85 protein-coding genes and 1 tRNA gene (1 of these 86 running past the window's edge) are annotated in these 106,711 nt (G+C 53.9%); 35 read left to right on the top strand and 51 right to left on the bottom strand.

The genetic code is table 11. The features are described 5' to 3' along the window. Nucleotides 1-171 precede the first annotated feature (171 nt). The 4 genes from Q8902_04730 to Q8902_04715 are packed head-to-tail and all read right to left on the bottom strand — an operon-like array spanning nt 172 to nt 2,701. A complete protein-coding gene (locus tag Q8902_04730; GenBank protein MDP4198859.1) occupies nt 172-321 on the bottom strand; it encodes a prolyl oligopeptidase family serine peptidase in 150 nt (49 codons plus the stop codon). Next, a complete protein-coding gene (locus tag Q8902_04725) occupies nt 318-548 on the bottom strand; it encodes a YgiT-type zinc finger protein (GenBank protein ID MDP4198858.1) in 231 nt (76 codons plus the stop codon). Before Q8902_04725 ends, Q8902_04730 begins: the two co-directional genes overlap by 4 nt. A gap of 2 nt (nt 549-550) precedes the next feature. Then, nucleotides 551-862 carry a DUF4258 domain-containing protein gene (locus Q8902_04720; protein ID MDP4198857.1) on the bottom strand — a complete coding sequence of 104 codons (312 nt, stop codon included), beginning with the start codon at nt 860-862 and terminating at the stop codon, nt 551-553. Then, a complete protein-coding gene (locus tag Q8902_04715) occupies nt 863-2,701 on the bottom strand; it encodes a S9 family peptidase (GenBank protein MDP4198856.1) in 1,839 nt (612 codons plus the stop codon). 182 nt (nt 2,702-2,883) lie between these two features. On the opposite strand from Q8902_04715, the gene Q8902_04710 reads away from it, so the two are divergent. From Q8902_04710 to Q8902_04700, 3 genes are all read left to right on the top strand, one after another. Continuing rightward, entirely contained in the window at nt 2,884-3,696 is an 813-nt protein-coding gene (locus tag Q8902_04710; protein MDP4198855.1) for a segregation/condensation protein A, read from the top strand. A 124-nt stretch (nt 3,697-3,820) separates the two neighbouring features. Continuing rightward, a complete protein-coding gene (scpB, locus tag Q8902_04705; GenBank protein MDP4198854.1) occupies nt 3,821-4,897 on the top strand; it encodes an SMC-Scp complex subunit ScpB in 1,077 nt (358 codons plus the stop codon). Further along, nucleotides 4,878-6,548: a pseudouridine synthase gene (locus Q8902_04700; GenBank protein MDP4198853.1), complete on the top strand. Its 1,671-nt coding sequence runs from the start codon at nt 4,878-4,880 to the stop codon at nt 6,546-6,548. The genes scpB and Q8902_04700 overlap by 20 nt, the downstream gene beginning before the upstream one ends. Before the next feature lie 37 nt (nt 6,549-6,585). On the opposite strand, the gene Q8902_04695 is transcribed toward Q8902_04700, so the two are convergent. From Q8902_04695 to Q8902_04675, 5 genes are all read right to left on the bottom strand, one after another. Continuing rightward, nucleotides 6,586-7,953 carry a T9SS type A sorting domain-containing protein gene (locus tag Q8902_04695; GenBank protein ID MDP4198852.1) on the bottom strand — a complete coding sequence of 456 codons (1,368 nt, stop codon included), beginning with the start codon at nt 7,951-7,953 and terminating at the stop codon, nt 6,586-6,588. A gap of 3 nt (nt 7,954-7,956) precedes the next feature. Then, nucleotides 7,957-9,273, bottom strand: coding sequence for a T9SS type A sorting domain-containing protein (locus Q8902_04690; protein ID MDP4198851.1), 1,317 nt, complete (start codon nt 9,271-9,273; stop codon nt 7,957-7,959). Between the two features lie 119 nt (nt 9,274-9,392). Next, complete coding sequence (locus Q8902_04685) at nt 9,393-10,820, bottom strand: T9SS type A sorting domain-containing protein (protein MDP4198850.1); 1,428 nt, start codon at nt 10,818-10,820, stop codon at nt 9,393-9,395. A 4-nt stretch (nt 10,821-10,824) separates the two neighbouring features. Continuing rightward, entirely contained in the window at nt 10,825-11,445 is a 621-nt protein-coding gene (locus Q8902_04680) for a hypothetical protein (protein ID MDP4198849.1), read from the bottom strand. A 616-nt stretch (nt 11,446-12,061) separates the two neighbouring features. After that, nucleotides 12,062-15,328: a T9SS type A sorting domain-containing protein gene (locus tag Q8902_04675; GenBank protein ID MDP4198848.1), complete on the bottom strand. Its 3,267-nt coding sequence runs from the start codon at nt 15,326-15,328 to the stop codon at nt 12,062-12,064. Between the two features lie 179 nt (nt 15,329-15,507). On the opposite strand from Q8902_04675, the gene mltG reads away from it, so the two are divergent. Continuing rightward, on the top strand, nt 15,508-16,581 hold the full coding sequence (gene mltG / locus Q8902_04670; GenBank protein MDP4198847.1) for an endolytic transglycosylase MltG: 1,074 nt from the start codon (nt 15,508-15,510) through the stop codon (nt 16,579-16,581). Continuing rightward, nucleotides 16,578-16,832 carry a hypothetical protein gene (locus Q8902_04665; protein ID MDP4198846.1) on the top strand — a complete coding sequence of 85 codons (255 nt, stop codon included), beginning with the start codon at nt 16,578-16,580 and terminating at the stop codon, nt 16,830-16,832. Before mltG ends, Q8902_04665 begins: the two co-directional genes overlap by 4 nt. A 7-nt stretch (nt 16,833-16,839) precedes the next feature. On the opposite strand, the gene Q8902_04660 is transcribed toward Q8902_04665, so the two are convergent. Continuing rightward, nucleotides 16,840-17,982, bottom strand: coding sequence for an acyltransferase (locus tag Q8902_04660; GenBank protein ID MDP4198845.1), 1,143 nt, complete (start codon nt 17,980-17,982; stop codon nt 16,840-16,842). Nucleotides 17,983-18,113: 131 nt separating this feature from the next. Between Q8902_04660 and Q8902_04655 the strand changes: the two genes are divergently transcribed. After that, nucleotides 18,114-19,766: a hypothetical protein gene (locus Q8902_04655; protein ID MDP4198844.1), complete on the top strand. Its 1,653-nt coding sequence runs from the start codon at nt 18,114-18,116 to the stop codon at nt 19,764-19,766. A 51-nt stretch (nt 19,767-19,817) separates the two neighbouring features. Here Q8902_04655 and Q8902_04650 read toward each other — a convergent pair whose 3' ends face one another. The 6 genes from Q8902_04650 to Q8902_04625 all read right to left on the bottom strand — a co-directional run bounded on the left by Q8902_04650 (nt 19,818) and on the right by Q8902_04625 (nt 29,113). After that, on the bottom strand, nt 19,818-20,522 hold the full coding sequence (locus tag Q8902_04650) for a hypothetical protein (GenBank protein MDP4198843.1): 705 nt from the start codon (nt 20,520-20,522) through the stop codon (nt 19,818-19,820). Between the two features lie 44 nt (nt 20,523-20,566). After that, nucleotides 20,567-21,499: a hypothetical protein gene (locus Q8902_04645; GenBank protein ID MDP4198842.1), complete on the bottom strand. Its 933-nt coding sequence runs from the start codon at nt 21,497-21,499 to the stop codon at nt 20,567-20,569. A gap of 88 nt (nt 21,500-21,587) precedes the next feature. Continuing rightward, a complete protein-coding gene (locus tag Q8902_04640; protein MDP4198841.1) occupies nt 21,588-21,983 on the bottom strand; it encodes a VOC family protein in 396 nt (131 codons plus the stop codon). Nucleotides 21,984-22,092: 109 nt separating this feature from the next. Further along, nucleotides 22,093-22,461, bottom strand: a complete 369-nt coding sequence (locus tag Q8902_04635; protein ID MDP4198840.1) for an RNA-binding protein — start codon at nt 22,459-22,461, stop codon at nt 22,093-22,095. Between the two features lie 293 nt (nt 22,462-22,754). Beyond that, on the bottom strand, nt 22,755-25,976 hold the full coding sequence (locus Q8902_04630; protein MDP4198839.1) for a hypothetical protein: 3,222 nt from the start codon (nt 25,974-25,976) through the stop codon (nt 22,755-22,757). A 17-nt stretch (nt 25,977-25,993) separates the two neighbouring features. Then, nucleotides 25,994-29,113 (bottom strand): YCF48-related protein, encoded by a 3,120-nt coding sequence (locus tag Q8902_04625; protein MDP4198838.1) that lies wholly within the window; start codon nt 29,111-29,113, stop codon nt 25,994-25,996. Nucleotides 29,114-29,318: 205 nt separating this feature from the next. Between Q8902_04625 and Q8902_04620 the strand changes: the two genes are divergently transcribed. Beyond that, nucleotides 29,319-30,062: an alpha/beta hydrolase gene (locus Q8902_04620; protein MDP4198837.1), complete on the top strand. Its 744-nt coding sequence runs from the start codon at nt 29,319-29,321 to the stop codon at nt 30,060-30,062. A gap of 413 nt (nt 30,063-30,475) precedes the next feature. On the opposite strand, the gene Q8902_04615 is transcribed toward Q8902_04620, so the two are convergent. Further along, nucleotides 30,476-31,708, bottom strand: a complete 1,233-nt coding sequence (locus Q8902_04615; GenBank protein ID MDP4198836.1) for a T9SS type A sorting domain-containing protein — start codon at nt 31,706-31,708, stop codon at nt 30,476-30,478. A 94-nt stretch (nt 31,709-31,802) separates the two neighbouring features. Next, nucleotides 31,803-32,345 carry a hypothetical protein gene (locus Q8902_04610; protein ID MDP4198835.1) on the bottom strand — a complete coding sequence of 181 codons (543 nt, stop codon included), beginning with the start codon at nt 32,343-32,345 and terminating at the stop codon, nt 31,803-31,805. A 243-nt stretch (nt 32,346-32,588) separates the two neighbouring features. Here Q8902_04610 and Q8902_04605 point away from each other — a divergent pair, with 243 nt between their 5' ends. The 6 genes from Q8902_04605 to prfB all read left to right on the top strand — a co-directional run bounded on the left by Q8902_04605 (nt 32,589) and on the right by prfB (nt 38,147). Continuing rightward, complete coding sequence (locus Q8902_04605) at nt 32,589-33,452, top strand: hypothetical protein (GenBank protein ID MDP4198834.1); 864 nt, start codon at nt 32,589-32,591, stop codon at nt 33,450-33,452. Between the two features lie 63 nt (nt 33,453-33,515). Continuing rightward, nucleotides 33,516-33,932 carry a nuclear transport factor 2 family protein gene (locus Q8902_04600; protein MDP4198833.1) on the top strand — a complete coding sequence of 139 codons (417 nt, stop codon included), beginning with the start codon at nt 33,516-33,518 and terminating at the stop codon, nt 33,930-33,932. A 182-nt stretch (nt 33,933-34,114) separates the two neighbouring features. Continuing rightward, complete coding sequence (gene rplO, locus Q8902_04595) at nt 34,115-34,600, top strand: 50S ribosomal protein L15 (GenBank protein ID MDP4198832.1); 486 nt, start codon at nt 34,115-34,117, stop codon at nt 34,598-34,600. A gap of 73 nt (nt 34,601-34,673) precedes the next feature. Then, a complete protein-coding gene (gene secY / locus Q8902_04590) occupies nt 34,674-36,005 on the top strand; it encodes a preprotein translocase subunit SecY (GenBank protein ID MDP4198831.1) in 1,332 nt (443 codons plus the stop codon). 167 nt (nt 36,006-36,172) lie between these two features. Further along, complete coding sequence (map, locus tag Q8902_04585) at nt 36,173-36,955, top strand: type I methionyl aminopeptidase (GenBank protein ID MDP4198830.1); 783 nt, start codon at nt 36,173-36,175, stop codon at nt 36,953-36,955. Between the two features lie 36 nt (nt 36,956-36,991). After that, nucleotides 36,992-38,147 (top strand): peptide chain release factor 2 gene (gene prfB / locus Q8902_04580; protein MDP4198829.1). Its coding sequence is split into 2 segments (ribosomal slippage): nt 36,992-37,063 and nt 37,065-38,147, totalling 1,155 coding nucleotides; the frame shifts between segments, so codons are not numbered across the junction. Between the two features lie 2 nt (nt 38,148-38,149). On the opposite strand, the gene Q8902_04575 is transcribed toward prfB, so the two are convergent. From Q8902_04575 to Q8902_04565, 3 genes are read right to left on the bottom strand one after another with little or no spacing between them, the layout of a single operon-like run. Then, entirely contained in the window at nt 38,150-39,211 is a 1,062-nt protein-coding gene (locus tag Q8902_04575) for a hypothetical protein (GenBank protein ID MDP4198828.1), read from the bottom strand. Nucleotides 39,212-39,223: 12 nt separating this feature from the next. Further along, complete coding sequence (locus Q8902_04570) at nt 39,224-41,101, bottom strand: hypothetical protein (GenBank protein ID MDP4198827.1); 1,878 nt, start codon at nt 41,099-41,101, stop codon at nt 39,224-39,226. A gap of 20 nt (nt 41,102-41,121) precedes the next feature. After that, nucleotides 41,122-41,550 (bottom strand): hypothetical protein, encoded by a 429-nt coding sequence (locus tag Q8902_04565; protein MDP4198826.1) that lies wholly within the window; start codon nt 41,548-41,550, stop codon nt 41,122-41,124. Nucleotides 41,551-41,838: 288 nt separating this feature from the next. Here Q8902_04565 and Q8902_04560 point away from each other — a divergent pair, with 288 nt between their 5' ends. After that, nucleotides 41,839-42,444: a TlpA disulfide reductase family protein gene (locus Q8902_04560; GenBank protein ID MDP4198825.1), complete on the top strand. Its 606-nt coding sequence runs from the start codon at nt 41,839-41,841 to the stop codon at nt 42,442-42,444. Nucleotides 42,445-42,454: 10 nt separating this feature from the next. On the opposite strand, the gene Q8902_04555 is transcribed toward Q8902_04560, so the two are convergent. Then, nucleotides 42,455-44,461, bottom strand: coding sequence for a hypothetical protein (locus Q8902_04555; GenBank protein MDP4198824.1), 2,007 nt, complete (start codon nt 44,459-44,461; stop codon nt 42,455-42,457). Continuing rightward, the gene (locus tag Q8902_04550) at nt 44,458-45,339 is read right to left on the bottom strand and encodes a hypothetical protein (GenBank protein MDP4198823.1); all 882 of its coding nucleotides are present in this window, start codon (nt 45,337-45,339) and stop codon (nt 44,458-44,460) included. The genes Q8902_04555 and Q8902_04550 overlap by 4 nt, the downstream gene beginning before the upstream one ends. 121 nt (nt 45,340-45,460) lie before the next feature. Here Q8902_04550 and Q8902_04545 point away from each other — a divergent pair. Continuing rightward, nucleotides 45,461-45,543, top strand: a tRNA-Leu gene (locus Q8902_04545). Between the two features lie 102 nt (nt 45,544-45,645). On the opposite strand, the gene Q8902_04540 is transcribed toward Q8902_04545, so the two are convergent. Together Q8902_04540 and Q8902_04535 are read right to left on the bottom strand one after the other, a co-directional pair. Continuing rightward, nucleotides 45,646-46,023, bottom strand: coding sequence for a molybdenum cofactor biosynthesis protein MoaE (locus tag Q8902_04540; protein MDP4198822.1), 378 nt, complete (start codon nt 46,021-46,023; stop codon nt 45,646-45,648). Nucleotides 46,024-46,076: 53 nt separating this feature from the next. Then, a complete protein-coding gene (locus Q8902_04535; GenBank protein MDP4198821.1) occupies nt 46,077-46,322 on the bottom strand; it encodes a MoaD/ThiS family protein in 246 nt (81 codons plus the stop codon). A 105-nt stretch (nt 46,323-46,427) separates the two neighbouring features. Between Q8902_04535 and moaA the strand changes: the two genes are divergently transcribed. The 5 genes from moaA (at nt 46,428) to Q8902_04510 (ending at nt 51,776) form a co-directional block, all read left to right on the top strand. Then, nucleotides 46,428-47,450 (top strand): GTP 3',8-cyclase MoaA, encoded by a 1,023-nt coding sequence (moaA, locus tag Q8902_04530; protein ID MDP4198820.1) that lies wholly within the window; start codon nt 46,428-46,430, stop codon nt 47,448-47,450. Between the two features lie 10 nt (nt 47,451-47,460). Next, complete coding sequence (gene moaCB, locus Q8902_04525) at nt 47,461-48,405, top strand: bifunctional molybdenum cofactor biosynthesis protein MoaC/MoaB (GenBank protein MDP4198819.1); 945 nt, start codon at nt 47,461-47,463, stop codon at nt 48,403-48,405. Then, nucleotides 48,402-49,622, top strand: coding sequence for a molybdopterin molybdotransferase MoeA (locus Q8902_04520; protein ID MDP4198818.1), 1,221 nt, complete (start codon nt 48,402-48,404; stop codon nt 49,620-49,622). The genes moaCB and Q8902_04520 overlap by 4 nt, the downstream gene beginning before the upstream one ends. Nucleotides 49,623-49,628: 6 nt before the next feature. Beyond that, on the top strand, nt 49,629-50,384 hold the full coding sequence (locus Q8902_04515; protein ID MDP4198817.1) for a sulfite exporter TauE/SafE family protein: 756 nt from the start codon (nt 49,629-49,631) through the stop codon (nt 50,382-50,384). Between the two features lie 204 nt (nt 50,385-50,588). Then, entirely contained in the window at nt 50,589-51,776 is a 1,188-nt protein-coding gene (locus Q8902_04510) for a glycosyltransferase family 4 protein (protein ID MDP4198816.1), read from the top strand. Here the strand turns inward: Q8902_04510 and Q8902_04505 are convergent. The 10 genes from Q8902_04505 to Q8902_04460 form a co-directional block, all read right to left on the bottom strand. Next, nucleotides 51,773-52,948 carry a glycosyltransferase family 9 protein gene (locus Q8902_04505; GenBank protein MDP4198815.1) on the bottom strand — a complete coding sequence of 392 codons (1,176 nt, stop codon included), beginning with the start codon at nt 52,946-52,948 and terminating at the stop codon, nt 51,773-51,775. The genes Q8902_04510 and Q8902_04505 overlap by 4 nt on opposite strands. Further along, on the bottom strand, nt 52,935-54,452 hold the full coding sequence (locus Q8902_04500; GenBank protein MDP4198814.1) for a hypothetical protein: 1,518 nt from the start codon (nt 54,450-54,452) through the stop codon (nt 52,935-52,937). The genes Q8902_04505 and Q8902_04500 overlap by 14 nt, the downstream gene beginning before the upstream one ends. 93 nt (nt 54,453-54,545) lie before the next feature. Next, complete coding sequence (locus tag Q8902_04495; protein MDP4198813.1) at nt 54,546-55,421, bottom strand: hypothetical protein; 876 nt, start codon at nt 55,419-55,421, stop codon at nt 54,546-54,548. A 22-nt stretch (nt 55,422-55,443) separates the two neighbouring features. Continuing rightward, nucleotides 55,444-57,312 carry an ABC transporter ATP-binding protein gene (locus tag Q8902_04490; GenBank protein ID MDP4198812.1) on the bottom strand — a complete coding sequence of 623 codons (1,869 nt, stop codon included), beginning with the start codon at nt 57,310-57,312 and terminating at the stop codon, nt 55,444-55,446. Beyond that, on the bottom strand, nt 57,309-58,409 hold the full coding sequence (locus Q8902_04485) for a glycosyltransferase family 9 protein (protein ID MDP4198811.1): 1,101 nt from the start codon (nt 58,407-58,409) through the stop codon (nt 57,309-57,311). The genes Q8902_04490 and Q8902_04485 overlap by 4 nt, the downstream gene beginning before the upstream one ends. 54 nt (nt 58,410-58,463) lie before the next feature. Continuing rightward, a complete protein-coding gene (gene rpmB / locus Q8902_04480) occupies nt 58,464-58,679 on the bottom strand; it encodes a 50S ribosomal protein L28 (GenBank protein ID MDP4198810.1) in 216 nt (71 codons plus the stop codon). 24 nt (nt 58,680-58,703) lie between these two features. Then, a complete protein-coding gene (rpsR, locus tag Q8902_04475; protein MDP4198809.1) occupies nt 58,704-58,883 on the bottom strand; it encodes a 30S ribosomal protein S18 in 180 nt (59 codons plus the stop codon). 169 nt (nt 58,884-59,052) lie between these two features. Then, nucleotides 59,053-59,970 carry a cobalamin-binding protein gene (locus Q8902_04470; protein ID MDP4198808.1) on the bottom strand — a complete coding sequence of 306 codons (918 nt, stop codon included), beginning with the start codon at nt 59,968-59,970 and terminating at the stop codon, nt 59,053-59,055. A 60-nt stretch (nt 59,971-60,030) separates the two neighbouring features. Next, entirely contained in the window at nt 60,031-60,234 is a 204-nt protein-coding gene (locus tag Q8902_04465; GenBank protein ID MDP4198807.1) for a hypothetical protein, read from the bottom strand. Nucleotides 60,235-60,332: 98 nt separating this feature from the next. After that, nucleotides 60,333-60,557 (bottom strand): helix-turn-helix transcriptional regulator, encoded by a 225-nt coding sequence (locus Q8902_04460; protein ID MDP4198806.1) that lies wholly within the window; start codon nt 60,555-60,557, stop codon nt 60,333-60,335. A 132-nt stretch (nt 60,558-60,689) separates the two neighbouring features. On the opposite strand from Q8902_04460, the gene Q8902_04455 reads away from it, so the two are divergent. From Q8902_04455 to Q8902_04440, 4 genes are all read left to right on the top strand, one after another. Further along, a complete protein-coding gene (locus Q8902_04455; GenBank protein ID MDP4198805.1) occupies nt 60,690-61,601 on the top strand; it encodes a hypothetical protein in 912 nt (303 codons plus the stop codon). 72 nt (nt 61,602-61,673) lie between these two features. Further along, nucleotides 61,674-62,108: a hypothetical protein gene (locus Q8902_04450; protein ID MDP4198804.1), complete on the top strand. Its 435-nt coding sequence runs from the start codon at nt 61,674-61,676 to the stop codon at nt 62,106-62,108. Nucleotides 62,109-62,111: 3 nt separating this feature from the next. Next, nucleotides 62,112-64,187, top strand: a complete 2,076-nt coding sequence (locus tag Q8902_04445) for a hypothetical protein (protein MDP4198803.1) — start codon at nt 62,112-62,114, stop codon at nt 64,185-64,187. 13 nt (nt 64,188-64,200) lie between these two features. Next, nucleotides 64,201-65,367 (top strand): T9SS type A sorting domain-containing protein, encoded by a 1,167-nt coding sequence (locus tag Q8902_04440; GenBank protein MDP4198802.1) that lies wholly within the window; start codon nt 64,201-64,203, stop codon nt 65,365-65,367. A 239-nt stretch (nt 65,368-65,606) separates the two neighbouring features. On the opposite strand, the gene Q8902_04435 is transcribed toward Q8902_04440, so the two are convergent. Continuing rightward, on the bottom strand, nt 65,607-67,301 hold the full coding sequence (locus tag Q8902_04435; GenBank protein ID MDP4198801.1) for a hypothetical protein: 1,695 nt from the start codon (nt 67,299-67,301) through the stop codon (nt 65,607-65,609). A 253-nt stretch (nt 67,302-67,554) separates the two neighbouring features. Between Q8902_04435 and Q8902_04430 the strand changes: the two genes are divergently transcribed. After that, nucleotides 67,555-70,152, top strand: a complete 2,598-nt coding sequence (locus tag Q8902_04430; protein MDP4198800.1) for a T9SS type A sorting domain-containing protein — start codon at nt 67,555-67,557, stop codon at nt 70,150-70,152. 209 nt (nt 70,153-70,361) lie between these two features. Then, nucleotides 70,362-72,953: a T9SS type A sorting domain-containing protein gene (locus Q8902_04425; protein MDP4198799.1), complete on the top strand. Its 2,592-nt coding sequence runs from the start codon at nt 70,362-70,364 to the stop codon at nt 72,951-72,953. Between the two features lie 55 nt (nt 72,954-73,008). Here the strand turns inward: Q8902_04425 and Q8902_04420 are convergent, their stop codons facing one another. The 3 genes from Q8902_04420 to Q8902_04410 form a co-directional block, all read right to left on the bottom strand. Continuing rightward, complete coding sequence (locus tag Q8902_04420) at nt 73,009-73,869, bottom strand: alpha/beta fold hydrolase (protein ID MDP4198798.1); 861 nt, start codon at nt 73,867-73,869, stop codon at nt 73,009-73,011. Continuing rightward, entirely contained in the window at nt 73,866-75,206 is a 1,341-nt protein-coding gene (locus Q8902_04415; protein ID MDP4198797.1) for an AAA family ATPase, read from the bottom strand. The genes Q8902_04420 and Q8902_04415 overlap by 4 nt, the downstream gene beginning before the upstream one ends. A gap of 139 nt (nt 75,207-75,345) precedes the next feature. Continuing rightward, entirely contained in the window at nt 75,346-79,791 is a 4,446-nt protein-coding gene (locus Q8902_04410; GenBank protein ID MDP4198796.1) for a choice-of-anchor D domain-containing protein, read from the bottom strand. A 193-nt stretch (nt 79,792-79,984) separates the two neighbouring features. Between Q8902_04410 and Q8902_04405 the strand changes: the two genes are divergently transcribed. The 3 genes from Q8902_04405 to Q8902_04395 all read left to right on the top strand — a co-directional run bounded on the left by Q8902_04405 (nt 79,985) and on the right by Q8902_04395 (nt 84,801). Continuing rightward, on the top strand, nt 79,985-82,123 hold the full coding sequence (locus tag Q8902_04405; GenBank protein ID MDP4198795.1) for a YCF48-related protein: 2,139 nt from the start codon (nt 79,985-79,987) through the stop codon (nt 82,121-82,123). 67 nt (nt 82,124-82,190) lie between these two features. Further along, complete coding sequence (locus Q8902_04400) at nt 82,191-82,724, top strand: DUF421 domain-containing protein (protein ID MDP4198794.1); 534 nt, start codon at nt 82,191-82,193, stop codon at nt 82,722-82,724. A 7-nt stretch (nt 82,725-82,731) separates the two neighbouring features. Next, nucleotides 82,732-84,801: an ABC-F family ATP-binding cassette domain-containing protein gene (locus Q8902_04395; protein MDP4198793.1), complete on the top strand. Its 2,070-nt coding sequence runs from the start codon at nt 82,732-82,734 to the stop codon at nt 84,799-84,801. Here the strand turns inward: Q8902_04395 and Q8902_04390 are convergent. Further along, the gene (locus tag Q8902_04390; protein ID MDP4198792.1) at nt 84,781-85,602 is read right to left on the bottom strand and encodes an RNA methyltransferase; all 822 of its coding nucleotides are present in this window, start codon (nt 85,600-85,602) and stop codon (nt 84,781-84,783) included. The genes Q8902_04395 and Q8902_04390 overlap by 21 nt on opposite strands. Further along, entirely contained in the window at nt 85,602-87,047 is a 1,446-nt protein-coding gene (locus Q8902_04385) for an OmpA family protein (protein MDP4198791.1), read from the bottom strand. Before Q8902_04385 ends, Q8902_04390 begins: the two co-directional genes overlap by 1 nt. A 48-nt stretch (nt 87,048-87,095) precedes the next feature. On the opposite strand from Q8902_04385, the gene Q8902_04380 reads away from it, so the two are divergent. Continuing rightward, the gene (locus Q8902_04380) at nt 87,096-88,034 is read left to right on the top strand and encodes a restriction endonuclease (protein MDP4198790.1); all 939 of its coding nucleotides are present in this window, start codon (nt 87,096-87,098) and stop codon (nt 88,032-88,034) included. Here the strand turns inward: Q8902_04380 and Q8902_04375 are convergent. From Q8902_04375 to Q8902_04360, 4 genes are all read right to left on the bottom strand, one after another. Then, the gene (locus Q8902_04375; protein MDP4198789.1) at nt 87,994-88,638 is read right to left on the bottom strand and encodes a GyrI-like domain-containing protein; all 645 of its coding nucleotides are present in this window, start codon (nt 88,636-88,638) and stop codon (nt 87,994-87,996) included. The two genes, Q8902_04380 and Q8902_04375, sit on opposite strands and share 41 nt — an antisense overlap. 147 nt (nt 88,639-88,785) lie before the next feature. Further along, nucleotides 88,786-90,474, bottom strand: coding sequence for a hypothetical protein (locus tag Q8902_04370; protein ID MDP4198788.1), 1,689 nt, complete (start codon nt 90,472-90,474; stop codon nt 88,786-88,788). Nucleotides 90,475-90,885: 411 nt separating this feature from the next. Then, a complete protein-coding gene (locus Q8902_04365; protein ID MDP4198787.1) occupies nt 90,886-91,440 on the bottom strand; it encodes an NAD(P)H-dependent oxidoreductase in 555 nt (184 codons plus the stop codon). Beyond that, a complete protein-coding gene (locus tag Q8902_04360) occupies nt 91,440-92,144 on the bottom strand; it encodes a pirin family protein (protein MDP4198786.1) in 705 nt (234 codons plus the stop codon). Before Q8902_04360 ends, Q8902_04365 begins: the two co-directional genes overlap by 1 nt. 289 nt (nt 92,145-92,433) lie before the next feature. Here Q8902_04360 and Q8902_04355 point away from each other — a divergent pair, with 289 nt between their 5' ends. Further along, nucleotides 92,434-93,654, top strand: coding sequence for a T9SS type A sorting domain-containing protein (locus Q8902_04355; GenBank protein ID MDP4198785.1), 1,221 nt, complete (start codon nt 92,434-92,436; stop codon nt 93,652-93,654). A gap of 113 nt (nt 93,655-93,767) precedes the next feature. On the opposite strand, the gene Q8902_04350 is transcribed toward Q8902_04355, so the two are convergent. From Q8902_04350 to Q8902_04335, 4 genes are all read right to left on the bottom strand, one after another. Next, nucleotides 93,768-94,844: a SpaA isopeptide-forming pilin-related protein gene (locus Q8902_04350; GenBank protein ID MDP4198784.1), complete on the bottom strand. Its 1,077-nt coding sequence runs from the start codon at nt 94,842-94,844 to the stop codon at nt 93,768-93,770. Nucleotides 94,845-95,037: 193 nt separating this feature from the next. Next, entirely contained in the window at nt 95,038-97,158 is a 2,121-nt protein-coding gene (locus Q8902_04345; GenBank protein MDP4198783.1) for a T9SS type A sorting domain-containing protein, read from the bottom strand. A gap of 13 nt (nt 97,159-97,171) precedes the next feature. Further along, nucleotides 97,172-97,381 carry a DUF2283 domain-containing protein gene (locus tag Q8902_04340; GenBank protein ID MDP4198782.1) on the bottom strand — a complete coding sequence of 70 codons (210 nt, stop codon included), beginning with the start codon at nt 97,379-97,381 and terminating at the stop codon, nt 97,172-97,174. Further along, nucleotides 97,369-97,695 carry a DUF4258 domain-containing protein gene (locus tag Q8902_04335; GenBank protein MDP4198781.1) on the bottom strand — a complete coding sequence of 109 codons (327 nt, stop codon included), beginning with the start codon at nt 97,693-97,695 and terminating at the stop codon, nt 97,369-97,371. Before Q8902_04335 ends, Q8902_04340 begins: the two co-directional genes overlap by 13 nt. A 318-nt stretch (nt 97,696-98,013) precedes the next feature. Here Q8902_04335 and Q8902_04330 point away from each other — a divergent pair, with 318 nt between their 5' ends. The 4 genes from Q8902_04330 to Q8902_04315 all read left to right on the top strand — a co-directional run bounded on the left by Q8902_04330 (nt 98,014) and on the right by Q8902_04315 (nt 102,247). Continuing rightward, complete coding sequence (locus Q8902_04330) at nt 98,014-99,819, top strand: ABC transporter substrate-binding protein (GenBank protein ID MDP4198780.1); 1,806 nt, start codon at nt 98,014-98,016, stop codon at nt 99,817-99,819. Next, nucleotides 99,816-100,475 (top strand): hypothetical protein, encoded by a 660-nt coding sequence (locus Q8902_04325; GenBank protein ID MDP4198779.1) that lies wholly within the window; start codon nt 99,816-99,818, stop codon nt 100,473-100,475. The genes Q8902_04330 and Q8902_04325 overlap by 4 nt, the downstream gene beginning before the upstream one ends. A gap of 60 nt (nt 100,476-100,535) precedes the next feature. Next, nucleotides 100,536-101,210 (top strand): hypothetical protein, encoded by a 675-nt coding sequence (locus Q8902_04320; protein MDP4198778.1) that lies wholly within the window; start codon nt 100,536-100,538, stop codon nt 101,208-101,210. Nucleotides 101,211-101,281: 71 nt separating this feature from the next. Continuing rightward, nucleotides 101,282-102,247: a hypothetical protein gene (locus tag Q8902_04315; protein ID MDP4198777.1), complete on the top strand. Its 966-nt coding sequence runs from the start codon at nt 101,282-101,284 to the stop codon at nt 102,245-102,247. Nucleotides 102,248-102,304: 57 nt separating this feature from the next. On the opposite strand, the gene dacB is transcribed toward Q8902_04315, so the two are convergent. After that, nucleotides 102,305-104,041 (bottom strand): D-alanyl-D-alanine carboxypeptidase/D-alanyl-D-alanine-endopeptidase, encoded by a 1,737-nt coding sequence (gene dacB, locus Q8902_04310; GenBank protein ID MDP4198776.1) that lies wholly within the window; start codon nt 104,039-104,041, stop codon nt 102,305-102,307. 184 nt (nt 104,042-104,225) lie between these two features. Further along, nucleotides 104,226-106,711, bottom strand: the 3' portion of a protein-coding gene (alaS, locus tag Q8902_04305) for an alanine--tRNA ligase (GenBank protein ID MDP4198775.1). 82 nt of this gene lie beyond the right edge of the window; the window shows 2,486 of its 2,568 coding nt (coding positions 83-2,568); its start codon lies beyond the right edge, outside the window; it ends in the stop codon at nt 104,226-104,228.

Genomic DNA, 106,711 nt, shown 5'->3' with positions numbered 1-106,711 from the left:
GACAGGACGTGCGCGGCACGTCCCTACGGTTGATCCGCCGTTTGTAGGGACGTGGTTCGCACGTACTGACCGTTGGCATTACCTGAAGGTTTGTCGTAGTCCGAGACAGGACGTGCGCGGCACGTCCCTACGGTTGTGTACAGTGAGCGATCTTGCACCGAGCGAGAATTCCTACTTCCCCAAATGCTTCGCGAAGAATGCTTCCATCGCTTCGTAGACTTCGAAGCGGTTCTCCTCATTGCGGAAGCCGTGGCCCTCGTTCTCTTTGACGATATACGGCACATCGATGCCGCGCGATCGAACTACACTCTGTTCACTCACGCATACTCGTACACCGGAATTGAGATTCGGCGGGAAGGGACAGCATGATCGTTTAGCATCTCGCGGACATGCTCGGCGGTATCAAGGTCGAAAATTATTTCGCCGCACTGACGACAGACGGTAGCCGGAATTTGTTCGACGAGTACGGTCTCGCCGCGGATCCCGAAGGATTCACTTACAAATTTTTTGTCGGCTTCATGCGAGCCACAGACATGACAGATAAACATAGCTACTTCCGATTACTGAAGTTATCAACCCATTCCTCCGGGTTTGGTTCATAAATCGTGATGAGCCTGGTGTCTGGTCCGGGCACACGGGACACATGTAAATGCAGCGGCCGACCGCTTCGCGCAAAACCGAGGATCAGACAACTCGGATAATACTTGTCTTCGGGATAGTCCTCGATAATTTTTGACTTGGATGCGGCTTCAACGATTTCACGTCGGGAGATATTTCTTTGAACAATTCGCTTGAGAGAGTGAACGGTTAGCTCAATTCGTCCCTCAGCGAGATCCGACCGAATTTCGTCGAATGTCTTCACCTACTTCCCCAAATGCTTCGCGAAGAATGCTTCCATCGCTTCGTAGACTTCGAAGCGGTTCTCCTCATTGCGGAAGCCGTGGCCCTCGTTCTCTTTGACGATATACGGCACATCGATACCGCGCGATCGGAGCGCCTCGACGACCTGCTCCGCCTCTTTAATGTTTACGCGCGGGTCCTTGGCACCCTGAATGACCATGAGTGGCGCGCGAATCTTATCGACATGGAACACCGGACTCGCGGCTTCGAGCATTGCTTTGTCGTTCTCGGGATGCCCGACCATCTCGTACATCGTTTCGAGATACGGCTTCCAATACGGCGGGATCGTCAGCATGAACGTGAAGAGATTCGAGACGCCAACGTAATCGACTGCGCACGCGTAAAGCTCCGGTGAGAACGTCACGCCGGCAAGCGTGGCGTAGCCGCCATAGCTGCCGCCATAGATCGCGATGCGTTTGGGGTCAGCAATGCCCTCCTTGATCAGCCATAGCACGCCATCGCTGATATCGTCCTGCATCTTGCGGCCCCACTGCTTGAACGATGCCTCCCAAAACTTGCGGCCATACCCGGTCGAGCCGCGAAAGTTCGTTTGGAACACCGCGTAGCCTCGGTTGGCCAGAAACTGGACTTCGGGATTATACATCCATCGATCGCGCGCCCACGGTCCGCCATGTGGATTGACGATGACCGGCAAGTCCTTACCATCCGAACCCACCGGCAGCGTGAGATACCCGTGAATGGTCAGGCCATCGCGCGATTGATACGTGATCGGCTTCATCGGCGCGAGGTCCGCTTCTTTCAGCCATGGACTAATCTCGGCGAGCAACCGGAGATCGTCATGCTCGAAATCATAGAGGTAATACGCGCCGAGCGAGCGGTCGCTATAGCTGCGGACAATAAATGTCTTCTCGTCTTTGGTCTGATCGGTGATGACGATCTCGTAGTTCGGCAACCGCTTCAAGAGTTGGTCGTAGAGGCGGCGCGTCTCTTCATCGAGATGGTGCAACTCCTGCTTCCAGGTCGTGAACGTGATCGCAGTCGGGACCTTGCGCTTTTTGGAATAGCCGATGCCATCGGTGTCGACTTCGGGATGCTCGTAGAGCACTTCGATTTCGCGGCCCGCCGCGAGATCGAACGTGACAACAGCCAGCCGGTCGCGGCCGATGTTGCTGAGCGCATAGAGGTTCTTGTTGTCGAATGTAAAGAACATCGGCTCGAGCGATTCCTTAAAATGCGTCGTAAGCACTTCGTGGAATGGCTGGTCCTCACGGTCGCGGTACAGCAGCGTATTGTTCACGCCATCGGTCGCCATCGCAATGCGGACTTTGCCTTCGTGATCGGTCAGCCAGCGGGTGATCGGGCCCGGATTCTGCGCGATAAGTTGCGTCTCGCCGGTCTCGATGTTCAAACGGAACACATCGAACGCGGCGGGATCGCGGCGGTTCATGCCGATCAGGATTTCATTCTCGATCTCCTCCAACTCATCGAGCACTTCCACTTTCACGCCTTCATACGGCGTAAGATCGCGCTGGTTCGAGCCATCGCGATCGACCGCAAACAAATGGAAATTCTCATCGCCGCCGAAATCGCGCATATAGACGATGCGGTGGTTATTCTTCCACCAGTGTCCACCGATGTCGCGTCCGGTCTCGTTCGTGACGCGGAGCGCCGTGCTGCCAGTTCCTGCAGCCTCGCGTGGCTCCACGAACACATTCAGCCGTCGCTCATACGGCTCCATGTGCGAGACATAGCGGCCGTCGGGCGAAATCTTATAGGCGGTTTTCTCCGGATTCCGGAAGAAATCTCGAAGGGGAATCTGTGGCGGGCGAAGAGCAGTCATACGATTTGTCAAAAGAAAGAGTGTTGCGCGAGCCCAGGGGGCGTCAACGAACTTGCAAAAATACAACAATTGTGTCAGAGACACCATAAATGCAGGCTCCAGAGCATCCTTCGGACAAAAACTTTCATGTTCGCAATATTCCTGAATCTAATTCGCCCTCTTCGCGCTTAGAGGGGGTGACCATGGAATCCGAAGCCTTAGCCCCGACCCGAATCGCTCCCCCAGCGCCCTATGGCATAACTGGGCCATATAAGGTACGGCTGCACGAGTTCGAGGGGCCGCTCGACCTGCTCCTGTTTTTCATCAAGCGGGACGAACTGGACATCCATAATATCCCGATTACCCGGATTACCGAGGAGTTTCTGAGTTATCTGAAACTCATGACCGCCCTTGATCTGGAGGTCGCCGGCGAGTTTATCGTGATGGCCGCCGAGCTTTGCCAGATCAAAGCCCGGATGCTGCTGCCGCGCGAGGAGCGCGTCGATGGCGCGGAGGAAGACGATCCACGGACCGACCTAGTCCGCCGCCTCATCGAATACCGCCGCTTCAAGGAGATGGCCGAGGAGCTATCGACCATGAGCGAGGAGCAGCGCAAAGTCCATTTCCGGCAGTATTTCGAGCGTGACGATCGGACGGCACCGGCCGAGGAAGAGAATCTGCTCAAGAATGTGACGATCTTCCATCTGATGACGGCATTGCGCCGCGCCATGGAACGCGCGCCGCGCATCAAGCGGACGCATGATGTCGAGATGGTGCCGCTGACCGTCGAGGAGCAATCGGAATTGATCCTTGCCAGCCTTGCCGCGCGTGGCGAACTCAGTTTCAGCGAATTGTTTTTGACCGTGCTGCCCGAAAGCAACACAGAGGAATTCACGCCGGCTGCGCGGCTTTGGATCGCAGTGACGTTCGTTTCGATACTCGATCTTGTCCGCACGCGTGAAATTGCGATCCGGCAGCACGATGTGTTTGACGACATTATTCTATTTAAACCCTAACTCTTGAGTACGTCATTGCGAGCCAAACGAAGTGGAGCGAGGCAATCTCGGGCCACACTGGCCCAACCCAAATGGATTGCTTCGTCGGGCTTCGCCTTTCTCGCACTGACACTCGAATTATAGTATGCGACTCGATTATCAATCGGCCGAATCGCTGGCCCCGGTTGTCGAAGCCTTGCTGTTTGCGAGCGATGAGCCGCTTTCAGCCGACGATCTGCGCGCCATCATCCTGGGCGAAGAAATACTACGCGCTGAGCCTGAACTTCCGTTGACTCCAGAGGCAATCCCCTCTGATGTCGCTGAGGATTTCTCCACTGTGCCGGAGCCAGCATTGGCGGCGTCTTCTGTCAATGAAGACACGCCCGTTGCCGCGGGACCTTCGGAACTCGCCCCCGAGCGAGCCCCTGAACGTGCGCCCGAGCGCAAGCGCCGAAAGAAGCAGCTCATCGAGTTGCCGGTTCTGCACGAGGCAGTCGGGCTGCTCAACGAGCAGTACGACGCCAGCGGCCGCGCTTTCCGCATCGTAGAGATCGCGCTTGGGTATCAATTCGCAACGCGTCCGGATTATAGCGAATACGTTGCTCGCCTCTTCAAGGAAAAGTCACGCCGCCGCCTTTCCTCCGCCGCGCTCGAAACACTCGCTATCGTCGCCTATAAGCAACCGGTTTCGAAGGGCGACATCGAGAACATTCGCGGTGTGAACTGCGACGAAGTCCTGAAGTCGCTACTCGAAAAGAACCTGGTGACGATCACCGGTCGCGCGGAAGCTGTTGGCCGACCATTGCTCTATGGCACGACGGTCGATTTTTTGCGGCACTTTGGATTGCATACTTTGAGCGATTTGCCGCGTCCGCGAGAGATCGAAGAGATGATGCGGGAAGAATCGGTCAAGGCAACGACACTCGAAGAAGCCGCGACCGAGTTCGTCACCGCCGAAGGCGATATTACTGTGGACGAAGCAATCGCGGTTGCGCGAGAGCTCTCCGAACGCGAGGTCGCGTTTATGCCGGATGAAGACATGAGCGCGATAACGGAAGAGATCGGCATCGCGCTGGATCTCGCCGCCATCGAGCACGATGAAATCGAGGACGAAGCCATTGGCGATGATGCCATCGGCGAAGAGACCATCGACGATGATACCATCGACTTCGATGGACTCGAAGAGATCACAAACGAAACTGATGCCGAAATTACCGAGTAAGAAGCCACGCAGCACTTCTGCGAAGCCGAGTATCCGTAAGTCCGCCGCGACTGGCGCACCCCGCAAGAGCGCGTCCCGCAAGAGCGCGTCCCGCAAGAGCGCATCCAGCGCAGCTCCCCCGCATGCATCCGCTCCTCGCAAGAAAACTGCAAGCGCCTCAGCGACGCGCACCACCGCAGTCCGCAAGAGCGCACCACGCGCTACGGCTACGCCACGAGCTGCTGCAACACCACGGGCCGCATCGCCACGATCGGCAACCGCGCGCCCGCGTACAGCCTCGCCGCGTTCTGCCACGCCACGCACGGGTGCGGCGCGATCCTCTGCGCCAAAATCGGCAGCCCCCCGCATCCGATCCACTACGCCTCGCAGCAGTGCACCGCGCAAGAGTGTACCACTCGTCGAGACTCCGGCGGCCGTTATCAAAGCCACGCCACGACTTCACGAGGCTGCTCCTTTCGAAGCGCCGGTGATCCGTGCGAAGAAGGTCATCGACCTTCCAACTCCGGTAGTCGCTACAAGGCCAGCGTTGATCGCACAATCTGACCAACCTGCCATATCTTTACGACCAGCCGGCGAGAGACGCGTTATCAAGCTCCCCTCATCTTCCGGCTCGCGCCCGCCGATGCGTTCGAGCTCACCCGCTCGCTCAGGTTCACCGATGCGTCCCGGATCACCGGCTCGCCCACAGATTCGATTGAACTCACCTACGCGATCGAGCGCTATGCGCGCCGGCGAGCCAGTCGAGCGCAGACGAGCAACTGGTAGTTTTGGCCGGCCAGAACGCGCAAGACCGACCCGTTCCGCAGGTGGTGCTTCCAAGCTTCCGGGTCGTCCTATAAAGCGTTTGACATTGCCCACAACCAAGTCGGCACCCAAGCAGAAACAGACTCCGCCACGGGCCACGCTCGAAGGCACTGGCAGCGGTGATGTGCGCCTCAATAAGTTTATTGCTGCCGCCGGTATTGCGTCGCGGCGCAAGGCCGATGAAATGATCACCAGCGGAGTCGTCACGATCAATGGCAAGGTTGTCACCGAGCTTGGCACCAAGGTCAAGGCATACAGCGATCTCATCACCGTCAACGGTGAGCCGATCTCCATTCGGCCCCGCTTCGTCTATCTTCTACTGAATAAGCCGAAAGATACCATCGCAACCACGAGCGATGAGAAGGACCGCACGACCGTCCTCGATTATGTAAACACGACCGAGCGCGTCTATCCCGTCGGACGCTTAGACCGCAACACCACCGGTGTGTTATTGCTGACAAACGATGGCGAGTTGACGAACAAGCTCACGCATCCATCGCATGAAATTGAGCGCGAGTATCACGTCACACTCGATAAGCCACTTCAACTTGCGGACGCCAAGAAGATTTCTGAAGGTGGCATCGCGATCGGCGATGGCGACGTGACCGGTGCGGCTGACGTCAATCTCGATTCCCGTGAGCCGAAAGATGTTATGCTAATCCTGCGCGAAGGCAAGAACCGCGAGATTCGACGACTCTTCGAGGTGCTGGGCTACGAAGTCGAGAAACTCGACCGCATCCGGTTCGCCGGACTCACCCACCGTGGCATGGGCCGGGGCGAGACCCGCGCGCTCACCAACAGTGAAATCCACGCCCTCAAACGTCTGGCGGGAATCCACGAAGAGTAATATACCCCCGCCTTTTCAAGGCGTCGGCAGGGTGTGGTTATTTCCCCACCAGCGCGACTTTCCCCACCGGGATCATCTGTCCGTCACGCTCGATCATCACCTCGTACATTCCACGTGGAAGCTGCGCGACATCCAGCGTGATCGTGCCGTCCATCGGAATCGAGCGGCTCATAACCTCGCGGCCAAGAATATCCAGCAGATGCAGTCTCCCGCCGAGAATTGAGCCCGTTAGCGTTATCATTGTCGCAGCAGGATTTGGATAGAGTGCCACCTCGGCGTCCCCGACCAGACCCGTATTCACGCTTGCATTCGCTCGCTGGCCAACGATTAACCATGATGAATACTGATCTAGATAGGCGCTGAGAAGTTTCCCCTCTGCATTGAGTCCAATCCCGACATTCCGATACCCGGAAAAACCAGAATTATCAACAATCAAAGTATCAGGTTTCCATGTTGCGCCACGGTTTGTGCTCCACATCACCTTGCCCGGGTTATAGCTCCATCCGGCAAGAATTGTGTCCCGATCTATGTCAGAGAAGTAATAGACCAATCCGGAATACCAAATGGAACTTGTGTCATCGTGCACCATAGTCCATTGCTTGCCACCGTCCGTTGTCCGAGCAATACACGGGTACCGTCCGAGTGAACAATAGCGGCTGCCATACGCAAGCATCGTATCTCCAGCGCCAAAGCTGCAATTCCCAAATACATATTCACGCGTCCGGCTGCTATCGGTGACAATGGGTCCGCTCGAATCAACGGTGTTCCAGTTGTCTTTCGTCGTATACAGGACGCCAGATCCGTACGCAAAAATCGCGTACCTCCCGTTTCCATAATCATGGCCTCGCCACCCATAGATCCGCGTGAAGGCGACCGGACTCCAACTGACGCCGCCATCGGAAGTGACGTACGTGCCCTGTACAGTATCCGCCGCGAGGAGCATCCCATGCGATGCATCGGAAAAGCTCATGCCCTCCAAAATATGCTTTGTCGGACTTACAAGTACTTGCCAGGTCGCACCGGCATCCGTCGTTCGTACCAGGAGATCCGAATCGCCAAATGCGAGCATATTCAGCGAGTCGATCCGCTCGATGGTGGATACGTTCGGGGCATGGTCCCATGTCGGGACTGGTAGGCCCTGACGCTCAACTCGCCATGACTTGCCACCATCCGTCGAAAATAGAAACGCAAGGTAGTATCCGGTGTCCAAACCGATATTCCCAATTACATCCGCAGCCACCACAACGTTATTCCCCTTGCAGGAGAGAGCGGTATACCAGTAAGAACTTTGGCTATCCTGACCGATGAACCCATCCGCGACATGGCAGATAAATTGTGCCCGCGTGGGCGATGCGAAACCAGCCAGCATGGCGCACAGGGCCAACAGTACGATACGTTGTTGCATGATCTATTCCTTAACGAATTTCATTTGAGAGAGGCCATCGCTCACATAATACACCCCGCTTGGCAGCGAGCGAAGGTCCAACGTGAGCCGACCGCTCGCCGGGACTGAGCCGACTGATACTTCGCGGCCTAGAAAATCGAGAACATGCACGGTGCGGCCGAACGGGGCGCCTTGTATTGTTATCGACGATGTTGTCGGGTTAGGAACGATGCCCAGATTTGGACTCCCGCCATCGCCCGCTTGAACGCCTGACGTAACAGGCCTTCCAATAATGAGGGAGTTCACAGCGGGGTGATAGAGAATGTCATGATCGTAGGCTGCAACTAACTCGCCATCAGAATTGAGACCAATGCCATCGCTTCGGAAGCAATCGAATTCGGTATCGCTGGACATGAGTGTATCAACATGCCACGTCGAACCATTGTCAGTGCTCGAGAGCGCCAAATTTTCCCAGCCGGCGACACCTGCAACAAGCTTGTCTCGATGGAAGTCTGAAAGAGCTGAGACGTATCCTGTTGAGTGCGTGGTATCATCGAACACGGAGAACCAGTGTTTGCCGCCATCTATTGTCCGCGCGATGCAAGGAAAATCGCTGGAAGGAGTCAGCCGATGCCAGCCGTATGCCAGCATGGTATCGCCCGCGCCGAATGCACAGAACTCATAATAATACAAAGTTCTTCGGGCGGGATCGGTAACAATCGGGCCGGTCGAATCGAACGTGCGTCCCCTATCACGTGTCGTATATAATTCGCCGGTCGTGAATCTGAAACCTCGATACATTCCATTCCCGTATGCATGGCAGCTTTCAATCCCTCCGCTTGAAAACTGAACCGAGTCCCAGCGGGCTCCACCATCCGATGTAATGTACGTGCCACTGCTGGCGAGGATTCCATCCTGAGAGTTGGAAAAGCTCACGTCATTGATACTGTATGCTGTGGGCACCGTCTCCTGTTGCCATGTTGTCCCACCGTTGCTGGTCCGGACGAGCAGAGCATACGGAGTATCTCCGGGATCGGTGGTGCCATAGGCGACGATATTCGAGGAATCGATCAGGTCGATGCCGACTATGGCACCACCTTTGGAATATGGCAGGTCTGGATCCTGCACGCTCCAGGTGTGTCCACCATCGTGAGACCGAAGAAAAACAATACGGCCAAAACCGCTTCCTGTATCCGGAATTGTGCGCGCACCTACGATGCCAGTGTTGCCATCGCACCGTAGCGACGCAAAGTTATAATAAACGACCGATTTGATATATTTGCCATGCGTTACGTGGCAGATAAATTGTGCCCTTGCGGGCAGCACGAACGCTGCCCACAAGGTACAAAGAACGAAGCAAACTTCGCATTTCCGCATCAATTCGGTCCTCCACATATTTGGACGTTAAAGCAAGTTTTTGGTACGAATCCACGAGGAGTAGTAGCGCGATTTCCGCGTCGTTATTTCCCCACCAGCGCGAGCTTCCCCACCGGGATCATCTGTCCATCACGCTCGATCATCACCTGGTACATCCCACGTGGTAGTTGGGAAACATCGAGCCTGAGTTCCCCAGCGGCGGGTACGAACCCGTGCAATACTTCGCGGCCCATCACATCGAGGATGCGAACGGGACTGTGAATAGCGAGGGATGCGATTGTTACGGCATCGAAGGCAGGATTTGGATAGACAGCCGCCTTGTTGACAATCCGCTCGAAGGTCTCGACTCGCGCCTTTGGCGGATCGCCTCGGACGAGGACGAACTGGTCCTGAATCGTCTGACCGCCTCCATGAGAGATACCTCCTCGGAAAATGGCAATGGCATGACCTGCGGGTGTTGTGGTTACATCAAGGATCTCTGTAGTCAGAAAGTTGGTATCCATTGCAATCGTATCGAGCCGCCAAGAAACGCCATGATCGGTGCTTACTCCTATCTTCATTTCGTTGGAAGGAATCATCGCACCGAGAAATACAAAATCGCGATCGAGCTGAGACATACTGTACGAGTTGGACAGGTTCGTATCTGGCATACCTACGGTTGAATTCCAGGTTGTTCCACCGTTCAGCGATAGCCTGACATCGATGGGCCTTAAATAACCCTGAATCGGCCCTTGCACGCCATATCCGACAATAGTATCAGAGCCTCGAAACCGAAAACCCGTAAGAAGATGGTCTCGATCAGCCCACGGCAAGACGAACGCTGTCGTGTCGTAGGAATTCCAATTGTCGGTTGTTCGATAGATCGGCCCATATCCTCCGTAAGGAATCACTCTAAACACATTGCCTCCATCGGAGTGGCATGTTACAGACCATAGCCAAGTAGAAACAGGCGCTTTATCCCATTCCTTGCCGCCATTGTGGGTCGTATAGATGTCACTTACTGAACTCATCGAATCGTGTGGGTCGATTCGAGAAGTAATGGCGATGCCTGTTGCGGGATCAGAGAAATGGACGGCAGAAATTCGATCCAGGGTATGCAAATCCTGACGAATCCATGTGCTGCCTCCGTCGGTCGTCCTGACGATTATCCCAGTGTCGCCGACTGCAACCGCATTGAGCGAATCAATTTGTTGCAACGCTTGAATCAGAAGAGGAAAGTCTCCTTTGTGGTGCGGCAACCCTGGGTCTTGTTCCATCCATGTCTCGCCCGCGTCAGTGCTTCGCAAAAAGACTATTCGATTTCTATTGACAGTCCTTAAGGAGGTATCCGTCTTTTGGCAAGTGGCTGTCACAACCTCTCCTGCACTTGCGATGGGGTAAAACAGACTAAAATAGCGCCCATCAAATCCGGAACGAGTGATGTGCCAATGAAATTGTGCCCGTGTGCCTGACGAAATCGTCAGGCACGCGAGCATCGTTAATAGAAGCGAACTGGTAAGTTGCTTTTTCATCGCTCTATGGTTGACATGGTACGGAGTAGCATGTTTCGAGTATCCATGCGGAGGCGACTTCTGGTGCCGGCGAGTCCACGCAGGCACACCCCGTTGGTCCGACGCTAGCACAGTTCGAGAAGACCCAACCTCCATTCCAGCACACCTGACAGGACTTTTGACAATAACAACCCGCCAATGCGTCACAGATAACATAACTCCGCCCCTGCGAGGATACGTTTGTCGCTTTCCAGCAGCCGGGAATGTACGATGTAATTTGCAGAGTGGGTGGATCGCATGGCGGAGTTGAACCGTTGGCGCCAAGCGCCGCTAAATCGGCAGCGTCCTTTGCATACCAAATCAGTTGGACTGGACTGAGATCATTGCAGTCGTTGGTTGCGTCTGGATCGACTTGATAAACCCATACTTCGAGACCCCAGCCAGGGCAGTTCCGCCAACAAAAATGGACGGTCGCCCAACAATTGGTGGAGCCCATTTTCTGGTAGGAAGTAGCGGAAATCCAGCCGCAGCCTAATGCCGGGTCGGGAGCTGGCCCCGTGGAGCCAGGGCACTGTGCCAGGCTGACCTCCGGCAGGAGCAGCAGCGCCAGCAATAGAATTGCGGCATATGATGTTAAGCGTCTCAAGCAGGACGCTAACCGCTGTTCATGATTCAGTTGCTTAGAAACAGGTGAATCGTTACGTCTCATTACGGTAATGGTTTAGTTATTGTGAATGAGGCAAGCGGGCCGTGCGAGCGTGTTTGTACCACGCCGCACGGCTTGCGCCTGCGTTTTGGAAATCAACACACTTTGGGTTAGCCGCGATAGCGGCGCAAGGAGTATTCTGGATTGAGGCCGAGACTGCGCTCCCGGCGGCAAGGCGCTGGTCCGGGAAGGTTCGGTTGTAAGTAGAAATGCACATATCATTAGCCTCCGAATTAAATTCAGAACCGCCAGCCACCAAGGCTGACACTGGATTATGCGCTGTTGCTTCTACTTCAACAGATCCTGCATCATTGCTGATGCTCCCGGACTCGGACCGGCATTCGTGATGTATCAGGGAAACTGACCTCTATCGAACGGGGGTGAGACTGGTGCTCACATCGATAATGAATTGACATAGACTGCGAACACATCATTCGCGAAAAACAGCTTTCTAAAAAAACAAATCGCAGGCACTCTTCTCTCATTGCCGTTACAAATTACAGTCTGGATACGAGCCATTCCGGTCTGTGGTTACCGTCTCGGATGTGCGCAGTCTTTATTCCTTAATGACTGCCCGTGTCGTGCTGAATCCATTTTGCGAAATGGAGAGATGATACAAGCCGGAAGGAAGTCCGTCGAGCGAAACGGGCAGCGGCTTATCACGCCCGATTTCGCTTGAGAAGGATCGTCGCTCGATCCCGAGATTATCAAAGAGTCTGATCTGGCAATTCCCCGGATTCTCGGAAGTAGAAATCCAAATAACATCGGTCGCGGGATTGGGCGATATCGAAAAGTTGATCGCGCCCGTCCGCACAAACGTCGAGAGCAAGATTGTGCCGCAATTCATTGGCCCGCAGATCCTGGAGCTGGTCTGGTCCGCAAGTACCGTTACACACGTTACGGCAGGTGGTAGCGAGAGCGAATCGAGCGAAATTGTCGTGCAGGAATCTTTGCCGAGGAAGTACGAAAAGCGCAGATATCCGATCAGATTATCGCTCTCGGTTCGCGTCGAATCAATCGTAACGCGAAGATGCCCCGCAATCTGCTGATACAACATCGTATGGCCAGGCTGCGACGCAGTGCCCATGAATGTCAGCACCGATGTATCATACGTTAGATAACAGTCCATCGCCGGCAATGCGCCAACATGATTGAGCACGATCGGCACAAAGACATCCGCACCAATGGTATCGGCTCGGAGATCGGCACTGGCCAGGGAGACGGTTGAATAGCCCCGTCCCACCCCAGCGAACTGAATCGGGATGCGAGTCCCATCGCTAAGTTGAATATCACACTCAGCCGGATATGCCCTGCCCGCATCGGGCATGAACCGAACGGTCAACGTATCGAATCCGGTGAGCGGCGTTGGAAGGAGTGACTCGATGTGATAGTATGAACTGTCTGCACCGCTCCAGGAATAGCTTGCCACGCTCCAGGGAAGGCACGAGCTATCGCGAACGGCCACTTGCTGCGTGACCGGCTGCCCACAGATCGAGACCGTATCGTGGCTGAAGAGTGTCGAAGGAGCAAAGCTCAGGCGCCGCTGAATTCGCTTGCCGAACGCGGCAACTGGTAGGCGCAATATAGTATCGCCAAGGTTGACGGATAACACAGTCTGATAATCGAGCAACGTATCCGCATGGAATGAGATGAGGATCGAATCGAGGCCGGTGAGTTGTGCTCTGAGAGGTTGGATAATCTGGAAGTGAATCGAATCGGTAAGCGACTCGCTCACAACTGGCCATGGCGTACACGAACTATCGCGGAGCACCAGCCACGCCGTGCGCTCACTATCACAAAGCGAGAGAGAATCGGGAAATACAGGAAGTCCGGCAATCCGAAGCGCGCGTTGAACGGGCTTGCCATTGCCATTTAATTCAACATCGAATATACTGCTATCATCAAGCGTCACGCGCAACGTGCCATAATATGCACGCAGGCTATCGCCGGTAAATTCAACGACACCAGAATCAGGAAATCCGCTGCCGGCATCGAACCCTGAATCAAGCCGGAACACCAGTGAATCTGCACCCACAATCTGCGCGCGAGCAATAGAATGCTTCAGGCAAGCAGAATCGCTCAATGTGATCGTTCGAGTTGACGGCTCATCGCACACTGAGACGGAATCAAAAAGTAACGGCGAAACCGGCAGCGAAGAAATCCTTGCCGAAGTCATTTGCCCAACGCCCGAAAGTGTTAGAGTCTTCCGCGTACCATCATCGAGTACCAGTTCCAGTGTCGCGTGATATGTGCGGCTGGTATCAGGCAGAAACGAGATGGCGAGCGAATCACGGCCGGTCAAAAGAGAGTCAAGCTCACCGAGAGAGAAATACGCCGCATCCTTGCCGCCGATTCTCGCGGAATCGATCCGCCACGGCGAACAGAATTTGGATAGCATTAGAAATGACTTCCACTCCGCCGGTGAGCAGGGACTGATCGTATCGAATGCCAGGCGTGACCCTGGCTGAAATGACAGTTGCCGGGATTCGTTGCGGCCATGCCCCGACAGGGCGACTGTAATCGTCCTGCCTCCGACTGTTGCAACGAACGTCGCATGGTAATCCCGAGCGGAATCGGCATGGAATGAGATGATGATCGAATCTTTTCCGGTTACAGCGTAGGGCAGCCCCGAAAGAATCTGAAAATATTGAGCATCAGGTCCCGTAATCCCCTGACTGGTTATTCTCGATGCGTCGCAAGCAGAAGCGAAAATATAATCCGACCGTGCGACTGCACTATCACAATGCGATAGTGTATCCTTATTGAACAGCATAGAATCTGTGAAGTCCGCCTGCCACGTCCCTTGATTCGCAGTGACCCAACTTCCCCCACTATTGGTCGTCCGCCAGATCGAACCGCCACTATCCATGGCAACCACAGTATTATCATCGAGCGCGACGATAGTACGGCTATCCGCTCCGCAGTTGGGACCGCCAATCAGGGACCAGGTCGCACCAAAATCGACCGACCGGAGCACACCATCAAAGAGTGTTGGACAATAAATCGCGCGAGTAGCATGCGCAACCGAACCCGCGATATAGAAACGGAACATCGTATTGGTAAAGGCTGCGTTCCATGAAATACCCCCGTCATTCGACATAAAGATACTCGATCGCGGCCCGAGCCCAAAGAATTCTTCATCCGGAAGCACAACCCGATTCGCACAATCGAGGAAGTCCAGAGAATACGCATCCCAATGCGCGATACTTCCCGGCATATTTGTCCAGCTCGTGCCATCATCATGTGAGACAGAAAGACAGGCGCTGTTGGTATTGGCGATTTGCGTCAGAGTATAAAGCGACCCTTTCCACTTCGCCAGATTCACACTACCGATTGGCGATGTCCCCCACGTAATGCCGCCATCATGGGTGTAAACGATTCCTCCGGAGCTATTTGCGATAATGTCGTTCGCCGTCGAACCAAATGTAACGGCAACGACTCCACCCGTGTAGATCTTCGACCATGAGGTGCCCCTGTCCGTCGTAAGATATAGGCCGCTTGCGTTACCTCCGACATATCCAAAAATCGCAAGCACTCCAAATCGGGCATCGAAGAAATCAATGTCGGCGAGGACATCCAGTGGGGTCAATGTCGGTGTATTCGCACCGGACCAGGTCAGGCCTTGATCGGTGCTTACATTGAGTGTCTTATTGCCGGCCCAGATGGCGCCGCCGGTGCTCTTCAGCATACCTCCGGCGGTAAGAGAATAATCCCACCGGCCGCCGATATTCGGCGCAACGACGCTCCACTGCGCCATCGCACTCACCGCGACAAGAGAAGCTAAGCACTGCAGAACGAACGCGAGAAAAATTGACCGCCGCATAAAAACCGGCTGTAATGTTAATTCTGACTCACCAACCGTGTCTCCTTCTGAAGAATCCCCGCGGCAATAGCAGCCGTTTGCAGGATTTGCCCTTCGCAACGGTTGCCATTTTCAGGTTTTCATCTGTCTTTCACGATATTGATCGGGTCTTGGCGCGGGGCTTGAACAAGCTATTTAGCATGACGCGCCATTATCATCGATTACGCGCGCTTTCGCATAAGCGCTTCTTCTGGTGGATCACGATTCCGGCGCTGGTCTTTATTACGTCCATCTATGGCCTCTTTTTCCTTCGCAACCCGGTGGAATATGCCGAAAAGGAGACTCACCCTCGGGAGACCATGCTCATCGTGCCGCCAAATGCCACAATGAAGCAAATCGCCGATTCACTGAAGACGCAAGGTATTATCCGCTCCGAGATCACATTCCGAGCCGCGGCCAAATTGATGCGCGCGGGTCATGGCATTCATGGAGGTACATTCCAGATTCATAGGGGGCTAAGCAATTATCAATTGCTGCAGGACATCATCGGCCAGAAATACCAAATCATCTTCGCGCTTTCAATACCGGAAGGCTTCCGGTTGAAGGACGTTGCGGATGCGGCGGCGGCGAGTCTTGGAGTGAACACCGTCGATTTCATCCGAGCCGCTGGCGATACAGCATACCTTCATTGGCTCGGACTACCTGCCCAAGCCAAAACAGCGGAAGGCTATCTCTATCCCGATACCTACAAGTGGAACTATCCACTCAATGGGCGCACGCTGCTTCAATCACTTGTCACACATTTTCATCAGGCCGTACCCGACACCTTACTTGATAATGCTGCACAACTTGGGCTCACTCCATACGACGCACTGAAGATTGCATCGATCGTGGAGGGTGAGACCAAGAACGACTCCGAGCGTTACCTTATCGCGGGAGTCTATGAAAATCGCTTTCGGATAGGGATGAAGCTACAGGCGGACCCGACCGTGCAATATGGCCTGCAGCTCGACAGACCAATCACCCACCGCGACATTCTAAAGCCAACGCCATATAATACATATTTGAAGACCGGTCTGCCGCCAGGCCCGATCAACAACCCAAGCTTCGATGCAATCTATGCTGCACTCCATCCGGCGCAGACAGATTACTTGTTTTTCGTGGCCCGCCGCGATGGCAGCCGCACGCATTTCTTCAGCGCGACCTATGATGGCCAGTTGCAGAATATTAAGAAAGAGGAACACAATATCGCATCTGGCGTTCGAGAGAGGTGATTCCAACTCCTCATGAGCGCGGCGCTGAACGAACCTGGCGCCTGTTCCGTCTGACCAGTATGATCGCTGCGGCGGTCCTGCTTGTCATCCTGCTCGTGATCGATTTCTCGTTTGGATTTGCTTCTTCGCAACTCAATATCACAATCGCGCTCGTCGCAGCTTTCCTGGGGATTCTACTAAGGATGGATACGATGCTCCATCGAGTAGTCCGACAGATGCGAAATCGTCGCGGTACTCGTAGAAACCTTTAGGTCATAACTACGAAAGTTCAATCGCCACCGCAGCGGGAGTGATCTGCTGGGTTCCACGATGCTTCGTGAATCGCTCCTTCAACTTCAGGAAGAATCGCTCGTACGTCCAGAAGCTAATACTGGCGATTATTACGGTCGATCCGGCTGCGGCGAGGAATTCGAGTAATGGCCAGGGCTTCGTAAACGCCAGGAAGCGATCCTCGAAGTGCAGTCCGAACGCATGATAAAGATACATGCCGTAGCTGATCGAGCCGATATAACGGATCGGTCGATTCGCTAGCAATGGTTTTAGCATGTGGTCCTGCCGAATGACACACGCTGCGAGCGCGAATGCCATCGAAAGTGTAATGTAAAACATCCGGAAAACATGCAGGTTGTTATCGTTGGGAATCGAACAAGCCAGCAGCATGAGGCCAACGAACGCGGGTGCGCTCCATCGTTGACCGAACACGCGCCAGGCAGCTTCAAAGCTGCGCCGACGATCGAAGGCAAATGCCAGAAGGCATCCCATGCAAATCGCGGGCGAGATACTATTCAGCGCAGTGATCGGGAATGAGTAACCATCAAGGAAGAACCAATAGCCGACGCGCCACTTAATAATCTCGTTGAGAACAATGAGCGCGGTCATGATGATAATTGGTGTCCGTGGCTTTTTCGAAAAGGCCACGATCCACGGCCAGAATAGATAGAATTGCTCCTCGGTCGCAAGCGACCATGCCGGGACGAACACCACGCGACCGGGACCCCAGGGATTGACAAACCAATTTGAAGTGTAAGTCAGAAATGATGGCAAATTATGCAGGTACGTCCCGAGTCCATCGCGGCGCAATTCCGGCACGCTCAGGCATAACAAAAAGAAGAGACCCAGTGTAAGATAATACGCCGGGAAAATCCGGAGCGTCCGCCGTAAATAGAAATTGCGGAGTGAGATTCTGCCGTATTGAGCTTTTTCGCGCAGAAGAAGCGTCGTAATCAGGAAACCGCTAATGACAAAGAAGAGGTGAACACCCAGAAACCCTGTTTTCCAAATCGGACGCAACTCCGGAACATGATACCAAATGACTGCTAAAATGCTGATGGCGCGTAGCCCATCGAGCGAAGAAAAATACTTCGCTTCGCGGAATCGAGAATAATGGTCGATGGCAGTCAAGAATTGGGTATCGGGGCTAAGAGCTTCGCAGCGTCTCTTGTTCCCTGATAACAATGAAGGCACTCGGAATTACCCTCCCTAAACGATCGACTGTCAACTATCCACTACTGATTGTTGTATTTTCGCATTGAATGAATCTTTCCATCCGACGCGCAAAACGCGACTCTGCGATTGCCTACTTGATCCTGGCAGCGTCGCTGGCCATTTATGTGCTCCAGCTCCGATCGCTGTATGTTGTGCCTGTGGCGGACTCGGTCCGCTGGGGCGGGGACGAAACGTGGCTGATGCGAGAATTCGGCAATCAGGCCGCGCATGGCGTGATGGCATATCCGGAGCACTTCGGCAATGCGACAAGAACCGATGGCGTGCTCGCAGGCAGTATGTGGGTGAATGCGTTGATCTATGGCGTCACCGGCCATGTATTTTTCCCGGCCCACGACTTTGCTGCCATCGGCAGAACAGTAACCGCGATTCTGGGACTGATTCTCATCCTAAGTCTTTTCCTGATTCTTCGGCGGCTGGAAACACGTCCCGTCATCGCCGCCTGCGCAGTCGCACTCCTGACAATCTCCCAGGGTTTTGCATGGGCTACGCATTGTGCTCGATACGATCTCCTGACGGGCCTCGTGCTCCTCGGCTATGTTTATTTTCTTGCCCGGCAATCCGAAACGCAAATGAACACTCGCCGCGCATTTTGGACTGGCTTCACAGCGATTGGCTTGCTCATTTTTTCGCGGCACATGCTGACGCTTCCGGCAGGAGCAACACTTGCGTTTATCCTGAGCGTAAAGTTGTGGCGGGATCGGCGAATTCTGTCCTCATGGCTGCTTGGCGTTCTTTCAGCAGCCACGACACTCTCGCTTGCCTATTGGCTCGGTGCTGGAGAGTTCTCTCTGTTCGGGCGTGGTGGCAGCATGGGAAGCTTCTCATTCGTACTGCAACAGATTCCAATTGCACGCCCATTCTCACGCAACGTCCAGATCTCGAACCTGATCGAACGCTACAATCTTTTCGCCGGTGATGCCCCGGGTGTGCTGCTCCTTGCCGCAGTGGCCATCATACTTGCGATCTCGTACATGGTCTGGCAATGGAGAATGCGCCGGCATGGCAGGCAATTGAGACTCGCGATGGCGCCCGCACAGACCTTCGCCATGCTCGCCACTGTTTTTTGTATCATCGGTTGGTGCCTGTTTCAGGGGAGCCGCCCCTATTACTTGTTTCATATCACTCCGCTCGTGATTGCATGCGGCGCGATTGTGCTGGAGCTTTTCGCGGAAGTTCACACGGCACGATGGTTCGGAAGTAGCGGAGCCATAGCGGTGCTCGTCGCTGGAATTGGGATGCAGGCAAGTCATGCCATTCCCGCTACGGCCTTTGGCGCAGCGGTCGTTCGGGATCAATCCGCTGCCATTAGGCGCCTATTGGAAGAGGCACCACCGAAGAGTCGCATTCTTGTCGATGTCGCCGGACTCAATTTCGCACTCATGGACACGACGCATCAGATTCTCACACTCGATATGTTCCAGCCTCCACCCACTGCGGAGGATGCCGTTAGCAAATTGCGAGCAAATAAGATCGACTTTGTGATTCTTCGGTCGAGCCCTGTCGGCACTCCGTTCGAACCCGGACGTTCGCTGCTTCCGCATGTCCTCGACTCGATCGGTGGCGCACGCGACACCATGCTCGGGTTCTTCTACGATGATGGACGCAACTACGATGCATCACTCGATCGACTGATCGAACAGGGACTTGACACGCTCAAGCTATATTCCGCTCCCCGTTGATTGTGTCAGGTAACAAGCTTTAAGAGCTTCTCACAAGAAGCATGTTCAGCCTTAGTTGCGCCACACTCTCAGAAATTTCTTCAACTTCGGGTCCCACACGAGGCCATACCAGTAATCGCGACTGTGAAAGACACTGAACATGACACGCGGTTCGCGAAACAGCTCGTGGGCTTCTTCAGAGTTCGGATCGAGATCGGCTTGTGACACATGCTTAAACAAATCGGCAAAATCCGCCGAGTCGATGACTAAGAAATTCTCGTTCGCAAATGCAATCGTAACAATTTGCCGCATACGCCGAAGCTTAACAGAATCGGTGAGGTGATCGATAGTGTCAAAATATCCACCTGCGGTCCAATGGTCTTCCCAGAGGAGTTTGCCTCCTGACTTAATGGTAAAAGTCAGCTTGGTTTGATCGATGTCCTTCGCCGGATAGCCTGTAAGCCGAAGGACCTCCGGTTTTCCATCATTGGTAAGATCGATCTCTCGTTGTGAAGCCACTTGCTTGCGGCTTGCGAGTTCACGCTGTTCCTGGGCCATGATCGCAAATCGAACGGAATCCGTCTTTAGAAGGGAATCGGTACTTCGCTCAACGACGTGTAAGGAATCCACGGCGATTCCCGCCCCCGGACCCTTTTCAGGGTGCTGGGCAATAGCCGTTACTGGAAAAGACAAAATATGAAGTGTCAGAAACAAGGCGACCAGCAACAGCGGACAGTGAATATTGAAGATTGAGCGGAAGAAGTCTCCGTTCTTCATTCTACGCGCTCGGCTATCCATCATCCACTCTCCATTCTCCGTTCTCAATTCTTCCATACGACGACAAATTTCTTCTTCGACTTCAGCCATGCAATCCCCTTCGATCCCCGGTCCCCTGCATAATAGTTGAACATCAATTCGTCGGCATTTTGAAGCTCCGCAAGCTCCGCCGACTTTGGATTCACCTCGGCCCATTTGGACCAGCCCCGATTCTCCAGCGAATCCGTATGTACGAACGCGCCCGGTGCAAGAAACTGATCGAGCTCGGCACGCACCATTCGCCGACGGACCTCGTCCGTCAGTTCTGGCCGCAACTGAAAATACGCCGTGAGCGGCCAGGCATCCTGATAGAAAACCGTATCGTGCCGGAGGATTGTGAACCGGACCGAATCGCGAAAGAGATCGGGCCCTGTTCGCACCAGCAAAAGCCGTTCCGGATCGTGGTCCGCTTCGAGATCGGCCAGTCGCTGCCGCTCGAAATGTCGTGCCGTGTCAACTCCCTGCCAGGCATCGACATCGTCGCCTTCGCCTTCTTCATCAACGCCATTCGGGCCAACCCAATAGAGGGTGTAGTCGCCCGCGCCAATCGTCGGAGGGTAGCGATACACGATCCGTCCCGCCCGGGAGCCAACTGCAATGAAATAGCCCTTGCCATTATCATTGCGGTAGAGATGAATCGGATCGAGCGCCGGGCTCATGTCATTTCGGATGGAGTCGTAAAGATGAGCTTCCGTCGTAGCTGGAAAGTGGTGCTTCTGCTCGTAGAATACATGCAGACCATGCTGCAAATCGCTCATGACATCGCGCGCCATCTGAGCCGAAGCACGGCTCTTGGCGGATACGTCCAACTCGTGGAAGCCAATATCACGGCAAGAGGAGACGGCAACGGCGAGAAGCAGGCTTGCGACCGCTAATGTAGTGGTGCGGTTCCATCGCGGGCCATGTATGCCTGTTCCTCGAAGTAGAGAAGTACTCATCGAGGATTCTAACGCACTCAATGCGCCGAATCATTTCGCAGCAATCGCGAATGTCATCATTTCGTGACCATTCGCCACCCTGCATGGATCACTCCTCCGAGGTCGATACAATCTCGACGATATTGCCGGCAGGATCGTAAAAGCGAAACCAGTAATTACCCTGACCAAGATCCTGCGGCGCATCGTGTATGAATCTCACGCCTGCCTCCGTCAAGCGAGCGTGTGTCGCATGTGCCGAATCGACCACAAACATGAACGAGAGTCCGTTCTCATCCGGATTGGCGTCGCGGCGTGTGTGTCCACCTTCCAGATACACAGCTTGCGAATTATCCGCGATACGAAAGAAGCAGGCGTTTGGTGACACTCCATCCTCCGCCAGGCCCGCGTCTGATGATTGTTCGAGACCAAGTGTATGCGCGTAAAAATCGCGCACACGCTCAAAGTCATCGACATAGATGGTGACGCCAAGGATATCTTTAATCATGATCGGATAGCGAGCAACGAGAGGATACGCAGCAAAATAGATCGTTAAAAATGCGAACGAGTAACGAGGGAAACACTCGTTACTCGTTGCCCGTAAGTTGATTGCAGTTTTACCAGCGACGTCCGCCGCGGTCTCCGCCGCGATCCCCGCCACGGTCGCCACCGCGTCCGCCGCCGCCACCGCGTCCGCCGCCGAAGCCACCGCGTCCTCCACCGCCGCCGCGATTATCGCGCTGCTCCATGGGGCGCGCCTCGTTGACGGTGATCTGCCGCCCGCCGAGTTCGGCTTCGTTCAGCTCTTCGATGGCCTTTTTTGCGGCCTCGTTATCATTCATTTCAACAAAACCAAAACCCTTGCTGCGGCCGGTGTCTCGGTCGGTGATGACCTTCGCGCTGGTCACCTCGCCGTATGCTGCAAAAATTTGTGTGAGCTGTGCTTCGTCCGTCTGGTACGGGAGTCCTCCGATGTAAATACGCATGTGCTAAGTTGAAAACAAAAAAGAAAAATTACCGATCGAGCTTACGCCAGCAACGGCCTTGCGAATGCGGAAATAATGGTGCGCAGTGAGATTCACGAATGACAGGACTGCCAGCCAGCGCAGAGCGTGCTTCAACGAGGGCCGCAGCCAAACGATCGGTCGAACCAGATGCATATACCTTCTATCCACGAAACACACGAACCCAAAAGGTACTATGAATTTCAGACTTTTCAAATGCCGAGTTCCATGAATTAGTTCGGGTTTCCGAAGCCAAAATTCATCTTCTGCCGAGGCTATTTTGTTAGAGTAAAGCCTATCGTTTTGACACCAGTCGGCGTCCTCAACCGCAGATAGTAAACACCGTTGGCCATATCGGAAATCGGCATGAGTGCATCATGCCGCCCGGCGCCGCGGCTCAGGCCCTCGAACACTTGGAGCTCTCGGCCCATGAGATCGAAGACAGCGAGTTCGGAAGTTTCTTCTGTCGGCAGATTGTACTCTACATGAAGTGCACCCTCGTCCACACCCTCAACCCAAAGCGTGAGCCCACTCGCGGCATCGAATTGTCCCGCACTTGCCGGTGGAGGTGGCGGCGGAGGTGGCGGAGCCACAACTTCTGAGTCTGCAAAACTAAGCGTTACGATCTCGCCCTTATGTACGCTGATATCCTGCCACACGAACGTCTTAGCCATGCCACTATCGGTGTAGTTCAGAACATACGTGTAGTGCACCGTATCTTTGATTGCGGCGAAGACGAAATTCCCCAACTCGTTCGTCCATGCGGTATCGATCCACCAAGTGTAGTTAGGAATGGAGTAGCGCGTGAGCGTTCGAATGACCATCGCACCGCGGATGCCCGTTTGGTGGTCGTGTGTTACAACATGTCCTTTCACGATTCCAGCGATGGGATTTGCCTGGCCCGTGAAATTCATAGGCTGCTTGCCATTGAGGAGATGGCCGTTCACGCCATAGAATGAAATCGACGAGGCGTTACCACTCACTTCCTCAAGGGGCGCCCAAGTCAGGCCGCCATCATAAGTCACGAAGCTGCGAGCGCTATCGCCAGTGGCAAATCCAATGTCAGTATTGAGGAAATAGAGACCCGTAATGGTCTGCTTGCTCAATGTCATTTGCGGAGTGTGCAGTGTCCCAAACACATCCCCGATGATCCCCTGCACTCCACCGACAAAAAGATGATCCGGTGACGTGTAATAAACCGCCCGAAGATCGCCGGTCACGAATTGCGGATTGTATAACTGCCACGCCGAACCATCGTACAGGAAATAGGAATCGAATCCCACAATAGCGCCATGCATGGCATCGAAGAAATGTATTGCATTCAATGTCATATTACCGAGCGATGGCAGCGCGGTCCAGAATGCATGCCCACTGGAGTCGAGACTGCGCTTGAGCACAACGCCACCGTCGCCAATCGCCCAGGCGGTATCACGGTGCGAAAACGCAATGGCACGGAGCGTCTGTGTTATCCCGGCGTTCTCCTCGGTCCATGTCTTTCCGCCATTTGTTGTCGCAAGTATTTCGCCCAGTTCTCCAACCGCGATGCCTGCAAGAGGATTTGCAAATCGAATATCGTTCAGATATTTATCACTCGGGCCGACAAAGATTGGATTCCAGTGTCCGCCGCTGTCCGTCGTCCGCCAGATGATATTCCTTCCGATCGCAAACCCAACGAGCGAATCGGGATAGTACAACTTCGTAATGCCGCTGGAGGGGTCGATCTCTGAGATGTTCGAGAAAAGACCCTGCACCGGTGCAGGCCCCATCTCGATCGTCGGAATCGTATCGCCATCCGCTGGGGGGATCATCCTGAAATATGTGGACCGGTAATTCTCGCGCGCGATGTAAGCTAAATAACCAAATTGGTTATATACCGTGAAATGAGCCGAGAACCGCGCATTATTGTCGATCGGGACTATGTCATGCGGGAAGGCGCCTAAGCCTGGGACCACACACATACCACCTGACAAGCCCAAGCCGGTTAGAGAATCCACAACATAAGCGGAGATCGTCGCATCAAATGGCGGTGGCAAGGCATTGAAGTTATTCACAAGGAAGTATGGTGCAGAGCCGGACGTCTGCACGTAAACGAAATAATATTCACTTCCTGTATAGATATGCTGAACTCCCTTCAACATCCAGGTGGCAGTATCAGTCAATCCGAGCGGAAGCGGGGCCGGAGCAAGCGCCTTCATCCGCAGTGAATCCAGAATAGAAACATCCGTGCATGGAACGATGAGACCCGTCGGTCGCAATGGTGTGGCGCTTGCGATATTCGTACACGTCAGGGTCGCCGTAATTGGTATTCCCTCATAGCTGAGGGGATTCGTGAGAGTGGCACGTATGCGAATAGAATCGCCGATTGTCATGAGCCGCGCGGGCCATGTTCGTCGCAAACTATCGGCACCGAGGCCCAATTCTCCAAACCGATTATCGCCCCAAACATAAAGATTGCCATCATTCCCGAGCGCAAGTGAGTGATAGAGGCCGGCCGAGACGGCAACAAATTGCGTAACACCCTGTGGCTGCGTCACATACGATCCAATCGGCGTTTGGTGAGGACGAAGGTGAATCAGCGTATCACCGATGCCAAGTTGACCATGCTCATTAGCGCCAATACTCCGGAGGATGCCATCTGCCTGGATAATGAGCGAATGAAATCCTCCATCGGCATCGCTCGCTATTTGTGGTTGAAGCGGAGGCGGAGGATTGAGAGGATCTTCGCCGGCACCATTTCCATAGTGTCCGCTGGCAAGCACGCTGGATTGGCGTTCGTATGATCCGCTAAGAGCGAGCAAAGGAGAGTCAAAACGGTGCAGCGTACTGGACACCCGCCTGGGCGTGGTCGATTGACAATTCCCCATGCTATCGGTCCCCCATCCAAACATCAGGCCATTTGCCGCAACCGCAAGTGTGTATCCCGGGCCTGCCGCGACCTGGGTCCATACATTCACACCTTCCGAAAGGACGGGGACTGGGGTCTTCGAGAGATACCGATTGCCGGTACCAAGCTGTCCATCGTCGTTATTGCCCCAGGCATAGAGTTGACCTGTGCTCGACAGCGCCAGAGAGTGATCGCGCCCGGCCGTCACCCATTTCCATGCGGTCACACCGGGTGGATTTTGCACGCGAGTGGGAATCACAACTTCGCCCAGCGTGCCGGTGCCAAGTTGCCCATATCGATTGCTGCCCCATGCGAAGAGCTTGTCCGAATCCGCAAGCGCCAGTGCATGCTCAGCACCACCGGCAACGAACGTCCAATGTGACGCCCCCGCCGGAATCGGGACTTCGACAGGTGTATAGTGATCGGTCCGATCACCGACGCCGAGTTGACCGTACGCATTCCAGCCGAATGTAAAGAGCCTTCCGTTCTTATCGATCACATACGATGATTGCGACAGTGATTGCTGCCCAAGAAACTGGGCACGGGCTTGATCCTGCGCAATCGGAGCAAGCAGAACCAAGACAAGACCTATGTAGCAAATGCTGAATTTCATGGCAGAGGATGTGTCAGCTATCGTGAAACGACAATGGGCATCGTCGCCGAACCATCGGAAGTCACAATGCGGATGAAATAACTGCCGGCGGGAAGTTCGCGCGCATCGAGCGCGAGCGCGTGTTCACCCGCCGATTCAAACCCATTCAACGGCAGGGCTACCTCGCGTCCCAGCATGTCGAATAGAGAAATACGAACTGCACTTGGAGCAGCAAGATTGAAACCGAACGTTGCCTTCTCTACGACTGGATTAGGAACAAAGGAGAGCGAGAAGTTTGCGATCGGGGCAATTCCTGTCACCCCTCTGGTCGATTTTTGCCGCGTGAAGTCAATCGTCACAGTCGCATTCGCAATCGCTGCATCCTTCGCGCTATCTATGAATGTCCCAATGCTATCACCGGCTACGCATCGGAGCGCGATCCGTCCTGGTGGAAGTCCCAGAATAACATAATTACCGGTCTCATTTGAATAGGCCGTGTGTGTAACGGAATCAGCATCGATGAGCGTGATGAGCGCACCGGAAACAGCAGTCATGTGATCTCCGGCCGTCACTCGCCCGTGGACAATTGCTGTTCCGGAATATGGAGTGACACTGAGTGCAAGCGGCGATGTACCGCGATATGCCAGGCCATGCACCCCAAACATGCTGAATGATGTGAGGTTGCCAGAGACTCCGCTCATTGGGACCCACGTGTCACCTCGATCGTATGTCGCGTAGCCAAGTCCACTATCGCCGAGTGCATACCCAAACTCTGGCGTTAGAAGCTGCAAACTGCGAAAGGACGCTGTCCCAAGTTGGGAGACAATCGGCACATGCGAATGGGATGAATCTATGGCAAGAACACGTCCATTTGTCCCGGCAGCGATGACATACCCAGGTGTACACGAACCCGTTTGAAGAAGATCGTATGGGCCACCGCCGGTCGAGTGCCATCCATTGTTTGAATCGTACTGTGCAATGATCCCTGTCTGTGCGCACGCACTACCGTTCATTGAGTCCAGAAAATACACGTTATTGATCCTCTGTGACATTCGAGCAGAGGTTTCGTTCGTAAGGATACCCGCGCGATAATGGAGAATCACACCACCGTCGCCAACGATCCACAAATGTTGGCCAACCCCACAGACTCCATATAAATCGAAATTCCCGGCACCCGAGACTTTAGTCCATGATACTCCACCATCGATCGTGTGAAGGATCGTACCTGCACCGCCGACGACCCATCCCTCGAGCCGGTTGCGAAAGAAGAGATCGTGCAATGGCCATCCAACCGGCGAAGCAAACGAACGCCAGGATAATCCCGCATCATCCGAGCGATAGATGATCTTTCCCGCAATACCAAAGATAGTGGTATTTTCGACCCAAAATAATTTGTCGAAGATCGCAGGAGCTTGCGCGAGCGTCGGTGCCGCCTCGATTTTCGCGACTACCGGAGTAGGCATGAGCCCGACTGATGGCGAAAGTGTATCAGCAGTCATTGCGAGCGTCACTGACGCGGTAAAGTAATTCTCAATTCTGAATGTCAAAACTGCATCGTTTGTATACGGGAATGGCAACATTTCCCCAAAATACTGCGCCCAATCAAGGAACGTCCCGTCTGCTGCGGTGCGCAGTGTGTCGGTCACGGTGCGCAACGCATACTTTCCCGCCTTCGCTGTATGCTGGATCATGACGATGACACCCGCAAGTGGTAAACCCGTAAGCGAATCGTGGACGGACCCACGGATTAGTCCCCATGATTTCGCGGGTATGTTTATTCCATGTCCCACAATAAGCGGCGCCGATCCCGATGCCCGAATGTAAGCATAGTAGTAAAGAGTATTGTCGTTACCCCGTGCGGAATCGGAATTCATTTGCCACGTTGCGGTCCCGGATTGCCCCGGCGGAATAAGCGCGGGGGCGATCTGCTGGATTTGCGAACTTCCATTCGATCGAATCGCCGAGCCATAGCAAAGGAAGGCCGAGGTATTGGAGAGAGTCTGACCGATTGACAAATTGGTGTCCGTTAGATTAATATCGAACGGGCCTCCGGGCCACGTGTCCGGCCCTGTTAGGGTTGCCTTCATAGTCAACGAATCGCAAACGCTGAGAACGCGTCCGGGAAGGGCATCCTTCGGAAGACTCCCTCGCCCCAATTCTCCGTAATTATTCGCACCCCACGAATAAAGCCAACCATCCGAGGCAATCGCCATGGAGTGATTGAGTCCTGCTGCGACCGCCACCCACTGCCGGGAGCCAACCGGCGGGTCAACTTGCACAAAAGCAAGACTATCGCCCGGAGACCCGAGTTGTCCGAAATGATTGTCTCCCCCGCAAATCAAATGACTACTTTCGCTGAGATATGAGGAATGGCTTGCTCCCGCGGCGACGCCGACGGTGGGCACGCTGGAATTTGAACCGTTGGAAGCGTAGATCAAGTCGATCTCATTCTTTCCACCGGCAGCAAGAAATGGCAGTGGGCCATTCGTCATACAGTTGTATGGTAGCCGTCGCCAGACTCCCGTCGAATCGATCCCAACGGAATATGTTGCACCAGTCTTGGTAATTGCGAGGGTATATTGGTCACCAGCCGCCATGGCGGCCCATCCGGTCTCGCCTTCCGGAATAGCAACAAGGTGCGGCTTCGTATATGATACATGGTCTCCAGTGCCAAGCTGCCCAAAAGCATTCGCGCCCCAGGCGTAAAGTTGTCCGTTTGTTGCAAGCGCCATGGAATGGTCTTGTCCGGCTGAGACCCACCTCCAAGCAGTGACACCTGATGGATTCGGTATTAAGACCGGACTCGAGGCTTGACTCATAGAGCCGTTTCCAAGCTCGCCGTCACCATTGAAGCCCCAGGCATACAGCTTCGTGCTGTCTGCGACCGCGAGCGCATGCCGGGCGCCGCCGGCAATGGAAGTCCACTGCGAAACGCCAGGTGGCGTTGGGACTAAAACCGGCGCGTTCTGATTCGCGGTCGAGCCGATTCCGAGCTGACCGGTCGCATTCCAGCCCCAGGACCAGAGTCCGCCGTCCTTATCGATCACATACGATGATTGCGAGAGCGACTGTTGCCCGAGAATTTGTGCATGAATGACGACCGAGGTTGCCAGAACTCCCCAAATGACCAAAAGTAAAAGACTAACACGGTTCAGCATACTGATTGAGTTGAGGGTACTGGATACGAAACTACGAAAAAGTGACACTATAATTTTAAAACGGCAGGAATCGCATGGCCGCAAACAATGCTACAAGAATCGGTTAGTGTAAACAATCCATCTTATTTGAATTTGTTACACCCGTCTTGAGCGTTAGCCTCACAGATAGAAGACTAACAAACATGCAAAAGGTAACAAGATCGTGATGGCGGAAGCTCGGAAAATTCAAATCGTCCTCATTCCGGGTCTTGGTGGAGATCATCGGATGGCATATCCCCAGAAGGATCTCCCGTTCGATCTTATCACGCCGGACCTGATCGAGATGAAGCCAGCCGAAACCCTTCCGGAATATGCGCGACGGTTCGGCGAACATCTCATTGGCGGACGGCTGATTGATAACACACAGCCACTCTTCCTCGCCGGATACTCATTCGGTTCAGCAATCGCACTTGAGTTGGCACCGACATTTCAGCCGAACGGAGTGATCTTGATCGGAGGACTGGTGAGCGGAGGCGAACTTCGTCCGATCGTTCGATACTTTGGTTTGCACTTCGTTCGCCATATTCCACTTATCGCATTCACACTTGCAACTCCTGTCATCAGAAAGTTTATGCGACGCAATTCGGAAGTCCCCGAGCGAGATCTCGATAGTTGTATGGTGATGTATAAAGATTTCTCACGCAATCTATTTCGTGCAGCGTATCACGCAGTCGCGCACTGGCGCCTCGAACGCTCGGACATTCCTTCATCTCGTCCATTCACAATTCCCATTCTCCGAATTCACGGTGAGTGCGATCAAATCATAACTTGTCCAACGGCAAATTCGAATGATAATGAGGATCTGCTGATTATCTTGGGAGCAAAGCATCTCATCAACTTCGCTCGGCGTGAAGCTGTCAATAGGGCAATCGAGAATTTCATTGACAGAACAATGCAGGACACGGCTTAGAACATTTCGAGTGTTACGCCAGCCATGGTACGCAAGGCCTCCGGTGATTTTCCACATGATCAATTGGCGGTGCTACGCGATAATAAAGGGTGCCAATCACTTCATCATAGTTTGTCCCACACAATGTAGATAAATTCGTTGATAAAGCCAATATTGCCAACAGGTCGGTGTGTAAACGAATGCTAATAAGTGCATAACTTCGCTCAATCCCTTAATCCCTTCAATTTCAGTGTCTTTCGCGGGTTCCCAGAAGTTGCCGAGTTTGGCCTTCTGCGAAATGATTTGTAGGATATGACTATAAATATCGGTGGACAACTTGGGCAAAATCCCAATTGTGGCTCACCTTAATTCAGAAACTAAAATAGCACTCAGCCCACCACTGGAAGGGCAAACCATACTCGATGGGACTAAACTTACTTGATAAACCTGATCCGAATCGGTTCGGAAGAAGCTCCATCCTGCTGGATTCGGACGATATATTCGCCCGATGGGACAGCAAATCCGGAGAGAAGTACACGGTTACTTCCAACCGAAAGCTCACCGACCTCGACCGTTGCCTTTTCAACTCCGCCGATGTCATAAACATGCGCTTCGGCAGGGCCGCTACGGTCGGTCATGATCTCGAGGTTTAGCTTTGATGTCGCCAGCAATGGATTTGGCCACGCATTGACAACAACGATCCCAGCGCGAGGCTCCGCATCGCCATCGGGGATACCAAGTGTCGGGTTTACGATCATCGAGAAGCGGTACGTACCCGAATCCGCTATACTTGCTCCGCTTGGATGAACGTGGACAAGGAAGACTGCTGAGTCTGTCTTAGAAAAGGATGGCGGGACGGTAGCCCAGAGCAATATGTCTTGAGATGCGTTGAGATCTCCTGCGCCGGCAAAAGGAAAGGAAATGGTCGTCGTGTCGCTTGCACAATTATCGCCATTGATACAAATCTTCGAGCTCCAGCCAAGTGGCAGGATCTGTTGTGTCGAAACATTAATAGTATTTGGCGAACAACTGAGATTCTGTATATTCGCACGCATGGGATGTTTGCCAGAGCCCTGAAATGACTGCGAAAAGTTCACTGCTGTCATTTGGAAGCTTAACGAATCCTGTGGAACGTAGGTAATATAAAATGGAAGTTGGATCGTATCAGCTCGATCGCCGGTCAGGGCGGTGAGGGTCAAATAGATAATCGGGTTAACCGGAATTGGACTGTATCCAGGATTGATATCGAGAGTGAGCAGCATTGTCGTGTCCGAAGGGAATACGTACCAGGCGCTATCGGTACCGGGAGAATAACAATTTTCCCCAAAACAGACACTCGATGTCCATCCACATGGCAAGGACTGCATCCGATTGAATTTGATCGTGTCCGCCGTGATATTCGTATTGCGGATCAGTCCCAAAAACTTGGTGGGAGATCCATCGCTCACATCGATCGTGTCGGATGTCGTAATCGTAACCGTAAACGTCGGCGAGTCGCCGGCGGGCCGGACACTGCGTTTCGGATAGAGTTGCTCAGTGGAGGCGTCCTGAGACGAAGCGGAAAGTGCTTGCGCGTGCGCAGTAGCCATTGTGCCAAGCATGAGGCTTAGCAAAATGCCGAACGTAGCGAAGCAGAGTGAAACTCGGCGACGGGGCTTGCCTTGCATAACTCTTAAAAATCTCCCATCGCACCGTGCGATGGGAGATCTAAAAGTTGTCGCCCGTCAAATTGGTTCGCTAAAATTAGCAGACGCTCATTCTTCAGTGCTTTGCGAGCCCCCTGCCGTATGCCTGATAGAAGTCCGAAATATCGGCGAAGGAATTGAACGGTCGTTCTTCGTAGTAGGAGTATTCGAGTTCGGATTGATTGACAAATTCCGGATCGAGCACCCGCAACAGCGTTGCTGTGGAGCGATAGACTTTCCAATGCTCTGCGGTCAGTACGGCGCGCGGTTCCTGGAAGGATACGACCCAGTCGGCACCCAACGATCTCGCATATTTTTCGAGTGCTGGGGCAATATCCTCCGCATACTCGAATTGCAGCATTACCCGCCCAAGAACGACGGCACTTTTCGGCATGATCGAGTCCGGCAACGGTTCATGATAAAAGAGCTCCATGGTATCATTGACTGCCGGTAAATTAAATGGTGTATATCGGTCGACGATCACGGAATCGCGTCCGCTTGCCTTCAACACTTGACGAACCGCGTGTTCCGGTTTCGATTGAAAATACTGCGCATTGCCTGTTCCTGCTCCCACAGCGATCAATGCCACCACCACTATTACCCACTTTACTTGTTTCATATCCCTTTCGGTCCCTTCTTCCTTCCGGCGATGAGATGCGGATGAAGTACGTCTCATCGTGTGTCGCCGAATGTCCCCTTACGTAGCCACTCGAGAATAGGGACAAGATATGGGCCAGACCTATGCAATCGTGATTTCATCGATTACTATGATTGACCAACAGAAATGAGCAGCAGTCAGGTCAATTCCCGATCCCTCGGGATTCATAGCCCGCCGCATTCTCTTTCATGCGTGGAGGCTCTCATGAGTAGCAAATCAACATTCGTCCTCGTTGCCGTGCTCGCGCTCTGTGCGTGCTCGCAGAGCGTGTCCGTGATGCAAACGCCGCAAGTGTTGCGGCCAGTATCTGCAACAATCGACTTTGGCACCGTACCGCTCTGGCGAGAGGCAGATACAGCCTACGCGCTCCATCTCAATCGTCTCGATTCGATCACATCGGTTGCGTTGTCTGATTCGGATTTCACGCTATTGAACTCACCGCTCTCTATCCGCAAGCAGGATTCGACTGTCTCGCTTAACATCCGGTATCAGCCTCAATCGATCGCAAACCACGCGGGAAGCCTGCTGCTCCTCGCGGGGAATGACACGGTGGCGATGGTTTCTCTCACGGGTGGGACGTCGCCATTTGAGCGGCATGTGGGGGATTCGTATGTGTTTGCGGACACTGGAGGGAGATTGGACAGTGTATGGGTTTCGGCCCTTCCCTTGACCTTGATGGGTGGATTTGACGTAAGAGGCGAGGAGGGTGGGGACTGGATCGTCGGGGATTGTGGACCGTGTCGCTACACCATGCGTCTGCCATTTATATCACGAATACCATACTCGGAGGGCAAAGCAGTAGATACCCCCTACTTGCATTGTTCCGAGAACTTTGAGCAGTTCATTTCGGACACCACAACCTTCATTCTGAATGAAGCAGTATTGTCGACCGAGATGGTGTCAACCTATGACAGTTATGATTTCAGAAATCGCTTCGGCGGGTCGGGTAGCGGCGAATTTGCAACATACGTCGAGTATGCTCCAGCAATCGCTTTCGTAGTCAGATGGATAGCGGAAGGGCCGTGCCCCGTCAACTATCGCCTCATCCGCTTTCACCTGCGTCGCTAACCCGGAATTCTCATCCCCCGCTCGAAGTTAGTTGCTGGCGTCTATCACTTTCGTTATTAACCAATGTCTCCAATGCTAACCCTCTCGCAGCAATTCGCAACCCTGATCGACCAGACTCGTTTCGACGAGGCGGCTGAACTTTTGGCCGAGGAATGCCAGTACCACTACTGGGAAGGAAATTACTCGGGCCGAAAGAACATCGCGAACATCTACCGACACCTATATGAGTTTACGAAGAAGATGTTCGATGAAGCAATTCCGTCATCCGAGATTGAACCGCTGGATGGCTCATCGTGTAGAGTCCATTTCAAAGACCAGGTACGGATTGGCGAGCTATGGCATGAGAGCCGATTCGATCAGGTGCTCCGGTTCGAGGACGGACTGATCGTTGACATCCGTGAAGTCCAGATTCCTGGTGAAGCCGAGGCCATGCAGGAATTCTTTAAGGAAGCCAACTCGCCGTTCGCTACAACGGCCTAGCCACCCCCTGCCCCCGCCTTGAAAAGGCGGGGGTTCTTCATCTAAGCCCGGAACAAACCCCCTTCTCTGCTGTTATCAGCCTCTCCTCAGGTGAAATCCTGCGGAAAAATGCGAGCGGAGAACGAAAACTCCGCGAAAAGCATGAGCGATCATGCGTATTTAGTCACAAATAAACGACGACAATGGGAATCAGTAATCCTCGCCCCGCAGTGGGTGCGAACAAGAATCGTAAGCGCGTAGGCCGTGGCGAAGGCTCCGGACACGGCAAGACCTCTACTCGCGGCTCCAATGGCGCCGGTTCGCGCTCAGGTAATAAGTACCGCGCCGGCTTCGAAGGCGGACAAATGCCTCTGGCGCGCCGCCTGCCGAAATTCGGCTTCCACTCTCCATTCCGCACGGAATACCAGATCCTGAATGTCGATGCGCTCGAGATGTGCATCGCAAATGGCCGTCTGCCGCAGGGCCAGACGATCACTCCAGATACTCTCTGGGAAGCAGGACTGATTAATCGTCAGGGCATGCCGGTCAAGATCCTCGGCAATGGAGAGCTTTCCCAAAAGCTCAATGTCCAGGCGCACAAAATCTCGAAGAGCGCCATTGAGAAGATCGAGAAAGCCGGCGGCACGGCCGAACAACTTCTCGCAACGTCAGTAAAGAGTAACGCGTAACGAGTAACGAGTGACGTGTGGATGAGGCGAGGTCCTACGCTCGTTACTCATTCCTCGTTACTCATCCACTACTATGAGCAGGTTAACAGATAGTTTCCGCAATATTTTCAAGATCGAGGAGCTGAAGGACCGAATCCTCTTCACGATCTTCTGCCTGATGGCAGTTCGTCTTGGCGCGCATATCACGCTGCCGGGCGTCGATTTCCACGCACTCGATAAGGCTACATCATCGAGCAACTCGCTCTTCGGGTTGTACGATCTGTTTGTGGGCGGCGCGTTCAAGAACGCTGCAATCTTCGGTTTGGGCATTATGCCCTACATCTCGTCCTCAATCATTATTCAGCTTTTGGGAGCGGTTGTCCCGTACTTCCAGAAACTGCAAAAAGAAGGCGAAGATGGCCGCAAGAAGATCACGCAGCTCACGCGCTTGGGCACGGTGCTCGTTTCGATCGGTCAGGCATCCGGTATGGCAGTCTATCTGTCGAAGCAGTCGGGTGTTGTTGCAGCCGGCATCAATCCGTTCTTCTTTACCATCACGACGGTCATCTGCCTGACGGCGGGATGTATGTTGATGATGTGGATCGGCGAACAGATTACTGAGCGCGGCATTGGCAATGGAATCTCGCTCATCATTTTCATCGGCATTGTCGCTCGATTCCCGAACGCGATCCTGACGGAAGTACAGATGGTCGCGACGAACCAGCACAACATCATCGTCGAGTTGGTGCTCTGGGCCTTCTTCATTGCAATCGTGACGTTCGTCGTACTAATGACCCAAGGGATTCGCAAGATTCCGGTGCAATACGCAAAGCGGGTAATCGGACGCAAGGTCTATGGCGGCGTAACGCAACATATCCCAATGCGCATTAACACCGCCGGTGTTATGCCGATTATCTTTGCGCAGTCCATTCTGTTTATTCCGACGACCGTCGCCCAGTTCTTTCCGAACACAAGCTTTGGCGATTTCCTGAATAACTTCTTCAGCTATCGCTCCATGGGCTATTCGATTGTCTTCGCGATCATGATCGTCTTCTTCACGTATTTCTATACGGCCATCGCGTTCAATCCACGCGACGTGGCAGATACGATGAAGAAGCAAGGCGGATTCATCCCAGGCGTGCGTCCTGGCAAGCATACATCGGATTACATCGATAACATCCTTACGCACATCACGCTTCCGGGTGCGATCTTCCTTGCGATCGTGGCCATCCTGCCGGCATTCGTAAGCTATCTTGGCGTAACGAGTGATTTCGCGCAGTTCTTTGGCGGCACGAGCTTGCTCATCATGGTCGGCGTTGCACTCGATACGCTTCAGCAGGTAGAATCGCACCTCACGATGCGTAACTATGAAGGCCTGATGAAGGCTGGGAAGATCAAGGGACGCGTAGGCGTGGGTGGATACTAGAACCACGATTTCGCGGATTCAGGGGGATTACGCGGACGATTATTTGGATTTCTTTCGCGTAATCCTTCAAGATTCTAACGTTTCTGAATCTACCACAACGGCCTTTACTAAATCCAATAAATCGTCCGCGTAATCCCCCTGAATCCGCGCAATCCAGGTTCAATCCAGTGTTCCGTCACGCCACTCGCCTGATCAAGAATGAGAACGAGATCGCCAAGATGCGAGACTCGTCACATATCGTTGCGGAATGCCTGAATCACATTGAGAAGCTGATTCGTCCCGGCATTACCACATTCGAATTGGAGCTTGCCGCCGATGACTTTATCCGCCTGCAAGGCGGAGTACCTGCATTCAAAGGCTACAAAGTTGGTCGGCAGACATTCCCGTATGCTGCTTGCGTTTCTGTCAATGATGCCGTCGTGCATGGATTTCCCACCAAGCATCCCCTCAAAGAAGGTGATATTGTCTCCTTCGATGTCGGCGTCGAAAAAGATGGCTGGTTCGGTGATGGCGCATGGACTTTTGCCGTCGGTGTAATCAAACCCGAAGTGCAAAAGCTGATGGATGTCACCCGCGAGTCCCTCATGCTTGGTGTCGCGATGGCCCGCACAGGCGGAAGACTTTTCGATATTGCGCAGGCCGTGCAGGATTATTGCGAAGCGCATGGCTACGGCGTCGTCCGTGAGTTGGTAGGCCATGGCATTGGGCGGCATCTGCACGAAGACCCACAAGTTCCGAATTACGTCCCCAAAGCCAGCGAAGGCTTCCCGAATTTAGAGCTCGCCGAGGGCATGACGCTTGCCATCGAGCCGATGATCAACATGGGCACAGCCCGCGTGAAGACCGGCAAGGACAAGTGGACGGTGCTGACCGCCGATGGCAAGCCCAGCGCGCACTTTGAACACACAGTGGTGGTACGCAGGGGCGGCGGAGAGATACTGACGAAGTAAGCACTTTAGCCGAAGGCGCTGTGTTGTTTGCCCCTCATGACAACAGAAATCACACCTACCCATATCGCCGAATTGCGGGGCCGCCTGGCGGAGCTCGGCGACTCTCTTTGACCTCGCTAAAAAGCAGAAGCGAATCGATGCCCTCGAAGTAGAATCCGGCTCCACGGAATTTTGGTCCGATCCCAAGCGCGCCCAGCGGACCATGCAGGAGCTATCCCGCCTTAAGAAAGAACGCGACGACTACGAAAAGCTGAAAGCCCGCGTGGCCGATGCGGATGAACTCGCGCAGATGGCCCGCGAGGATGAATCCATGGCAGAGCAGGTTGCCCAGGAATTCCAGCAACTCAGCGATGATTTCACCGCGCAGGAAATCGCGCTGATGCTCAGCAAGCCGGACGATCACAAGGACGCGATCATCACCATCAACGCCGGCCAGGGCGGCACTGAAGCCTGCGACTGGGCGGAGATGCTCGAGCGGATGTACACGCGCTGGGCCGAGCGGCAAGGCTATAAAGTCCGCATGCTTGACGAGTTAGCTGGCGAAACCGCTGGCATCAAGAGTGCAACCCTCCAGATCGAGGGCGAGAATGCGTTCGGTTATCTCAAGACGGAAAACGGCGTGCATCGTCTTGTCCGCATTTCGCCGTATGATGCGAACGCCCGGCGTCACACGAGCTTCGCAAGCGTCTATGCTTATCCGGTGATCGAGGAGGACAACACAGAAATAGTCCTCAATCCATCGCTGCTCCAGCGCGATACCTACCGCGCAGGTGGCAAGGGTGGGCAGAACGTCAATAAAGTAGAGACAGCTGTGCGGCTGACATACAAGTACACCGATACCGAAGGCAATCCACATACGGTCATCGCCGCTTGTCAGGAAGAGCGCTCACAGCTACAGAACGGCGAGCGGGCGATGAAGATGCTGAAGTCACGTATCGCTGCGATCATCCGCGAGTTGGAAGAAGCTCGCCTGACAGCAATTGAAGGGACAAAGAAGAAGATTACCTGGGGCTCGCAGATTCGCTCCTATGTCTTCCAGCCCTACACCATGGTCAAAGATCACCGGACGAAAGTCGCGAAGACCGACGTGCAAGCCGTCATGGATGGCGACATCACGGAGTTTATGAAGTCGTACCTCCTATTTGAGGCCGGCAAGCTGAAGGTGACGGAGACGGCGGACGAGGAACTATAATCTTATTGCAGAATCGCCACGTAATTGGCTGTCGCACCATTGACCGACGTGAATTCCCCGCCGATAGCGATGTGGCCGCTCGAGATGGCAATTGTGTGAATGAGGCCCTGATTGCCAAAGCCACCAGCAGTTGTTGCGACCTGTGACCACGACGTGCCATCGTACTTTAGGAGCTTGCCGGGTTGCGCGACATAGACCACGCCAGTTTGATCCATTGCAATGGCGGTCGCCTTTACAGTGCCAGTCAGCATACCGACGCTCGACCATTGCGAGCCATTCCAATGTGCGATGCCGTAGCTACTAAGAACTGTTGATCCGATCTGACCGAAATCACCGGCGGCAAAGACATCGGTCCCCCGCGCGACGATTTGAACGCCGGGACCATCTGGCGAGGATGTCCCGAACGCTCCGCCCTGCTTCGCCCAATTGTGGCTATCGGACACCCAAAGATATGGATTGGTCTCGTTGTATCCCATCACAGCATAGAGGCGGCCACCGGACGCTATCATAGATAGAAACGGATTCACTGCATATATTGTGGATGCCGTCCAGACTTTTCCATCGTACTGTTCGATCGTGCCGACGCCATTGTACGCATTCAGAATGCCATCGTCGAAAGTCAAAGCACGAGGATAGTTGCTGCCTCCAAAGGTGAACACCGAATTGTCCATGTGATGCCACTGCGAACCATCCCACCGGGCAATCATACTTAGATTCTCGCTTCCGATCGTCGAGCCGAACTGGCCCGCCACATAGAGGTTCGTGCTGTCGGTTGTTAACGCATCAATCGAGGATCTGGTGAACACCGGTAGCGGCGAACCGACGTTCGCCCACTTGGCGCCATCCCACATGCCGACACCTCGAATCCAAACCCCGCCAATCGAATCAAAATCGCCAGCGACAAAAAGCGTGTTGCCAACGTAAATCGCTTGGCGCACCACCCCGTTTGCTCCGTTTGCAGCCGGTTGCGTGCTACCGCCAGTCGATGTGGAATCGCTCTTGCAAGAAGCAAGCTGAAAAACAGCAGCTATTGCGATTATTGCGCGGAATATTGATAGATTCATAGACTATACGGGTTACTTCACATACTTCCTGCCCTCTTTTTTCAGCCACGCCAGCGCGCCGTATTTCTTCATCCAAAGTCCTGACCAGACTTGCTGGTAGTTGTATGCTTCTTCGGGTGAGAAATACTCGACGAAGCTTGGATTGTAGCGATGGGGCATCCTGTGTTTGTCCTGGTTCATCTCACGCCAAACAAGTGGCCGGCTCTCGACCGCATTCTTCAGCGCCGCCTCCGCATCGTTGGCCTTGATCGCAAAGCCAATGAGCGCTCGGCCAAACAGATTGTGTGCGCTAATCGGATCGCCGGCCTCATTGATGAGGCGTAAGGCATCTGGATACTCGTTATCGCTAATCGCAAGCTCGATCGCCTTCTGCCGCACGCCCATGTTGTCGGCAGGATTGAACTGCAGGTAATCGGCAGCGTAGGCTTTGGCCGTTGCATGATCGCTCGATTCTGCAAGATCGAGAATCATGTAGGCATAAGCTGTAAGAAGTGGTTTGTTGCCAGACCAATCCGACGTAATTCGACCCTTGCCAACAAGATCGTCTGCCCAGAATTTCTGCAGATCGAAAATTGCCGGCTCCAGCACTTCAACAGCTTTGTCGAAATGTTCCTTTTGTCCGTAATATCGCGCGAGTGCAATTGCCGCATTCGCATGGCCCGGCCACTCCGTGAGTAGCTTGTGAATTGCTACGATGCGCGCGGCGACCTTCATATCTTGACGGTACAGCTCCGTATGGGCCTCCTCCAACTCTTTACCGCGCTCGGTCAAGTCATAGACATAGGTGTTCGGCGTGACTTCGAGAAAGCGCACGAACTCATCACTGCCTATGACTTGCGCCTTGCGGATTAACTCAGCTTGCTCTTTGGCTCGCTCCTCCGGACTCTGCTGTTTTTGCTCGTCAACAATAATGTTACCTTGAGCATCGGCACGAAGCCCTGACCGTGTCAGTCCGATATATCGCTGCGGCCGTGTCCCGGCGCGTGCGGCCATGGCGGCTTCGGTGCGGAGCCAATCGATGGCGCCGGCAACCGATTGCCACGACGATCCGAACACTTCATAATATCCGAAAAGGACCTGCAGCTCGCTGACGGCCTCGCCCGGCTTGGGCATGGGCGTGCCGCCTTTCCACTCACGGGTGAGTGCCTCGGCAACCTGCGGCCAGTGCCGCAAAGCTGTATGGAGGGCGCCAGTTGCGTTCTCATGCTGGCCGAGAGCGAAGTAAGCCAACGCACGACCGTACAGAACGTACGGGGAAAGCGACTCGGTTACCGATTCCAATGCAACGATCGCCGCCATCGCGTTGCCACGACGGATCTCGAGCGATACGATGGAGGATAGCAAATGCTCCGGATCGGCCGGTTCAATTTCTCGCGTCAGAAGCGCAACACTTAGCGCCTCATCCAACTTGCCGGCTCGTTCGAGCGCAAATTCGTAATTGGCCAGCAGTTGCACGAACAATTGGGAGCCAGTCGTCCCGGGAAGGACCTGACTCTCGGTAGCGATTCCGCTTGCCGTAAAACCGCGTGCCCAATCCGCGAGCGCGCGCTCGCAAATGTCCACGGCCGGGCCGGTTGCATTATCCTCGATCGCCTGATTGATCGCGTTCTCGACAATCCCGGGATGCGACGGCCACTTGGACTCCACCTCGCCCAAAAGCGCCTGGACATCGCGGTCCTCGATCCCTTCGGACTCCGCAAGCTTGGATGCCTGATCGTAAGTGTGATTTACCGCTTCACCTTCCGAGGTCAATGCAATTCCAAATCGCTTCGTCGAACCCGTGCCCTCAGGCCCGCTGGATATCGCGAGAAACGATTGAATGCCGCTGCTTCCGTGCGATGGGCGGTCTTTACCAAAGGAGAGAATCGTCTGAAATGCTGTGGAGGCCATGGGTTCAACCAAGTTCGTCATTAGTTTGCGGGAGTGGATTGTTTGCTGGCATCCTCAAATCCCGTTGCGATCGCATGATCGTAGGTGTCAAGTAACTCGTGCTTAAAGGCGCGCGGCGCGAGATCGCGGACATAATAGCCATCGCGGTAGCCAAGCCCGTAAAGCTGCTGGCCCCAGCGGTAGTATCCTTCCTCGATCTGATTGTATGCAATGTTGTGATGCGCGTAGGCCTGCCCATCTTGTGCCAGTCTCGTCGGATCGAGTGCGCCGCCGACCGATTCACGGATGACATACGCGTCCTTCGTATCGAGCGAGCTCTGATCCGGAAAGCCGTGATACGGCTGCTGTGTACTGCCACACGAGCAGAGCAGCAGCAATAGGGGTACAAAGGAGAGTGCGGAAAAAGAGATCGTGAGTGATCGCGAACGGCGATTCGGACGACAAGGCATGACTGATCGGTTCTGGTTGGTTTTGAAGATGGTCTGAATGGTGACCGAGTGACAGATTTCTCATACACACGGCACCTGCGAACAAAGCCAAAAGGCCTAAAGTGCGTTCTGGGCCGCTCCAGCAGCAGACAGCCAATCACACCCGTGGCGGGCCAGCGATTCTCAGTCAATCCCCGTCCGCCTGGCACGAGTCCCTGTGGAATTATCTCTTCCGTTCCTATATTATACCGATTGTCACGGTTGTTGCCAGCGATGGCGCTCGGCATATTTCATTTTTGAACTTCTTTTATGGCATCTCGACGCTCAGCACTCTTTGTTCCTATCGTGGTCGGCCTGGCGCTTGCCGCCTCCTTCGCGGTCTACAAACTCAGCTCCTCGCAAGACCTGCTGCCGGATTCCGCCCGAGCGGCAACACGAGACGCCGCGACACGAGACGCCGCCGAGACCATGGATACTGCCGCGCAGGCCCCGAGGCCCGCACCTGACTTCGAACTGAAAGATCTTGATGGAAACGTCCATCATCTTTCCGATTATCGCGGAAAAGTTGTCGTGCTCAACTTTTGGGCAACCTGGTGCCCGCCGTGCCGCAAGGAGATTCCCGATTTCATCGAACTCCAAAAGCAGCTCGCGCCCCAGGGCGTCCAGTTCCTCGGCATCGCGCTCGATGATGAAGGACTTCCGAAGGTCAAGCCGTGGGTCGCCTCGCATGGGTTCTCCTATCCCATTTTGCTGCCGGACGCCGCCGGGAAGGTCGTCGCAAGCTACGGCGAAATGAGTTCTATCCCGGTCACCTACTTTATCGACCGCAAGGGCGTCATTCGCTCCACCTTTATTGGCATGAGGCAGAGGCCTGTCATCGAAAAGGAGCTCGCGCCACTCGTCGCTGAAAAATAAGCCAGCAGAGTTAGAAAGCCAGATCGAGCTGGCAGGTAATGTCTCCGGAAGAGCGGCCCGCATACGATGCGAGGCCGCTCCCCAGTATACGGACTCCATCGTACAGCGTCTCCCCTGCTTCCACAGATATGTCAATGGACCGCCACGTAGTCAACGTTGACCGTCCGGAAATCCGGTAACCCCGACCATCCAGGAGTAGGACGCCTCCAGTACCGGGTGTCCTCGTTTCGTAGATGTATAAAGCGGAAGCATACGAGTCCGTCCCGAACCGCGCGGCGCTCAGTGCGAGTTTGAATTTTCCGCTCAGTGAGTGCATCACAACTTCAGCGCGACCAAGCCAGCCGCTCTCAGCATGTGTGGAATTGCCTGACGCCACGGGACTCACTACTCCAACATGCTCGTATCGTGCCGTTAAGGTAATGGCCGCCGTTGCTGCGTAGGCGGCCTCGAATCGGATATTCGTCGCACTGCCAGAGGACGTTGCAAGCCTGGATAGATCAGAATCGAGAACTGTCGAGGAAACTGCTGAACGGTTAACACGCCGAACGATGAAAGCGGCATCGAACCTACTCGTTGGCAATCTCAAATATGCCGCGCATTGATAATCGCTTCGACGCCGCCCAAAAATGTCCGAGACCGGCAATAGTGCGGATGAAATCTCAGCATACGATGAGACTCGAAGCAGACCGGGGATGATCGCAAACTCGATGCCAGTATACAAAACATCGGCATTTGAAAGCGCTAACGTGCTTGTGCCAGAGATCTCGCCAAACGGTGAGACACTTCCGTACGGCAGATGATAGTACAGCACAGAGATCGCCGTTGTAGTTGATGGCTGAAGAATGCCGGATGCCGAAAGCAGAAGTGCCTTGCTCGTATCATTGGCTGTAAGTGCTGCTTCGATATGGCTTGACCAGGTCTTCGCGACAGCCAGAATGTCTGAGCCGAGTGCATCGACGGCGCGACCAACAAAGGGAATGCTCGGGGTTCCATTATAGGGATGGTCATATCGCGCATCGAATGCAGTGAGCCCCGCGGAAATATAGAATGCCTCGGTATCGGTGGTGGACACACTTGCACGAATGCCGCTCAACTGTAGCGATGAAGTGTTCTTAAGAGCGAGTTCGTCTATCGTGCGGTGGTTTGTGCTTGTATAAATGGTTTGAATTGTATCACTCGATACACGTGAATCAATTTGCCGATTCGATCCGAAGAGAAGAAGACGAGTCGTCATCGATCCAGGCGATCCAATCGCAAATTGTGCGGCAGCACCACGGAGGGCATGACTCGGATCGGTGCCGAGGGTTCCGCGAACACCAAACGCTCGCGGTTCCGCCGAGGAGGCTGCTGCGCTGCTCCTGCTTCCGCTGGCACCACCACCAAAGAGAAGGCCGGTGCCAAAGGCAAGAGCATAATCCCCCGCCACGAGCCGCTCCACCCGAATTGAATTGGAGATTGGAATGGCTTGGCGGAGTTCAGCGAAGCCACCAAGCCGGTCCGTGAACTTGGGCTCCCATGCTTTCTTGCGCTGCATGAGGGCGGCATTCACGGCGCTTGTACGAATGCCGGCCCGCGTATAGAAATCATCAGGCGAGCCGAGATACACACCACTTTGAAATCCTTGCTCAGATTCTGGTGCGATCGAACTCTCTGCACGTGATCGGAGAGAGCAATGCATGACCGAGTCCGATGCAGACTGCGGTATACTATACTTCGCGTTCGCTCTTTGTCGTCGCAGGGCTTTTGGCCAAGTCATATCAGGCTCGTTATGGATTGCCTGAATTCCGCTACCGGACGTTGGCGGATCGTCGAGATATTCTAAGATTTCTTCGGGATCGAACTCGGATCCACCGGGCTGACCGAGGATTTGAGCGGCCTCCGCCGCCGTCTGCCCGCTATCGCGCGCTTCGGGGAGGAGTTTCGATTGTGCGCAGACTTGCCACGCCGGTAACGAAATAAGCGCGAAGAAAAAACAACCGGTTGAGATCTTCGAAGATCTCCTGGAGAACCAAGTCACTGTCCGCAGATGATACCGAAGCCAAATGTGCTTCCAAGATCGGGATGCCGCATGATTGCGAAATCGAATTGCATGGAGGAATAGTGTAACCCAATACCGCCACCAATGACACCGGTCGCGGTCTCGGTTCCGATCCGGAATGTAAGATATCGGTTGAGGAGATATTCGATACCCGCCAGGACCGAAGTGGTTTCTCCTTCCGGCGACTTCACGGCCACATGGAGCGTGAGTTCTTCGCTCGAATGATATGTCAGTGCGAGATAGCCTGTCCGCGGTTGAGTTTCGACATCCTGATTCTTGTACAAGCTCACGAGATGCGACACCACTGCCGCACCTCGAAGATCGGGTGTAATATCGAACGTCGCTCCGGCGTCGGCGGAAAGCTCGGAAATCGGAAGGTAATTCTGGCCAAAGCTCAAGTCTGAATATCGCAGTCGCAGACCCGCACTGGCCCTGCGTGCAGCCCTGGATTCATTTTCGGAAGTTCCGGTGTCTCGTGCGCCAATAGGGAACATATGAGAGAGGGTCAGCCCAACTTGCTGCCGGGCAAAGACATCCTGATACTGAAACCGAGAGAAGTCTGCGGCAATGGCATCGCGGGCGACCGGCATCCATCGTCCACTGGCCATGGCGGTCCAGCTGCGTTCAAGATTGTTCGGCGCGGGTAGGAAACCGGCTGCGCATCGGGAATCGGTGTCGGTAGAGCTGGCAGGGTTCAGATCAGTGGGGTCGGTCGCATCGGCGATATTGCTCCCGGCGAGTGCGAGGGCGCGTGGTGCCATCGGTGCATCGGGCGCAAAGACCTGGGAATAGGCATTCCGCGCATCGGTCAGGATGAGGAGCGCGATGCAGCTACCGAAGATCATTGCCGATCTCATGGGAGAACCGATCTCATGGAAGAAGGGAAAGACAAAAGATGTCGTGGCAACGTTAGAGGGCCGATCATGGTTGCTGTGCGGCTCTGCGTTTACCAGTCGGAGCGCGCAGTAGCGCCGTGCCGCCCTCGTGGCGTAATGGTAGCCGCAACAGACTTAAAATCTGTTGGTCGCAAGGCCGTCCCGGTTCGAGTCCGGGCGAGGGCACGGTTGGGAAAATATGAAATATGAAGTATGAAATATGAATCGGCGCCCCTTCGTCATTCGTCATTCGTCATTCGTCATTCATCATTCGTCGTTCATCCTTCGTCATTGCAGTCGCGGGTGTTTCCAGATGGGCACGCGTCGTTTGAGTTGGTCGATGCACTCGATGTTGGCGCGGTAGGCCTCGTTGCGGTGGGTGGCTGCGGTGCGCACGTACACTGCGGCCTGGTGCTTGGGCACAAATCCGACGCGATGAATGCAGACCAATTCCAGGAGGTCGTATTTTTCCATGAGTTCGATAGCGATTCGATGCAATTCCGCAATGGCCATGTCCCGAAATGCTTCGTATTCGATCCCCTCAATTCTGATGGCGTCCTCGGAATCGCGTACGACTCCGGAAAACTCGACCACCGCGCCGGCTTGGGTTACCGTGCTCGGCGGTTCGATCGCCCGCTCGACGACATCAATATAGGGTTTGGTCATCACGCTTCAATTCTCTGATAGATAGTTGTTCTTGCGCAAAGCCGGGACTCCGCTCATCCGCCTTGCATGGGTGGAATGATGGAAATGACTTCGCCGGCGGCCAGCGCTCTCTTCATCGTGGCGTAGCTGGTGCCGACGGCATAGAGGCAGGCGCCTCGAATATCGGCGAGGGCCGGGACTTCCCGAAACAAGACATCGAGCGCATCGGCGAGGGTCGAACCTTCGGGCACGGCGATTTGCCGCGCGGGCTGTCCGGCGATATCTCTGGAAATGGAGTAAAAATGAACGTCGATGGTCACGGGTGTGGTCTGCTACTGGAATCGTCTCTGCTGGAAACTCCAAAATCTTCATTCTAAATTCTCAATTATTCATTCCTGGGCCATGTTGGTCATTTTGCTCGACCTATGCTTATCGACCAATACGGCCGCGTCCACGACTATTTGCGAATTGCCATCACCGACAGATGCAATTTTCGTTGCACGTATTGCATGCCGGAGGAGGGCCTTCCACTGGGTCCACATGCAGAATTACTCACGCTTTCGGAAATAGCATCTCTTGCAGAGATCTTCGTTCAGATCGGCGTGCGAAAGATCCGAATCACCGGCGGCGAACCACTTGTTCGACACGGCGTCAATACGCTGTTTGAGCAGCTTGCACGCATTGAGGGATCGCCGGAGCTAGCGCTTTCAACGAATGGGATGTTGCTCGAAGAGCACCTGCCAATGCTTTGGAGTCATGGCGTTCATCAGTTGAATATCAGTCTCGATACGCTTCGCGCCGAGCGATTTCATACCATCACCGGCCGCGATTCGAGCGAGGAAGTTCAGCAAGCGATCCACGCCGCAGTCAAGTTTCGCTCGAATGGACGCAGTTTTCGTTCGGTGAAATTGAACATGGTCGTTATGCGCGGAATCAATGATGACGAACTGCTTGACTTTGTCCGGTTTGGTAAAGAGTTGGCGGACCTGAGTGCGGGTGGACCAGCGCTCGAAGTACGATTTATCGAGTATATGCCGTTTCCCGGCAATGCCTGGGTCGAGGCTCAATGTGTTCCGTGGAGCGAAATGCTTTCGCAGATTCAAAGCGAGTATGTACTCGAAGCAGCAGCGCCGGCACCGGGCAGGTCAGGACCAGCACGATCATTCGATGTTCGATCTGCCGGGTTTCGTATTGGATTTATCACAACCGTTTCTGATCCATCATGTGCCGAGTGCGGCCGGCTTCGGCTGACTGCCGACGGAATGCTTCGCACGTGTTTGTTCGGTCAGGATGGACTCAATCTGCGCAAGATGCTGCAAAGTGGGGCGAATTCTGCAGCGATTGCCTCGGCGGTCAATGCAGCATTGCAGAGTAAATGGTTGGAGCATCCATCGGCGCAAGAACTCGTTCAGTTGAACACACGCGAAATGATTTCCATTGGAGGCTGAGAGACTCACAATGATTGACACGTCCCATAAGTCCCCCACGCTCCGAACTGCACGCGCTTCGGCACTCGTGACGATGCACCCTGATACCATCTTGACAATCCGTGATGGCCGCGTCCCGAAGGGCGATCCGCTCATGGTCGCACGCGTCGCCGCAACGCAAGCGGCAAAGAATACCCAACTCATTATCCCATACTGCCACCCACTGCCCCTGGATTATGTCGGTATCGAGTTCACGGTGCTTGAGGATTCGATTCAAGTGCAGGCAGAAGTAAAAGCCGTCTGGAAAACCGGCGTCGAGATGGAAGCGATGACGGCTGTCATGGTCGCAGCACTCACGCTCTACGACATGCTCAAAATGATCGACGAAGATCTGGCGATTCACAATGTCCGATTGGATTTTAAGTCGGGCGGTAAGTCGGATTTCAAGGAGCAGTTCAGCCCCCCATTGCGGGCCGCAGTTCTCGTTCTTTCCGATACCGTTTCCGCCGGATCGAAGCGGGATACCGCCGGCGAGGCGATTGCGGGCAGCCTCCGCTCGAAAGGCATCCATGTTGAAGATATTACAGTATTGCCGGATGAGACCTTATCGATCGCCCAGAAGCTCCGCTCGTATGCAGACGGCCTAGGGTTAGACATTGTGCTCACAACAGGCGGCACGGGCCTTGGGCCACGCGATGTGACGCCAGAGGCGACGCGACAGATCATTGACCGCGAAATCCCCGGTCTTGCCGAATTGATGCGCAGCTATGGCTCGGAGCGCACCCCCCATGCAGCTCTCTCGCGCGCGATAGTCGGGCAGCGGGGCCGCACGGTTATTGTGAATCTGCCCGGCTCCGAACGAGGTGCGATCGAATCACTTGCAGCTGTTCTGCCCGCCTTACTCCATGCATGTACCGTGATCCGTGGCGGAGATCACATTGAAGCAACATCCCGAAGCATCGCTGAAGCTCGATGATACCGTTAGAGGAAGCGCAGCGATTGCTCGCGGAGTGCGTGAAGCCCGGCCGGATCATCGATTTGCCACTGCTGGAATCGCTCGGGCTCGCACTCGCGAAAAGCGTCACGGCAAAATCAGACAGCCCTCGGTTCGATGTCTCGGCGGTGGATGGTTATGCCGTCTCTCTTGATGATTTTGCAGGCGGACTTCCGACGCTTCCTGTATCCGGAATTCTCGAGGCCGGAACAACGTCTCGCGAGGCTTTGAAGCATGGCCGCACGCTACGCATTTTTACCGGCGCCCCTGTACCACGGGGAGCACATGCGATTGTGATGCAGGAGGACGTTACTATTCAGGGTGATAAGGCCGTGTTTCACAAACACCCCGCACCCGGCCTCCATATTCGTCCGCGTGGAGGAGAATTGCATCGCGGTGAGAAGCTTTTCGAATCAGACACGATCATCACGCCCGCAGTTGCACAAACACTAGCCGCGTCCGGCTATGCGCGAGTCAAAGTCTATGCACGTCCAATTGTATCGATCATTACCACCGGCAATGAGTTGCGCACACCCGGTTCATCACTTCAGCACGGCGAGATCTGGGATTCGAACTCGATCGCGCTTCAAGGCGCCTTGCAGGCACTCGGCATTACCAGTATCCGCATGCACCATGTTGCCGATCATCTGGCAAGCACCACGCGGGCAATTCGTACGGCGCTCGAACGATCGGATATTGTAATCGTGAGCGGCGGCGTGTCCGTTGGCGAGCGGGATTATGTCAGAGAAGCTTGCACGTCGAATGGCGTGCGGGAAATCTTCTGGCGAGTGAGCATGAAACCCGGAAAGCCGATTTACTTCGGCACTGCGCGACGGGCCGGCAAAACCAAATATATCTTCGGACTTCCGGGCAATCCGGTTTCGGTGATGGTGACGTACCAACTTTTCGTACGACCTGCAATCCTCCAGATGATGGGGCACCATAATACGCATAGAAGTGTGCGTGGAATTCTTGCTACCCGGCTCACGAAATCCGATTCAAGACTGGAATTCGTACGGGCTTGTCGAGAATACACGACCGGCGAATTTCCGCGAATTGTTCTTCTCGAGAGTCGCGAGTCTCACATGACGACCAGCATGGCCAAAGCCGATTGCCTCGTCGTCTTCCCTGCCGCTCGTGATAGACTAGATGCTGGCAGCGAAGTCGATGTCATTCCAATTCAGTGGGGAACATACTGAAATCGCATGCCGAACCCGCAGCAACTCCTGCTCGTCCTGCCGCTCATCTTTCTTGTCGCCGTACTTTACTCGAGCGTGGGCCATGGCGGTGCCTCCGGGTATCTCGCCGTTATCTCGCTGATGGGATTCAGCGCGAGGCAATTTGTGCCGATCGTGCTTACACTCAATGTGCTTGTGGCTGGGATCGCCTTCCTCAATTACCGGCGACCCGGTGCATTCGAGATTCGAAAGCTCCTGCCGTTCGTCATTACCTCGATTCCAGCATCCTATATTGGTGGAATGTTGAGAGTCTCTCAACCAGTCTTCGAGATCATTCTTGGTGTTGCGCTCCTTGCGGCGGCGGGGCGGCTGGTCCTTCCAAAGAGTCCGAGTCATCGCTCATCGTTCATCGTTCAGCATTACTACCCCATCGCTCTCCCAATTGGTCTGATCCTCGGCTTCGTCTCGGGCATGATTGGAATCGGCGGAGGAATATTTTTGAGTCCAATCCTGCTATTCCTTGGTATCACTGACATCAAAGGCAGCGCGGCCATGGCCAGTGCATTCATTGTGCTCAATTCGCTGGCCGGACTCGCGGGGCATGCCAATACAATCTTCTCTCTCGGCGATGCGCTGTTTCTCTATTTCCTGCTCGCCGGACTTGCGGGCGCGCTGCTCGGCTCGTATTTCGGCGCAACCAAATCCCGCCCTCACACATTACAATATGCACTGGCCAGCGTGCTCGTGCTCGCGGGCCTGAAGCTGGTGGCAGGAGCGATCTAATAATGAAGTCCTAATTTCATCTTTGAGCCCGCAAGTTTGTCGAGCAACTGATTTGACCGAGTTGGATGGCATATTGCCTGAGATACTACGATGCTCCTTACTGCAGATTCGTGCCTTCATTAAAGATAGATTCCGGTGTTAAAACTCGCGGCTCGGAACGCACGCAACCACGCGTGAGTTTTTCCGCTAACCTGACTTCTTCCTATGCGACCTGTTTTACATGTGATCACCTCGGACGCACGAGGTGGCCTTGAACTGTACGTTTCTTCTTTGATCCGCGCGCAAGCGGCGAGTGGCCGAGACGTCGCAGCGTATGCGCTTCCTGGGTCCTTGATCCACCACGAATTACAGGCATCGGGCATCCGAATCTTCGATGCCATGCGGCAATCCCACTTTAGCCCTGCGGATATTAGCATGATCCGTCGTTTGGCTCGCAAGGAAGGCGCGCTGGTCCACTCACACACGCGATTCGACGTTTGGGCCGCGAGTTTTGCATTGTACGGCACGCGGATTCCGCACGTTCACTCGACCTACATGGTCCCGGCGCGCAAGCGTGATCCGCACCATTTCGCTATTTATTCTCGAGTCGATGCCATCATCTCATCGAGTCTCTCGGCGAACCGGCAACTTGCGCGATATCTTCCAGTCCCTTCGGATAGGCTACAAGTCGTACGATATGGCCGACATCTCGACCGCTTCGTTCGATCGGCGGCTAGCAGGGATGCGATGCGCGTGAAGCTCGGAATTGCCGATCATGAGGTTGCCTTCGGCATGATCGGTCGAATTGAACCCGCCAAAGGTGTACGGGAATTCGCCGAATCGCTCTCGTGTCTCAACCCCAAAGTGCGTGACCGCGTGAAGTACTTCATCATCGGCGCCCGCAACGAGACGAATTGCGAAGACTACAACGCTTCGCTCGTAGAATTTCAGCAGCGGCCAGGGATCCGCGAGCGCCTGACAATTCTTCCATGGACTACGGACCCTGTTCCCTATCTCAACGCACTCGATTGCTTGGTACTCGCAAGTTACAACGAAATGTATTCGCTCTCAGTCCTCGATGCAATGGCAATGTCGCTTCCTGTCATCGGAACGGACAGTGAAGGGACTCCGGAGCAAATCGGGGCAAACGAACGCGGATTGCTAGTCCACCCGCGCAGCCCGGAATCAATCGCAAACGCGGTGGAACGCTATGTACTCGATCCTTCACTAATGGTGATCCATGGCGAGGCAGGCTTCAAGTGGGTCCATCAAGAACACTCGATGGACCGCTCGCTCGATGCGTTGGATCGAGTGTATTCCTTGGCGATCGCGCGGCGGACACGTATTAAACCTGTCAGACTCACGCCAGATGGATTGCCCATCATCGAGCCAAAGAAAGTCGCGCTAAATTAGCGGGTGCTTTCTTGCATGACTTCGCCCAACGCGGTGAGAACCGGTTCGACAGGGATCGAAGCGGCTGTAGTGTGATCGGGTGCGAACACCATGCGCGAGATTGTACCGCGAATTGGATATTCCTTATGCTCGACATAGAGTCCGACGGTCGGTTTCCGGTAGGCGGCTGCGATATGGACGACCGATGTATCCGGCGAAAGCACGACCCTGGCTCCTTTGATCGCGACCAGCAAGTGATGGACCGAAGGCGTCAGCAAGTAGGCGATGCCCTCCGACTGATTGGATTTCAGAAATGATTGGACGGTACCGCTATGCAGGGGCGCGCTAGTCCAGAAGATATGCAGTTCGGGCCATCGCGACCGAATTTCCTGTGAGAGCTCGAGCGCATGTGGCAAGCCCCACTCTCGAAATGATTGGGCCGCATCCGTATTGATGATGACATATTCCTTCTTTCCTGCCCGGTTTGTTATCGCATCGATTTCTGGCGCAAAGCTTCGCTCGATACCGGGATCGGCAAAAATTGTTGGCAACGTATCTTCCTGGGTCAGTTCTAGTCCGAAGGCATCCTTCAGAATTGCGAGCCATTGGAGAACGATAGGTGTGTTTGCCGGACGCTGCCCAACAATAGAATACAGGCGCTCATACTTCTCCCGATGATCCCATACAGCCGTCACGGTAATCGCGTGCGGTGCGACGATGCGCGAATAAATTGCCGCGCGCGTTTTATCGTGGAAGGAAATATTCAGCACCATATCCCATTTCGCGGCACGTCGTGCTCGAAACAGGTCAGGGATAACATGCCATGTGAGCGCTTTCGAGAACACGAACACATCGTCGATGGCAGGATCGGCCTGGAGTAGCGTGCGGTTCCGGCGGCTGCCGACAACTCCGATTCGAATGTGCGGCGCATATTTTTTGAGAGCGTGCCAGACGGCCGAGGAGAGCACGGCATCGCCAAGCGCATCGTAGCGCAGAATAAGCACGCGGTTGACCTGATCGAGCGGAACCGGCCTCCTAACTTCTCTCGGGTGCAGAAGCACACCGAGCGGTGACGAGAGCAAGAATCGTATCCGACGCTCAATGGCACGTACAACACGGCGACCTCGCGAATCGAAAGTGGCTGAGGATCTTCGCCGCGCCCTGGCATCGGCGAGACGGCTAAAGAATGACATGCGGCGCGATTGTGGGAGAACTCAAGGGTACGGATATTCCATCTTTTGTAAAGACTCGGGGGACCGCGGAGCGCGCAATGAGACTCGATAGCGATTCCGAGCCCGTCGAGGCCTGATACAGTGGGTCGGCTTCAGGTTCAAGCCCATAGGTAGTAGCGGTCTGCGTCCAGGCACCATCCAATAACTTTTGTGCGGCTTGCCAGACGGTCTCAACCGGGATGGTCGGTACCGGCATCCCTCGCCGTTCAGGAGCAAGATTGATCGAAGGCACTTGCAGCGGAAGCCATTCCATCGGCAGGAATTCCGGGTCCGACCAGAGTACCAGCGTCGGCTTGCCTGAGAGGGTGCCGAAGTGGATGGCCGACGTATCTGGTGTCACGATGAGACGCGAATATTCTGAAACAAGCGAGAGCTCGAGCAAATCGTATGACGTAGGAAAGAAGCAGACTCGCGAAAGCCCAAGCCGCCGAATGTGTTCCTCTACCGCTGGACGTTGGACCGGCGATGCCGTGAAAAAGATTGCTCCGCGCTCATACCGCTCCGAGAATTTGCGAGCGAATTCAAATGCATTGTCGAGGCCCCACTCCCGCGATGGATTTCGCGCCTGCGGATTGAAATGGATATACCAGTCAGCATCCAACTGTGACAATTCCTTCGAGATCGCCCCCTGGATGCGGCCACGAATATGCTCGGGAATGGCAAGCCGCGGCGCGCTCTCCCACTGCTTGGCCGGAGTACCAAGTTCGACGGCCGCTCCAAGCATCTCCAGACCCAACTGCGAGAGGTGCATCGAATTCCGATCGTACGGAAGCAGATGATTATAGATGATACGATACAAATCGTTGCGGGCGTGCGAAGATGCAACCTTGAATCCCTTTGGCGAGATAAAATTGGAGATGAGTCCAAATTCCGACATGCGGTTCAGGTTCATATTGATCACCACATCAAATCCGTCGTGTCTCGCGCGCGCAATTTCCGGATAGTGGCGAACATCGTCCTTATTCCGAAAATGATAGGTATGCGTGATCGCAGGATCGGAATAGACGAGTCCTTTGCTGCGCTCCGATATGAGCGTACCGATCCGGCACGAGGGATTGCGCCGTCGGATCGCATGAAATAGAGGTAATGCCACGACCATATCTCCGATCGCGGGACCAATGGGCACGATAAAGATGCCACGGGCTTTCTCGATTGGAATCCGCTTCGTGATGGGTGGATTGTGAAATGTCCGTTCAAGAATCTTGTAAACAAGTCTGCGATTCACGCTCTCAATGCCACGCCGAATGCGGACGTTCAACGGGAGGTTCTCGGTATGCTTGTCAACTCCGCGCCGGGTACGTACGGTATACCGATCTATGTACCGTCTGTCACGTTCGGTTAGGATCCGTGGGCCGATCTCCATTTCGCTGGCGTTCGGCTCAGCTTCCTGGTCAACCGGCTTGATTTCAACCGATGCTTCTAATGGAGTGGATGGCTGACCTGATGAAACGCGAGGGTTGCTCATGGAACAGGATTACAAAAACACTGCGGCGATTCGATAAACTGGAAATGGATACCATCGTTCCAAATATTTGTCCTGGCTGACATAACAATGGGCTCAATTGCTGCGGCCAAAACGACGACCCAGCAACGTCCAGTTCAAGCCAATGTTCTTTTTCAAACGCCAGGGGTACAGCATTGTAACCGCGCGCACCCATTGACGCGTGAATGGCTCCATAAATACCATCCAGTAGTTCAACCGGATGTCCGGCAGGGTCTCATTGTTCTTCCGGTCGTGTTTGGTCGGCCCAGATGACCGCCAGGCTTTCGGGAACATTCCCTCTGGAATGAGCGACCGATTGATGTACGTTGCTTCCATCGTGACCGGGATTTCAACTCCTTCGGATTTCAAGCGGATGGGCCTGCTGAAATTATTCCCATGTACATGTACGAGAAGTAAATGCTGGTTCAATTTATCAAGGATACGATTGTACTCAGCATATTTCTCCGAATCCCCAAGCCCGTGAATTTCAATGATAAATACGTCCACTCTTCGCCAGAAATCGGCGGGCGTATTCTCAATCACGTCCCACTCCGCATTCTCGATATCAAGCTTGACAACGAGGCGTTCCGTGTCGTCTCCGCCACATAAGGTGACCGCAGATTCCAGCGGGATACAACCATCCGCTGACCCCAACCCCATTTTATGCCACACAGCAGTCGCGGGCGTATGGGATGGGATCTTCGTAATCGTATGATCGAACAGTCCAATGCGCACACCGGGGTTCTCTCGTGCCATGACCTCTTCAAACTGGACATCATCGCATACGCCTCCTGTTACGAGAAGTGTTGTCTTCCGCAAGAGTTGGACTGGCACGACATATCCACCATCTCGGCCTGGGCCCCAACGGTCCATCTCCAACTGGGGGACGTGATAGGGGGTCAACAACTGGATTAACTTGGATGTGGCGTCGGGACGATTCTGAGCCGGCATAATAGTCTTTCGATCGTAGTATTTATTGATCCTTAAGAGAAGACAGAGACACTGGAGAATCCGTCGCGGCGCGCGACTGCATTGTATACAACCGCCGATACAACCCACCCTCGTTTGCAAGAAGTTTCTCGTGATTGCCTATCTCCACGATTCCGCCCTTATCCATAACCACAATGCGATCGGCCTGTTGGATCGTCGAGAGACGATGCGCAATAACAACCGCAGTCCGATGATGCAACAAATTCTGGATAGCTTCTTGCACGAGCATTTCGTTCTCGGTATCGAGCGCGCTCGTTGCTTCGTCAAAAATCAGGATTGGCGGATCTTTCAGAAGCGCGCGGGCAATTGCAATGCGCTGCCGCTGGCCGCCGGAGAGCCGGACGCCTCGATCGCCGACCATCGTGTTGTAACCATCCGGTAATTGCATGATAAACTCATGCGCATTGGCCGCTCGTGCCGCATCATGCACCATCTGCTCGGATGCATCACGATTTCCGTAAAAGATATTGTTCTTAATCGAATCGTGAAAGAGCAACGTCTCCTGCGTCACGATACCGAATAGCTTACGCAGACTTTCTAACTCATAATCACGAAGGTCGCGGCCACCGAGCGTAATTCGTCCCGACGTGGGATCGTAAAAGCGAACCAGGAGATCGACGAACGTCGTCTTACCAGCGCCACTTGGACCGACCAATGCAAGAATTTCATTCGGGAATATTTCGAGATCGATGCCATCGATCGCGTTCTCCGTCGTCGCGCGGTACTGAAACGAGACGTTCTCAAAATGAATCGGCTCGACAATCGACTTTGGCGCAATGACCGTCCCCGGCTTAACACTTGGCTCGGCATCCAGGATCGCGAAGAGATTTTCGGCAGAAGCCGAACCCTCATAGAGCCGGGTACTCAGTTCGCTCAGGTTCTTGATCGGCTGCATGAGCTGAATCAGCGCACCGAGGAAGAAGATAAGTCCCCCGCCGGGCATTGTCTTCGCAAATACTTCATGGCCGCCGAACCAGAGAATTCCGATGAATCCGAGCGTAGCAAGCATCTCATTGATCGGACTGCCAATCCCCCGTATACGCGCAAGCCGGCGACTTCCGTTGAAATGCTTCTCGGTCTCCGCCTTGAAGCGGCGCACTTCATAGCGCTCCATCCCGAAGGACTTGACAACCTTTACACCAGATATCATTTCCTGGGCAACACTCAGTATGTCGCCTTGGAGATTCTGAAGGCGGTGCGCCATCCCTTTGATCATACCACGAAACAGCCGGACGAGATACATGCTCAACGCACCAATCGCCAGCGAAAGCAGGGTCATGCGAGCATTGATGACGAGCATCGTTCCGAGAATCGTGATGATGCTGACCGGCTGACCCACCATCGTCATGATACTCGTCGTGAGTACCGAATTGACCTGCGCAACATCGTTGGTCAGGCGGCTAAGAAGATGGCCGGACTTGCGGTCGTAATAATAGTCCAACGATAGCGTTGAAAGCTTCTCGAACACTGAATCGCGCAGGCTTCGGGCCATGCCGTTCTCCACGATAGCCATGATGTATCCGCTCAGATACGAGAAGACATTCTTCAGCGCGCTCGTGACAAACACGAAGAGACAGATTCGGAACAGGGAGGCGACGGCATCGAACGTGTGATCGGGATTGGAAACGAGAAAAATCTGGCTGAAGCGATAGATGATTCGATTGCCCATTCCCCCACCGATGCTCGGCAAGGTTTGCGATTCGCCAATGACCACTGAAACAATGGGAAGCAACGCCAAAAGGCTCACGCTTCCCATCAGGTTGCCCAGGATGTTGAAGATAGATGATATGATCATCTTCGTCCGGTAGGGACGTGCGAGCGGCAATAGACGTCGATATGTTCGAAATATCATGAGTTGGCGATCTTCGGTTGGGCGACTATTGACGTGGCGCTTTGGACCATCAATTTTTTGAACAGCGCAAGCACCGGCTGTGGTTCAAGAGACTCCAGATTCGGGCGCTGACGATGAATCTCGAATGGAACGCCGATCGGTGTCCAGGGAAATTGGTCGATCTCTGCATTGAAGAGAAGGACCATTGGCACTTTCGCTGCCGAAGCAATTTGCGTGACGGACGTATCCACGCTGACTAAATATTCGCACGAAGCAATTTGCTCCGCGAGGTCTGTGAATTCCTTGACATACGGCGCTTCCCGGATGTGAGGATCATTCGCAAGCCGGACTGTCTTGCGACCGCGCTCGCGATCGTTTGGTGCGGAAAAGACAAGAACTTCTGTGACGCCCTCGCTGAGGATCCCACGCGCAATCTCGGCCATGGCAGCGGGTGGTGCTGACCGGTCCGCAGTACGAGAAGAGACATTCATTCCAACACGTCCCGGCGTATGGTTGGCGCGAACATTGAGCCGTGGACTTCGATCGACGGTTTCGGGATCGATGCCGAGGGGTCTCAGCATTTCGGCCACGCGCTCGGTGATATGACGGGACCGCGCCGCAAATTGTGGAACCGTGAGGTCATAGACGACCGAGTTCTCTTTGGCAACACCAAGCCGAATCTTCGCGCCGGAGAGTGCAAGAAAGATCGAGGAGGTGACAGACGCTTTATCGGTCAGATCGATCATGAGATCAAAATTCCGTTTGCGGATAGTCCGCAGCATTCTCATATCCTGCAAGAATCGCTTTGAATAGACAAACGCCTCGCAGTTGGCTGGTAACAACGGAAATCCGGCAGCATTATTCTTTCCGAGAACGATTGCGATGTGTGCCCCGGGGAATCGAGTGCGCAGCGCGACAAGAAAAAATGAGGACATCAAAAGATCGCCAAGGCGATCCTGACGGAGCAACAAGATGGATGGTTCGGGACCCAGTCGTGCAACAAGATGCTCCGGCGCGAGAGCAGCGGTATGGCGGCGTGCCTTGCCGAGCAAGCCAAGTCCGCGAAGGAACGCCCTTCGAATCGCAAGTTCGACCGGCTTAAGAAGTGGGTTTGGCAAGTGGATTCACGATAGATTCTATAAATTCTATAGAATCTATAGAATCACTGCCAACTATACCTTTGCCCGCATGGCCCGGAGGCCCTTCTTATCCAGCGTGCGAAACGCGCGGGCGGTTGCCTTGATGGTAACGAACTTACCGGTTTCCGCATCCCAAACTCGTTTAGTCTGAAGGTTTGGTAGAATGCGCTTTTTGCTGCGATTGACCGCATGCGAAACATGATTTCCAGAAACCGGCTTCACTCCGGTCAGTTCACAGACTCGTGCCATGATCGTATTCTCTTGTAACGTTGATTATTTCATTCCTTCGGCCACGAACGGAAGCAGCGCCAAATGCCGGGCGTGCTTAACAGCCGCTTCGACTTTGCGCTGGCCGGCTGCACTGACACCAGTGATCCGGTTCGGCAACAGCTTGCCACGATCGTTCAAGAACCGCTCGAGCAGTCGGGTATCGCGATAATCGAGATACGTGATGTCGCGGACTTTGAGTGGATCCGGTTTCTTTTTAAGCGGGTCGCGGCGGTTCTGCTGGTTCCGGCCATATTGTCCGCCTGCGCCTCCGCGCGAGTCGCGCGAGCCACCTTGTCCCGGACGTGAGCCGGGTGTGCTGCTGGTCGATCGTTGCTGTGCCATGCTACTAATTCTAAGTTATACTTTCAAAATCTTTTTCCAACTGATACTTTCCGAGAAACTCACTGCGCACCTCACGGTGAATAATGCCTGCGAGCAACTCGAGCGTATCAACAAGACGCGGACCCGGCCGCGAAAAATACTGAGATCCATCGCAAACCCACACTTCCGGCATTACATCAAAGCCGTGTTCGGCCGCGCGAATCTTCTCCCAAAAAATCTTTATGTCCTGCTTTTGCCGCTGGACATCAAAGCCGCACTCGGCAATGATGATGATCTCGGCCCGCGCCGCAACCACCTGGTCCCACGTGACTTCCCGTGATGGTGCATGCTTGAATGCCACGGTGTTCTCGCCACCGGCGATCTCCACAAGCTCCGGAATCCAATGCCCCGAAGCGAACGGTGGATCGACCCACTCGAGCACGAGCACTTTCGGCTTCGACAGTCTTTTGACTGCCCGCTTCACATGCTCGATCCTGGTCCGCAAATCCCGTAGCACCGGTCCATGATGCGCAGAGTCCCCCAGGACTGCAACGCGCCGAATGGTCTCCAGCACTTCATCGAGCGTCCTCGGTTCAAGGTTCTCGACATGCGGCTTTTTCGGCAGCCGCTCGGCCATCTCTCGAACCTGGTCGATCGATACCGCGCACACCGTGCAAAGCCGTTGCGTCAGGATCAGGTCCGGCTCCAGCGCGCTTAACATATCGAAGTTAAGCTCGTAGAGAGAACCCGTTTCGTCAAGTTGTGAACGAACTAATGTGTCGATCTCGCTGCTCGAAAGCCCGTTGTGAGCTCGCGATTTCGTCACGTGCAGCTTCTTGGTTGCCCGCTCCGGATAATCGCACTCGTGAGTCACCCCAACAAGTTGATTCTCCAGCCCCACCGCGTAACAGATCTCTGTCGCGCTGGGAAGAAGACTGACGATGCGCATGCCGAGTCCCAAGTGCTAAGTTCTGAGTATGATAAAAACTCAGTACTAAGCACTCAGCACTTAAATGATAATCGCTTCTCCGCCGCCTTCTGGCTCGGCCAGACGGGCGATACGGTCTTCAAACCGGTAGCCTGTTGCGCTCTTGGACACGCCAATAAGCCGAACGGGCGTAAGCTTCGCGGTTTTGCCAAGCTGCGGCACGAACTCGATCTTCTCGACCGAGTGCTTCTTTACCTTATCTCCAAAACTTTGTTGTTTCGCCATATTTTAGCCTTGCACCCCACATTTCGCATGAAGTAGCGGGCCACAAACGCCGAAACAGCCCGGAGCGTTCGGATATTTCATGGCCGGGCCAGACTATTTCAGGGCTGCTTATAGCTTTCTGGAATCAAGAGGACGTGCGGCAGCACTTTCAGTGTTTTTGCATTTTTTTCGAGTCTGGCGAGGGCAAGTCCTGTCTCTCCACGCTCAAAACAAGCTAAAAAATTCGGACTCATTTTCGATTTGATCGCCAACTCCTCTTGGGTCATATTCCGCTTTATTCGAAATCCCCGGACATTGCTTGCGACGATCGTTTGGAGGCTCACGCTTCGAAACTATCGGCAATCTGAGTTTTTGCATTATCGAAATTAAGATAGCCTCTGGGTTTTCGTCGTATTTTCGTCTCTATGTAACAAACCCTAATTCTCGAAGTTGTTATCAAAACCAGGAGGTTCAAGATGAGACGTTGGAGTGTTTTTTTAGTGCTGGTACTAGGGATGATCACCATCAGCGGACGAGCAGTTTCGCAGGCCGTAAGCAATTCAACCGGCACACAACTATGGCCGATCAATCCACCCGTTGGGATCGGAACGCAACTCAGCCCACCTGGGGTGCTACCAATTGAATCCCTGCAACTCCACTACGATCCGGCAGCTGGCACGCCGACCTTGCCGGCGATCCTGCGGTTTTCAAATGGAGCATCGACGGCATCAGATACATTTGGAATAATTGGCTTGATGCCGCCACCTTCACTTACCACATATTCGTCACTTTCGAAGGGTCAGGACATGGTCCTACAAGAGCACAGCAAGGGGGATGTGATCATCACGAACTTCTGGGCGGCGGGCGCTTCTGCTGGTCAGACTGGCGGTTCCATTCGGCTTGCGACGGCAGGGGACACCACTATTCATGTTACACCCAAACCGCCTGAGCATGATATTGAACGGATGATTATACGTCCCAATGGCAACGTTGGAATCAATATTCCTAAAGATTCCATCCCGGTGGACCAGCTGCAACTCGGCGGTGGCATCATGCCATATCCGGGCAACACATATCCAAATCCCGGGCTGACCATTTATGGAGGAAACCGGTATGAGAATATGCCAATCGATGGCGGGGGCGGCGCACTATTTCCGGGCGACTGGCGATATGTCGCCTACAATCGCTGGGTTGACCATACCAATCCCGGCTCGAACCGTTTTCACCGGTCTGAGCCCATGTCCAGTTCGGCGGTTTCGTTTTCAGAGAATGCGGGTGGTAACATCGATCTCAGTTGCTTCCCCTATGACGTAACGCGCGGGATCGATGACTTCACGCATAGTCTCACGATGGAGGTCACGGGCAATGGGCTCCAGATGTGGAGCTAAGAGAGCGATTCCGACCAATCCCATCACCTGTTCGACATCTTTCGGCCCGGCGCGTATTTTAGCACGGATAGCGTGCGGAATATCAATGGCCTCTGCTATATGCACACGCCAATGTACATCGGGACGGATACGACGGACAGGTGGCCCAACTTTACCGATTTCGCCAGCGTGTATCCGGACATCGGCGATGGCAAGACATGGATGCTGGCCGTCGGTGGCCCCGCGCTCTTCAAGGAAGCGTTTGTGAGTACCGACTGGCCGGACTACGTGTTCGATTCCGGGTACCCCCTACGGCCACTCGATGACTTCGCGCGCTATATCGAGACGAACCACCACCTGCCGGCCATTCCCTCGGCCTACGCGATGAGCACCGGGGTACCGCTTGGCAGAACCGAAGCGGCGATCACGAAGCAGGTCGAGGAGATGGCGCTCTATATCGTCGAACTCAATAAACAAGTGGAGGCACTGAAACGCGACATTCAGGATTTGAAGAAGGGAGGGAAATGAGCGATGAAGCGTCTCCTCTACTGTCTGCTGCTCTCCTGGCCGCTTGCAGCGTTCGGTCAGGACACGATCAATCCGTATAACACGCAGCAGCCGATGACGATCTACCTGCAGAACACGGATGTATATTACAATCCGTTAGACACACCGGCAAGGACGGACACGCGGGAGGCCCTTTCGAGCGAGTCCCAGGTGCTGGTTGATTCGAACGGCGCGGTGGAGATCTGGCCCGGGTACGATCCGCGACCGCACGGCATCCGACTGCAAAACTGGGCGCCGTATGGCGGCGACTCGCTTGGCATCGATGCGCACTGGCAACGGTATTTTACCGCGCGCGATAAGTGGGACCGATCGCTACCGAACCGACACTCCGATATTATCGCGGGCAGTAACGTCGCGCCGACGGATACGACAATCTATCCTGGGCTGGACGGGTATCCTCCCGATACGGAAATTTATCATCCCCCGACAGGTCCCGTCATCGTAAGCAAAAACGAGGACGTGGACTTTCGGGCAAGCGGGACCATCAAGCTGAAGAACGGCTTCCATGTCAAGCCGGGCGCGCACTTCCACGCCTATATCGAGCCACGCTGGGGCGACACGGTGTTTACCGATGACTTCACAACGCTCAACCGCGCAAAATGGCACATTACCAACGGCTCGAGCGACGGCTACGGCCGGATGCCGGAATGCTCGACGGACACGAACGTGACGATCTGGCTCGACAGCGAAGCCACGGACGGTCATGCCCTCGACATCATCATGCGCGAGGATAGCTGCCAATGCCCGAATATGAGCGGGAGCGATTTCGATTCGTGCAAAGGGAAGATCGATCGAAGGGATACGGTGCCGCATCAGGCCACCTTTTCCACGGCGATCGTTCGCGCGTGCCCCTGGCCGTATCTCACACGGGACTCGCTGCCCCTGGTGCCAGCGTATCAGCACGCGCCGTATGGCAAGTTTGAAATCCGGGAGAAAATCCCACATATCCTGCACCATACGAATAACTGGCCTGCCTCCGCCTTCGAGGTGGATATCAATGAGTCTTGCGGCCCGGACGCGGGTTACAAGCAATTGTTTCCAACGCTTCTCAAGAGCCAGCGGTATGGGCCGTTCAAGGGTATGTTCCATCGCGCGTGGAACGGGCGGGACAGCATCATCTTCGTGAGCCACGACGCCCAGTGGTCGCTGACCAACAGTCCGCATTGGCTCTTTATCGATAACTTCCCCTACGAGGTCACGCTGGACTGGGACTCGTTGCATTTTCACGACACGATCCGGATGGACCCGCTCACCGTGGGTTACATGGGCTGGCCCGCCGCGCTCAAAAATGATACGACCGATTCAGTCACCTTTTACTATGCCCGGTACGAGGGCAACACGACGGACTCGATCACATGGAGAGTCGATACGTTCAATGGCAAGTGGCGCAAATTCTCCGCGCCCTATCGCGTCAGCGGGACGGATACATTCCGGTTCTCGAAGGACTATCAGCCTACAAAAATTACTTTAGTAATCGATACAACAATCACTCCTTTTCCGACAAAGAACTTCAATTGCCATTGGGAGTATAACCTCAACAATCCGCATGATAGTGGGTTGATCTATTTGGACGATACAATGGCGCCTTCGGACCTCCATAGTTTCAAGGAGCGATATCAGTACTCCGTCGCGGAACAAGGGTACAACCTTCCGGCGATGCCGTTCGACCTGGGCGATAGCACGGGAGGCTATACGTATCACACCTTTGGCGTGGAGATCCTGCCGCACGAAATGCGGTACATGATGGATAGCAATGTCATGGCACGGCTCCCTGACCGGCTGATTCCGCCGAGTTACAGACGGTCCGGTCTGCTCGTCGAGCGCTCGCCGCTGGACCTACGCATCGCGCAATTCGATCTGGACTATTCGATCCTTGCGACCCAACGCGCGTACTTCGAGCATGCGGCGGCAAGAACAACACCCATCTGGCCGGGCTTCAGGGATGTGGGTGGAAAGCCTGCTGCTCATCACTTAGTGGATTACGTTCGCATTTGGGATGTGCCGCCAGACGTGCAGGTCTCTAATTTTCCACCCCGTTAAGAAGGAGCACCAAATGAAACGGATTATTTTCTTCTTCTGGATACTATTGATCGCATCGCCCTGCAGGGCACAGTGGGTCGGCATCGCTCTCGGTGCTCAGGTTGAGGCGTTCGGAGTCCACGATTCCTTGCTCTTTATTGGCTCGGCCGATCATGTTTATCGTTATACGGTAGCCCATGGGTATGGCTATGCAGACACCGGTATTGATTTTACCCAGGGTGGTGTCACCTCGTTCGCATCGCTGGGGCGATATTTTTTTGTACACACGCAATATGATTATCGCACGCCAGATAATGGTTCGACATGGACTCGGCTTTCGCGGGGATGTACATTAGGGACGAATGGAGTGTATCTCTTTGCATGCACGGGTGGCACAACGTATCGTTCCGGCGATAGTGGCGATAATTGGCAAGCGGTTCCTGGTCCTGGGTCGGTCACCATGTTTGCTGCAACAGGATCTTGCGTTTTTGCAAGCACAAGTAGTAACATCTGGCGATCAATCGATAACGGCGGAACCTGGGCGAAGATATCTTCACCGATTGCGACGATCAATAGTTTTGCCTTCCTCGGCACGCTCACATTTGGCGCGAACGGTCCAATTGTGAAGTCCACCGATTCCGGTACGCATTGGACAGAGATCGACTTGCCACGCCGGAGCGTCACGCAACTTGCGGCGAGCGGCTCGAATCTCTTTGCCGGGACTGATAGCGGGGTCTTCGTCTCGGTGGATTCAGGCCTGCACTGGCGCGCCGTCAATGACGGGCTTGGGAATTACCATATCGTGAATGCCCTGGGTGTCTTCGATACTTTGCTCTTTGTCAATGCGCGAAGCGGGGTCGATAATTACACGGCCAAGCGTCGGATCTCCGAGATGGTGGACACGCCCAAGAGCGCGGTGCAAGCAATCCCACAGCCGCGCGACACGCTTTCGATCTATCCGAATCCCGCGACCGGGCTGGTTACGATTTTTGCTGGAAGTACTGCAATCGAGCACGTGAGTGTGCTGAATGTGCTGGGTGTGAATGTGTTCGAAGCGGGTGGGTCAACCACCCCCTACCCCCGCCTTGAAAAGGCGGGGGAATTCTACTCCCTCGATCTTTCGCAGTTGCCGTCGGGGACCTACTTCCTGCGTATCGAGACAGCGAAAGGAAGCGTGCTGCGGAAGCTGGTCCGGGAGTAACTTCCCATGAATTCTTCTGCCGCACAAAGATTTTTCTTGCACTCGCGGTTTCGCTGACGTATATTGCTTCTGCCTTCAGGGGCACCAATTGCTCATTGAAAAAGAATGGAGAATTCAATTTCGAGTGCGGGCTGGGAGTTCATTAAATGACAATTCAAAAGAGAGAATTAAAGTATTACTTTAACTTCGAGCACCTATTTCAGGAGGCAAGCGGCGAAATTGGGGGCCTGTCGGTTCCTCTACCTTTTCCCCATGACGGTGATGAAATGGAGGTCATTCCGAGCCATATCGGAGTTCGGGAAGTATGAGAGGGCCGTTTCGAACATCCTCTGCGACTCAGGCAGCCGGTGGAGTTCGAGCAGCAGCTCGCCGGCCAGCGTATAGGTCATCGGGTTGTTCGGTTCAAGGCGCGTGGCTTCGGCCATCGCCTGATCGAGTCCATCGGTATTTTGGGTTGCGATGGCCTGCTTCAGGAATTTGTGGATCGAAAGGACGGTCTCGCCGCTCATACGGGTCGAGTCGTGCAAGGGATAGATCAGCATGTGCTCGCTTTCGGGCGGGCGGATGGCGAAGACGGAATTCTCATTGACGATCTCGAACCAGTTATCGAGCAAGGCGGCGTAGTTTGCGCCCCGCTTGCGCAGGAAGCGGATGGTCTGGACTGGATCGCCGATGTGCGGGATGATGCCGGGATCGACGAGACCGACCATATCGACTGTTTTGCGGCCTGAGTAGAAGCCGATGGCGCCGATGTCGTGCGTGGCAATGGCGGCATCCTTGGGCAGATTTGTGGCACACCACCTGGCAGTCGCGACCTGCAGGTTGGTGATGTAGGCTTCCTCGGATGCTTCATGAGCCACGAAATCGGAGCCGGTCAGGCTGACGAACTGGATGAACGCAGCGACCAGCACGAGGATCGCCGCGAGCGAGACAAACCGACCGCGCGCGAGCCACTCGACGAGAGCGTTCGCGCCGAACACTGCCGCCAGGACCAGCGCCACGCATGCCGGGACGAGATAGCGGCCGTCCTGGTAGAGATACGGTAGCTTCCAGGCATACAGCGCGACGAAGCCGATTGCGATTAGAAATGGATAGACCGGGGTGAGGATTCGCTTTTTGAAAATCGAGAAAATTGCGGCGAGCAATCCGATCAGGGCAAGCGCGATCGTCAGGCCTTGTCCTTGGGTGGAGAAGAATCCCCCCGCGGCGCCCCAAAAGCCGGGGCGGTGGGCTTTGTAGTACGCGAGCTTCGCTCCAAAAGTATTCGGCAGGATCGATCCGCTGAGCGCAAAGTTGAATGCGACATAGGCCAAACCGAGAGCGATGGCTGGTATGAGAAGCTGCTTCCAGTCTGGCTTGACGGATTCGCGGCGAAGGAAGAAGTAGTCGATCACAAGCGCCAGGGATATCAACGCGAGATCGGGGCGGCACCAGATGCTAAGACCGAGCGTGATGCCAAGGGCTCGCCAGGAGTGCTTTTCGTAGAAATACGCTGCTGCCGCGATGAATGCCCCGGCGAACGTCGTTTCCATGCCCCAGACAGAAGCTGGCAAAAATCGAGGGCTTACGACGAGCAATGCAGCGGCTGCCAATGGAAGCCATGCAGCAGTTGGTCGCGCCGCCGAAGTGGCGCGGAATAGAAAGAAAACCGCAAGGATAAGTCCGGCAATGGAAAGCAGCTTCGCAACCGCAAACTCATTCGAGGTGACGAGAAAGAGTATCGCTTCGAGGAATGTGAAGAGCGGTGATGTGGAACCTGACGTCGCCGGATTCAGCGCGCCGTATGAAAAGTGAGCCGATTGCGCAAGGGTTCGAGCAAATGTAAGGTGGATCCAGCTATCATCGAGCGGGAATCCACTCGATCCGTTGATGGCATTAACGGAATACCAAACATAACCGCCGGCAATGGCAGCGATCAATGTTACTAACCACATCGTCACTCCTTGCCATTGTGGCCAAAGTGGGGTTTTGGGCGAAGTGGTTGCGACTTTTGGTCTTGGTGAAACCCTCTGATTTTTGGAGAGGGCTTTGGTCCGGCGATTAGAACTCATTAACAGTCAAGCTTTATAGAAACTCTGGTCGTGTTCTTGTGTTCAGGGGATTCCACACCCTGTGGCAAAGCAGTCTATTCGGGGTTAAGCAATACACCCTGCCACTTCGAGGTACCATTCTTAGGCTTCGGCTAACATGAGATCATCGCATTTCGTCGTCACCATTATTGCGGTTTCACTTTTCGCAATCATCGCGTCTGGCTCGCGGACGGCCTACGCTCAGCAAGAGCAAACGGAATCTGCGGAATCGCACTACTTCGAGCATGACGATTACAGCGCGATGATGCGATGGTTTTCGGATTACCAGAATCCCGATCACCTACCGGATTTTGAGCGGGTCCGCTACACGGGCATCCAGCAGTTGCACGCCATGCCAAATCCGATGATCGCCGATCACGCCGCAATGAAAGCGAGCCAAAGTGCTGCATGGATGCCGGCAGGACTCTCGCAGAGCGGACCGGTAAGCGGCCGCGAGGCTGATGTGGACGTCGATCGCGATGGCAAAATCTACCTCGCATCACCCTCGGGCGGACTTTGGAAATCGGTCGATCAAGGTATTCATTGGGCATCGCTCAGCGATAACCAGTGGTCCACCCTATTTACGAGTGCCGTCGCAGTCGATCCGAACAATCCCGATGTCGTCTATGCTGGCACCGGCGAACCATTCGGCTATTTTGATCCAGTCTATCAGGGCAACACCGGCTCCTCCGGAGTCGGAGTTTATAAATCGATGGACGGCGGAAACAACTGGACTCTCATTCCCTCAAAGCTCGGACGGTATTTCAGCAAGATCATCGTAAATCCCGCGAATTCGAATCTAGTATATGTGATGAGCACCTCGGTGTGGCGCTCGACCGATTCGGGCCATACCTGGAGCGACGTGCAAGATCTCAGCACGGGCGGTGCGGTCTTTGGTGCACTCGTCATCGATCCCGTTGACCCCTCTATTCTATACGCTGGCGCGGGGAGTCAGCTATTCAAGTCAATCGATTCTGGTGCAACATGGAAGGCGGTCTCTTCAGGATTTCCGACAGCTGCCAGCGGTGGCCTGATGGTCCTTGCTATGACTCCCGCCGACCACGAGTATCTCTATGTGCTAACAAGTCACCGACCGGGAGAATACATTGGATACTCGACCAACGGTGGTACGAGCTGGCATATCTCCACCAGTAATTTCAGTCTGGCTTCAAACTCCCAGGGCTGGTACGATTTGGCTCTGGCGGCAAGTCCTACGGATAAGAACTACATCGTCGTCGGTGGACTCGACGTTTATTCCTCAAGCCAGAATGGCGCGAATCCGCAACAACTGACGAATTGGACGGGCAATGCTGGCGGCGGACACTATACTCACGCCGATATTCATTTCCTCGGGTACAGACACGGCTCTCTATATGCTCTCAGCGATGGTGGTATTTACCATAGCGAGTCTGATGGTTCTTCGTGGAGTGGTAATATGAACGCCAATCTTGGTACGTTCCAGCAAATTGGAGGGGATGCTTACTGCGATCCGACAACTGGCGAGCCGAAGTTCTTTATTGCCGGTGCACAAGATAATGGCACGACCAAGTGGACCGCTGGAAAAATGACTGGACCCATGATTCAGGGCGGCGATGGCGGCCGATGTTTCATCGACCAGCAAACCGGACATATCCTGTATGCGTCGTACCCGAACTTCCTTGGTGAAGCGGTGATCTACAAGTCCATGAATGGCGGTAGTTCGTTTAGCGGGAATGTGCTGAATGGTCTTGCAATCCAACAGGACCTTCAGATGGGGTATATGATTTACTCGGTCTGCGATGCCGATCCGAACGTCGTCGTAATGTGTGGTGGTAGCAAGTTGTGGCTGACAACCACCGCCTTCAGCTCGGGCATCGATACTACGAGCACATGGGCTACGACATCGAGCGGCGTCAAAAAGATATCCGGGTATCCGAGCTATGCACACATATCGAAATCGGATCCAACCACGATCTACCTTGGCACGAGTGCATCTCAGATCTATGGCTCAACCGATCAGGGTGCAGATTGGACCAAGATGACGACCCCCACTTCCCTTGGCTCACGTCCGACCTGGATCACAACTTCTCCGACCGATGCGGCGAGCGCGTATCTCACAACATCGAATTCAATGGGCAGGCCGCTTTGGACTTCGCAAGACAATGGGCTAACATGGAAACAACCGACTCAGACGGGGTTGCCTGTTGGACTTTACAGGACCGTTGCTGTGGACGCTGCAGGTGACATCTTTCTCGGCCATGATGGTGGAGTCGTGGCAATGGACCATAAGGACTCCGTATGGGTGCCTCTGACAACCGGAATGCCTTTGGCGATGGTTACCGCGATGCAGGTCCGAGGACACTATTTGGTCGTCACCACTTATGGTCGCGGGATGTACTATATCGACATTAACCAAATCTTCAATCCGAACAACGTTACGAACGATGTTGCTGGGTCCGCGACTTCAAACCGGGTTTCGATCGAGAATGTATATCCTAATCCGGCCACATCGAGTGTCGCAACCTCACGGATTAACTATACGTTGGGAACCGCGTCTCTAGCTCGGATTGCGATTTATGACAATCTTGGCCGTGAGGAACGCATCCTGGCGAATGAGTGGACGACTGGCGGAGAACATGAGAAATCGCTTGACCTGAGCGGCCTTCCGGCTGGCCAACATTATATCGTATTAACCGCCGCCGGAACAGCCTCGACCAAGCCAGTTACGATTGAGTAAGCCGATCGAATCTGCAATTTTGGAGCGTAAATGAATACGCTGGCCCGCTTCGATGAAGAGTGATTAAGAATCATTTTTCCAGGAAACTCTGGAAGTGATTCCGTGTTCCAGATAGTGATCCATCAGCGGTGAACCCTTGTCACCACGCATGGTGGCATTGCCGACAATTCTCGCAAGACAATTTCCATACATCCTGAGCGTCTGGTATCATGAGATCAACTTATTTCGCAGTCATTCTCACCGTGTTCGCGGGCTCCATGCTGTTCGTATCGGGCTCACAGCCAGCGCATGCACAGCAAGCGAGTGAAGAATCCGTACAATCCGGTTATTTCGAGCACGATAACTACGAGGCTGCCTTGAAGTGGCTACGCGGCTTTGAAAATCCGGACAGCTTACCAAACTACGAGCAGATTCGTTATGAGGGTATCCAGCAGCTTCGCGCGATGCCCAACCCACTGATCGGCCAGGCCGCATTGAAAGCCAATGCGAATGTTGCATGGCAGCCGGCCGGGATCTCGCAAACAGGAACGGTCAGTGGTCGTCTGGCCAATATCGGATTCGATTCCTCGGGAGGGATTTATGTGTGCTCTCCCAACGGCGGTCTCTGGAAATCGAATGATAATGGCGCCACCTGGAAATCGCTGAGCGATTCATGGCCTGTGCTCGCGACGAGTGCCGTTGCAATCGATCCCAAAAATCAGAGTACGATCTATGCCGCCACCGGTGAGGCCTTCGGGGGATTGGATCAGAATAGCCAGAGCAATGGTCAGGTTTCAGGTTTCGGCATTTGGAAGTCCATTGATGGTGGATTGAATTGGACGAACGTCGGGAAAAACCTCGGGAGTTACTTCAATGCGATTCTCATCAACCCGATCAATACGAATATTGTGTACGTGGCCGCAGCAAGTTCCATCCTTCGCTCGACCGATGCAGGTATCACCTGGGCTACTGCCGTTTCTCTGAATGGCAATTTGCCAAGCCTGGTGATGGATCCGGTGAATCCAGCCGTGTTGTACGCTGCTGCCGGTTCGCAATTGATGAAGTCGACCGATTCCGGCGCGACTTGGTATAAGCCGGCGCTGGTCAATTTCCCATCAGCTAGCAATGGTGGCCTGATGGTCCTTGGCATGACCCCTGCCAATCATCTCTATTTGTATGTCAGCTCCGGGATCGCACTAAATGGCGTAGCCGGTGGCAAGATCGGACTCTCTCGCGACTCCGGTGCCCATTGGGAAACGACGCTGCTCGATACCGGTGCTAGCAACTACTTAGCCGGGCAAGGGTGGTATGCAAACGCGCTTGCGGTCAGTCCGGTCAATCCAGATTACGTGCTCTTCGGCGGTCTGGATGTTTACTACTCCAATCAAAACGGAGCCTCGCCGCAGAAGGTCTCGAATTCGAACGGCAATGCCGGACAGACGAATTACACCCACGCAGATATTCATGTCATCACTTATCATAATGGGACAGCATTTACTTTGAGTGATGGAGGAATCTACTATAGTGCCCCGACCGAAAACGGGCAAGCCTGGCATTCGGATATGAATTCCAACCTTGGTACCTTCCAGCAAGTCGGTGGTGACGCCTATGCGACTAAATCTAAAGGTGAGATTCAATTCTTCATCGCCGGCGCGCAGGATAACGGTACAACGAAATGGACTCCCGGCAATATGATCGGCCCTCTCATTCAGGGTGGCGATGGTGGCCGGTGTTTTATTGACCAACAGAACGGTCAAATCATCTACGCTTCTTATCCCGATTTCACGGGTCAAGCTGTGATCTATAAGTCCACGACCGGTGGCGCCGGGTTCAGCCCGAATGTACTGAGTAGCTCGGCAATCCAGAACGATCGTCAGAGTGGATATATGTTCTACGATGTCTGCGAAGCCGATCCGAATGTCGTGGTAATGTGTGGACGATCGAAGGTTTGGCTTACGACGGATGGCTTCTCCAATTCGCCGACCGACATTCTCAGCATTACCACATCGACGAAGGTCGGCGCGCCGGCCTTTGCCCATGTCGCAAAGCTCGATCCATCGTATATCTATGTTGGAAATGTCAGCAGCTATGTCTACTGGACGTCTGACCAGGGAACAACCTGGGCCAAAATGACATCGCCAACGACCGCGCTGAACGGACGCCCGACCTGGATTACCACGGATCCCGGCGATCCGACCATGGTCTACCTCACAACGTCCAACGCGACGGGAAAGCCACTCTGGACTTCGCAGGATAATGGGCAGACATGGACACAGCCGACTCAAACAGGGCTTCCAACAGGGCTTTATCGAGCGGTTGCGGTCGATGCCCAAGGGGATATTTTCATGGGCCACGACGGTGGCATCGTTGCGATGGACCATCGAGACTCCACATGGGTGCCGCTCATCACCGGGCTTCCGCAAGGAGTTATGGTAACCGCCCTGCAAGTTCGTGGACATTACTTAGTCGCGACCACCTACGGGCGCGGAATGTTCTTTATCGATCTGAAACCGCTATTCGGTCAGAGCAGCGTTGCGACCGCCGGCCAACCGAGTCCCGTGTCGATCGAGAGTGTTTATCCAAATCCGGTCACGACCGGGGCCTCGATCTCGAAGATTCGTTACTCGCTTGCAAATGAGTCACTGGCTCATGTCGCGGTGTATGATAATCTTGGTCGTGAGGAGCGCGTGCTTGTTAACGAATACACCACTAGCGGTGAACATGAGAAGCAGATTGACTTGGCTGGCTTGCCGGCAGGGCGGCACTACATTCTGCTTTCGGCCGGAGGAGTTTCAGTCACCAAGCCAATTACAATCGAGTAGTAACAAATACGAATTATAGCGCCCGACCTTCCAGTACACGCTGGAACGTCGGGCGTTATTGTTTGAGGTGCCGGGTAAAGAATTCTTTCGTTAGCTCGATTACCTTCTCGAATGCCGGTGTCATGCCGGCGAAAGGATGTTCCGTCCCAAAGGTGTGACCGGTTCGAGGTACGATGGCAAGTTCCGTCGTGTCACTCTTCGCAGCGTTGGCAATAGCCTCGGATTCCGCAATCGGTGCAGTTAAATCCTCTGAGCCGACAATGACGAGAAGTGGTTTGTGCTGTTCTGCAAGCTTTTGTGCTGCCTTCAAAATATCGAGCTCCCCACGATGCGCTTCGTAATCCTCGAGCAGCCCACGATTCAGCCGCATGACCTGTCCAGTCCGCTGATTTGTGATTTCAACATAGCCCTGCGTTTTCCAGATTTCGGCCTGCCGCCCAGTCCATCGTTCGAACGTCGCAACCGGAGCAAGAGCGACAACCGGCGTAAGGCTCGCCAATTGGGAAGCGGCGAGTATTGCGGTCGCGGCGCCTCGTGAATGTCCGATGATGCCGATTCGATTGCGGTCGAATCGAGCAGGATCGATTGGAATATCAGAGGAAGTTATCGCGCCGAGCACATCATGGACTTCTTCGAGATCCCTGGTGAATGTCGTTTGCGCGAAGCGGTCCAGTTCTGTCAATGCAAAGGGATCTTCTCCGACCCCATTGTGGGAAAAATTGAAGTTGATGGTGACAAAGCCTTCTTTGGCTAGTCGCTCCATCATCATCGGAATAGGTCCCCAATCCTTGAAGCCCTTGAACCCATGGAGAAAAACAAGGATGGGCTCTTTGGCCTCTGTCAAATGAGAATATCGAAGGTCAGCGTGGAGCCTCTCTCCTTTTCGAGAATGTATCTCGAACAATTCGTGGATCATGCTCCCTCGGTGCTCGACACCTTTTCGAAGATGTACTGGCCGGATTCCGTGTGATCAACGCGCACAGAATCCCCTGGCAAGAATTCCCCGGATAGCATCTTCATGGCCATTGGATCGATCACTGCTCGCTGAATCACACGTTTAAGCGGCCGAGCTCCATAGGCGGGATCGAACCCGCTCTGCGCAAGCCAGTCGCGGGCATCGGTGGTCACATCCAGGTGGATTCCGGACTTCTGCATCATTTCGGCTACACGCGTGATCTGAATATCCACGATCCTGCGAATATCTGCCTGCGTCAGCGGCTGGAACATGACAATATCATCGATGCGATTGAGAAACTCCGGACGAATAGTCTTCCGTAGCTCACCCATCAATTTCGTTCGCAGATCGGCCAGCAGTCGATCGCGATTTTCATCTGTGAGGTGAGTCATCTCCTTCGTGATCAACTGCGAACCGATATTCGATGTCATGATCACAATCGCATTCTTGAAATCGACTGTGCGGCCTTGCGAATCGGTCAGACGTCCATCATCGAGTACTTGCAGCAGGATATTGAATACATCAGGATGCGCCTTCTCGATCTCGTCCAGGAGCAACACACTGTATGGTCGGCGGCGCACTGCCTCCGTGAGCTGGCCACCCTCTTCATAGCCGACATAGCCCGGCGGCGCTCCGATCAGACGGGAGACCGAGAACTTCTCCATATATTCCGACATGTCGATGCGGACCATCGCGTGCTCATCATCGAACAGAAATTCGGCAAGGGCGCGCGCCAACTCCGTCTTGCCGACACCAGTCGAACCCAAAAAGATGAAGCTGCCTATCGGCCTGTTGCGATCCTGAAGTCCCGCCCGCGAGCGCCGAATCGCATTGGAAACGGCAGTGACTGCCTCGTCCTGCCCGACGATTCGGTCGTGCAGGCGGTCTTCCATTCGCAGTAATTTCTCGCGTTCGCTCTCGAGCATTTTGGAGACAGGAATGCCGGTCCATTTTGCAACGACCTCAGCGATGTCTTCCGGACCGACGACTTCCTTAAGCATCTGCTTTTCGCGCTGCAACCGCTCAAGCTCGTCCTGCTTTTTCTTAAGATCGGCTTCCGTGGCTGGAATGCTGCCATATCGCAATTCCGCAACTCGCGCAAGTTCGCCTTGTCGCTCGAGTTGTTCGGCTTGCAGACGGAGCTGCTCGATCTCCTCGCGTTGCGAGCGGATCCCCTTGATCAGATTCTTTTCGTGCTCCCAATGCGAGCGGAGCTGCGTCCGCTGCTCCTGCAATTCAGCGAGTTCTTTGTCAATTTCCCGCAGGCGGGATTCAGTTGCGTGATTTGGTGAGGCCATAGCAACTCCGTAAACAAGTACGAAGCCGCGGGTCGTTCATCAAATGAGATGAAGATGACCGATGAGATGTGTTTGATTCAATAAAACCAAAAGCCCCGGAGGTACCCGGGGCTTTGGAAGCAAGCGAGGATCAATCAGTCTACTTTTGGATCAGGATCATCTGCGAGTGGACTTGCTCAGGTGCGGTCACACGCAAGGTGTAACTCCCGCCGGCAAGGCCAGTCAGGTCGAGATCGAGATCGCGTGTACCGGCCGACATGAGTTGGTCGGTCGTGAAGGTCCGCACACTCTGGCCGAGGACGTTGAAGAGTTCGACCGTCATGGGTGTACCGTCCTGGTGCACATCCAATGTGACTTGCGCCGAATGCGTCGCTGGATTCGGATGCGCCTCTCCAATCGAGAACCGGACTGCGCCCACCGTCAGGAATGTGCGTTCTGTTGGATTGCCGCACAGATCAATCGGCGTGAACACTCCGGGAATCTCTTGATGCAGCACATAGCAGAGGCTCGTGCCGTTGACATCCTGGAAATCAACGTTCGAGGCCACAAAGTTGCTCGACGTTTCCCGCGCGACCATGATCTTGAGCGATAAATTGCCAATCACATCCGCACTATCGAATGCAGTCTTGGCAGTAGGGTGGACAACGATGTGCCATGTTGCGATGCCACCCGCGTCCGACTCCGTCTGACTCACGATCTGATATCCGTTGGTTGCGATGGCGGCGCCAGCCCCGGTCGGATCGAATAAATCCTGCTCAAAGCTCACGTCGAAAGCAATCTTTGCGACGGCGGCCTCACTGCGAATCGGCTTCAAGATGTGCAGAGGCACCTGAATGATGTCGTTCGCATGACCGGTAAACTTCACCACCGGATTGGTCGGATCCGCTGCCACGCTTATTACGGTATGCTCCTGCAAGCCCGTTCCAAGTAATGGCTCCATATCGGTCCAGATACCAGCCGGCGTTGGGTTATCGGCCGTATCGAACGTATAGCGAACGAATGCATGCTTCGGCAGGACATCGCTCGGCTGATATTCAACCGGGAGTGTCTTCCGCTCACCAGGAATGAGCACCACAGGTGGGATCAGGTTTAATGTCTGTCCACCTCCAACCGATGCGGAGAATTGGAATGCACTCACTTCAGTCGGATAAGCCGGATCGGGTAGAATCTCTACCTTTTCCAGCAAGGCATTACGTGTACCAGACGAAATTACAGCCACACTATCGATGCTGTTCTTGCAGACGTATGTGGGCACGAACGAAAGCTGACTACCCGTTGCGCCAATTGAAGAGGTGCCAATTTGCAGTGCCACAACTCGTTGCACGACGCAATTCGTCATGCCATTAATCGTGAGATTGCCCTTTGCTGAAGGATCAGTGGTTTTGCCCTGGACGATAATCGTCTTGCTCTTGCCAGGCAGGATTGTATCCCAGAGATTCAACGTCGATCCTGGCCGCACGATCGTGAACGGCGGATCGATTGAGAGTTCGTTGATGATGAGTGGCGCACTGCCCGTATCGGTAATCGTTATGGTCTGCTGGCCACTCGGCGTGTTCGGCGGCACGGTGCCAAAATCGATTGAATTCGTGGATACTTTGAGCCCGGCATACGTAGTATTCGCGAAGAGAAGGACAACCTGACGGAAACCGTCTTCATCATACTCTATAAGCGTATCTACTACATCCCCCCCGCGAGAAAGGTCCGGAGTGTACTTGATTATCACATAATCGCTATCAGGTAATGACTCCTGCCCAATTATGAAGTTCTTTTGGAAGCCATGCTGAACTTCGACTATGGACCATTCGGTAGCCGTCAATCCTACGATTCCCAAGCTATCAATCGTGATCATTGCCGATCCATGGTTTCGCAGGTACAGCGTATCGATTCGCACCGTGTCGCACTCGGTAGTTATGATCTCTTTCGATCGATCCCAGGTCAAGTCCGGCTTAATCCCTGCACCGGTCAAAATGCTGAAATCCTTCTTCGTATGCGTAAAGGGCTCGGGTATGTTAGAACCCCAGCGTTGAATTGAAGAATCAGTCACCTCGGCGGATGGTGTAAAGCAGAATTGCAGGTCGATTCCATCGCCTGGCTTGAGCACCACTGGCAACTTGGTGGAATCCGGGAATGTGAAATCGGCAGTACCATAGTTCTCCATTACCCAATTCTTGTTGAGTGTAAATGGAGCCTTGCCCGAATTCCAAACACGAACCGTATGGCACACCGTCTTGCCGATCAGATTCTGCGACCCGAAGTTCCAATCGGTAGCATTGATCTCTGGGAGCGTCGTTGAACCAATGAGCGCGCCAAGCACAGTTGGGCAGTCCGTCTGGGCAACGAGTGTATCTAAAAATACTCGTCCAGCTTCAGTAGCATTGAAGCATACGTGAATAATCACTGAATCCCCGGGATTCAAACTGGCTGGCAACTTCGGATCCGTCGTGGCCGAAAAGCCTTGATTGCCCATCCGGAAGCTTATATTCTTGAGACTATAATTCCCCGAGCCAGGAGCACCATTATTCTTAAATACAAAATAGGAGCAGGTGTCCACCCCCTCCTGTGCATTTAGGAAGGCCAGACTATCAGGGCCGGTGTGGGTAATCGCCCCAAATGCTAAGGCCGGAGCGGTATAGAGCAAATGGACCAATGTGTCTTCACCGGCACCATTGACCGCCCAAACCCATGCCTCGGCATCCTTCAGAGGGTTGACAACCACAATCGTCGGATTGACTTTTGTGCTATCTCCCGGTACAATAGTATAGTTGACCGGGTCAAACGCAACATTGGTGGATACATAACCACCATCAGAACCTGGACGCTTCTTGATAACGCCAAGCGGGTCGTCCAAGATATCGACTGCTGAGATAAAATGGTCGAGAATCAGGGTATCGAGAACGTGAAGGTTCCAGGAGCTACAGAGCGTATCGACTGAGATCTTTGGAGCCCCGGCACCGTCGATGCCAAACGATTGTCCGCAGGGCGCGGCATATTCATTGAAGAAGTCATCAGCGTCCCAATCTCCGAGATCGCCATCGAAATCGAATCCGGACATCCCATACTGATAGACCGCGAACGCGCTATCGGCGGTCGCATAGTAACACCCAACACCCAGTTCGTAGCGTCGGCCACTCAATTGGGGATAATCTGGAAACCTTGTCGTTCCCCATGGAACCCCTATATTACCGATCGTGCCAATCGGAAGTCCATTTTTCCAAACCTTGATCTTGGAAAACTGATCGCTGCGCGCGATCACGTTTATGTAACGATGTTTGGCCACCTGCCTCACATCGTCCGGGACGGTCCACATGAAACTGGTGCGATAGCGTGAGGCAGAGACAACATTCATCTGTGCTGGCGCGGTAAATGGCCCTTGCCGGCTGGCGGATCCGCCAGCTCCGCGGTAATCGTACTGCTCGACAGCGAATTTATGGCCACAGTCCGAATAGAAATGCGCTCCATCCTCGACATTGTTCTCTACGGAGAAGTCATAGAGCGGTACGTCATACGAGCGAAGACCAGTCGCAAGGTGCCCCTTGACCTGACAGCCGTTTACACCCTTATCGGCTACGATCATCTTGACCTGGTCCCCGGCACTGTTATCGCTCGGATCGATGCCGGGCGAATCGAACATAGGCATCACAAGATAACCTGAGTCGGTCCAATATTGGGTCGGGACCATCATTTCAAGATTCATATTTCTGTTGTCGGCAAAGTTGTTATTCGTGTTGCCATTGAATGCATTCTCGCATCCGGCAAGCACGCCAACCGCCTGGTCCGCAACAACCTGAGATCCCGTCTCGTCAATATCCCAAAGACCTGGCTTGGATGAAATATTAGATTTAACCCAATAGACCTGACCACGCTGGAGCGTGACGTCAAGCTCCGAAGGCGTACCCTGTCCGTTATTCGGACCAGAGGTCGCGCCGGGGAAACCCTTACGCGTCGTCCCCGCTGGGAATATCTTTACGTGCGTTCCGTCCTGAACGGCAATCACCCCGAAGAACGAGCTCGAAGGCTCACCGCCATTGTTACAAAACCGTGCAGGCGATGGAGCACCGGTCCCATCGTCGTTTGGCGCGGCCGCGACGACATATTCCTTTCCAAGCGCGCTGGTCGGCAAGGCCAAATACATCTCGGCATCGTCAGGGCCTGCTGAAAAGTATTGAACATTGATCGGGTGGTCGGCATGAACATGGATGCCCGTGAATTCGGGCACTTCACCATCAACGTTGAGATTGCCGCTGTTACCATCGGAGACAATGACATACGAGAGATTTATCGGAACTTGGGCGTAATTTTTAGCCACAATGTGTACCTGACTCCCGATCACTTCCGCACCGGTTTGGTGATCGAAGTAGCCGACCGTGACGTTGCAGTCGTAATACGAGCTGATGAGTATCCAGTAGGATTGATACGGTATGACCGTCGTACAATCGAAGCTCGTTCGCATGAACCCCAAGTAATAATCACGTCCGTCGGATGGTATGCCCTTTTGGGACTGCGCCAACGCAACACTGGACACGGAGAGGTGAACGAGCAGTAGCCCGGCCACGGCCAGGTACATGTATCTTGCAGCAAGCTTCATAGTTAGGTCCTCAATTGTATAAGCAGCGAAGAATCCCGGAGACTTCTACCAATCATCTGTAGTAAGTAACCGGCAACCCCAAAAGCAACGCACCAAACGTTACAAAGATTTACCCCAAAAATAAGAAATCTTTCCTGGGCTTTAATCTAACACGGCAAACGTTCAATAATCTCACTATATTCATGAAGTTAAGATGCGAAATCTCATCTCCCTGCTTCTTATCACTGTATGCATCGTTAGTGGACCATCCTCCCGCGCACAACAATCCTGGACGCAAACAAAGGGCCCGGAAGGCGGCGCGATTAGCGCAGTCTGCGTCGATTCGATCAATCACGTTTTCATTGCCACCAAAGCCGGAGGCATTTATGAAAGCCAGGACAGCGGCACCCATTGGATCCCCCGCAACGCTGGGCTGAGCACGTTGTACTTTCGCGACATTCAGGCATCGGCGCCCGACTATGTGTTTGCTGTCTCAAATCAAGAAGGCATTTTTCGAATGAAGCGTCAGGAAAGTCCGGCGTGGGTCCTGTTGGACACGACCGCAACATTTGCGTCATCCATTGCCACTTTGGCCATCACACCGAATGGAGACTTGTTTATCTCAGCCAGCTCCTCTGGGATTCTCGTCAGCCATGACAATGGGGACCACTTTAGCGCCGCAGCCTCGGGGATCGACCGGAAGGACTTGCCCATCAAATTCCTCAGCGCTCCCGACTCTGCGCGGTTGTATGCCGCAGCGTGGAATGGCACGGTGTACTTCTCATCGGACAATGGGCAGAACTGGACCTCAATCGGAAAGCATCCCTCGATGCATGAAGTAACAGCTCTGCTGGCCCTGCCGAGCGGTTCCGTTCTCGTGGGCGATAAGACGGGCAACGTATATCTTGATACGAACGGAACGAGTTGGCAACGCGTGATCGACAGCGCCACCTCCCTGAATAATGGCACGTACAATCTCTTCTTTAGTCGAGTCTCTGGTCACGTCTTCTGTCGCGCCGTGAACGGGCTGCTCTTTCGATCGAGCGATATGGGTCTCACGTGGACCAAAATCATCAAGGAAATTGAAGGTGGAGAGTATTTCCCGGCCGCCGTCAATAAGGAAGGGGTTATCTTCGCCGGCGTCGATTACGATGGGATGCTGCGCTCATTTGATGACGGCGAGGAATTTGAGGCAATTAATAATAATCTGATTGGCACGTATATCTTCAGCGTCCAGGTTGGCCCCGACGGTACGACCTTGTATGCTAATTCCAGCGAGCGAATCTACCGCTCCTACGATCAAGGCCAGAACTGGAATCTCCTCTCGCTGGAGATTCACGACCTCCTGAGCGCACCCTCTTTTTCGATCGATAGCGCAGGAGTACTGTACGCGATCGATCTTGCACGGGTGCACGTCTCCACGGATTCCGGTACTACCTGGCATCAAACGCTCGCCGGCGATACGCTGCTCCAAACGTTTACGCTCGTTTCCACAAAAGATCGGACGTTCGCTTCCTCCTATCGTGGATTGTTCGCAACGCAGGATCATGGCATGACCTGGACGAACGTTACGCCCACCGGTGATAGCACGATGGTCAATACTGTTGTGGTCGGAATGGACGGTGCCGTCTACGCGGAAATGGGTAACGGTGATTTGTTTAAGGCAACAAATATTAATGCCACGACCTGGACTCAGTTGGGCAAGAGTAGCAATTTAACCCTCGTCATGAAAGATGGGAGGACGATGTTCGACATTAATAATAATGCGGCTGAGCGTTCGAGCGATGGTGGACTGAATTGGACGTCTCTGCCACCGGTTGACCCCGTAAATTACCATAAGGTCTTCGGGCTGTTTATCGACAAGAAGAATCAACTCTTCCTGAGCACCGATTCGGGGATTTACATTTCGAAGGACCTCGGCGATACATGGCTGACGTCCTATGATGGATTGCACGGACCAAGCACCTCGCGAATCATTGGCGCACACGATGTCTGCCAGGATAAGTTCGGCAATTACTACGCGGCATCGAACGGTCAAGGGGTATTTCTTAGTCCCGCCACCTCGAGCGCGGTCACATGGTCGTCGCTTTCCAAGACAAATACACTCGAGTGTTACCCGAACCCTGTCATCAGCATCACGAAGCTCCATTTTGCGCTGGAGTCGTCCGGATTCGTCCATGTTCAACTGACGGATGTTCTTGGGCGAGTCGTATGGTCTACGCAGGATCAGTCGTTCTCGGGTGGCGAGCACACGATGGATCTGAATCTACAGGATTTCCCGAGTGGCGCGTATCTTTGTTCGGTTCGCCACGGAGATGCGAATGACAATCTGTGGATTAATGTGACTCATTGAGGGTAGATTATTAACCTCTTCGTGCCCTGAGGCTCCTAACCGGCCATGATGCTGTTCATGGCCGGTCATGCAATTAAACCCGCTCGTCGAGATCGTACTTCGAAGCACGGTCGTCTATTTGGTCATCCTGCTTGGCTTTCGCCTGGCCGGAAAGCGCCATATTTCGCAGCTTTCACTGCTCGATTTTGCCCTCATTCTCCTCGTTTCCAACGCAGTACAGAATGCGATGGTCGGGAGCGATACCTCGCTCCTGGGGGGGATTGTCGCAGCCTCTACGCTAATCGGCATTAACGTGCTGCTGACAAAACTCATTTTTCGCAGAGAGGGCGTAGCGCATTTGCTGGGGGGAGAACCTCGCTTGCTGATCCGCAACGGACAATATGTGATGTCGAATCTCCAACATGAATCCATTCGGCCTGAGGAGATCGAAGAGCAAATCCGCGAGCATGGATTTAAAGATATTACGGATGTTCGCACCGCGATCCTCGAAATTGATGGCTCGATCAGCGTTATCCCGTATGACAAGGAGGGCAAGCACATCGAGCATCACCTCCCATTCGTCCGTCATCGCCATCGCGGCCGCCGCGGCCTGAGACCATAATTACGACATGATCGCACTCGAACATATCTCCATGCAGTTCACGGGAGATTATCTCTTCCGTGATGTCACATTTACCGTTCGCCCCGGCGACCGGATGGGACTCGTGGGTCCGAACGGAGCTGGCAAAACAACACTCCTCAGAATCATCGCCGGCGTGTACGAACCGGAAAGCGGGACCGTCAATCTGCCCACGGCCTACAAGACCGGTTATTTGCCGCAGGAGCCGACGCTCGATGCGGCGGCTCAAGAGCGAACGCTCATCGCCGAAGCATTGAGGGCAAAAGAAGATTTGATTGAAGTCGAGGAACAGCTCGCCGCGATCCAGATCCAAATGGAGGATCCGAATCAGGACCATACCAGCCCCGAGTACACACGAATACTCGAGAAATTCGGTACTCTTCACCATAAGTTCGAAGATTTGGGTGGCTTCGAACTTGAAGCCGCGGCCAAGAAAGTATTAAAGGGCCTCGGATTTACGGAGAAAGATTTCGAGCGCCCACTTGCCGAGTTCTCGGGCGGATGGCAAATGCGTCTTTTGCTCGCAAAGCTACTCATCGCCCGGCCCGACGCGCTCCTGCTCGACGAACCGACAAACCATCTTGATCTCGAAAGCTTATTTTGGCTCGAAGAGTATCTCCGCGGATACGATGGCACCATCGTGATCGTCTCCCATGATCGCGCATTTCTAAATGCGATCACGAACCGCACGGCAGAAATTGACCGATCGAAGATCGAAGTCTATGCCGGCAATTACGAATATTACGAGCGAACGAAGGCGGAGCGTGAAGCGCAGCTTGCATCGCGCGCGCAAAACATCGATGCGCGAAGACGAGAGCTCGAAAGTTTCGTCGAGCGATTCCGGTACAAGGCAACGAAGGCCCGACAGGCGCAATCGCGCTTAAAGATGCTCGAGCGCATGGAGCGGATTGAGTTGGCATCGCACGGGCCCTCCGTTCATTTCAACTTTCCACCGGCACCTGCATCCGGTCGGATGGTCTTCGAAGTCCAACATGGTGCAAAGTCCTATGATGGCGTCCGAGATATTTTTTCCGGAGTTGATCTCCGCATCGAGCGTGGAGATCGAGTAGCGCTGCTCGGGAAGAACGGCGAAGGCAAGACTACGATGGGAAAAATCTTCGCCGGCCAGGAACAGTTGACTGGCGGTACGTTCGAAGTCGGGCACAACGTCCTGCTCGGCTACTATGCCCAGCATCAGGCTGAAGCCCTGGATCCAAAGCTTACAGTTCTCGAAACCGTCGAGAATGTAACGCGCGCGCAACTCTTTCACGAAACGGCCTCCAACACGATGCCGCGCACTCAGTCGCAGCTTCGCTCATTGCTCGGTGCATTCCTCTTCCGCGGTGATGATGTCTACAAACCAGTACGCGTCCTTTCCGGTGGAGAGAAAGCCCGGCTGGCTATCGCCAAGATGTTGCTGGAGCCCACGAACACACTCGTACTCGATGAGCCGACAAACCATTTGGACATGGCATCCAAAGAGGTCGTCAAGGAAGCGCTGCTGCAGTTCGATGGGACCGTCGTCGTCGTATCCCACGACCGGGATTTCCTCGAAGATTTGACCGATCGACTGATCACGTTCCAGGATGGTTATGTAAAGGAATATACCAAACCTCTCGAGACGTATCTTGACGAATTGCGTGCATCGGAAATCGCGCTGATCCAAAGTAAGAAAGCTGCCGCGCGTCAGGCTAATGCAGCCAAGCCGGTCGCTCCTGCTACGGCTCCAAAGAATGGAGCCTCGAAACCGGAGAGCAGTCCTGCCCAGCGTGAAGCTGCTACGCGCGAGCAGAAGCGCCGGGAAGCGGACGACCGAAACGCGAGGTTCAAGCTAGAACGACCACTTCGAACGAAGATCTCTGAAGTCGAGAAGAAGATCGAATCTCTCGAAAAAGAAAAGCTCGCAATTGAGGACGCAATGTTGGATGCCGAGTATTACAGCAGCGTTGACCGGGTCAAGTCTGATTCCGAGCGGCTAGGCCTTCTGCGAGGAGAACTCGAGCGGCTGGTCTTCCAGTGGTCGGAGTTAAGCGAGAAGTTAGAGAATCTCGCGGTTTAAGCACTGCGACATCTCATATAGTACGATCCCACTTGCGACAACAACGTTGAGCGAATCAATGTTGGCGTTCATGGGAATCCGCACCAGTTGGTCGCATGCTTTGATGACTTCCGGCCGAAGGCCCCAGCCCTCAGAGCCAAACACGAGGACATTGTTTGCAGCTGATTCAAGCTCGCTAAGTGGAATGCTGCTAGCAGTCAATCCCGTTCCGATGATGCGGCAATGATGTGCGTCACGCAACGCTCTTAGCGACACCGCAAGATCGGGCACTCGGACGATCTCGATATCGACAATTGTCCCCATCGAGACTCGGACAGAGCGGCGCAAGTATGGATTACAGCAGCGATCATCCACGATCAGCGCGCTTGCACCAAATGCCGCCGCCGTGCGAATAATCGCTCCCATATTCTCCGCATCCGAGATTCCATCGAGGGCGACGACAACGAAGGGATCGCGCCAATGCAACGCTGCTTCTTCGATCGATTGAGTCTCTGGAATTTGTACGGCGAGCATGACGCCCTGATGCAGGAGGTACCCGACGATTTGCTCCATTTCCTGTTTCGGAGCTAAATAGACTTCTGTCGAATCCGTACGAGAGTCTAATAAGTTACGAAAAGATTCGAAGTGCTCTGGCGTCATCAGAGCCTTCGGAATCATTGCGGTACTTTCGAGAATCTTTCGGACGATCTTTTCCGACTCCGCGATGAAGAGCCCGCGATCGAAATGTCCACCCTTACCTTTAAGCGACCGGAAGTCTTCGACGGCTTCCGGATCGTAGGCTTCGAGCACTTGATACGACATCAATCGGCAGCGCGCGTCACCTCGATCACCACCCTACGATTGAGTGCCCGACCTGAGGCCGTTTCGTTCGGAGCAATGGGGCGGTCGGGGCCAAAGCCTTTGGCACCTAATCGGTCGCGGCGAACACCTCGCGAGGCAAGAAAGGTAACGACCGCCTCCGCCCGTTTCTGAGACAGCACCATGTTGCGTTCGCGGTCTCCTTGGGAGTCCGTGTGGCCCTGAATCTCAATAGCAAGTCCCGGCAAGCGTTTCATCAATTCGACAACTTTGCCGAGCGCAGCCATGGATTCGCCTTTCAGCGAACTGCTTCCGACATCGAACCGAACCTCATCGAGCCGAATCTGGGACCCTTGCAGGTCCTTCGCGGAGAGATTCGGATCCCACTCGCTTCCCTTCGGCAGATGGAAGCCAGGCCGGAGATCTTCTCTCAGATAGAGCTTCCAAATATCGCTCTTGCCGAATCCACGCGTTGACGTTTCATGCGCGCTCGAAAAGTAGGCGGTATCACCGCGGGCGCCAATTGTAAAGTATGCATCGAACGAAATAGTGTTGACTGGTTCGCCAAGATCCCGGGGATTCGACCAGTGCATCCAACTTTCGTCCTGTCGGCGCGCGACGAAAATGTCATAGTCACCGATACCTCCTCGACCATTCGTCGAGAAATAAATGGTCCGGTCGTCGTATGCGATAAATGGCGAGATATCATCACCCGGTGTCGATAGTTCTGCGATCAATTCCGGCCGTGACCAATGCAAATGTCCATCAATATTTCGCGATAAATAGAGATCGTGCTGACCGAGCCCATCTTTCCGTTTCAGCGAGAGGATCATATACTTCTCGTCACCCGAGATCGTCATCATCGCGATGGACGTGTCGTTATAATAGTCGTCGATAAGCAGGGGCTCGGGAAAGGACCACGAACCATCGGGCTGCTTCGAACTCATTGAAAACCCTTTACCACCGGTCCCATCCGCCCGATAGGTGTTCTGAAGATAGAGATGTGTGGCAGTAGTATTGATCGCGCGGACGCCATCGTAATTCGTGGTGTTCAATGGGCCTGGCAACTTTTCTGCTTTGGACCAGGAGCCATCCGATTGCCGAAGAGAGTACCAAATGTCTTCGTCGTTCGGATTATTTGCGTAACCAGTGTTCGAAGGATCGCCCTTGCGCACGAAAAACATTAACGTTTCGTCAGGGGTCAAGACAGGGAACAGGTCACTATACTCAGAATTGATATTCGGCCCCATATTGATGCGATCGAAGACTGCTGGGGGCGCGGCGGGCGCAGACTTCTTTGGCGGCGGAATTTCAATGTTAATCCCCGGGAGCTGAGGATTCTGTCCCCAGCTGGTGTAAGGGATTAGCAACGGCACGAGCATCAACAAGGCATGACAAATTAGAGCAGGCACATTCAGAGGTGCTGCAAGGCTATATGGCAAACGCATGTCCAGAATAACGCAGATGAGTTCAGTTGGGTTTTGCCTGTTCCGTTCATGATGAACGGAACTGGTGTGCTCGATTCCGTATTGAATACCATCCCCCCACGGATCATTATCCGATTCCGAGACATGGAGATCCCCGATCCCGAGAGCGTGATGTTACCGCTCCTACAGTTCATGGGTGATGGAAAGCCTCACAGCGCCGGCGATGCCGAAACGTATCTCGCCGACTATTTTCGTTTGCCCTGCACTAATGCCGAGAAGCCTGTACAACTTCGGACGTGTGTATCCGGCGTGACTACGCGCTTCAAGAACGCGAACTTGCTAGAACCAGTCTCGCGAGGCGTCTTCCGTATTACTGCGCGTGGACTTGGCATCCTTCAAACTGCGCCAGCCAAGCTGGATTTCAGCGATCTTCGATCACTCTCTTCGTACGCGTCACCCACTACGAACGCCACGAAGAGCTGCGGGCAGCCACCAAACAAAGCGCTCGGCCATGCATACGAGGCGCAATCGCTTGCACTTCGAGCTGAAGTCTTGGAATATATTAGGGCCTCTTCGCCCGCCAACTTCGAGCAAATCATACTCGATGTCCTCATTGCACTGGGATACAGTAGCCCGCGCGCTCATGCGGAAGGTCTTCTCACCCGCCAGGAACACGGAGTCCTTGAAGGACTCGTCAAAGCTCACAAGCTCGGTCATGATGCCATTTATCTCAATGCGCTTCGGGAGCGAGCTATCGTGGAGAAGTCGCAAGTGAAAAACTTTATCCGCACTCTCGCGACCGTTGCGACTCGCAAGGGCGCGTTGATTACGACATCAGAATTCTCTCCGGCCGCACGGCAAGCCGCCGAAGCTTCGGAGAAGCGTATCTTGCTCATCGATGGCGCCGAACTCGCTCGACTCATGGTCCATCATGGTATTGGAGTGGTCGAGCAACAGCGATACATCGTCAAGCGGGTCGATGCAGCGTATTTCGAGACTGACGTTTGAGCGGCTGACGGAGGATCGTCTTCAGTTTTTCCGGTGCCGAGCGACGCGGATCACCCAAGTAGATCTCATGGTGTTTGCCGCTGATATCCGCTCCTTGATCGCGGATAAAGTCGTGAAGTTTCTCGATCGTGGGTGCTTCTGAGGAGTATGGGCCGATGTGCATAATCTGCGCACACTCTCCTTCACTCCATTTCTCCAGTCGTACGTTCGATACTGTATCGAGATGTTTTTTTTCTTCCACTTCTTTTGCGGCTTTGGCAACTTCCGTCTTGGTAATAGAATCCGGCTGCTCGAGCATTAGCGTCCATTGCCACTTGGTCCGGTTATTATTGGAGAAGTCCGACATGTTCTCGCTCCACCAGAGTCCTTCAAGCGGCGCAATTTTGTAATCACTTTCCTTGCCCTGCTTCTTTCGATCGAACTTCATGGTATACGCAAGCCCATAGAGTGCTTGTACGGCATCCTGGAATTCTTTCGACTTATTCGGATCGCCCTTGCCATCGATCATGAGGTACTGCATTTTAGGGACGGTCACTACTTTTGGTGTCTTCGAGCTGGCAGAGAATAGCTCCTTTAGTTCGTCGTTGGTTTTGGTGGTAGACATATGCGTTTGTGTTTTGAATGTTCAAGTCACTGTTCTGCACTGTCAGAGAAACATGCTGGCCAGGCAGTGCGCCTGGCCAGCAGTGAACTCTCTTTCGCGTGTGTGAGTAAATTGTGTTCAGAATGCTCTCAAATGAACGCTTCTGTTTTAGTTAAAGATGACATAATGCACCGTGGCACCTTCGCCGTTGTTAAGGTCACCACCGGTCTGCAGGAAGTGAATGTCGAACGACCCATTTGTCACATTGGCTGTGTTCGCCACATAATGATCGTTAGCCATGCTGGTACCATTCAGCTTGACCGTCACAATAATGATGCTCGCAGGTGTGACGAGCGGATTGCTGATTGTCGCAATGAGCTCTTTCGCCTTGGCCGGCCCACCATTGAGAAAGTCGACAGAGCCTGCAGCTCCTGTCTGAGTCAGCGGAGTCACTGCGATCTGAGGTTGCCTTGGATCCAACCCGTCTACCGTGATACCTGTGCCAGCAACAATGCCATCGATTTGTCCCATGGCGACCGTAGCCGGCGCCCATCGGTTCATCTCGGCATCATATCGGAGTAACTGCGCACCCAATGGTTGAGCCGAAGCGACCGGAATATTCTGGATTCCTGTAACGGTTAGATGTCCGGCTGCATCCATTGATGCGTCCCCGGTCACAGTGACAGCCTGGGCAATCCCACTCTCGTTACCGACCCAAAGATTGGAGGCTGGTAATTGTTCGTCCAATTTTGCGTCGAGCGTTTCAGCAAGTGTAGACGCCACTCCATCGACATATCCCTTGGTTGCAGCGTCGGTTACGTCAATTGGCTCACCCAGTGAGGTGATTCGCTGGAGCCCGGCATCTGCGCCATGCAGCAATGAGAGCGGACTCAGAACGGTCGTCATATTCGCGTCGCCGGAGCCAAGGGTGACATCACCCGTGAACGTCGCGGTTGTCCCGCGAACCGGAACATCCATCCGGAGCGTGAACTCATCGCCCAGCATTGTGAAATGTGCTGGATCGTACGCCACATTCAGGTTGCCATTGAGGTCCTGATAGAGCGCGGTTCCGGCGATGTCTGCGCTTAACTGCCGGCCCGTGATCGAAGCCGGAGTAATCCAGGTACCCGGTAGCCGTCCGGCATCGAGCGCAACTGTGATCAGGCCAGTGCTTCCGCCACCAATGAGACCTTGCCCGAGAACCACGCCAGTAATTTGGCTTGCAGTTCCGGAGATGAGCAGTCGACCGTTCGGAATATCACGCTGCACTGAGATGTTCGGTCCGGCAGCGATCTCGAAATTCCCTCCTGTCGACTCCATCCCATTGATGCTAATCGGTGGAAGCAAGTTCGAGCTGATGTGTCCATTGTTGTCAAGTGGCATTGGAAAGATTTTTCCATTCGTCGGTGTGGCGCTCGCAAGAATCCCATCGAGCGAATGCGCAGTGAACGCATACGGCACGGCAGTCAGGCGGGCACGTGGTGAGAGTTCCTCGCCTTGATTGATGCGAATACCCAATTCGATCGGTCGGGTAATATCGATCATCGCCGGGAGTCCGCCGACGGTCGAACCGAGTTGGAGTTCAAAGACGCCCTTTGTGACAGAGACTCCGGAAAATGTCTCCGTGAGAAGTACTGCGCCGGTCCCGACATCGTAGTATGTAATCCCGAGGTCGACTAAGCCGGTCAATGGACCGGATGTGTTCATCAGGAGTCCCTGATAGGATACTGTCTGGGCCGGTTGTGCCATAGACGCCGTTTCGAAACCGAAGGTGAGCACACTGGCAAGAGCGACCAGAGTGATGGAGTTGAAAATGAGTCCTTTGCCCCAGTTAACTCCTTTGAAAATAGTAGCCATATAATTGAGTGTAATGGTGAGTTATGTTTTTGAATCCGTAGCCCTGTTCCGAGAGCAATTGCAGGCGCGACAGTGCCTCGGGATATCGTCGTTACGACTCACCGAAAGGCGGCTCCACCGAGAAGCTGCTCCCCGTAGCTTCCCGACGGATTCTTCGCGTGCGAGACACGCCAATTCGCGACGTGCCTGCAATATGGGCTTCGAGCTGCGAGTGAGACTTGGAAGGAATATGCCAAGCGAAAGGCCTTCAAAGAAAAGATTGAAGAACCGAGGAATACAGCTCCATTATTGGTGATTCCGCGCTCAGCGGCTAGGGAGAGCGCAAACTAAATTCCCGCTCAGCAACACAACAGACATAAACAACTAACGCAACCCGACAAGTAGTTTGACGCTTCTAGCGATGTTGATAGATTACTCAGCTCGTCCGATCTGCTCGGCCCATGTCATTAAGGACTGCATGAAGACCGTAAGAATTTTCCGCGTCGCTTCATCGGCAAGGGTCCCATCGGCGTTAAATTTTTCCTGGGCCTTGGAGATCATGACTTCCGGTTTGTTCATTGGCAATAGATTCACAAACACGCAGGTCTGCCGCAAGTGATATTGCGCTCGCGAGCCGCCCAGCAATCCGGTAGAGGCACTCATGATCGCACATGGCTTGCCATTGAACGGATTCTCCTTCGGAGGACGCGAGATCCAGTCAATGGCATTCTTGAGCACGCCCGGCACTGAGTAATTATACTCCGGTGTGGCAAACAGGAGTCCATCGGCATCTTTAACCTGCTGCTTGAGTCGCTGGACCGATTGCGGAATGCCGGCATCTTCCACATCCTGATTATACAACGGCAAGTCGCCAATCTCAGCGACCTCGATGTGCATATCTGCCGGCGCGAGTTCAATCGCGGCGCGGAGCGCCATCCCATTGTATGAGCCCTTGCGAAGACTGCCGAGAAATGCGAGTATCTTCATTACGCTAAGTCAAAGAGTAAGAATTCGGCTTCACCGTTCTGCGAAGCTCTGATCAGAATCGAATCCTCGTCCTCAATCGCAACGGCATCCCCATGATGAAGAACTATATCATCAATGTGCACTGTCCCGCGAGCAACCTGGAGAAAGCCTGCGCGCCCCGAAATAAAGTGATGCTTGAGTTCAGCACCATCGGAGACAATACTGGCGTAGACCGTTGCATCCTGATTGATCTGGACGCTGTCGTTGTGTCCATCGTGCGACGCGATGCGACAAAACGTATTTCGCTTATCCTGATCGTGAAAAGTCCTCTGCTCATAGCTTGGCGTAAGACCATGCTTCTCCGGATACAACCAGATTTGCAGAAGGTGTACCGGCTCAGACTTTGAAGGATTGAACTCGCTATGCACGACCCCAGTACCAGCCGTCATCCGTTGCACGTCTCCCGGACGAATGATGCCTTTGTTGCCCATCGAGTCCTCATGCTCGATCGCGCCGGAGAGAATATACGTGATGATCTCCATGTCGCGGTGCGGGTGCATGCCGAAGCCGCCTTCCGGGGCCACCGTATCCTCGTTAATTACGCGCAACGTCCGGAAGTGCGTATGTTTTGGGTCATAGTAGTCCGCGAAGCTAAAAGTATGGTACGTCTTCAGCCAGCCGTGATCGGCATGTCCGCGCTCGTTCGAAGGTCGTTTGGTGAGCATAATAATTTATGTTGCAACAAAGATACGGCTATGAGAACATGCGGTTTCACGCTTAGAATTGTTCATTCGGCAAAAATCTACATTCTGACTAAAGATTTATTTGTAACCGGAGGCCACCTCAAGCGTTTTAAATAGGGAGGGCTTTGATTGAAGCTGTCCCAAGAGTGAGATTCATCGAGGATGGAGGGACACGTCATGAATTCTTCGGTTGCTGCTGTTACCTTTCTCTCCTTGAGTGGTCTTCTATAGTATGAATCCATAGCATTTTTGACATCAACCGCTTACGACCATGCATCTCAAACCGACTCTCCTCGCATCGATCGCCACCATGCTGTTCAGTGTCGTCTCGGGCGCCCAGGCGCAGTGGGTGCGCGTGAGTAATGGCCTGCCACAACAGGGTATGACCGTTTACTCTCTCGCCGCGATTGACACGACCCTCATGGCCGGGACCGACCAGGGGTGCTATCGATCGAACGATCTTGGAGAGTCGTGGACGCTCTGCTCCAATTTTCCCGCGAACTCGGGAATAAGCCCGACCGCTACTATTGGAGTCTTCGCTGCTGGCCCCAAGTTCTACGCTTCGTCCTTCCGGCATTTGGTCGTGAGCTCCGATCTGGGAACGAGCTGGGCTTTGGACACCGCTGGCCTGAGAAACAAGTACGATGCAATCGGTTCGATTGTGGGGTGGGGATCTATGCGATTCCTCGCTGGCAACACTGGAATTTTTCGATCCATGGGCGATGGATTGCCATGGGAGATGATCAACAATGGTCTGCCCAATGGTACCATGGCCTCCGGATTGGCTTTCGTGTGGTCCGATGTTTTTGCGTGCACAAATAGTGGCGTCTTCCGATCCACCGACAGCGGAACAAGTTGGAACGCCACATCGCAAGGCAAACCAACCTATGTTATTACAGCACTGGATACAATACTTGTCGGAGGTGTGGGTGGCCCAAATGGTTGGCTCATTACCTCCAGCGACCGCGGTGCAACGTGGACCCAACTCTATGGCACTCACTATGGAAATGTGCTCATCGCGAATGATCCATATATTTTTGATGGCTCGACCGACAGCGGCGTATATGTCGCGAAGGATGGTGCACAACATTGGTCACCGGCTCACAGGGGACTATCGCGTGCATTGATTTCGGCTCTAACAACATCCAGTGGCTATCTCTTTGCCGGAACGAACCAGGGCTCTGGTACATACCCTTCCGATGAAGGCGTATGGCGTATGAAGATCTCCGATATCGCGAATGCCGGTGTTGCGAATTCATCATCTGCAACAATTGAATTGTCTCCCAATCCAACAACAGGCCTCATTACGATTGAAGGTGCGCCATCCAGAGCTCATGTCACTGTACTGAATCTGCTCGGCCAGAGCGTGCTCGAATCGAGCGAGCAGGCGACGGCTTTCACGCTCGATCTCTCCCCTCTCGCGCCAGGCGTGTACTGCGTCCGGATATACTCGCCGTTAGAGAACGTGACGAGAATGATTGTGAGAGAATAGGATCAGACTCTGGATCCAAGCATTACGACGCTCACCCCAAAAATAGAAAGGGACGTGCCAGGCACGTCCCTCAAAATTAACACCACGCTTAGCACGTCAAGCATTGCTACCCGTTAGCGAATTCCGGTATCGTAGTGCAATGTGACCGACACCGTTGCACCGGACACGACCTGTACGGTAACCGAACCTTGCGGGCGCGGCAGCATCGAATTCGTAAGCGGCTGCGGCGTGAGCGTGTATGTCCCAGCAGCTACCGGGACCGTAAAGGTCCCGTTTGCATCGCTGGTTACTGTGGCAACTGTTACGCCATTCGCACCGGCAATGTCAACCTGAGCGCCAGCTAATGGTGCTTCGTTCGTTTGACCAGCTTTCTGCACTGGTGAAATCGGGCCTTTGAGGACGAGTCCACTAATCATTGCAGTGTGAGTGACGGAGCCTGGGGAAACGAGCACCGTCTGGTTGACGACCTGGTTGCAGTCCACCGTGACCATAAGTTTGGTCGTGATCGCAGTCCCTGCGGCACTATTGCCCATGATGGCAATCCCATACTGGCCCGGGCAGAGGTTGGTAAACGTAACATTTCCAAAGGCATCTGTCTGCCCCATGTGAGTTATCCCGTTAGCACCATAGAGCGTCACCGTCGCTCCGGCGACGGGTGTTCCGCGCGTATTTGCAGAAGTAGCCGATGTGTCATATACGTGAAGCGTGATCGACGCGTGACAGCATGAGTCTGGATTTGGTGGCGGCGGCGGAGGAGGAGGAGGAGGAGGAGGTGGTGGTGGTGGTGGCGTCGGCAGCATAAGCGATTCGTTCACCACCTGATTACAGCCAATTGTGATCGTCGTCTCTTTCGTCACAACGCCAGTTGGGGTCTGTACTTTCGTCTGAATAACGTACTTACCCGGACAGAGATTATCGAAAGTGACGTTGCCGTTCTTGTCCGTTTGCCCTGTATGACTAACGCCGTCCGGGCCGGATAGCGTTACGGACGCACCACCGACTGGCGAACCCAACTGGGCTCCGACGGAATTCGATGCGGAATCCATGACGTGCATGGTGATCGAGCCATGACAGCAGGTATCGGGAGTGGGCGACGGCCCAACCGGATTCGATCGCCGACAGGACGAAGCAGCAAAAATCAATACTATCGCCGCAACGAATGCGGCAAGAGAGAATCGAAGTGTCTTCATACAATTATTCCGTAATGGGAGATATCTAATAAAACACAGCACACATCGAAAAGTCACAAAGAAAAGAAAAATATCGTTTTCCAGCAACCAACTCGGTTGGCAGTATGCATTCCTCTTCCGACTCGTACTGCGGAATTGTACTCCGCAGTCCCTCGCCAATGGAATAATGTGTGGAGTACAACTCCACACTACACTATCGCAAACGGATCACGGGTACCATCTCTACTCGCCCGTTCATGCGAATGAGACACTCATACGTGCCAGCGGGTAAACCGATAGCGTCCCATGTGAAAGTATGCTCCCCTGCCGCCAGCTCGCCAGAAAATATCCGCGCTACCTCCACGCCGAGCAGGTTCACGATCGAGACATCCGCATGGCCACCGGCCTCCGGCGTGAAGGAGATCGTGGTTGATTGGGAGAATGGGTTGGGGTAGGCACTGACTTCCTGCGAAGCCACACCCGATGACCTGTGGACAGCCGCATTGATGCCGAAATCGGAAAGCGGGCGGCGCCACACACCCGAAGATTGCGTGCCGGCAAAAATGTATGGCGGAAATAAGAAGAGTTGCGGAACAACCAGGGCCGTTAATCCCTCGTTGAACGCGGACCATGTGTCGCCAAAGTCCGATGAATGGAACACACCAATGCCCTTCTGTTCAAGGTGATTAATTCCTTCATCTGTCGAAATGAATATGTCACTATTACTCGATGTAATTGAATTGATGGCATAAGAGCCTAACAGCACTTCCGGAAAACTGGAAGGATACATCCAATTCTTGTCTGCTCTTTTCTTTCGAAATATTCCTTGGCCGCCGCTTCCGTAACCTGGCCCGGTCCCCGCAAAAAGATAATCTCCATCGCTTGCTACACTGTAAGCATAAATGCAATTAGTGTAAAAAACGACGGTCCAAGTTAATCCGCTATCGCTCGACGAGGAGACATAATGGTCGCAATCGCTGTTCCCAAAACAGGCAAGTAGATCGGCCCCATTTGACACGAGACAATCAATAGGACCCGTAACACTTCGTTTTGTCCAACTGGCTCCCCTGTCAGACGAAAGCACGAAAGTTCCATTGTTGGTCGCGATTAGACTTGATCCGATCGCTGCTGCCGGAGCATATGCGCTGACAGATGTTGAGTCCCAAGAGTCGCCAAAATTTGACGACATGAATAGTTTGTTCGTGAAAGCAAAAAGCATCGTGTCAATAGTAACGATCTGATCAACGTGGAGCGAATCGATCCCCTTGTTGGCTGGAATGAACGTTGCCCCGTTGTCATCCGACCGATAAATTCCCTTTCGGTCGACCCCGACAAAGAGATGCTTGCCGATCGATGCAAATGATGTAATCTGAAGAGCGCGCAATCCTGTGATGCTGCTTGCCCAATGCAGACCATGATCCGTTGATCGAACGACTCCATCGGTCGCGGTTCCGGCAAGTAGATAGCCGCCTGCCATAATGAACGATTGGACCCTCATGGAAGAAATCTTCGTCCAACTTGTACCTGTGTCCAGAGAGCGGTATAGCCCGAACACTGTACCGGCAAGCAGCGTGGCGCTATCCTGATAAAGTGAGGTGATCACGTTGTAAGAACCGTCGTTTCCAATCTGCGGCAATCCGATCGATATGGTGTCCCACGTCATTCCATTATCGGTCGAGCGATAAATCTTGTCGTCCCAAGAACTTCCCGCAAAAATATTGTTGCCCTCGAATGCAAGCGATTGGACGCGGTCATTAAAGGAATCGACGATTGCAATATCGGACCACGTCGTACCACTATCGCCCGATCGGGAAAGACCGGGTGAGATCCCGCTACCAACATAAAGATCTCCGTCCTTTATCATCAGACACTGTGACAGCACGTGGAGCATGGATTCCCATGACGTACCCTGATCCGATGTTCGAAACACCCCATCGGGAGATGCATAAAAAAGGTAGCGACCAAGGACTGCCAGGAAACCCGCCTTACGAGAATAGTCCGCAAAGTAAGCGCGTGCTGTCCAGGTTAATCCGCTATCGTATGAAATATACAGGCTGTCGCTCGCGACAAAAATAGTCGAACCGCTGATGGCAATTCCCTTGACATCGGTATTCGTCGTACCAAGGACTTGACTCCAACTCGCTCCGTTATCGCTTGAGCGGTACACCGTTCCACCGCTTGCTCCGGCAAATGTGTACGGTCCCATCGATGCGAGCGTCAAGATCGACCCGCCTTCTGGCCCAGTGCATTGCTTCCATTGCGCATGGAGTACGCTGGCAGGCGCGCAGACGAGCGCGGCGAAGACTGAGAGTGTGACGAGTTGCTTCGAAAGCATGATAAGCAATCGATTATCGTGCGTGCTCGAAAGCAACACTCAGCTGGCTCGGGTGCGGATAGTGGACGTTCAACTTCTCGAAGCCGAGGACCTTGCCACTGCCGGACTTCATCACGATGATCTCATCGCCTATTTCTTCAGCGACGGACTCTTCGGCAGGATCGCCAAACCAGACGGTCAGCGTCCTACCGGTCTCATCGTAATACACTTTTATCTGGTCCATATTCGTTCTCCTTCCTTGATCGCATCGGTGATATATGCCGTGATCAGAAATCCTTGGTTTCCGGCAATCTCCTTCGTCACAGCGCAGACCCATCGTTTCGAACGCTGGGTGCGATAAAAAAGATACACGGTGGGCTCGCTCCTGCTCCTTCGAATTTCATCGGGATCTTGGATGGTGACTCGGACAAACTCATCCTGCCCCGCCATTACTGGATGCTTTTGCGTCGTAATCGTATGCCAATAATCTTTGGTCACCCGGACCTTGAACCCAATTGGGGTTTCAACCTCGAAAAGGATGTCATCCTTCGTAATCATAACGGAAGACAGTGATTGGTTGCTTCGAAAGCATGAGGATCCTTATGCTTGAAAGTGGTGTGCGGCGGGAAACGTGCCCACCCCGCGTGTGTGTACTGTCGAGTTGTACTCCACAGCCCTCCCCCCAATCGAGAGAGTGTGTGTGGAGTAAAACTCCACACTACACGCCGCGAACGGATTTCGCGCGGAGGGAGAATTGTCGTTGTATATTGAACCAGTGATAATGGGCACCAAGCTCGGGGAAAAGGATGAAGACGGAGGGATGATGGATGAAGGCGGAGAGGGTGTTCATTAAATTACAACTCAATTGGTGAAACGATGAATTATAGAATCCTTGAAATCGATACGGATTCGCCATTATTCATGAAGCACAAACGCTCGCGCGACGGTGGACTCGATTTCAATTCGTATTTTTGCTCTATGAAATTCAAGTTTATCATTCTCCTCATCGGTTCGATCCTTCTCTCCTCTTGTGCCCGCAAGGTGGGCATCCAGCACACGCTGCGCGATGGCAAAGGCGGCAAGAAGTTGGGCGGGACATTCCGCATCAACGAGACCGCCGATCTTCGATCGCTCGATCCGGTGCAGATGAACGATCAGACCTCGGTCCAAATCGGCGAGAACGTCTATGACCGGCTGCTCGAATTCGATCTTAATCTCAACCTGATTCCCGGCCTTTCCACTCTCCCGGAAATCTCGCCAGATGGTACGACCTACACGTTCCATCTCCGCACCGATGCATACTTCCACGATGACCCATGCTTCTCAGGCGGGAAGGGCCGCAAGTTTGTCGCGTCGGATGTAATCTATTGCTACACGCGCGCGCTCGATAAGACGACAAACACCGGCGCGGAGCCATACTTCAAATACATCAAGGGCGGCGCTGCATACTACGAATCGGGCAAGCTTCCACCCGGCGGTCTGCCCGGCCTGCAAGCGCCAAACGATTCGACAGTCGTCATCACGCTCGAACATCCGTTCTCGCCATTCCTGAATTATCCAGCGGTTGGATTCGGGTTTATCTATCCACATGAGGCCGTCGAGCATTACGGTCGCGATTTCGTCTTTCATCCGGTCGGCACCGGCGCGTTTCGCTTTATCGATTACAAGCAAGCGCAGCATTGCCTGCTCGTTCGTAATCCGCGGTATTGGAAGCACGATTCCGTTGGCAATCAACTCCCCTATCTCGACACCGTCAACTTCACGTTCATTCTCGATAACAAGGTGGAGTTGCAGCAATTCGTCGCAAACCAGCTCGATCATGTCTATCGCATTCCGAGCGAGTTTTTTCAGGATGTCGTGGACGAACACAAAGAGCCCAAGGGCAAGTACAAGAAGTACCAGCTCATTCATGTGCCGGCAATGGCGGTGCAATTCTATGGATTTAACGTGACAACTCCTCCAATGAACAATCGGCACTTGCGTCGTGCCATTGCCTTCGCCGTCGATCGCGACAAGATCATCAAGTATATCCTGAAGGGACAAGCGGCTGGACCCGGTGTGCATGGCATCGTGCCACCCTGCATGCCCGGCTATCCGGTCGATTTGGTACATGGCTTCTCTTTCAATGCCGATAGTGCGATGGCCGAGCTTGCGCTGGCCAAACAGGAACTGGGCGGCACAATCCCCGATCTCACACTCTATCTCAATGCTGGTGGCGGGCGCAATACTGAAGTTGCTGAAGCGATTCAATCCCAACTGAAAGAGAATCTTGGTCTGACGATCAACCTGCAAATGCTCGAGTTCTCGCAACTCACGCCACGCATCGATGATGGCAAAGCACCCTTCTTCCGGTTGGGGTGGATTGCGGACTATCCAAGTCCCGAAAATTTCCTGAATCTGCTTTACGGCAAGAACATCCCGCCGTCGGGACCAAGTACGATCAACTCGACGCGCTTCCGCAATCCGGAATTCGACCGGCTGTTCGAAGCGGCGATCAACGAGACGGATCGTTCGAAGACGAACACACTATTTGCACAGGCTGAGAACCTCGCAATCCAGGATGCGCCGTATCTCGTCCTCTATTACGATGAGGATTACCATCTGCTGCAACCAAACGTCCGGGATTTTCCAGCGAACGCGATGTATCAATTAGACATGAAGTACTGTTGGTTTAGCGAGTGATGACACGTCTTCCGCTTGCTTCTCTGGCGGTTATCCTGGCGACGCTCGCCTCCTGCAGCGCAACGACTAAACTCGATCGGTATCCGATCCACGGCACGTCAGCCTCGCTGAATGTATCGATCGAGCCGCTACACGAATCAGAGCCGGAAGACTATGGCAGCGTGTGTATGAACGTGACGGTTGCTGTGCTCTCCGCGCTGCTCACGCATCGACCAGAACCGCTGATGCATGACGAATCGCTTGCGACTTCTTTCCAAGATGGATTCGAATCAGAACTCGACAGCGTGCTCAATATCAATACGGACGACACGAGTGGCTCGCCGGATGTAAAGATGATTGTTCGCATTCGAGACTGCAAACTCGAATCGACCATGAACTCCTGTAGCGTACGGTTCTCAGAGGATCTTACGATCTTGGTCGCTCGAACGAACCAGCCAGTGTACTCTGACAAAATGGACCTCGTTGTGCCACTTCACTATTGCGGCAGCATCGAGGATAGTATTTCGATGCCATCGTATCCCGTAACGGAATGGCAATACAAGCGCCTTCGGGAGTCCGAGCAGCTGAGTGCGCTGCAATGCGCGGCGTACGAAGCGGGAATGGTCCTCGCGGATTCTTTGGCATCCATCTCGAAACAACATGCGACGAAGCGCTAAGTCATTCTGTTGCATAAGCTACGTTCTTTCCTAATCTGAGCATAACATTAGACGCTGAAAATGATAAAATACAGATTGGTTGCGCTTTGTCTTTCGATTGTGATTGTTAGTTGCGGGCACACGAATAAGCTCGCCCAGTATAATCTGCGATCGAAGCAGGTCGAGATGCTCTCCGGCACGAACACCTCGGGCGCAGCGACGAGCTCGATTGCGAGCGGCTCCCACAATGCGGTGCAGGATGTCATTGCCGGCATCAGCGGTGGTCAGATTTCCACCGAGACGGCGCGGAAACTCCGTCATGCGGCGAATGCCGACTCACTGGCTTCGCAGGTCGCGAAGGGATTCGAAGGAGCACTTATTGCATACCTCAGTGTCGCGCCCGTATACGGATATGCTCCCAACGCACCATTTCGGTCGGAGACCATCCTTCAGGAGTACAGTCTATCCTCCGATAGCACTGGCACACGTGCTCATATCTCCGCACTTTCCCGCATTATCGAACGCGCAAGCGGCACCCTTGTGTGGCAATACACGTCGAGCAAAGATATTGCACTATCGACGACATCCGCCCGCCACGCAAACGAAAGAGCCATGATAAGCGCCGTCAATGCAGCGATGCTAGCCGATATGAGCGAGGAAGAAATTGCCTCAATCTTCTATGGTGCGGCTCAGGAAATTGGCCGGGACATTGGGGAGACCTTGAGGGAAGATGTGGCTGATCTTGCGAAACACTGATGAAGTCTGACGGGTAGGTCACTTTTCAAGCCCCGCCGAACGACCCATAATTGTGATCCGTTTGAAACAGCATGAGTAAATGGCTTTCGCTTCTTCTCCTCTGCATTGCGGCGAATGCGTTCGCATCATCCGCCGATAGCGGGCGGTGCCCGTGGAAGCTGCCGTTTACAATCAGCATTTATTCGCGAGGATCAGCACATCAATATGGAGACAACTACCCGACTCATGGCCCCGTACAACACTGCGATAGTGGATTTAGCGTTGCCACTCATGCGTTCGGCTTTTTCATTGATACCTCAACGAATTATGTTCCGTATTTGAGCTACAACACTGGATACAACGGACAGCAGAGGTATAATCTGAGCGCCGATACACTTCGCTTATATTGCAGCTACGAGGATAGCACTGGGGGCCTTCCTGCAAAAACGATTTCGCTTCTCATTGCCTTCATGCCTGGCCGAGATTCGATTATTTCGTTCATCTACACAGAAGACGACATAGTAGCTGGCATACCATGGTCATACAGTTCAAGCGGGATCGATCCTGGCCATGATGGGTATCATCGGCGATATGTGTTTCAAGTCTTTTCTTTAGACTTCGATGACACTTCTATCTTTACAGGTGGTTCAGGACTAGCGAAACATAAGTTTCTTATGAATTATTTTGAGACACAAATACATTACTCAGAACCATCCTCCTATCAATATGGCACTTGGAACTACAACGATTTTTCGGCAGATTCGCTCGATCTTTCCGGCATCTTTCGTCCGACACACTTCTCCGATCAAGCGGCTGTTGCCAATGCGCTGCCGCCAGTGAAGGGCCTCACCGTCACCGCTTCAAATGGCTCGCTTCGCTGTTCGTTCGGCGCTGCGGACAATAACCGAATTCTCGAAATATTTTCACCGCTTGGCATCAAGACCGCAAGCTGCTCTGTCGCGCCGGGACAAATGGAGGCAACGATCCGGAACATTGCTGCGGGGTTCTATTTCGTCCGGTTGGGAAGTGCGATCGAGAAGGTCTATATTGCGGATTAGGAATAAATCTGAAAAATCCAATCTGCGGAATCCCCCTTAATCAGCGTAATCCCGGTTCTATTCCTGCGCCGTCTGGTAATCCGAATACTTGAATCCGGCGAGCGCTTCGACGATTTTATCTTGATCGCGCTTGTAGGCCCATGGACCACCGCGATAATGCTGCATGGTGATGAAGTATGCTGCAAGCTGCCCATCGCCAGTCGTGACATATCCGGCAAGCGCGGTGACACCATTCAGTGTGCCGGTCTTGCCATGCGCATTATATTGTGCGGGAGTACCGATCATCCGGTGACGAAGCGTGCCATCGTATCCTGCGACGGAGAGTGTATGAGTGAATAATTCGAACATGCCTTGCTGCTTGATTGCGGCAAGCAAACTGATCACCGTATTCGGTGTCGTCCGATTGGCTTTGGATAGTCCGGATCCATCGATGAATGTACACTGGGTGCCATCGACGTTGCAGACCTGCAGCCATGATCGCATGAGCTTGCGTGCGCGCTGATCCGGTGCGGAGGCGGCGACAGAGGCGATTGTCGAGAGCTTTCGAAACATACTCTCGGCCAGATAATTATCGCTCCGCTTATTCATCTGTGTCAGCAGGTCGATGAGATTTTTCTGCTTCATTACGAGCGTCTGTCCCTCCTCCGATGCGGCACGCTCGACGCGTGGTTTGCCGGTGACCGTGATGCCGTTCTGCGCGAGGCGCCACTTCATAACGGCTGCCATGGCAAGTGGCACATTCCGCACCGCAAAGGTATACGTTCGCTGCGAGCGCGCCGGGATTTGACCGGAAATTGAAATTGTCTGCAAAGGATCGAACGCCTCACCGGACGATGAGACCCGAAGCGTCATCGCGCCGCGGGCAAACGTCCGGATGGTTCGACGATGACGGCCACGACCAACTTTACGGACATGCGAAGAAGCCGGTGCACTCGACGTGCTGTGGTTGTTGACCACAACCGTCGAGATCGGGGGGTACACTCGAACGTTTGCGCGATCGCCTTTCGAAGCGCCTCCGAGCACAGTAACATTTACAATGTTGCGGTCCAGCGAGAAATTGGGAAACAGTGAGAGTGCTCCAGCTTCGCCTTCATCTTCATCTTCGTCCGTGGTCGAATCTGCACCGGACGAGTCGACGCTTGCGATAAGGCCATTATCGCCAACAATGGAATCGTGGACCGAGATTTGACTTCCACCATGTAATGCCATGTATTCCTTCGCCTGTTGGCTAAGCGGATTCTCACCGTCGAGATCGCTGATGATGTCCCCCTGAATAGTCGTGATTCCCTTCTCGCGGAGTTGCGAGGCAAGCTCGTCGAGATCGCTCGAACGCAATGTGGGGTCGCCACTCGGACGCAGATAAATATTTCCCGCAATCCGCGATCCTTGCACAGATGCGCCAGGGGCAAGATCAAGCTTTGTGGTAAAAACATATTTCGAACCCAGCGCCCAAATTGTGCTCGATGAGGTAAACAATTTCTCGACTGAAGCGGGCAATATGCTCACAGCAGGATTGACGGCAAAGACGGCATGCACGGCATCGTTCGGCTCGAAGAAGACAATCTTGAGACCCGTCGTGGCACCGCGGAATTCACGTCCGCCGATGATGTCTGAGAGTTGAGCTCGTAAATTGTTCAGCGCCTTTGCAGTATCCGCCGACGTGCCTTTAAACGCCACATGCATCGGATAAGCAGATGTATCCACAAACGGCGTCGCGACTTCCGAAGGCTTCTCTCCTGTCCCCGCAGTCTTCCGGGCTCCACAGGAAAGTACGACGAAGACAAGCAAGACCATTAATGGCGATGCCGCTGCACATAAATTGCGAAATCCTGGGTTTTTAAGAATTCTCAGCAAAACCGTAAACGCTAATAAACTTCTGTACTCGATTCTCCCTTTCACGGAAGCGCATTCTGGATATGCGACGACATCCGTGCAGAGTCATTCCTGCAAACGCGGAAATCCAAACGACTTCTTTCGGCTATCCCAACGATTCTCGAACGATCTTCTCTGCGCTTGCGAGCGCCTCTGCAAGCCGTTCCGGCTCGCGACCACCGGCCTGCGCGAATTGTGGTCGGCCGCCCCCTTTGCCACCAACGATCTCCGCGATTCGGCCGACCAGCTTGCCAGCCTGTAATTTCTTCCCAGCGACAAGATCGTCCGATATAGCAGCGATCAATGATACCTTATCTACGGCAAGCCGCGCGCCAAGCACAGCGACTGTACCCAACGGAATTGCTTCGCGGAGCATTTCGCCGAGCGACTTGAACTCATCCGCATCGCGCACATTCAATTCAGAGGTGACAAGCCGTATGCCTATTCCATCGATCGAACGCGCCTGATCCGCAAGTCCTTTCATCTCGTCGCGTCGGGCCTCGAGCCGAAGACGTGCAAGCTCTTTCTCGAGTCGCTGCTTCTCGGATTCCAGCGATTCGTACTCCCGGCTGAGCGTCGCGTGCTTTTCCTCCTGATCCCGCAGCCATCGTTCGATGCCACGGCCAGTAACAGCCTCGACACGCCGCACCCCGCTTGCAATCGATGATTCGCTCACCAACTTAAAGAGGCCGATCTCAGCGGTATTAGCAACGTGGGTGCCACCGCAAAACTCCCGAGAGAACGGACCGAAATCGACCACGTTCACGCGCGCACCGTACTTATCACCAAAGAACATGAGCGCACCCATCTTCTTCGCTTCCTCAAATGGAATGTTGCGATGATGGTTGAGCTTAATCGCTTCGCGGATCTTTTCGTTTACGATGGTTTCGATCTCGCGGATCTCTTCTGGTGTGACTTTTTGATAATGAGAGAAGTCGAAACGCAAATGATTCTCATTGACGAGCGATCCAGCTTGATGCACATGCTCACCAAGTACTTTGCGCAGTGCCGCGTGCATCAGATGCGTGGCGGAGTGATTGCGCATAATGTCCCGTCGGCGTGGCCGGTCGATCGAGGCATGGACCGTCGCTTCTGGTGCCGCCTCGATGGATTCCTCCTCTAATACGTGTGCTATTGCGCTACCCATCTTCCGCACATCCTTCACACGATGCGGATTGCCTTCGATCGTAATCACGCCGGTATCGGCCACTTGCCCGCCAGACTCTGCATAGAACGGTGTGCGGTTCAAGATAACGGTGTTCCCCTCGATGAGCAAGGCCCGACCCGTATCTTCGAAGGCGTCATAACCCGAGAAGATAGATTCTATATCGGAAAGCTCCGTAGCCGCGGAGATCACCTGCTTCTTTGAAGCATGGACTCGGAGAGAGCGGTCTTTTTGCTCTTGCAGCAATTCTTCGAAACGAGGCATATCGACTGATAAGCCACGTTCGCGCGCAAGCACTTGCGTCAAATCGATCGGGAAACCGAAAGTGTCGTAAAGTTTGAATGCCTCTTCACCCGATATGGATGGCGACTCCGAATCTTCTACCGCCTCGGCCATTTCCTCGAAGAGTGCGAGACCGCGATCGAGCGTAACGAAAAAACTCTCTTCTTCCGAGCGAATCACTTTTTGGACGAGATCCAAACGGTCTCGCATTTCCGGGAAGACATGTCCCATTTGGTCCGACACGACCGTAGCAAGCTCGAATAGGAACGGCTCTTGAAATCCGAGATTCCGACCGTAATTCACAGCGCGTCTCAGAATTCTCCTCAGCACATATCCACGACCTTCCTTGCCCGGCAGCGCACCATCGGCGATTGCAGCAGTTAGCGTGCGAACATGGTCGCCGATAACCCTCATGGCAATGTCAGCGCGCTCATCGGCTCCATACGCCCGATTGGTCCGATGACTCAACCATTGAACATAGGGCGCGAAAACATCCGTATCGTAATTCGACTTCTTCCCTTGCAGTACCGCGCAAATCCGCTCGAATCCCATGCCGGTATCGACGTGCTTCATCGGCAATTCTTCGAGCACACCCTCCGGTGTTCGATTATACTGGATGAAGACAAGATTCCAAATTTCGATCACCTCGGGCGAGCCGGCATTCACGAGCGAGCCGCCGGATTTGTCCGCTGTGTGATCGTAATGGATTTCCGAGCATGGACCGCAAGGGCCTGTATCGCCCATTTCCCAAAAGTTATCCCTAGCGCCACAGCGGAGAATGTGTGCCGGGTCGATATCGGTCACATCGCGCCAAAGCTCGAAGGATTCGTCATCGGTCTCATAGACCGTAGCATACAATCGGGTTTTGTCGAGTGCCCATTCGCTAGTGAGCAGCGCCCATGCCCAAGCGATCGCTTCTTTCTTGCCATAATCGCCAAAGGACCAGTTGCCCAGCATCTCGAAGAAGGTGTGGTGGTATGTGTCGTGACCAACCTCTTCGAGATCGTTATGCTTGCCGGAGACACGAATGACCTTTTGTGTATCGGCTGCCCGTGTATACGAGCGTGACCCCTCGCCAAGGAAAACATCCTTGAACTGGTTCATGCCTGCGTTGGTGAAGAGCAGCGTTTTATCGCCGTGTGGGA

It is taken from the genome of Bacteroidota bacterium, assembly GCA_030706745.1.
Lineage (GTDB): Bacteria > Bacteroidota > Ignavibacteria > Palsa-1295 > Palsa-1295 > PALSA-1295.
This window is presented reverse-complemented; position numbering and strand designations above follow the sequence as displayed.

Excerpts from the sequence above, each read along its gene's own strand:
- Q8902_04385 (MDP4198791.1), bottom strand. The coding sequence starts at position 87,047 with ATGCGTTTGCCATATAGCCTTGCAGCACCTCTGAATGTGCCTGCTCTA.
- Q8902_04650 (MDP4198843.1), bottom strand. The coding sequence starts at position 20,522 with ATGAAGAACGGAGACTTCTTCCGCTCAATCTTCAATATTCACTGTCCG.
- Q8902_04420 (MDP4198798.1), bottom strand. The coding sequence starts at position 73,869 with ATGATCCACGAATTGTTCGAGATACATTCTCGAAAAGGAGAGAGGCTC.
- Q8902_04400 (MDP4198794.1), top strand. The coding sequence starts at position 82,191 with ATGCAATTAAACCCGCTCGTCGAGATCGTACTTCGAAGCACGGTCGTC.
- Q8902_04415 (MDP4198797.1), bottom strand. The coding sequence starts at position 75,206 with ATGGCCTCACCAAATCACGCAACTGAATCCCGCCTGCGGGAAATTGAC.
- moaCB (MDP4198819.1), top strand. The coding sequence starts at position 47,461 with ATGATTGACACGTCCCATAAGTCCCCCACGCTCCGAACTGCACGCGCT.
- Q8902_04440 (MDP4198802.1), top strand. The coding sequence starts at position 64,201 with ATGAAACGGATTATTTTCTTCTTCTGGATACTATTGATCGCATCGCCC.
- Q8902_04465 (MDP4198807.1), bottom strand. The coding sequence starts at position 60,234 with ATGGCGAAACAACAAAGTTTTGGAGATAAGGTAAAGAAGCACTCGGTC.
- Q8902_04645 (MDP4198842.1), bottom strand. The coding sequence starts at position 21,499 with ATGAGTACTTCTCTACTTCGAGGAACAGGCATACATGGCCCGCGATGG.
- Q8902_04330 (MDP4198780.1), top strand. The coding sequence starts at position 98,014 with ATGAATTATAGAATCCTTGAAATCGATACGGATTCGCCATTATTCATG.
- scpB (MDP4198854.1), top strand. The coding sequence starts at position 3,821 with ATGCGACTCGATTATCAATCGGCCGAATCGCTGGCCCCGGTTGTCGAA.
- Q8902_04390 (MDP4198792.1), bottom strand. The coding sequence starts at position 85,602 with ATGTCGTATCAAGTGCTCGAAGCCTACGATCCGGAAGCCGTCGAAGAC.
- Q8902_04570 (MDP4198827.1), bottom strand. The coding sequence starts at position 41,101 with ATGGCCTCCACAGCATTTCAGACGATTCTCTCCTTTGGTAAAGACCGC.
- Q8902_04470 (MDP4198808.1), bottom strand. The coding sequence starts at position 59,970 with ATGCGCATCGTCAGTCTTCTTCCCAGCGCGACAGAGATCTGTTACGCG.
- Q8902_04455 (MDP4198805.1), top strand. The coding sequence starts at position 60,690 with ATGAGACGTTGGAGTGTTTTTTTAGTGCTGGTACTAGGGATGATCACC.
- Q8902_04430 (MDP4198800.1), top strand. The coding sequence starts at position 67,555 with ATGAGATCATCGCATTTCGTCGTCACCATTATTGCGGTTTCACTTTTC.
- Q8902_04625 (MDP4198838.1), bottom strand. The coding sequence starts at position 29,113 with ATGCTGAACCGTGTTAGTCTTTTACTTTTGGTCATTTGGGGAGTTCTG.
- Q8902_04550 (MDP4198823.1), bottom strand. The coding sequence starts at position 45,339 with ATGAGATCGGCAATGATCTTCGGTAGCTGCATCGCGCTCCTCATCCTG.
- Q8902_04445 (MDP4198803.1), top strand. The coding sequence starts at position 62,112 with ATGAAGCGTCTCCTCTACTGTCTGCTGCTCTCCTGGCCGCTTGCAGCG.
- Q8902_04335 (MDP4198781.1), bottom strand. The coding sequence starts at position 97,695 with ATGATTACGAAGGATGACATCCTTTTCGAGGTTGAAACCCCAATTGGG.
- moaA (MDP4198820.1), top strand. The coding sequence starts at position 46,428 with ATGCTTATCGACCAATACGGCCGCGTCCACGACTATTTGCGAATTGCC.
- Q8902_04710 (MDP4198855.1), top strand. The coding sequence starts at position 2,884 with ATGGAATCCGAAGCCTTAGCCCCGACCCGAATCGCTCCCCCAGCGCCC.
- Q8902_04640 (MDP4198841.1), bottom strand. The coding sequence starts at position 21,983 with ATGATTAAAGATATCCTTGGCGTCACCATCTATGTCGATGACTTTGAG.
- Q8902_04700 (MDP4198853.1), top strand. The coding sequence starts at position 4,878 with ATGCCGAAATTACCGAGTAAGAAGCCACGCAGCACTTCTGCGAAGCCG.
- Q8902_04340 (MDP4198782.1), bottom strand. The coding sequence starts at position 97,381 with ATGGACCAGATAAAAGTGTATTACGATGAGACCGGTAGGACGCTGACC.
- Q8902_04320 (MDP4198778.1), top strand. The coding sequence starts at position 100,536 with ATGATAAAATACAGATTGGTTGCGCTTTGTCTTTCGATTGTGATTGTT.
- dacB (MDP4198776.1), bottom strand. The coding sequence starts at position 104,041 with ATGGTCTTGCTTGTCTTCGTCGTACTTTCCTGTGGAGCCCGGAAGACT.
- Q8902_04375 (MDP4198789.1), bottom strand. The coding sequence starts at position 88,638 with ATGTCTACCACCAAAACCAACGACGAACTAAAGGAGCTATTCTCTGCC.
- Q8902_04600 (MDP4198833.1), top strand. The coding sequence starts at position 33,516 with ATGTCTCCAATGCTAACCCTCTCGCAGCAATTCGCAACCCTGATCGAC.
- Q8902_04715 (MDP4198856.1), bottom strand. The coding sequence starts at position 2,701 with ATGACTGCTCTTCGCCCGCCACAGATTCCCCTTCGAGATTTCTTCCGG.
- Q8902_04345 (MDP4198783.1), bottom strand. The coding sequence starts at position 97,158 with ATGCTTTCGAAGCAACTCGTCACACTCTCAGTCTTCGCCGCGCTCGTC.
- Q8902_04520 (MDP4198818.1), top strand. The coding sequence starts at position 48,402 with ATGATACCGTTAGAGGAAGCGCAGCGATTGCTCGCGGAGTGCGTGAAG.
- secY (MDP4198831.1), top strand. The coding sequence starts at position 34,674 with ATGAGCAGGTTAACAGATAGTTTCCGCAATATTTTCAAGATCGAGGAG.
- Q8902_04605 (MDP4198834.1), top strand. The coding sequence starts at position 32,589 with ATGAGTAGCAAATCAACATTCGTCCTCGTTGCCGTGCTCGCGCTCTGT.
- Q8902_04365 (MDP4198787.1), bottom strand. The coding sequence starts at position 91,440 with ATGAAGATACTCGCATTTCTCGGCAGTCTTCGCAAGGGCTCATACAAT.
- rplO (MDP4198832.1), top strand. The coding sequence starts at position 34,115 with ATGGGAATCAGTAATCCTCGCCCCGCAGTGGGTGCGAACAAGAATCGT.
- Q8902_04425 (MDP4198799.1), top strand. The coding sequence starts at position 70,362 with ATGAGATCAACTTATTTCGCAGTCATTCTCACCGTGTTCGCGGGCTCC.
- Q8902_04695 (MDP4198852.1), bottom strand. The coding sequence starts at position 7,953 with ATGCAACAACGTATCGTACTGTTGGCCCTGTGCGCCATGCTGGCTGGT.
- Q8902_04370 (MDP4198788.1), bottom strand. The coding sequence starts at position 90,474 with ATGGCTACTATTTTCAAAGGAGTTAACTGGGGCAAAGGACTCATTTTC.
- Q8902_04630 (MDP4198839.1), bottom strand. The coding sequence starts at position 25,976 with ATGAAATTCAGCATTTGCTACATAGGTCTTGTCTTGGTTCTGCTTGCT.
- Q8902_04560 (MDP4198825.1), top strand. The coding sequence starts at position 41,839 with ATGGCATCTCGACGCTCAGCACTCTTTGTTCCTATCGTGGTCGGCCTG.
- Q8902_04495 (MDP4198813.1), bottom strand. The coding sequence starts at position 55,421 with ATGCCGGCTCAGAATCGTCCCGACGCCACATCCAAGTTAATCCAGTTG.
- Q8902_04675 (MDP4198848.1), bottom strand. The coding sequence starts at position 15,328 with ATGCGGCGGTCAATTTTTCTCGCGTTCGTTCTGCAGTGCTTAGCTTCT.
- rpmB (MDP4198810.1), bottom strand. The coding sequence starts at position 58,679 with ATGGCACGAGTCTGTGAACTGACCGGAGTGAAGCCGGTTTCTGGAAAT.
- Q8902_04515 (MDP4198817.1), top strand. The coding sequence starts at position 49,629 with ATGCCGAACCCGCAGCAACTCCTGCTCGTCCTGCCGCTCATCTTTCTT.
- Q8902_04685 (MDP4198850.1), bottom strand. The coding sequence starts at position 10,820 with ATGAAAAAGCAACTTACCAGTTCGCTTCTATTAACGATGCTCGCGTGC.
- Q8902_04610 (MDP4198835.1), bottom strand. The coding sequence starts at position 32,345 with ATGAAACAAGTAAAGTGGGTAATAGTGGTGGTGGCATTGATCGCTGTG.
- Q8902_04500 (MDP4198814.1), bottom strand. The coding sequence starts at position 54,452 with ATGAGCAACCCTCGCGTTTCATCAGGTCAGCCATCCACTCCATTAGAA.
- Q8902_04565 (MDP4198826.1), bottom strand. The coding sequence starts at position 41,550 with ATGCCTTGTCGTCCGAATCGCCGTTCGCGATCACTCACGATCTCTTTT.
- Q8902_04395 (MDP4198793.1), top strand. The coding sequence starts at position 82,732 with ATGATCGCACTCGAACATATCTCCATGCAGTTCACGGGAGATTATCTC.
- Q8902_04575 (MDP4198828.1), bottom strand. The coding sequence starts at position 39,211 with ATGAATCTATCAATATTCCGCGCAATAATCGCAATAGCTGCTGTTTTT.
- Q8902_04405 (MDP4198795.1), top strand. The coding sequence starts at position 79,985 with ATGCGAAATCTCATCTCCCTGCTTCTTATCACTGTATGCATCGTTAGT.
- Q8902_04635 (MDP4198840.1), bottom strand. The coding sequence starts at position 22,461 with ATGCGTATTTACATCGGAGGACTCCCGTACCAGACGGACGAAGCACAG.
- Q8902_04510 (MDP4198816.1), top strand. The coding sequence starts at position 50,589 with ATGCGACCTGTTTTACATGTGATCACCTCGGACGCACGAGGTGGCCTT.
- Q8902_04655 (MDP4198844.1), top strand. The coding sequence starts at position 18,114 with ATGAATCTTTCCATCCGACGCGCAAAACGCGACTCTGCGATTGCCTAC.
- Q8902_04410 (MDP4198796.1), bottom strand. The coding sequence starts at position 79,791 with ATGAAGCTTGCTGCAAGATACATGTACCTGGCCGTGGCCGGGCTACTG.
- Q8902_04505 (MDP4198815.1), bottom strand. The coding sequence starts at position 52,948 with ATGTCATTCTTTAGCCGTCTCGCCGATGCCAGGGCGCGGCGAAGATCC.
- Q8902_04360 (MDP4198786.1), bottom strand. The coding sequence starts at position 92,144 with ATGCTCACCAAACGACCTTCGAACGAGCGCGGACATGCCGATCACGGC.
- Q8902_04615 (MDP4198836.1), bottom strand. The coding sequence starts at position 31,708 with ATGCAAGGCAAGCCCCGTCGCCGAGTTTCACTCTGCTTCGCTACGTTC.
- Q8902_04315 (MDP4198777.1), top strand. The coding sequence starts at position 101,282 with ATGAGTAAATGGCTTTCGCTTCTTCTCCTCTGCATTGCGGCGAATGCG.
- Q8902_04725 (MDP4198858.1), bottom strand. The coding sequence starts at position 548 with ATGTTTATCTGTCATGTCTGTGGCTCGCATGAAGCCGACAAAAAATTT.
- Q8902_04540 (MDP4198822.1), bottom strand. The coding sequence starts at position 46,023 with ATGACCAAACCCTATATTGATGTCGTCGAGCGGGCGATCGAACCGCCG.
- Q8902_04350 (MDP4198784.1), bottom strand. The coding sequence starts at position 94,844 with ATGAAGACACTTCGATTCTCTCTTGCCGCATTCGTTGCGGCGATAGTA.
- Q8902_04380 (MDP4198790.1), top strand. The coding sequence starts at position 87,096 with ATGATGAACGGAACTGGTGTGCTCGATTCCGTATTGAATACCATCCCC.
- Q8902_04490 (MDP4198812.1), bottom strand. The coding sequence starts at position 57,312 with ATGATATTTCGAACATATCGACGTCTATTGCCGCTCGCACGTCCCTAC.
- Q8902_04620 (MDP4198837.1), top strand. The coding sequence starts at position 29,319 with ATGGCGGAAGCTCGGAAAATTCAAATCGTCCTCATTCCGGGTCTTGGT.
- Q8902_04435 (MDP4198801.1), bottom strand. The coding sequence starts at position 67,301 with ATGTGGTTAGTAACATTGATCGCTGCCATTGCCGGCGGTTATGTTTGG.
- Q8902_04355 (MDP4198785.1), top strand. The coding sequence starts at position 92,434 with ATGCATCTCAAACCGACTCTCCTCGCATCGATCGCCACCATGCTGTTC.
- mltG (MDP4198847.1), top strand. The coding sequence starts at position 15,508 with ATGACGCGCCATTATCATCGATTACGCGCGCTTTCGCATAAGCGCTTC.